Genomic DNA, 115,343 nt, shown 5'->3' with positions numbered 1-115,343 from the left:
CCGTTTTCACTCGTCTCTACTGGGTTTGGAGCACGGAAATGTCGGCCACTTTCAGGAATAGCTGGCGCAGTTTCGACAAGACCGCCAGGCGGTTGTTACGCACCGCGGCATCGTCTGCCATCACCATGACACCATCAAAGTAGGCATCAACGCTGTCGCGCAGGCTGGCCAGGTGCTGCAGTGCGCCCTGGTAGTCTACGACCGCCAGCATGGGGGTGATATGCGCCTCGGCTGACTGTATTGCCTGCCAGAGGGTGCTTTCGGCGTCGGATTCAAACAGGGCGACATCAACGTCGTCACGGATTTCCCCTTCGGCCTTGGCCAGCAGGTTTGATACCCGTTTGTTGGCGGCCGCCAGCGCTTCGGCTTCTACCAGATGACTGAAGCTGGCCACGGCTTTCACCCGGCGGTCGATGTCCAGCGGCCGGCTCGGGTTAAGCGCCCGTACGGCCTGAAACACATCGTGGCGGAAACCGGCGTCGGCGTACCAGGCGCTGAAGCGGTCCAGTGCGTAGTCAACAACCTGGGGTACCAGGGTGTCCCGTTGTGGCAGGTCCGCATGCTGATCGGCTGCGAAGGTAACCAGCTCGACCAGATCCAGATCCAGATCCCGCTCGACCAGAATGCGCAGCACACCGAGCGCTGCACGGCGAAGTGCGAAGGGATCTTTGGTACCGGTTGGCGGCTGGCCGATGCCGAATAGACCAGAGAGGTTATCGAGCCGGTCGGCCAGAGCTACCGCCATGCCAGCGCGGCTCAGCGGCAGTTCGTCACCGGCACCGGCTGGGCGGTATTGTTCGATAATGGCCTGGGCTACTGCCTTGGGTTCACCATCGTGCAGGGCGTAGTAGTAACCGGCAATGCCTTGCATGTCGTCGAATTCAAAGACCATATCGGTGACCAGGTCGGCCTTGGCCAGCCAGGCGGCGCGCTCGGCCTGATCGACGTCGTCGCCCAGTCGCCGGGCGATCTCGCCGGCAATGGCGCGCAAGCGGGTGGCTTTGTCGTACATCGAACCCAATTGCTGCTGAAAGGTCACCGACCTGAGTTTCTCGACCCGGTCGACCAGGGGCGTCTTGCGATCGGTATCCCAAAAGAAAGCGGCGTCGGCCAGGCGCGGGCGAATGACCTTCTCGTTACCGGCGATGACCTGGGCCGGGTCTTTGCTTTCCAGGTTGGCGATAAAGACAAAGCGTGGGGCCAATTCACCCTTGCTGTCGTGCGTTGGGAAGTATTTCTGGTGCTCCTGCATCGACGACACCAGCGCTTCGGCTGGTACCGACAGGAAGCGAGACTCGAAGCTGCCGAGCAAGGCAACCGGCCATTCGTTCAGCGCTGTCACTTCGTCGAGCAGATCGGGGTCGATGACCACCTCAACGCCTTCGGCTTTCGCCACGGCCTTTGACTGGCTTTCAATGTAGTCGCGGCGCACATTGAACGACGCCAGCACCTTGCCCTGTGTGCGCAGTGTTTCGGCATAGGCGGCCGGTGCGGAAATCTCGATATCGACCGGTGCGTGGAAACGATGACCACGGCTCAGCCGGCCAGATTCAATGCCATACACGGTGGCCGGTACAACATCGTTGCCCAGCAGCATCACCAGCCATTGTACCGGGCGCACAAACTCGTCACGGCTTGTGCCCCAGCGCATGCGCTTGGGAATCGGCAGGGCATCGAGGGTTTGCTGTACCAGCTCCGGCAGCAAATCTGCCGTGGCCTTCCCAGGCTCGACGCCCCGGTAGACCAGCCATTCGCCTTTGTCGGTCTCCATAAGTTCCAGCGCATCGACACTGACGCCGTTGCCACGGGCAAAGCCCTCGGCGGCTTTGGTCGGTTTACCATCGGCATCGAAGGCGGCTTTGACGGCGGGGCCACGGCGTTCGAACGCCTCGTCCGGTTGCGCCAGCCCCAGGTCACGAATCAAAATGGCCAGGCGCCTCGGTGCGCCAAAGCGTTCGGTGTCGCCGAAGCTCACGCCCGCGTCTTTCAGGCGCTGAGTCAGGCCATCGGCGAAGGCGTCTTGCAAGGGTTTCAGTGCCTTGGGCGGCAGTTCTTCGGTGCCCAGTTCAATCAGAAAATCAGCCTGTGTCATGTGGTCTTAGTCCTTGTTCCCGGCACTGAGAATTTCTTCGCGCAGCGCTTGTGGCGCCATCGGAAAGCCCATTGCTTTGCGGGCTTCATAGTAGGCTTTGGCGACATCCCGGGAGAGGGTGCGAATGCGCAGAATATAACGCTGGCGCTCGGTAACCGAGATGGCGTGGCGCGCGTCCAGCAGGTTAAAGGTGTGGCCGGCCTTGAGAATTTGCTCGTAGGCGGGCAGCGGCAAGTTCAGGTCGATCAGCTTGCGGGCTTCGCCTTCGTGGTATTCAAACTGGTGAAACAGGTTGTCGACATCGGCATGCTCGAAGTTGTATTTCGACTGCTCGATTTCGTTCTGCAGATAGACATCGCCATAAGTGACCTTGCTGCCATCGGGTCCGATGGTCCAGACCAGGTCGTAGACGTTGTCGACGTCCTGAATGTACATGGCCAGGCGTTCCAGGCCGTAGGTGATTTCGCCGGAAACCGGGAAGCACTCAATGCCGCCGACCTGCTGGAAATAGGTGAACTGGGTCACTTCCATGCCGTTCAGCCAGACTTCCCAGCCCAGACCCCAGGCACCCAGTGTCGGGTTTTCCCAGTTGTCTTCTACAAAGCGGATGTCGTGCACCAGCGGGTCGACGCCAATGGCTTCCAGAGAGCCCAGGTACAGCTCCTGAATGTTGCTCGGGTTTGGCTTCAGAATGACCTGGTACTGGTAATAATGTTGCAGGCGGTTTGGGTTCTCGCCGTAGCGCCCGTCGGTCGGGCGACGTGAGGGCTGCACGTAGGCCACGTTCCAGGTTTCTGGCCCGATGGCGCGCAAAAACGTCGCCGGATGGCTGGTCCCGGCGCCCACTTCCATATCCAGCGGCTGCAGAATCACACACCCCTGGTCGGCCCAGTATTGCTGCAGCGTCAGAATCAGGCCCTGAAACGTCTTCAGGTTGCGGGCCGTGGTTGAATTCTCGGGTGGTGCTGTCGATGGCGTAGTCTGTTCAGTCACAGCGAAACATCCTGATGTCGGAAGGTCAAAAATCAAACGCCGCATTATACATAGGCGGTGCGGCGGGGTCACTGTGGCTGGGAGACACTGGCCCGCGACGGTTACCGGGTAAACCCTTGTGGGGTCGGCGTAAATCCGTCCATGGAGCCTAGTCCGCAGCATCCATGCTGCGGACTACCCCACAAGGGTTCACCCGGCATCCGCCGCTAGTGTCACCGGCACACTTAAGCTTTAGTGCTAACTGCGCCAGAAATGCGGCGAGAACAGTACCAGCAAGGTGAAGATTTCGAGTCGGCCGAGCAGCATGGCGATGCACAGCACCCATTTGGCCACGTCGGGAATGTTGGCGTAGTGACTGGCTACGTCGCCGAGGCCGGGGCCGAGGTTGTTTAACGCCGCTGCCACGGCTGACCAGCTGGTGACGAAGTCCATGCCGGTGGCGAGCAGGGCAAACAGAATCAGCCCGTAGATCATGATGTACATGCTGAAAAAGCCCCAGACCGCTTCGATGACGCGGTCGCCAACTGGGCGTTTGCCCACCTTGATCGGAAACACGCCTGCCGGGTGGATCAGCCGTTTAATCTCGCGCAGCCCCTGCTTCAGCAACAGCATGGTTCGAATGGCCTTTATACCGCCGGCTGTGGACCCGGCACAGCCGCCGATAAACGAGGCCAGTATCAGGAAAAACGGCAGATACAGCGGCCAGGAGGCGAAATCGGCTGTGCCGTAGCCGGTGGTGGTGAGTAGTGAAACGGATTCAAAAATTCCGTAGCGCAAGGCCTCGCCTGGGGCGTAGACACGGGTGAACATCAACGTCACGGTGGTCATGACCACGAACACCAGCATAATGACAATAAAGAAGCGGTACTCGGGGTCGAGCAGGTATTGCTTGATGCTGCGATTGCGCCAGGCGACAAAGTGCAGGCCAAAATTGGCCACCGACAGGATCATGAAGACCACAGCGACCATTTCGATGGCGACACTGTCGAAATAGCCAATACTGGCATCGTGGGTCGAAAAGCCGCCAATGGCGACCGTGGAAAAGCTGTGCGCGATGGCATCAAAGGGGCTCATCCCGGCGATCCAGTAGCCCAGCGCACAGGCGATGGTCAGGGCCGCATAGATGTACCAGAGGGCCTTGGCCGTTTCGGTAATGCGCGGTGTCAGCTTGGTGTCCTTGACCGGCCCCGGGGTTTCGGTACGGTACAACTGCATGCCGCCGATGCCCAGCATGGGCAGTACCGCCACGGCCAATACGATGATCCCCATGCCGCCCATCCACTGCAGCTGCTGGCGGTAAAACAGCAGGCTTTTGGGCAACGAATCGAGGCCGACGACGACGGTGGCCCCAGTGGTGGTTAGCGCGGAGAAGCTTTCAAAGAAGGAGTCGGTGTAGGTCACCGTGGCCGCCGGGGCCAGATGAATTGGGATGGAACCGGCCAGGCCAAGCACCACCCAGAACAACACGGTGATGACAAAACCATCGCGCGTGCGTAATTCGCCCTGGTAGTGCCGGACCGGCATCCAGCTGACAAAACCAGCCACAAGCGTCAGCAGGAAACCCAGAATAAAGGCGTTGTGAATACCGTCCTGGTAATAAAAGGACACCAGCACGGACGGCAGCATCGACAGACTGAAGACCATCAGCAGCAAGCCAAGAACCTTGATGGTCATTCGATAGTGCATTGGGCAGTATCACTCCTGCGGAATGTTGAAAAACGCCAGCAATGTAACAGGGTTGCAGGGGCGTTTCATGTAACAGCGGGCAGGAAGCCCGCGTCCCTTGCGGCGGCACAGGGATGTGCCTCCGTAAGGGGTGCAATGAAGCGGGCCTGTGACCCGGGCTCGTGCCACTGCGGTGTCCGGTTTTAATTCAACCACGGGTCAGAAGAACGTCAGTCCCACCTGGAACAACCGCTCGACGTCGCTGATTCTTCGCTTGTCGATCAGGAACAGGATGACGTGGTCGTCAGATTCAATGACCAGATCATCGCGGGCGATCAGCACTTCCTCATTACGTACAATGGCACCGATGGTACAGCCTTCGGGCAGGTCGATGTCTTCGATGGCCCGGCCCACCACTCTGGAAGACCGCTTGTCGCCGTGGGCGATGGCCTCAATGGCTTCAGCCGCACCGCGACGCAGGGAGTGCACGTTGACGATGTCGCCGCGGCGCACGTGGGTCAGCAGACTGCCAATGGTGGTTTGCGACGGTGAAATGGCAACGTCGATTTCACCGCCCTGCACCAGATCGACGTAGGCGGAGTTGTTGATCAGCGTCATGACTTTACGCGAACCGAGGCGTTTGGCCAGCATGGAGGCCATGATGTTGGCTTCGTCGTCGTTGGTCAGCGCCAGGAAGATATCGGTGTCTTCAACGTTTTCGTCGAGCAGTAAATCCTGGTCGGAGGCGTCGCCGCGCAGCACAACGGCATGATTGAGATGTTCGCTGAGCCACTGGCAACGGGCTTCGTTGCGTTCCAGCAATTTAACCGAATAGCGGCTTTCAAGGCCCAACGCCAGCCGATAACCAATGTTGCCACCACCGGCAATGATGATGCGCTTGTAGGAGCGCTCTTTGCTGCGCAGTTCACTCATCACCGCCCGAATGTCGGTGCGCCCGGCGATGAAGAACACTTCATCATCGGCTTCAATCACGGTGGACCCTTCCGGGATGATGGGCCGGTCTTTGCGGAAAATGGCGGCAACCCGGGTGTGCACCGACGGCATGTGCTGTTTCAGGAACCGCAGTTCCTGGCCGACCAATGGACCGCCATGGTAAGCCCGTACCGCCACCAGTTGCAGTTTGCCACCGGCAAAGTCGAGCACCTGCAAGGCGCCGGGTGTTTCTATTAACCGTTGAATGTAATTGGTGACCAGTTGCTCGGGGCTGATCAGCACATCCACCGGCACGGCTTCCGGCGCGAAGAGTTTTTCGCTGTACTGGGTGTATTGCGGGCTGCGAATACGGGCAATTTTGGTCGGCGTGCGAAACAGGGTATAAGCCACCTGGCAGGCCGCCATGTTGACTTCGTCGCTGCTCGTCACGGCAATCAGCAAGTCGGCGTCTTCGGCACCGGCCTGGGCCAGAATATTGGGCAACGACGCCATGCCGGTGACGGTACGAATGTCGAGCCGGTCCTGCAGGTTGCGCAAACGCTCGGCGTCGGTGTCGACCACGGTGATGTCGTTATCTTCGCTGGCCAGGTTTTCCGCCAGCGTGGCGCCAACCTGGCCGGCCCCCAACATGATAATTTTCACGCCTGTTTCCTTTTAAGGCTTATTCAGCCACTTTTTCAAGCAACGCAAAATAAAATCCGTCATGGCTGCCTGGTTGAGGCAGCCACTGTACCCCGACCTCGACCTCGGCGTCACCCGCCAGTTGCAGCTCGAGGGCTCTGGCATCGGCCTGGCGCTTCAGAAAGGCAGTGATGCGCTCCGAGTTTTCCCGTTGTAGCAGTGAACAGGTTGCGTACAGCAGCCGTCCGCCCGGTTTGAGGGTTTGCCACAGGCGCTGCAACAGTTGGTCCTGCACCTGGGTGAGAAACTCCACATCCTTGGGTTTGCGCAGCAGTTTAATGTCCGGGTGGCGGCGAATGACGCCGGTGCCCGAGCAGGGTGCGTCGAGCAAAATGCGATCGAAGGCCGTGCCGTCCCACCAGCTTTTCAGATCGGCGGCGTCGGCGGCTTTAAGGTCAGCTTGCAGGCCGATGCGGTCCAGGTTTTCCTGCACGCGCTCCAGGCGTCCGGCATCGATGTCGAGTGCGGTAACCTGAACATCGGCGCGTTCCAGCAGGTGGCCGGTTTTACCCCCGGGGGCGGCGCAGGCGTCAAGAACGCGCTCGCCGTGTTGCGGGTCGAGCAGGAAGGCGCATTGCTGGGCTGCTTCGTCCTGTACGCTGACCCGGCCCTGTTCGAAACCGGGCAGCTGCAAAACACCGACCGGTTGCGCCAGGGTGACGGCTGAGGCCGTGATCGCCGAGGGCTCCACTGACAGGCCAGCGGTGTCGGCGTCGGCCAGCCAGGCATCACGGCTGCCCTGGCGCTGATTCACGCGCAGCGTCATTGGACCCTGGTCGTTGCCGTTGGCCATGATGTCCAGCCACTGTTCCGGGTAATCCTTACGCAACTGGCGAGTCAGCCAGCCAGGCATGGCGTGCTGGTTTTGCAGGTTGGCAAGCAGTTCCTCGCGCTCGCGCTGAAAGCGCCGCAGTGCGGCGTTCAACAGGGCTTTGGCCCAGGGCTTTTTCAGCGGCTTGGTGGCATCGACAGTTTCGTTGATGGCGGCGTGTTCGGGTATATCCAGATACAGCAGTTGATACAAGCCAACCAGCAACAGCATCTGTATCACCCGCTCCTTATGCTGGATTGGTTTATCGAGCAGGGTGCGTGACAGTTCGTCGAGGCTGAGGTAGTGCCGAATCGTTCCATACACCAGTTTCTGGTAGAGGCCGCGATCGGTCTCTTCCAGGGTGTCACGGTAGCGCGGCAGCAAATCGCTCAGCGATCGACCCTGATCGGCGACCTGCAATACGGTCTGAGCCGCCAGTACACGGACATTCTGGCTCATTGGGCGGCCTCGGTTGGTTGGGTGCTGGTAAAGACCGGGTCGGCTTCGAAGGCCGGGCGGCGCGCGTTCAATACATCGGCAGTGGCCATGGCTTTCTTGCCGGGCAGTTGCAGTCGTTCGATGACCAGGGTGCCTGTGCCGCAGGCAACCACCAGGTCGGTCGGAGTTAATTGCTGAATGTTGCCCGGAGGGTGGGTAGCGGCCTGGTCACCGGGACGGGCCTGGTGAATGCGCAGTGTCTGGCCTTGCCAGTACGTATAAGCACCCGGCCAGGGCGTCAGCCCGCGAATCTGGCGGTCGATGTGGGCGGCGCTTTCAGCCCAGTTGATCTCGCCTTCGGCCTTGCTGAGTTTTTCGGCGTAGGTGGCGTCGGCATCGTTTTGCGGTTCGGCTTTGGCGGTGCCGGCTTCCAGGCTAGCCAGGGCATCAATCAGCGCGGGCTTGCCACACTCGATCAGCGCGTCGTGCAGTCGCTCGCTGGTCATGTCGGGCGTGATCGGGCACCGGGCTTTGAGCAGCATGTCGCCGGTATCGAGCCCAGCGTTCATCTGCATGATGGTCACCCCGGTCTCTGCATCACCCGCCAGCAATGCACGGTGAATCGGGGCGGCACCGCGCCAGCGCGGTAGCAGTGAGGCATGAACATTGATGCAACCCAGGCACGGTGCATCGAGCACAGCCTGCGGCAGAATCAGCCCGTAGGCGACGACGATCATCAGATCGGCATTTAACGCCGCCAGCTCCGCCTGGGCGTCGCTGTTGCGCAGCGTGGCGGGCTGGTACACCGGAATGCCGGCCGCTTCGGCCACGGTTTTAACGGGCGATGCGGTAAGCTTGCGCCCCCGCCCGGCTGGTTGGTCCGGTCGGGTGTAAACGGCAATAACGTCATGGTCAGAGCCGAGTACGGCGCGCAGGTGCTCAGCCGCGAACTCGGGGGTTCCGGCGAAGATAACCTTCAGCGACATGAATCAGGACGCCATCTGTTTGTGCTGTTTTTCCAGCTTTTTGCGAATCCGCGTGCGCTTCAGGTTGGACAGGTAGTCGACAAAGAGTTTGCCATCGAGATGGTCGATCTCATGCTGAATGCAAATGGCCAGTAGATCGTCAGCAACCAGCTCAAAGGGCTCGCCGTCGACATTCAGTGCCTTCACGTGAATCTTGTCGGAGCGGGTCACTTTCTCGTAATAGCCCGGCACCGACAGGCAGCCTTCCTGGTAGTCGATATCGCTGCCGAGTTTTTCGTATTCGGGGTTGATGAAAACGTGTGGTTCATTCTGTTCTTCAGAGATATCCACCACAATCACGCGCTCATGCACGTTCACCTGACTGGCAGCCAGGCCGATACCCGGTGCATCGTACATAGTCTCCAGCATGTCGCTGGCCAGGGTGCGAATGCGGTCATCGACCGTCTTTACCGGTTTGGCGACAGTCCGCAAGCGCGGATCGGGGTATTCGAGTATGTCCAGTAATGCCATGGTTCCAGTGCCTTGTCTTAATTCGGAGAGTGATGAGCGCATTTTACACAATATGGGCGCAAACCGGTGCTTGCAACGCACGGCAAGGCGCTAAAAACGGTAAAAAAACCCGGACATACAGCGTTAGGCCATGGCTTCGACCCGGGGTCCGGTCCGGGTTTAGTGTGACATTGCTCTCAAAACCAGCGATAAAGCGCCTAAAATAGCTCACAGTGGGCTTTAATATGTCTCGCTAAGCGATTGACTGCTAAACTAAAAGTGGTCACTCTTAGAGCAGGTGTAAGCGCTTAATACAGACCCGGCCTCAAGTTACTTGACCGGTGACGGGTTTACGTTACCCCCGGCGGGTTACCAGCCGCGCTGAATTGAACGGCAAAATCTGCCTGCTTGCGGGTCGGCTTTCCGGGCGACTGCTTATATACTGATAACTGTAGAGATCGTTTGGTTACCAAGTAGTATTGATCGCACCATTGACCTTATTGTGGCGCACCATAGACCGTACCGTAGATTGTTATAGGGAAACTGGCCATGAGGAACACCATCGCAGCTTTTGTCATTCTGTGCTTCGGCGCGCTTCCTGCGTGGTCGGAAAACGTTGCGCTCAATGCCGATGTGCCCGAACGCTATACCGTTCAAAAAGGCGATACGCTCTGGGACATCGCTGAAATGTACCTGGCCGATCCGTGGAAATGGCAGGACATCTGGCAACTCAACACGCAAATTGAAAACCCGCACCTGATCTACCCGGGCGATGTGATCGGGCTGATTCTGGTCGATGGCGAACAGCGGCTGACGACGCTCACCCGGGGTGAAGATGCCAGCACCGTGCGCGTTTCGCCGGAAGACGTTGAAGGTGGCCTGGTCAAATTACGGCCCACCGCCCGGGTCACCCCCATTCTGGGTGCCATCCCTTCCATTCCCCGTGAATACGTGGCGGGTTTCCTGACCGGCAACCGCATTCTTTCGGAAAATCAGCTGACAGAAGCCCCTTACATCGTCAGCGGACAGGAAGGCCGCCTGATCGTGGGTGCTGGCGATACCGTATACGCACGGGGTGATTTCGACGAATCCCTGCGCACCTACCAGATATACCGCGAAGGCGAGCCACTGACAGACCCGGGAACGGGCGAAGACCTGGGGTTCGAAGCGATCGAACTGGGCCAGGCACGCCTGTCGGATTACAGCCGCGATATCGGCACTCTGGGCCTGCAGCGCACCAACCAGCAAATTGGCCTGCGTGACCGGTTGTTGCCTTCCGATGAGACGCTGTTGAACTCCGTATTTTATCCGAGCGAGCCGCCCGATGGCGTGGAAGGTGAGATTCTTCGGGTTGCGCGCGGTGTGCGCAGCATTGGCCAGTTCGATGTTGTCACCATCAACAAGGGCGCACGCGAAGGTCTGGAAGCAGGCAACATCTTCCGGGTTCATTTGCGGGGCGACCGGGTACGCGACCCGATTACCAACGATCGCCTGCAACTGCCGGAAACAGACGCCGGATTGATGATGGTCTTTCGAGTGTTCGAGAAAGCCTCTTACGGCCTGATTCTGGAAGCCGATCTGCCCATGAGCGTGGGTGATCAGGTGCGTTCACCGGGTTTCTGACCGGTCGCACCCATCCGGGGCTGCTCATGGTAGAGCGGTTCCGGCTTTAAGCACGAAACCGTCATGTCCGGCAGGGAAACAGCCGGAGCCACATCAGGGAAAAGGACCCGTTTGCATGGATGAACGCCTGCACTGGCTGTGCTGGGTATTGACGCCCGGCTTCGGCCTGAAACGCTGCCACCAGCTTTTGGACGTGGTGGACGACCCCCGCGATTTGTTCCGGCATGCCCGGCGCTGGCCGCTACCCCCCGCTATCAAGCAAACCCTAAGCGACATTCACAATCTGGGCGAACAGCACCCGGTGTACCGGCGTGCGCTGGAGCAGATGCGCTGGCAGGAGCAGGAAAACTGCCATCTGGTCAGTTTGCAATGTGACGCTTATCCGCTGTTATTGACCCACATTCCGGACCCGCCGCTGATGCTGTGGGTGCGCGGTAATCCGGATCTGCTGGCGCAGAGCCAGGTGGGCGTGGTCGGAAGCCGCAATGCCAGCCTTTCTGCGCGCAAACACGCCCTGACCCTGGGGCGCGGGATCAGTGAAGCCGGATTCGTGGTCACCAGTGGCGGGGCAGCAGGCATCGACGCCTGTGCGCATGAGGGCGCACTGGAAGGCAGCGGCAAGACGCTGGCGGTGCTCGGCTGCGGGGTAGACATTGTTTACCCCAAGCAGAATGCGGGGCTGTTCTCTCAGGTTATACGTCACGGTGCCCTGGTGTCGGAATACCCGCTGGGCACTCAGCCCAAACCGGGCCATTTTCCGCGACGAAACCGCATCATCAGCGGGTTGAGCGACGCCATTGTGGTGGTCGAAGCGGCCGAGCGCAGCGGCTCACTGATCACCGCAGATCATGCACTGGAACAGGGCCGCGAGGTGTTTGCACTGCCCGGCGACATCAGCAATCCCAACACGGCCGGTTGCCACCGGCTGATTCAGGATGGCGCTCAGTTGCTGACCAGCATTGATGATTTGCTGGGCGACGGCATGCTGGAATCACTGCGCATTCGCTCACCCGAAGCACCCTGCCCGCCGCTGGATCCGAACCTGCCCGAACTGCAAACCACCCTGTTGGGATTGCTGTCGTCGGAGCCCCAGCCGCTGGATGTACTCAGTGACCATCTGGAGTGCCCGTCCCAGATCCTACTGGAACCCTTGCTTGAACTGGAGCTGGCCGGGTGGATTCAACAGCAACCCGGGGGTTATTGCCGGCTTTAACTGACGCGGGACATTAAGTGACGTCTTTCAATGTCCCACGTCTTCCTATGTTTCACGTCTTTAAGTACCCTTCCCCGCTCCCTGGTCTGAATCCGGATCCCGTTATCGTGACTGCAGAAACTCTGTTGCCAAAAGCCCTCGATTTTACTGCCCGCCAACTGGGCAAGCGCCTGCTGGCCGGTGGCGTGGTGGCTTACCCCACCGAGGGCGTCTGGGGGTTGGGCTGCGACCCCTGGAACCCTGAAGCCGTCGGGCGGATTTTGTCCATCAAAGAGCGCCCGGTCGACAAGGGGCTGATCATTATTGCAGCCGACTACGAGCAGCTTGCTCCCTTTCTCGCCCCGTTGAGTTCCGATCTGGTTTACCGCATGACCGAGCGTTGGCCCGGCCCGTTCACCTGGGTAGTCGAACACAATGGCAGTCTGCCCGCCTGGGTAACCGGCAGTCGCCCGACCATTGCCGTGCGGGTGCCGGGTCACCCGATGGCACGGGCCTTGTGCCGCCATGCGGGCATGCCCCTGGTGTCGACCAGTGCCAATCGCAGTGGCAAACCCGCGCTGACCGACCGCCTGCAGGTAGCCCTGAAGCTGGGTGCCGAACTCGACGGCATTGCACCGGGCAAAACGTTTCCCGGTGCCCAGCCGAGTCAGATTCGTGATTTGCTGACCGGTGAGCTGTTTCGCGCCTGAGCCTACCTGCTGCACCTGTTACTCTGGAGACTGCATGACACAGACCGAATTCGACATTGAACCCATCAAAACCTATCTGCTGGACTTGCAGGATCGCATCTGTGCGGCACTCGAGCGTGAAGACGGATCGGCTCGTTTTGTGGAAGAAAGTTGGGAGCGCAATGAAGGCGGCGGTGGCCGGTCACGCGTATTACAGGGCGGGCCGGTGATTGAAAAAGGCGGTGTCGGGTTCAGCCATGTGATGGGCGATACCATGCCAGCCAGCGCCACCGCGCACCGGCCCGAACTGGCCGGGTGTCGCTGGCAGGCGTTGGGCGTGTCGCTGGTGATTCACCCGCGCAACCCCTTTGCGCCAACGTCGCACGCCAACGTACGTTTTTTTGTGGCCGAGAAAGACGGCATGAAGCCGGTCTGGTGGTTCGGTGGGGGTTATGATCTGACGCCTTTCTATGGGTTCGATGAAGACTGCAAGCACTGGCATCAAACGGCTAAAACGGCCTGTGAGCCCTTCGGTGAGTCGGTGTATCCGCGTTTCAAAACCTGGTGCGATGATTACTTTTACCTGAAGCACCGCAATGAACCCCGCGGCATCGGCGGTTTGTTTTATGACGACCTGAATGAGTGGGATTTCGACACCTGTTTTGGGTTTATGCAGGCGGTCGGCAACAGTTATCTCGAAGCGTATTTGCCCATTCTGCAACGGCGCAAGGCTACGCCCTACACCCCGGCGCATCGTGACTGGCAGGAAGTTCGCCGCGGTCGCTACGTGGAATTCAATCTGGTGTTCGACCGGGGCACCCTGTTCGGGCTGCAGTCTGGCGGACGTACCGAGTCGATTCTGATGTCGCTGCCGCCTCACGTGCAATGGGTGTACGGTCATACGCCCGAGCCCGACAGTGATGAGGAACGGTTACTCACGCACTATTTAAAGCCGCAACACTGGGCTGACTGATCCCGACCATGAAATGGTTCGTATAGTTCGGGATGGACACTCTCTATTTCGACGGGTCTTGCCCGTTGTGCGCTAAAGAAGTTCGCCTGTTGCGTCGCCTGGCCGATCGCGGGTTGGCGTTGCGCGACATTCACCACTTGCCCGAGGCACATCAACCTGATCGGGCTACCTTGCTGCGTACGCTGCATTTGCAAACAGAGCGTGGTCATTGGGTCACCGGTTTGAACGCGACTGTAGGTGCCTGGCAGCATACCCGCTTTGGCTGGTTGTTCAGGCCGTTGTTGTGGCCCGGTGTGGTGTCCGTTGCCAGCAGGCTGTATCGGCGCTGGGCAGACCGCCGATTCGACCGGCGCTACTGCAGCAATGGCACCTGCCAGTTGCCTCCCACCCAGGCGGACTGAACCGGCTGTCAATGCTGACTAGCTGGTAGCCAGGAGTTGGTCCAGCCCCTGACTGGTGACCATGGGGTCATCGCCGTTAACCAGAATGTCTGATTTCGCAATCACGTAGCTTTTACCGGTAATGGTGTTTTCTATTACCGGGAAGCGACCCTGCTGCTGTATTCCCTTGTACTCACCCACAAACCGGGTATTCCGCAACGAAACCGTTTCCAGTTTGTCGCCGGGCTTGATCAGGCCTTCATAATGCATCAGCGCCAGTCTGGCTGAGGTGCCGGTGCCGGTGGTGCTGCGGCAAATGACGCCGGGGTGTACGTACGTCGCTGAGCGCGACCGGTAATAGCCCTCTCTGACCGTTTCCACCGGTCCCATAAAATGCAGAAAAGGAAGCGGCCCGACATCGCCCAGGCTGTAGTGTGAATAGGGTGGCTCGGCCTGAATGGCTGTAACAATAGCGTGGGCGCAGTCGCTGAGGGCGCGCTCTTCATCCGGCGTCAGGTCAAAGCCGAGCTCGGTTGCATCGACCAGGGCATAGAAGCCACCGCTGTAGGCAACGCTGTAGGTAACGTCGCCAATGCCCGGGACTGTCAGTACCGCCTGGTAGGTATCGATGTAACTGGGCAGGCCTTCACAGGTGACCGACTCCACGACGTTGTTGCGTACCCGGGCCGTAATGTTGACCAGCCCGGCCGGAGATTCCAGCATGAAGTGCTGCTCACCTTCCTGCTTTTCCACCAACCCCAGTTCCAATACCGCCGTGGCGGTGCACAGGGTGTTGGACCCGGAATAAATCGGATAGCCCATGACTTCCATGATGATGTACCCCGCGACGGCCCTCGGGTCGGTCGCTGGCACCAGCAGGTCAATCGACATCTCCGGAATGCCGTAAGGCTCTTCGAGCAGCAGGGTGCGCAGGCCATCGGCGTGGTCGCGCAGATACTCCATTTGCGCACGCACCGTAGCGCCAGGCAGAGGGGCGATACCGCCAGTAACAATGCGGCTTACATCGCCGCCCGCATGGGTATCGAGCAATTGCAGCGTCAGGGTCGAAGGCGCCTGTGGGTTGCTCATCCGGCATTCTCCAGTGCATGGGGTGCACCATGTTCGGCCCATTGTGAGTCCGGTACGATCACGATCTTGCCCAGGTAATTGCTGGCCCGGTTCATAAAATAGGTTTCCGCACGATGCAGGTCGGAGAGTTTAAACGTGGCATGCAATACCGGTTTCAGTTCTCCGCTGCGAATCCATTCCATCAATTGGTCCGCTTCCTCGCGGGTGCCATGAGATACGCCAAACAGTTGTACCTGGTACAGGTACATTTTCGTCCACAGCAGTTCACTGACATTACCCCCGCTGGCGCCGGCAATGCTGAGCCGGGGGTTGTCGTTGCGTTTGTGCATATCGACGATCATGGTGTCGATGAACCGATTGGTCGACTCGCCTCCAACCAGGTCCATGACCGCATCCATCGGGTAGCCGCCGGTCGCCGCCAGAACGCGCTCGGTAAAGCCTTGCATGTTACTGCGATCGAATACGGCTTCAGCACCCAGCGTCAGCAGTGCCTCGGTTTTGTCGGCCTGGCTCAACGCATAGGGAATGGCGCCTATGGTGCGGCACAACTGAATCAGCGCCGTGCCCACACCGCCACTGGCACCGGTCACCAGAATTCGCTCTCCGACTTTCACCCTAGCGGAGGTCAGCATGTGCAGCGCGGTTTGGTAAGAGCACATCCCCAGTGTTGCCAGCTGGGCGTCGTCGAGGTCGGCATTGCTGACGTGATGAAACTGATCGGCGGGCACCGCAATGTAGTCGGCATAGCCGCCGTCGGCACCATGGCCGTAATAATCCGGGATCAGGTTCAGGGTGCGCCGTGCATCGGGGTAAATATTAAAGTCGAGCAGGCCACGTTCACCCAGCCGTTCCGGGCTGACGCCATCGCCCACTGCGGCCACGCGGCCAACCACATCAGCGCCCTGAATGCGCGGGAACGTCAGGGTCGCTTTGCCGCCCATCTGGAAGGAGGTTACTTCGTCGTTGTCCTGAGTAGGGTAAAGGCCCTCGCGTGCCTTGCGGTCGGTGTTGTTTTTGGCTGTAGCGGTGACCCTTACCAGTACCTCGCCCGGGCCGGGCCTGGGCGTTGGTACGTCAGTCCGGTAGTCCAGTTGCTCAATGCCACCATGGCCGGTCAGTACCATGGCCGTCATGCTGGCAGGAATGTCGTCGTTGAATCCCGAATGCACGATCAGCCTCCTGAATGAAGCCCCAAAAACCGATTAAGTGGATATGAACAATGGAATAAAAGCACCGGCACCCTGAGGTGCCGAATGCACGCACTGCGCTCAGACAATCAGGGTCGGGCAATGCGCCAGACTGGCAACCCGGTGCGAGACACTGCCTAACAACAGCCCGTCTTTAGCATCATGGGTGCCGTGGGCCCCCATGACAATCAGATCAATGCCTTTGCTTTTGGCAAACTCCACAATCATCTTAGACGGCCGGCCACCTTTCACAAACCCTCTTAGGTTCTTTGCGCCTTTTTCAGTAGCAATCTGCTTGGCGTGTTCAACAATTTCCTTGGCGTAGCCGGCCAGAGTGTCATCGGGTATTTGCAGATCTTCAGGTCGGCCGACCGATAGCGAGGCCGCGAACAGGCTGTGGTGTTTGTAGACGCAGATCAGAAAAATCTCTGCGTCAGGTGTCATTTGCTGAAACTCAATGGCCTGCTCCATAGCACGCAATGCCGCCTTGGATCCATCAACAGCCACCAGCATTTTCTTAAACATCAGTTGGTCTCCCTGTCAGTTATGCACTCAACGGAAAGCAAGATCCCGTAGGAACAAGGCAATTTGCGGAAATATGATCAGCAGTGCCGCCGAGAAAATCAGAATAAAAATGAACGGTGGCGTACCGCGAATGACTTCCCAGTAAGGCCGTTTGAAAATAGCGATAGCGGTGAAAATGTCGCAACCAAAAGGCGGCGTGGCAGAGCCGATAGCCACCTGCAGGGTAATCAGAATACCCACGAGCACCGGGTCCAGTCCGGTTGCGGCGATGGCCGGTGCAAAGATGGGCGTCAGTACCAGAATAACCACAATCGGGTCGACGAACATGCAGGCGATAAAGAAGGCGATGCAGATGGAAATAAGAACGCCCGCAGGGCCCATTTCGTTAACACCGACCGCTTCGAGAATGGATTGTGGAATCTGAGCGAACGATATAATCCACGAAAAGCCGTTGCCCACGGCAACCAGAATAAACACAACGGCGGTGATTAAGCCGGTTGATTTGGCAATGCGGTACATGTCTGGCAATTTCAGTTCGCGGAATACAATGAACTCGAGGAACACCGCATAGAGTACACAGACTGCGGCCGCCTCTGTCGGGCTGAAAATACCACCGTAGATACCACCGACGATAATCACCGGAAACATGAGTGGCCACAGCGCACCCAGCACTGCTTTACCACGTTCGTTCCAGCTGGCTTTGGGTTCAGTGGGTACGTTGTTCCGGTAGGCGTATATCAGAGCGTAAAGCGAGAAAAAAGCCAGAATCATCAGGCCCGGGCCGACGCCGGCGATGAACAGTTCGGCAATGGAAGTCTCGGAAATGACCCCGTAGATGATCATGCCGATGCTGGGCGGGATCAGGAATGCGATGTCGCTTGCGTTGATGATCAACGCTAGGGTGAACGGGTCGGAGTACCCGGCTTTCAGCATCTTTGGTCGCAGGGGAGAGCCCACGGCAACCACCGTTGCCTGAGTCGAACCGGAAACCGCACCAAACAGTGTGCAGGAAGTTGCCGTGCTTATCGCCAGGCCACCTTTTACGTGGCCGATGAACGACATCACCATATCGATCAGTCGATTGGCGGATTGACCGCGGGTCATGATGTCAGCCGCCAGAATGAACATGGGCACAGCGATAAGCGACGCGGGGCGAATGCCGCCCATCATTTGTTGAATGAAGGTGGTGTTTTGCCCGAAACCATCGAACATCATGTAGAAGCCAACCAGTGCAGCGGTGGTCAGCGGAATCATCATAGGAAAGCCAAGCAGCAGCAAACCTATCATTATGAACATCAGGGTCGTAGCCATGATTGCCTCATTTTTAGTGTTCTTTTAGTCAACGAAAACGTGTGGTTGGATCACACTTCTTTTTCATTGTCGGCATAACCATCCACCACGCCGGTAGACAGATAGACATCGGTCGATGTCACGTTCTTTATCGCCGTTAGCAGATACTGAGTTCCGGTAACAGCAAAACCGACAGGCACCCACACATAGATCATCCAGATTTCAAAACCCAGTGCCGGCAAAATACGGCCGCGATCGTACAGGTTCATGATGTAGTCGACCGAGTAATAACACAGGAAAAACATGATCGCAGAGGTGAACAGGGCAATCAGAATCATCAGCATGCGCCGCGGCGTTGTCGGCAGCACGTCATAAATAGCCGACATGCGAATATGCCGCCCGTGACGCGCGGCGTAGCCGATGCCAGCGAAGGTAATCATAATAATGAGAATCCGGTTGATCTCACCGGAAAAAAACAGGCCCTCTCCCAAGACGAAGCGGAAGATGACGTTGATGCAGGTATTCACAGCCATCAGGATGACGCCGAGGGCCAGAATAACTGCCTCGACTTTACTGATGGCAACATCGATGACACCCAAAAAACCGGGCAAACCGGATTCAAAAGCTCCGGTGTCATCCATTTCGTTAGACGGGTCAGACATTGAAATGGCTCCTGTGCGTAACAAACGCTGAGCAAAGGCTCATCTGAACAGATCCGTGTTGTCAGGGCCAAAGACAGCCGACTGCGTTAACGCAGCGGCTGAGTCTGGTATCCAAGCGGAGTAGCACCAGAAATGCCATCCGGGTATGGATCTGGATAAGTCAGCCAGCCCGGGGCAGCACTGTAAACGGGTTGCCGGGAGCTGGCCTTGAACAAACGGGCATGAGAGCACCCGATGTTCTGCTGACAAGGCGAGGGCGTTGCCAGCGCTTGCGGTTTTTTAGTTAGTCACTTCTTCGAGGTCTTCCTTGAACTGGTTAAGCAGGGCTTCACCGCTTTCACCGGTCATCTCGATAAAGGTTTCTTCCACTTCAGGTGCCCGTGCCTTGAACATCTCGATCTGTTCATCGGTCAGGCGGGTCACCGTGACCTCATCGCTGGCCGCTTCAATCGCTGCAAGCGCTTCATCGGCCAGGCCGTCGATGTGTACCAGAATTTCTTCAAAGGCATAGTCAGCTGCTTCCTGAATTAACTGCTGATCTTCAGAAGACAGGCCGTTGTAGAAATCCTGGTTGGCCATGGCTGCCGTGGTAAACCAGCCGTGGCCGGTAAAGGTCAGGTTGGGCGAGACTTCGTACAAACCGCCGGATTCAATCCAGAAAATCGGGTTCTCCTGACCCTGAATCATGTTGGTCTGCAGCGCACCATACACTTCACCCCAGGGCAGCGGGGTTGCAGTAGCGCCAAAGGCTTCGTAGGTAGAGGCCAGCAGCGGGTTGGTCATGATGCGGATTTTCTTGCCATCAAAGTCAGCCGGTTCGGTGATCGGTTCGTCGGCCGTAACCACCATTTCCCCTTCCGGATACATTTGCAGCAGCTCCAGGCCTTGCTCTGCGTAGAGCTCGGGGAAGTCTTCATTAATGGCTTCACTTTCGCGGAAGAACTGGACCACGGTGTCCATGTCGGTAGGCATCAGATACGGGATAAAGAAGATCTGTGCTTCCGGAATCAGCGAACCGGTGAAGCCGGGCGACTGGTTCACAAATTGCAGAATGCCGTTCTGGGTTTGCTCCATGATGTCATCGGATTCACCGAGCTCACCGAAGCGGTAGACCTGAAGGGTGTGGTCGGAATTGTCTTCAATGTATTCCTTGAAGGCATAGGCATACACGTCTTGAACGTCGCCTTCGTATTCTTCGTGTGCATAGCGCCAGTTAGCCGCCTGGGCCAGGGTGGCGGCGCCCATCGTCGCGGCAGCCAGGGCAGAAATGCCCAAAATTTTGGTAACAGATGCAGATGTTTTCATGTGGTTAACCTCCATTCACCCCGGCGCTGGTCGAACACCCCGGGTGGGTTTCTGTTGGTTAGGGTTGAGGGTCTGAAACAGGCCGACATCCATCGACTTAGCACCCCCAAAATCCTTTAGAGCTATATCAGAATGGCAAAACAATTCGGCTCTGGCAAGGAAATGGGCATTAAAATATTTCAGCTGACCGGTATGATGGAGGCTTGCAACAATCGAGCGAGCCCGTTCTCACGGCATCCCGAGCCCCAAACCGGCCAGACCCGCTACAGCTCTGGAAGTGTCTGATTGGTTAAGCGGAAAGCCTTGTAAAAGCTGATTCCCCTAAAATTATCGCCCCCAAAGAAGGCCCTTGGTTACCGGTGGAGTGGAGGTTTTGATGCGCACTAAAAAGGTGCTCGTTTCAATAAGTTAGCAGATATTGAAAGTCGCACCCAAGTTTGGAACAGTGAGCGATTGCGAAAATAGGCGGGAGCATTAAAGTTTCGTGTTCGAAAGTATTTTTGGGGTTTTTTGGAGGAGTGTAAGGCTCGATTGAGGGTTTGCTGCCGAAACGACGTTAGCGTTCGAACAACTCACACCAGCCGTTACCCCGAGGCAGGTGAGAGAGTGAAATGAGCAGTTCATCCAGCAGGTCGGGTGAGCTGGCATAACCGGCGATCAGGTCATTGATCAGGCACAAACGCTGTTCCAGTTTCAGCCGGATTTTCAAATAGGGACCGTCATCCAGGATGCGCAGCGGGTAAACACCGGTCGACAGATAAAACCGCGCGTAGTAGCTGAAATTAATGGACACCTCACCCGAGAGAATGCGCCGCACGGTACGCGGGGTGACATTGAGGTACCGCGCCAGGTCGCGCCGGGTCAGCTGGTTTTCGTGAAGAAAAAACAGCAGGCCCTCGGCCACCATCCGGTAATAGTCTTTGTCGTAGAAAAACGGCCGCACACCGGCAAGTTCGCTGGGCTGAATGCATACCGAGTCATCGGCATCGCGGCCGATATGCCGCGGGCAATGATCGATCATGCTTTGCAAGGTTGCCAGGCAATCGTCCGGTGAAACCCGTTGCAGCAGCGATGCCAGGCGAACCTGGCGTATATTGCGATAGTCGCCAATGGGCAAGTGGCTGAAATAATTCGACTGGGCCAACAAGTGCAGCGGCGACATGCCCATCACAAAACACCACCAGTTGATGATGTGCATGCGGTACTGGCGTTTGCCTTTCTCCATTTCCATATAGGTTTTCTTGGAAACCGACAGCAGCCGCATCATCGCAGGCGTGCTCAGCTCGTTCATGTGACGGACCTGTGCAATGAAGGCACCGGCACTCTCATTGAACAGAAACTCAATGTCGTCGAAATCGACCCCCGAGCTGGGCCCGGTCGCACACGGATCTGCAGTCATAATGTTTAGTCTGGTATTGGCCCGGTTTGCCGTCAATCGGACGGCATCGGGGTGTACTGGAAGTACCGGCTACGCCTTTGGGTATCAAACCCTGGCCAGGTAGTCAGCTAAGAACACTGACGCTACCGCTATGTGACCCCTTTCACAATAAACAATCCTGCTGAATAGCGGCACAATAGAGCATGGCGCGAAGAACGCCGCCATGGTGCGGTTCCCAAGGCGGACACAAACGACACCTCTGTGGATAACTTGGGTTGGTTTTGTTCACTCAATGGCATAAATAGTGGGTTTTGCATGGCGATACGGGCTTCAGTTCGGGTGACGCAGGCGCTAGTCTGACGCCCGTCATGTTGAACAGGGTAGTCCCGTGTCAGAAATATCGGTTGGCCAGTTGGCGCGACGTGCCGGGGTGTCGGTTGCCACCCTGCATTTTTACGAGCAGAAAGGGCTGATATACAGCCACCGCAATGCCGGTAACCAGCGTCGTTATAACCGGCGCATGTTGCGCCGGGTCGCTGTGATTAAAACGGCGCAGCGGCTTGGGTTCAGCCTTAAAGAGATTGCCGAGATGTTCCGTGAACTGGGCGAGCAACAGGACATCACCAAAGACAACTGGCAGCAGTTGTCGGTACGCTGGCACCAGGCACTGACCGAGCGCATTGAAGCGATGCAACGCCTGCGTGATGAACTGAACACCTGCATCGGCTGCGGCTGTTTATCGATGGACAACTGCCGCCTGCGCAACCCGGACGATGCCCTCAGCGAGCAAGGCTCCGGGCCGGTTCTCTGGGAGGGAAAAGAAAGCTGAGAGTTTGGAGCTGCGAGCTGTTAGCTTAAAACTCTCAGCTCGCAGCTCACAACTATTCCAAATTCCTTTCTTCGGGTAGGTCGCTCAGGTACTGCACAAATTCGACTTCAAACCCGTCCGGGTCGAGGAAGTAGACGTTGCGCCGGTGAGGGTTGTCGTCACCCGGGTTGGTGACTTCAAAGCCTGCTTGACGCAGACGTTTGATTACTGCATCGAGGTTGTGGGTGACGTAAGCAAAGTGGGCCAGGCCCACCTGGTGGCCGGTCAGATCCCGGTTCTCGCCTTCCCCCATTTCGTTCAGCGCGATGTAGTGGTAGTCGTCTCCAAAATGCACCCAGATACGGGGCTTGCCGTACCAGGTTCCCTCTCCCCGGGTGCGAATGCGCCAGTGCGGAAAGGCAGCCCGGTAAAAAGCCAGTGACCGGTCGAGTGATGTGATGACGAGATTGATGTGTTCCAGATGCATGGTTGTGGCTCCTCTGTTGTTAGCCACACCGATGCTAATACCTCAACTTAACTTGAGGTAAAGTGCTTTTTTTGAGATTGTTTACAATACTGTTGGCGTTGCCGGGGGGCAACGGGCTGGGCTGCCGCCAATTACGGCATCAGTGTGTCCAGCAGTACGCCACTGAGCGCAAACCCCAGCACCAGCAAAACCAGCGGCACACGCTGGCTGCGCAACAACAGCACCCCGATCACCACCGGTGCCAGTTGCCAAGGCGACTGAACACCCTGCAGAAACACCGGCTGGTACAAGGCCGCCATCAGCAAGCCGACGACGGCCGCGTTGATGCCGGAAACGGCACCGCTGATGCGGGGCCGGGCCAGCAGTGCCTGCCAGTAGTCGCGCACCGCCAGCAACAGCAGAAAGCCTGGCAGAAAGATGGCCAGGGTGGCCAGCGCCGCGCCAAGCAGCGGCGTTTCAGGCTGAAGCAACGCACCCAGATAAGCCGCCAGAGAAAACAGCGGCCCAGGCAATGCCTGGGCGACGGCGTAGCCCAGCAAAAAGGCATCCTGACTGACGGCATCGCCCACCGTGGCCTGCAGCAACGGCAACACCACATGACCACCACCAAATACCAGTGCGCCGGTCTGGTAGAAATCGGCCCAGAGACTGCCCGGCAAGCCCAACACACCAACCACCGCCAGCAGCAGAAACACAGCGAGCGATAGCCAACGCACCCGGCCCCGGGTTCCGTCGGGAACGGTGCCAGCGTCGGGGGTACGGCGGCTGGCTCCCCAGGCGGCGGCCACCAGCAACACCAGCATTTGCCCGCCCACACCGGGCCACACCACCAGCGTCGCAAGCGACAGCAGCGCGACCGCCTGGGTCGCTTTGGCGTCACAGAAGCGGGCGAACATACCGGTGACGGCATCGAGCACGACGACGACGGCCAGCCATTTCAGACCCATAATAACCCCGGGAACCCAGGCGGCCGTGGCGGTCAGGCTGGTCACTGCCACGGCCGTCATGATCAGGAACGACGGCAGGGTAAAGCCGATAAACGCCGCAATAGCGCCAGGCAAGCCCGCCCGGTGCTGGCCAATCGCGAAGCCGACCTGGCTGGAACCGGGGCCGGGCAGAAACTGGCTCAGCGCCAGCAGGTGGGCGTAATGGTCTTCACTGAGCCAGTTCAGCCGAACCACAAAGGTGGTGCGAAAATAGCCCAAATGGGCCGCCGGTCCTCCGAAACTGGTGCACCCCAGCAATAAAAAGCGCCAGAATACGTCCCAGGTGCTTTGCAACGCGGTGCTGATGCGGGTTTCGGTGCTGGGAGTCACGGTGGCGCCCCTGTTCAGTGGCTAGGTTTTGATGAACAGTTTATGGCGCTACCATGACAGTTCCAAGACAGCCCGCCCCAATGCCAATGCATAGTGGCTGCACATTGCGCTGCTAGAATCGGTAGCATCACCTCATGGCGGACACCCATGCGCATCAGTCTTCGATACAAGTTGTTTCTCATTATCCTGCTCGCCAACGCGCTGGTGGCGAGTGCCATTGTGATCACCAACAACCGCGCCTTCGACGCCGGTTTCGAGGCGTATCTTGAGCAGGTGCAAAGCCGCCGGCTGGCGCCTTTGCTGTCGGCGCTGTCGGATATATACGCAGAACAGGGCAGTTGGGCGTGGGTGCAGCGTGAGCCCATGCGTTTCTATCGGCTGGTGAGCAACGCCACACCCGGGCGTTCGCCGCGCGATCAGCGTCGGGAGCCGGTTCTGCTGAGTGATGCCAACAATACACTGCTGATTGGCGATCCCAGGCTGCAGCGGCGCGCCTATTGGTTGCCCATTGAACTCAATGGCGAGACCGTCGGCTCGCTGGGCGTGCCGCAAGCGGTGCGTCTGGGCGCTGAATTCGACCGGTTGTTCGCCAGCCAGCAGCGGCGCCAGTTGCGCTGGATAGCGCTGATCACCCTGCTGGTGTCGGCAGCCCTGGCCATCCCCTTCGCCGCGCGACTGCTGCGCCCCATTGCCGATCTGAAGACGGCCTTTCATCGACTGGCCAGCGGCGACCTGGGCAGCGAAGACATGCAGCAGCGCCTGGCCGTGCGCGGCAACGATGAACTGTCCGACCTGGCGCGGGATTTCAACGCGCTGGCTGAAACCCTGCAACGCAATCAGCAGGCACGCCAGCGCTGGATCGTCGACATCGCCCACGAACTGCGCACACCCATCGCCGTGCTAAAGGCAGAAATTGAAGCCCTGCTCGATGGCATCCGCCAGCCAGACCCCGACACCCTGGCGTCACTGTTTCAGGAAATTCAGCGTCTGGGCGGGCTGGTAAACGACCTGCATGATTTGTCGCTGGGGGATTCTGGCACCCTGGCCTACCAGCCAACCGAGATCGACCTGCTCGAGGTGCTGAACACCGTTCACGGCCACTTCGATCTGGAGCTGGCCCGCAAGCACCTCGACTGGGCACTCAAGGCACCTGCCGCGCCGGTAACGATGACCGGCGACCCGAACCGGCTGATGCAGCTGTTCAGCAACCTGATGCAAAACAGCCTGCGCTATACCGATGGCAGTGCCAACAAACCGGGCCGGGTAGAGGCCGAGGTTCAGCGCAGCGACGCTGGTATCACTGTACGCTGGTCCGATTCATCCCCCGGCGTTCCGGACGATGCGCTGGCGCTGTTGTTCGATCGGTTGTATCGCGTTGAAGCGTCACGCAGCCGCGCCAGCGGTGGTTCGGGCCTCGGCCTGTCTATTGTGCGCAGCATTGCCGAGGCCCACCAGGGCCAGGTGACCGCCATGCATTCCCCGCTGGGAGGTTTGGTGGTTTCGGTCTTCTTTCCTCACCCTTCCGATCAACCAGACTCAGGGAGTCCCGCCCGATGAGCGGTCACATTCTTATTGTTGAAGACGAAACCAAACTGGCAACGGTACTGCGCGACTACCTGATGCGCGACGGCTACAGCGTCAGCCTGCTCGACCGGGGCGATGGCGTTCTGGACTGGCTAAGCCGGGAAACGCCCGACCTGATACTGCTCGACCTTATGCTTCCTGGCACCGACGGGCTCAGCCTGTGCCGGGCCATACGCAGCACGCAACAAACCCCGATTATCATGACCACGGCCCGCGTCGAGGAAATCGACCGGTTGCTGGGCCTGGAACTCGGCGCAGACGACTACATCTGCAAACCGTTCAGCCCGCGTGAAGTCGTGGCCCGGGTAAAGGCTGTGCTGCGCCGCACGCACCAAGTGCCCGATAGCGCGCCGGAGCCACAGTTGCAGTTGGCTGAAAACAGCAACCGCGCCCGCTTTGGCGACCGGGATACCGAACTCACCGCCATCGAAATGCGCCTGCTGCAATTATTAATGAAGCAACCCGGCCGCATTTTTACTCGCGACCAGCTGATGGACGACATCTACCCCGACCGTCGGCTGGTCAGCGACCGTACCATCGACAGCCACATCAAAAACCTGCGCCGCAAACTCTCGACCCTGGCGCCCGATCAGGAATTTGTGCGCTCGGTGTATGGCGCCGGGTACAAATTCGAATAAGCCATTGCAAAGAATCCGTCATCCATGGTGGCTCCACACTTTCTGCGAAGTGGCAGCCGATACTGGTTTTCACCGGGTCAGAGGGCCCACTTAACGGAGAACCAGACCATGAAATCCTTTTTCTCGACCACCCCGCGCCAAGCGCTGATCGCCGTCGGCGTTGTCGTCGCCCTGGCAGGCAGTGCCAGTGCCGTATACGCACACGATGTCATGAGCCAGAACCGCATGACCGACCGGTTCGACTACATCTTTACTCAGTTGAATCTGACCGATGCCCAGCGCGCAGAGGTGGTGGACATTATGACCACCCAGATGGCAGAGCGGCGTGAGCAGCACCGGGAGCAACGCGACAGCGGTGCTGACCGCCCGACGGCAGAAGAGCGCCAGGCGTTCCGCGACGCTGCCCGTACCGCCCTGACCGATGAACTGGGCACGGTATTGCAGGCTGACCAGGTTGAAGGGCTGATCACCTACCTCGAAGCCCACCAGCCCAGGGGTGGAAAAGGTATGCACGGCAGCCACCGGGGCGGCCGCTACACGCCCGCTGAGCAATCCCCCGATGCCCAGTAGCTAAACCGCCCATTCAAGGTTCCTTTGCCCGCCCAGTGCGGGCTTTTTTCATTAACACTGGACAAACCCGGCTGACGAATTAAGGTTACCCCCAAGGCCTCACAAGGGCCGATATGGCTAACGCCACTCATCAGTACCGGTGACCCCGGCACTTACCCAACAAAAAGGATCATCGTCATGAGCCTGTTTGATCATGTCGAGTTCGACCAGCACGAACACGTCAGCTACGTCTGCGACCCCGACTCCGGCCTGCGTGCCATTATCGCCATTCACAACACCCATCTCGGCCCGGCCATGGGTGGCACACGCTATTACCCCTACCAGAACGATGCCGATGCCCTGACCGATGTGCTGCGCCTGTCGCGCGGCATGACCTACAAAAGCGCCCTGGCACGGCTGCCATTGGGCGGTGGCAAGTCCGTCATTATCGGCGACCCGAAAACCCAGAAAACACCGGCGCAAATGCGTGCCTTTGGCCGCTTTCTGGAGCGCCTGGGTGGCCTGTATATCGCTGCGGAAGACTCGGGCACGTCGGTGGCCGATATGAAGATCGTGCGTGAAGTAACCGCCCACGTCTCGGGCTGTGACGACAAACAAACCCTCGAAGGCCACACCAAATCCGGGGACCCTTCACCGGCGACCGCCTACGGCTGTTTTCTGGGTATCCAGGCGGCGGTTAAGCACCGTCTGCAGCGGGACGATCTGAACGGCCTGACCGTGGGCATTCAGGGCCTGGGCAATGTGGGCTATCGTTTGGCGGAGATGCTGGCCGAAGCCGGTGCCCACCTGGTGGTGACGGATATCAACACCGAAGCGGTGCAGCGCGCTGTAAAGGAGCTGGATGCCAAAGCGGTTGGGCTGGACGATATTTATCGTCAGCCGATGGATATTTTCGCACCCTGTGCACTCGGTGCTACGGTGAACCCACACGCGTTGGAACACCTACAAGCGAGCATCATTGCCGGCTCCGCCAACAACCAGCTCGATACCGCCGGTACCGGCCGGTTGGTGCACGCCAGGGGCGTCTGCTACGCACCGGACTATGTGATCAACGCCGGGGGCATCATCGATGTGTGTTATGAGAAGCAGGGCAACTACAACACCGACACCGTGAGCGAACACATCGAAGGTATTTACGACACTCTGATGGCGTTGTTCGAACGCTCTGCCCGCGAGAACATCGCCACCAGCGACCTGGCCGACACCATGGCCCGAGAGCGGTTGCAATCGGTCGAGTAACCGAAACGCCTGTCCGCATCAATACCGTCACAGACCCTGCTGTGCAGTGCTAGACTGCACAGCAATAACCCGAGACGACGACGGTATTGATGCAAGAACCACCGATCCCCGACAACGAACGCCAGCGCCTGCGAGCCCTGGGCAATCTGGATATTCTGGATACACCTGCTGAGGTGGAGTTCGACCGAATCACCCGGCTGGCCCGAAACGCGCTCGGCGTCCAGACAGTGCTGATCAGCCTGGTGGACGCCAACCGCCAATGGTTCAAGTCGCGCCAGGGGCTCGAGGCGACTGAAACCCCTCGCTCGATATCATTCTGCGGTCACGCCATTCTGGGCAAAGCGTTGTTCGAGATCCCGGATGCGCTTCTGGACAATCGCTTTGCAGACAACCCACTGGTAGCCGGTGAACCGAAAATTCGTTTTTACGCGGGCATGCCATTGCGAGCGCGTGACGGATCTGCTCTGGGAACCCTTTGCCTGATTGATTCGTCACCCCGCACACTCACCGACAACGAGCGTACGGTTCTTGCGGACCTGGCTGAGTTGGCCGAGGTTGAGCTGCAACGACGAGAGAATCCGGACCGGGTGTATTTGCGGGCGCTCACCGAGGGGACCCAGGCGGGCCTCTGGGAATGGAACGTTCAAACCGGAGCCACAGTCTTCAATGAGCGCTGGGCCGATATCGTCGGGTATCGGCTAGCGGAATTGGAGCCGGTGTCCATTAATACCTGGCAATCGCTTGCGCATCCTGAAGATCTGGCTTCGTCAGAAGCATTGCTGAATGCACACTTCAATGGCGAAACACCGGTATATGAACTGGTTTGCCGTATGAAGCACAAACTCGGGCACTGGGTCTGGGTGTTGGACCGGGGGAAAGTCGTCAGTTGGATGGATGATGGGCGACCCGAATGGGTAATGGGAACGCATTTGGACATCAGCGATTTAAAAGAAAGCGAGTTCAAACGCTTGCAATCCAACCAGGCCTTGCAAAGTCGGGAGCGATTGCTGCGCACCATCATCGACAACATTCCGATGAACATTTACGTGAAGGATCGCAGTGGTCGAAAGATATTGGCCAATCGAGCTGAGCTGGATCACCTGGGGCTGGCCAGTGAGGCAGACATTTTGGGTAAGCATGACCGTGATCTGTATGCCGGGTATTTGGCCGAACGGGCTGACGAGCAAGAGCGGCCGGTGCTTGAGCAGGGAGAAACGATTTCACTGCTCGAAAGCGAAGGAGCGGATCAGGACGGACGCCCTTTGTGGTACCGGGTGTCCAAAATACCGTTGCGTGATTCAACCGGTGATATTACCGGATTGGTCGGCCTGAGCATCGATGTAACCGACGAAACGCACAGCAAGCAGAGCCTGCGCGGCCAGTTGCAGTTTTTGAAGGTGCTGAATGATCTGGCGACCGATGACAGTATTCACTTGAACGAACGGCTTAACCGGGCACTGGCATTGGGCAGTGAACACCTGGGGCTGGAGCTGGGCATCATCAGCCAGATTGATCACGATGAATACAAGGTACGTTTTTGCCATGCTCCTGAAGGCGTGGCATTAGCCCCCGGTGATGTTTTTGCGTTGGGGGATACCTTTTGCAGTTTGATTCTTGAGCGCAGCGATGAACTGATTATCCAGGCCGTCGCCGGTTCCACGTATCAGCAGCACCCCTGCTATGACCTATTTGGTGTCGAGACCTATGTGGGTATCAGATTGACGGTGAATGGCCAGGTCTATGGTACGTTGAACTTTTCATCTTCAGCACCGCTGGAAAAATCGATTGATGAATCGAATCTGGCGTTTGTACGGTTGCTCGGCCGCTGGATCGAGTCGGTTCTTGGGCGTGATCAGGACCAGCGCTTATTGCAGCAGCGCGAAGCCCGGCTTCGGGTGTTGTTTGAATTGTCCCCGCTGGGTATTGCACTGACAGACCTGTCCAGCGGCCGGTTTATTGCGGTTAACGATGCGCTGGTGGAGCAAAGTGGCTACGACCGCGATACCTTGCTGTCCATGACCAAACGTGAACTCTCGCCTGGTTTGAGCCACCAGATCGATAAAGAGGGCATTCGTGAATCCGCTGAAAAAGACCAGATCGGCCCGGTTGAGGTACAGGTCAAACACCGTGGGGGTCACCAGTACCCGGCTAATGTCATCGGCCTGAAAGTATCGGACGCGGATGGCAGCCGCCTGCTGTGGACGGTGTACGAAGACATCAGTGACCGGCGCCGCATAGAGCGGCTAAAAAGCGAGCTGGTGTCGACCGTCAGCCACGAACTGCGCACACCGCTGACGTCCATTTCCGGGTCATTGAAATTACTGGCAGCCGGGCATTTGGGCGAGGTTCCGGCCGCCGCTAGTAAGATGGTGAGCGTTGCCCTGAAAAACACCGACCGGCTGATCTTGCTGGTAAACGACTTGCTGGATATGGATAAACTCATTACCGGGCGCATGCCGTTCGATATGAAGCCTCATGCCTTGCAGCCATTGCTTGCCACCACGGCCGACAACATAGCGGGCTATGCGCATTTGCATCGCGTTGCAGTGGTGGTCGGCGAGGTGCCACCGGTTAGCGTGAAGGTGGATGCGCACCGCTTCGAACAGATAATGGCCAACCTGCTCTCCAACGCCATTAAGTTTTCTCCTGAAGGCGGGTCCGTGACGATTGATGCGCGAACGACCACCAGCACCGTCACCATCACGGTGCGTGACCATGGCCCGGGTATTCCGGAGGCGTTCAGGTCACAGATTTTTCAGCGTTTTAGCCAGGCCGATAACCGCGACAACCGGCAAAAAGGCGGCACCGGGCTCGGGCTGGCGATCAGCCACAGCATTGTGCAAACCATGGGCGGTGATATCGGCTTCGAATCGCGCCCGGGGCTGACCGAGTTTCGGGTGGTCTTAGTGAGAGTGTAGAGCGGCGATCTGTGTGATGTCGGTCAAAAACTGTTAGATTGGAGCCAGTTTCCTGATCAAGAGGTACCGGCACATGCCGTTGAATCATGTGATGCATGTGGAGGATGATCCGGATATCCGCGCCATAGCCGAGTTGGCGCTGGTGACGGTGGGCGGCCTTGATATTACTCAGTGTGCCACGGGTGCCGAGTGCCTGACGGCGATTGAGCAGCGCACCCCCGATTTGATCCTGCTTGATGTAATGATGCCGGGCCTGGATGGGCCGGAGACCCTGCGCCGGATACGCACGCTACCCGGCATGAGCGAAGTACCCGCCGTGTTCATGACCGCCAGGGCCCAGCCCGGCGAGATCAGCGAGTATGAGGCACTGGGTGCCATCGGCGTTATCCCCAAACCGTTCGACCCGCTTACCCTGGCCGATCAGGTGCGCCAGCTGTGGGATCAGGCGCAGTCGTCGGCGGGCTGATCACCACCTGGTTTCGCCCCCTCTGCTTGGCCTGGTACAACGCCTCATCGGCGGCTTTGAATTGTTCCAGGTGGCTGCTGTGATCCCGGGCGTCGCTAACGCCAGCACTGAAAGTGACGGTGAAACTGCCCTCGGGGGTGGTGAACCTCAAGGCTGACATATCGGTGCGAATGGTATCGGTCAGCGCTTTCGCCCGGTCGGTCGGGGTATCTGGCAATAAAATGACGAATTCTTCACCACCGTAACGCCCAACGGTATCGGTATGGCGAAACCGGGCCAGCAACAACTGCGACAGGGTGCGAATGACCTGGTCACCCATATCGTGCCCGTAACGATCATTCACTGCCTTGAAGTGGTCCAGATCCAATACCACCAGACTGCTTGGTGTTTGCTGGCGCTGCGACCGGGCAAAGGCCTGCTCCGAGGCGCGCTGCACCGCACCGTGGTTGTTCAGACCCGAGAGCGCATCCCGGTTGACCCGGTCCCGCAACTGACGGGCCCGCTCGGCGCGTGCTGTTACCTGCTGCACCAGTTGTGCCTCGTCCATGCCTTTATACAACAGATCATCCGAGCCGATATTGAGCAGGTCGCTACGCTGTGCGGCCTGATCGACATCGGCTGTCAGAAACAGGATCGGCAGGGTTGCGAAGCGCTCGTGCAGGCGCAACACCTGGGCTACCTCGGGGCCAGTGGCTTTGGGCATGTTGATGTCGAGCAACAGCAGGTCCGGGTCGAACTGTTCGATCTGCCAGAACACCCGCGCCGGGTCGCTCTCGGTTTGTACGTTCAATCCTGAAGCTTCCAGCAGGGTTTGGTAGTAGTGCATGACCTGATGCTGGTCATCGAGCATTAATACCCGCCCCTGAAACGCCGGTGCCTGCCCCATGCGAGGCTTCAACAGGCGCAACAACTGGTCGACGGATACCGGCCGCATCAGGCAATGGCGAACACCCGCACGCACCAGCGCCAGCTGGGCCTGAAAATCCAGTTCATCGATCAGCGCGATGACGTCCACGCCCTGTTTGAGCCAATGGTGAATGGGGGCTAGGAAGCGGCGTACCGACCCCTGTGTTTCAGACAAATCCAGCAATACCCAAGGCGGTAATTGCTCTGCATTACTCGACAGTGGAGCGCAGATAACGTCATAACCCTGAACGCACAGGTTATTCAGCAGCGCCTGGTCCGGTGTGGTGTTTTCTTCGGCTACGTAGGCCAGCGACGGTCGTTGAGCGGGGACGCTGGTTGAGTGTATTGCGGCTTTGGCCTCGGTTTCTGGGCCTGAAAACGAGGGTGGTGCACCAGGCCCGGAAGCATTGGTCGCATTGCCTTGGGCGATGGCGGCTTGTAATTCAACCAGCAGATTGGCGTAACTGCGCACAGCGGAGGCCTGATGTCGTTGCCGCGCATCCAGTGCAGCTTCCAACTGCGCCGCGCGTTCACTCAATACCAAGAAACCAAAGGTACCGCTGTTGCCTTTTAACGTATGAAGCTGGCGCAATAACGTTTGCCGGTCTGTATCATCGCCGCGTTGGATCCAGTGTTCCCAGAGTTCAGTGAGGCGCTCAATTTCGTTTGGCAAACGCTGCTGAAACTGGTGGCGCAACGATGCAAGTTTTGCCAATACGTCGTTGGACGCCATTGTTACCTCGCTATCGCAGAATCTGTTGTTAACGTGTGTTCAACGACACTTCCGTTCGGCCGGGGTCGCATGGCTTTGAACCTGTATTGACGGTAGTCTAGCTTACGCCGTGCCAAATAGGCAGTGCGCTGCAGTCATGAACATGTTAACCCTAGAAGACAACTCGCTGATGCGTGAACTGGTGCTCACCACTGTTGGCAGCACTCGCACCGGGGTGATCATCAATCGGTCATAGCCAGACATCGCGTCGGGCGGAACGGCTTCATTGTTAAACCTTTCACATCTGAGGATGTGATGGAGCGGTTAACGCCATTTTTCAAACTCGCTGTTGGTAAAGATGCGTCTGACACTTCGCATGAACCAACCGACAGGGTTGCCCGGCTGGAAAGTCAGTTGCAGCACCTTGGGGGGAAGTGTTCGAAGGCTCTCCAGACCTATTACCCTGCTGCCCAATGCGTAAAAAGTGCTCAACCAGCGATGGCAATCGGAGCTGCCCACCGCCCAATCTCTGGCTATTTGGTGCGACTGCAACGTGCCCTGGGTTGTCACTGGCTCCGCCCAAGCTGCCATAAGTCACTGACTTAGAGCGCCACCCGAAAGGTGCAGCAAAGCGTGGTAAACTGCGTGTTTGCGTCGCCGGTACTTCTGCCGCCGACCCGTTCCGGACTGAACCACAATGACCACCGCACCCCCCGCTCGCCCCGAGATGCGCCTGCCTGAATTCGTCACCCTAATGGCGCTGATGACATCGCTTGTCGCCCTGAGTATGGATGCCATGCTACCGGCCATGCCCGCCATTGCCGCCGACCTGGGCATCAGCGACATCGCCCAAACCCACATGATCATCACCTTTCTGGTGCTGGGCATGGCCTTCGGCCAATTGTTCTATGGCCCGCTATCCGACGTCATTGGTCGGCGGCCCTCGATTTTCAGCGGGCTGGTCTGTTTTACCGTGGGCTCGTTGATGTCGATGCAGGCGCAGACACTGGAGTGGATGCTGTTTGGCCGGCTGGTGCAGGGCTTTGGGGTTTCGGGCCCGCGCATTGTCTCTGTCGCGATCATCCGCGACCGCTACATTGGCCGCGCCATGGCGCAGGTGATGTCGTTCATCATGATGGTGTTCATCATCGTGCCGATGATTGCCCCGGCGATTGGCCAGTTAGTGGTCAAACTCTCCAACTGGCGGATGATTTTCGCGGTGTTCATTGGCCTGGCGCTTGTCATCACCGTCTGGTTCGGCTGGCGTCACCCGGAAACCCTGCCCAAAGCCAAACGCAAGCCTTTTGCCTGGACAGCCTTGCTGCGCGATGCCGGTATTGTGCTGACCACGCGCAGCGCCATGTGGTTCACCGCGGCGGCGGGTTTTATTTTCGGGGGGTTTCTCACCTACCTGAGTTCGGCCCAGGCGATTTATCAGGAACTCTACGACGTGGGTGACCGTTTTCCGCTCTATTTCGCCGCCATGGCGGGCTCCATTGGCGTGGCGTCTTACGTCAACAGCCGGCTGGTGATGCGCTTTGGCACCCGGCTGATCAGTTATCTGGCGTTGTTTGGCTTTATTGGCTGCTTCGCCTTGCTCTGGGTGCTGGCATTGCTGCAGGGCGGGCTACCGCCGATTGGGCAGTTTATGGTGATCGGTGCCAGCGGCTTTTTCTCGGTTGGCCTGTTGTTCGGCAACCTGAATGCGATGGCGATGCAGCCATTGGGCAAGGTGGCGGGCCTGGGCGCGGCACTGATTGGCTCCCTGACTAGCTTTATCTCGGTGCCGCTCTCTTACCTGGTGGGGTTGTTCTTCAACGACACCCTGATCCCGCTGGTCGCGGGGTTCACGATCTTCGGCAGCGCTTCCCTGTTCTGCACCTGGATGGGGCTGAACGGCTTTGTTGAAGAGTAGTGCGATTCAATCGGCTTCGGGCCGCTCGTAAACGACAAAGGAATAGTCGTACGGGTTGGGGCCTTCGGCGTTGAAATCTTCCCGCGCCAATTCCTGGTAAGCGTCCAGATCAATCGGCGGGAAGACGGCGTCGCCTTCAACCTCGGCGTGTACCAGAGTGACATAAAGCCGGTCGGCATGCGGCAGGGCCTGGGCATAGATCTCGGCGCCGCCCATCACAATCACCTCATCGACATCACTGATCACCGATTCAGCCCGGGCGATATCCAGCGCGTCTTCCAGGCTGGTAACGACCTTAACGCCTTCCAGGTTAAGGCTGGAATCCCGGGTGACCACAATGTTGGTGCGGTTGGGCAGGGGCCGGCCAATGCTGTCGTAGGTTTTACGGCCCATGATGACGGGTTTGCCGGTTGTGACCCGTTTGAAGTACTTGAGGTCTTCCGGCAGATACCAGGGCAGCTTGTTGTCCCGGCCTATGACGCCATTGCGGGCCATGGCCCAGATGAGGGCGATGTGCATCGATCTCTCCGTCGGTATTCGTGTTAAAAAACAGCGACTATACTACCGAACAGTGAACAGTCTGTCGCTCCGCTTGCACCGCACTCAAGGAGCCGCTAAAGTTCGCCCCCCGTTTAAAACCTGACCACAGAGGCAGCAATGACCGCCATCCCGTCTGATATCCAGCAAGTCTGGAATGAAGCTGATTGCCTGTTTACAGAAGCACAGGTCGAGCAAGCCATCGATAACATGGCGGTCGGCATTTCGCAGGATCTGGCCCAGAAAAACCCCATCGTTTTCAGCGTGATGAACGGCGGCCTGGTGCTCACCGGCAAACTGGTGACCAAACTCGGCTTCCCACTCGAAATCAGCTACCTCCACGCCACCCGTTACCGCGACGAAACCCGCGGCGCCGACCTGGAGTGGCGTACTTATCCACAGCAATCCCTGAAAGACCGCGCCATCCTCATTGTTGACGACATTTACGACGAAGGCTCCACCCTCGGCGCCATTGTTGACCACGCCCACAAAGAAGGCGCGTCCGAAATCCACATCGCTGTGTTGGTGGATAAACAACACGACCGCAAAGCTCGCCCCGACATCATCCCCGACTACATCGGCCTGCAATGCGAAGACCGCTATGTGTTCGGCTATGGCATGGACTACAAAGGCTACTGGCGCAACGCGCCGGGCATTTATGCGGTGAAAGGGCTATAACAGGCCCCCAAAACCCAGTCCCCTGGGCGACACGAGGCAAAACAAACCCCAAAACCCTACCACCGCTCGCCCAGAGTAAACCGTAGGGTTCCAGGGTTGCCTGACCAGCTGCTAAACCCACCCCTAGCCGGAACCCGTACCGAACCGCCACCGACGTTCGACCGATCTTGCAGGGGCATACCAGCCCCACCGAACCTTTACGCAGGCATTCCTGCCTGCTGCGAAACCCGGTACCGGTCGGCGCCTGACCTCAACGCCAATTGAAAATAACCTACCAATAAATACTTGCCATCATCACTCCGCAGTGACATGGTAATCGGACAACTCAAATCCCTTGGTGTGCCCTGTAACCGGCCGGGCGGTAGCGAGTCTGCACGATTAATAGCCACCGTTTCTGCCAGTAGCCCCCGACACCCCTGACCTTCCCCCTAACGTGATGAACCTGCCCTGATTTGGCTTGAAATCTTATTGGGTAGTGTGCCGCTTCGCACCAGAGTGCGACGCAGATATGGAGGAATATCTGGAATATGTGTCGCTGGAGACACTGATATCGGGAATCATTGTCTAAACAGACGGTTTTTCCGGTTCTGATATGTGCGGATTGAGGAGTTTGATATCGACTAAAGCCGCTCTATCACTGGGTTCTAGCGAAATTGCGTGATTGCGTTTAAGTTACTAATTCCGGAATCATCGTCGGGAACGACGATGAACAAACTGTTATGTGACGGCTCCGTATGAATGATCTACTAGCAAAATTTGGATACTCGAATCGGTGGTTGGAAACCCACGTTTTGACAACTTCGTTTTTTGAATTGCAGTTAAAAGATTACAATGAAACCGGCCACGAGGGATGGGAACATTACCGATATGGTGCCTTTATCAATTGGCTTAAAGCCCATCAAACCTTTACGGATCAGCAAATTGAAGAAGTAGCCGAGCTTATTAACGACGATAACGATAAGCCGATGGCTAAAGGTTTTGCTAAAGAACTTATAAATTCCGGAAAACTTACGGAATTGCAAATTATTAAATTAAAAATATTGGCTTCATTATCTTAAACAATGTTAAAACTAGAAAAAGCACATAACAAAGTAAACCAGTTCGCAGCCTTCGGCTGCCCGACTCGTTTCACTCGCGGCTGTTTACGGCGTTAGGCCAAAACCAAATCCTAGGATTCCGAATGGAAAATCGTGTTCCGCTGCCGACTGACAACATCTACAAGTTCTATGCATTGTTTGGGCTTCTCCTGACCGTTTTCTCAATCGGTGCAATGCTTTATGTGAATAAGTCAACTAATGATTTGGCATTTGAAGTAGCAGTTGAATATGAAACGTTGAAAGCCGATCCAGTGCGCTCCGTGCCAGAAGAGGCGCGATTTTTGGTGTTAGACCGGAAGCTAGAAATTGCAACCATCAACAAGAGAACGTTTATGGTTTGTCTTGCGGTAATTCTCGCAGCTGGACTTGGGATGATGTGGTACGGATTCAAGAAATGGCACACTGAGGTTCAGCCGGTGCAAGATGAAATTGCGCGCCTGACTCTAGAGAAATTGAAGCGAGACGTTGGAGGAGGCATCGATGCCTAACCAGTGCAGGCACGGCGATACCCTTTACATTGCGCCTTCGGCTCCATTTCAAGGGCGCGCATGCTGCAAGCGTTAATTTCTAGGAGAGTTCGTCGCTATGGAAAGTCTCGAAGTAATCAAGCGTGAAATTGATAGCTATCATCAAAATTATCGTCACCCTAATTTGGCTCCTCCAAGGGTCAGTAGTGTCTACGACCTTTTTCCAGTCGAAGAGCGCAAGGGTAGTGAACACTCTTGGCCAAGAACTTGGCCGAATAATGGCCTTCCGGGCGTCTACTTTATTTTCGATGAAAACCTCTCACTACTCTACATTGGCAAGGCGAAGAATCTTGGGAGTCGATTGAGTTCCTATTTTATGTACGCCAGCGATAGGAGCTGTCGAATAAAGGAAACGGAATGGCGCGTAAAACCTCATTTTATCGTTACTGCTAGCATCGGTGAATTCTTCGAGGCTCCAAGCCTAGAAGAGTATTTGATTGAGCAGTTTCAGCCTTCTCACAATTCAGTTGGCGTGAGGTCGAAGCCAAATTAACAAGGCCAAGCACGGCGACGCCTACTACATTGCGGCTTCGCCTCCATTTCGTAGCCGCGCATGTTGGCGGCGTTATTAATAAATCGAGTGACCAATTATGAAATGGAAAATACTATTTGGGCTGTATGTCGTAAACACGATACTCGCTACGTTAGCTATACCTAGTTATCCTGAGATATCAGCCTTTGATTTGGCACACCTATTGTTATATTACAGCATGGCAGTACCATTATTCTTACTTGCGTTCGATAAGCAATACCTTAACGGCGAGGTCTGGCAATATCACTTCATACTTGTTTCGGGTGCAACCCTCTTGTATATCTTTGCGTTCCGCATAGGAGGGATTCCCCGATTTGGGCAGGTAAGTGCCTTAGATGCATCTCTAATTGTGGAGCTTGTTTTTGCGGTTCCTTTCCTTTTGGGTCTCTATTTTCATCAGAAACGCTATGTCAACGAGACAGCATTATCATAATAAACTGTTAGCCATATGAACGAAGATGAACGTTGGAACCAAATAGTGTCGCTTGATGAAGAGCTCTTAAAAGGCGGGGTCATCCTGTCAGAGTGGTGCTCTTTTATTGTCCGGGAGTCGGACCTGGCGTTTGCGCATGGAACGAACCTGGCATCAATACTGACGGCAGTTTCTGGGATCGAAACCTATCTGCGCTCCGAGTATTCCGAGAAAGAGCGCAGCAGCCTCTTTGAGCTAATTGATGGTGCTCCCATAGCAGACGACCTTCGAGCTGATTTGCACAAGCTACGGAAGTACCGAAATAAGTGGGTGCATGTAAATGACCCATGGGATGATCAGAAACTGCTTGATGATCCTGAAGAGTCGGAAATAGAGCTAGAAGAAATGGCTCTGTTCGCCGCTAGAGCGCTGAGAAGAACGATTTATGAGAATCAGTGGGTCTAAAATAGCTAACCAAGCAATTAAATTCGCTCCCTGCGGTCGCCGGACGCTCGTTCCTCGCGCCGTTTATTGCGGGCGTTATGTGCTGTCAGAAACCAGTTGGATTTCTGACAAGGAGAAAATATGAAGTTAGATTTACACACAAACTATAGTGCAGATGAAATACAAAGGCTTTTCACTGAAGTATTCTCTGAATCAGAAGGCGAAGAAGAGGGAAAACTCATTGGCGGGTTAGTAGATAGCCTTATGGCTACTACAAGAGATGAAGATTTAATAGGCTGTGTTGCCACTGATAAAAATGAAGTAATCGGCTGCATCTTCTTCTCAAGGCTGTCATTTAATACTCCAATTGATGCTTTCATTATGGCTCCTGTAGCCATTAGAACAGATAGTCAAAATAAAGGCATTGGCCAAGAATTGATTAATTTTGGTCTGGGTCTTTTAAAAGAGAAAGACGTAACCTTGGCTTTCACGTATGGTGATCCAAACTATTATTCAAAGGTTGGTTTTCAATGCATTACTGAATCAACCATTAAAGCTCCCGTAACATTAAGCCAACCAGAAGGCTGGCTCTGTCAAACATTAGATGGCAATGCTATTCAAGCTATTGATGGACAATCAAAATGCGTAGAAGCATTCAATGACCCAAAGTACTGGTAAAGTATGCACATAACAAGGCAAGGCATTGGACTGTCAAAAGCGTCACTTAAATTGCCTGCGCAATTACGTGCCACTTCTGCCAGCCCATGCTTGCAGCGTTAGCTGTACATGGAGAGTCCAGTGAGGAAAGTATTTTTGGTTGTATTGCTTGTATCGTCGCTATTACCATTGGCGTACATCATTTTTATCACAAGTCAGTTCCATTGGGTTACGTCGCAAGACTGGTTCTATGGCGAAGTCTTTAGGTACGCCAAGACAGGTGGGCTACTATGTCTCATTGCATGCTACGGTTACTTGGTGAAAAAGAACCAGAATTTATCGCAATCTAGCAAGAAAAATTGGTACGTAGCCCTGTTTTTAGTAGGCCCTATTTCAATGCCATTATACTGGTTCAAGAATGCGTGGCCTGCAGCTAACAAAACGCTTAATTCGACGCCAAAAAGCGGCGCAAATTAGCTCCACGTTACATGATCCCTATGATTCGAATCGTCACCATCTTTATGGCTCTATTTTCTTCGTATGCACTGTCGTGTGAAGACATATATGGCGAGTATACGAGCCACAGTGAGACGCATTGGAGCTTCGTACTGAAGATAGACAAAGACGGGGTGCTACTCACCTATACTGATTATTGGTATGGTGAACGAGATCTTAGAACGGATCAGACTGTGGTCTCCCAAGGATATTGCGAGCTGGTTAACGGAACCTATGAACTGACGTTCGCGCAAAACAAAGTGGACGTGCGCTATCATCATGAGTTAAGCCACGCTTCTTTCGGTCAAGTGGGTAGTTCGCCGGGATTAACTGGTGAGTTCATAGAGGGACAAGAGGTAGAGCTTTGGAAAATAAATTAAATGCATGTAACAAAGTGCAGCAATCCGCTCCCTGCGGTCGCCGGACCTCGCTACCGCTCGGCCGTTGTGCACGGCGTTAAGGGGTAAGGGAGAGCTATGCCGATATGCGCAATTTGCGGTGAACGTGAAGGAATTACGAGAGATCATGTTCCTCCAAAAGCTATTTTCCCTAGACCTCGACCAGCTAATCTGGTTACCGTTCCTGCATGCCCTGAATGCAATAATGGGGCATCAGATAATGATGATCTATTCAAAGTTTTTCTTAGCATGCAGGCGGCCGGAAATAATGAAATAGCGACAAGGTTATTTCAGGAAAAGACTGTTCGAACGTTAGAAAGAAACCAGTCTTTACTTACTGCGATTCGCCGAGAATCAACCGAGGCTGAAGTCGTAAATAATCAAGGCCACTTGGAAACACGCACTGGTGTACTATGGAACTCAGCCGCTCATGATGCTGTTATTGAAAGAACAATTAGAGGTTTGTATTTTCATCATTCAGGGTCGCAAGTACCGAATGATGCAAATTTATCAGTGCAGTGGCTACATGGTGTTCCTGAGGAAATGCTTCCAAACATTCATTTGTTAAATGAGGTTGTACTTGGTGATAATCAAGTGACCTACAAATACATAATCTATGAAAATGACCCCAGGCATTCCCTGTGGTTGTTTGATTTTTACGGGGCACATTGGGCTAGTGGACACACATCGCCTATATACCCTTAACAAGTCCAGGCACAATCGCCCACTGCGTGGGCTGGACCTCCGCACTGCGTGCTCCGGCCTGTGCTGGCGGCGTTATCTGCCTCAATTAGAGAGTGGGACTCATGGAAGACTTTGAAAGTTATTCTCAAGAAGATCGAGCACTGGTCGAATCTCACCTCCAGGAAGAACCTAGCTTTCTGATGAAAATCATTCGTGCTCATTTTATTTTCGAGCAAAAATTGAACGAGATGTTGCGCCTGCTTGTACGAAACCCCTCCGTTCTTGAGTCAAGCAAAGCCCCGAGGGTCGATTTCCACACTAAGCTTTTTTTCGTAAGGGCCATAGCGCCCAACCCTCCAAATGATTGGTTTTGGCCAGCTTTATCAAAGGTAAACAGCATCAGAAACAAAGCCGCACATGGGCTAGAGTCAGAGAAGCTGAATACAGCTATTCAAGACTTCGTAGATCACATGAAGAACAACTGTGAAATTCATAAAAAGAACATGGCTGCTATGGGCCGAGTCGACCTCGAAGATGAGTGTGTATACGCAATCACATCGGCCTTTGCTTTCCACACGGTATATCTCCGGAATCTTCAGCAGCATCTTGAGGAAAATAACCAGTAGCTGCAGCCGACCGCTAAAGCGGCGGCTGAGCATGGCGTTATGCATCATGAAAAGGAACACGAATGTACGTAAGTAGAATTATTGGTTATCTGGATGGCTGGGAACATCTACAGCTGAAAAAGCCTAATGTCTATGAAGACATCCTTTTTGCGTTGGAAAACTTCACTCAAGAAAACCTAACTAACGGTGAGATAACTCGTCCTTATAATCGAAATAAGGAAGAAAGGCCTATCACGCCATATTCATTAACACACTGTATGGACTATTTTCTTCGAGAAAAAGGTTGGGATGACTACAGGGTTAAACCTGCTGAGAGAGGTGGGCTATACCTCTATGCAAAAAACTTAAAAGATGCAGTTTCTGTTCGTCTTTTGGCTAGTGACAGGATGCCGTCTTTTGCAAATTGGCTTTTTGTTGAAGGCCCTAAACTTCATGAAGCTCAAATAACTGATCTATCAATATTGTTAGTCCCTGAGGATGAAATTACTTCAATATTTGAAAAAGAACGTCATCATGGACCTATTTTTACGATGAGCCGATGCAGTGCCCAATTAAAAGATCTATCCCCTATCAAAAATTCAGCTCCATTCGTAATTATTGGATTTTCTCCCCAGGCTAGGCTTGATGACCTCAGTGTAGAAGAAATACTTCCTGATGAGAGTGTTATCTATATAGACAAGAATGTTATTGAAAAATCAATTGAATTCCCACCAGAGCATTATCAAGCGGGCATTGGAATACTTTCATACTTCGGTGAAGTACTGAAAGCAAAGCACCCAGAATCTAATGCTAAAATAAGAATTGAACAAGTCGACGGAGTTGTAAGGCTACATATACATTCTCCAAATGGCGATAAAGAGATCATAGAAAAAACACTGGAGGAATATGCTCTAGTTGTAGCAGAAAAAATGCCTGCTCAAAGTTTGTTTGATGACGATCTACAGGTGATGGCTTTAGAAAATAAGTTAGAGATAGCTAAGATGGAGGTGCGCCAAACTCAACGCATGTTAACTTTAACTCAACAAACTAGCTCCGATCGAATTCGTACCCTTGAAGAGGAAGTGAGCTTTATGCGACGCCAGATGGCTAACCAGCTATCGCAGCTAGACTCCAACAATGCACTACTTTCAAAAACAATTACAAGCAATGACCGACTGGTAAAAGCGAGCATTAATCAAAATGAAAAACTGCTTGATGATTTAATTGAAAGGTCGTGGTTTTCTAAAAGTGTCGTTGATGCACTAGAACATATAAAGGCCAAGCTTGACTCAGGTGTTAAAGATGATGATGAAAAAGAAATCAAAGAATCATTGGTTGTAATTAGAGACAATGCTCCTGAAATAATACCTGACTTGGAGGAAATGCTAAAAAATACATTATATGGTGTTTCAGGCAACACAGTTTTTCAATGGCTCCAATCTATATGCTCATTAATAGTGTAGTGCGCCGCAACAATGCATAATAAACTGTTACTGGTATTAAAATGCATGAACCAATAAGTTACTCATGCCCTTTCTGCAATATTTTGAAGGATATGCAAGCACGCGATAAAGAAGTCTTGATTGAGACAGACCACTGTGTGTGCATATTGGGACTTCATGGCAATGAAGGTTCTGGCCCTACTTTGTTGGTGGTATCTAAAGCGCATTATGAGAATCTATACGATATTCCAAATGAAATACTGGTAGATGCTATTGAACTCGTAAAGAGGGTGGCTCTACTGATGAGATCAGCATTTAAAGTAGATGGCACTATATTTTGGCAGCACAATGAGCCTTCAGGAAATCAAGATGTTTAGCACTTCCACATACATGTGAAAGGTAGGCTAGACAATGATTCACTATACAAGCATACGAGTTACAGACTGCCGGAAGTTGAAAGGAAAAACCTCTGTTTAATATTCCGAGAAGCCAGTAACAATCACAGGCACTGCGACTCGTAAACTCGCGCGTGCTGTAAACGTTAAATTCAGGGTCCGTTAGATGCCATCGGCTGAGATTTCAAAATACTTTGGGGCCACAGAATTTAGGGGCACTCGCGAAGATCTGAAACGGGGCGTTTTGCTCGTTGAGGGTCCCCGAACTGCTATCGATTGCGGTTGTGGAGCGGGAAGCGATATCGCTTTCTTGAGAGCCAATGGGTTCACCGTACACGCCTTTGATATTGAGCCTGAAGCTATAGCGAGATGCCAGAACAGGTTTAGTGGAGATGACAATGTATTGCTGTCACAGGATAGCTTTAGTACATTCCATTACCCTAGAGCATCTCTGGTCGTCGCTGACGCTAGCCTGTTTTTCTGCCCCCAAGACGAGTTCTCTGACGTTTGGGAGAAGATTTGCTCGGCATTACTTCAAGGCGGTATATTTGTTGGTTCTTTCCTGGGTCCGGAAGATACCATGGCAGATCCCGGGTATGATCGAAGTGCCTTTTGGCCGAACGTGTTGGTCGCGACCGAGCATATGGTAAGGCAATGGCTAAAGCCTTTTGACGTCATCTCATTCAATGAGCACCGTCAGTCCGGCACGGCGCCCGGAGGAACCCACCAGCGCTGGCACATCTACTCAGTAGTTGCGCAAAAAAAATTTAACAAAGCAATGCACGCGAAGAGCACATGATTGCGACGTTAAATAGTCATAAGGCCATAAGGAAGAGTGGTGCGCAACCTCAAGATCCATAAAATAATTGCATTCATTATTGGGGTTATAGCCGTGTACTCGGGTTATATTATTCTTCCTGGACTGCCAGATGTCTATACCGGTTGGCTGTCGTATTTCGGTCAGAGTCAGTCACCTTATCCAATAATAATTACTTTTCTCTATTCTATGGTTCCTTTCGACTTTCTCTTGGTGGCAACATTAGTTTATCTCGACAAGCGCTATTATTCAATTTTCCCGGTGCTACTAATTTGTTGGCTCTTTTTTGTTAGCTATACGGTCTATCTAGTAGTAATATTGGTGTTCATCTGGTGGTTCAAACAATTCTTACCGTATTTTTCAACAAGGCACTCTGGCAAGGAGGAAGCATAGCTTTGCGTTATGCGTAAACCAACATGAAGCATTTATCTATGGCCAGTGCAGTGACAGTCTTACTCGTATTCACGGTAGTGTTTTTGGTTTCTGTGATTGATTCTGTTGGATCTGATTATTCCGACTTTCGAATATCTCTGGTAATTGCTGGTGTAGCAAGCCTGGTAGCGTGCATCGTTGTTATTGTTTGGGCGATTCCTGTGCATTTTACCCTAAGACAGCTAAAGCATCAGAGTTTAGTTTGGTATTTATTAGCAGCTTTAATTCCGGGTTTTACATTTATCTATGCTTTCAAGCCATTTGGCCAAGATTCAGATATCGATCTATTGCAGCAAGCATTGTTTTGTAGTTTTTCAGGCTGTATAGGTGCCGCGTCATTTTGGTATATAGCGGTATACCGTCAGCGCATAACAAGTCACTCAAGTAAAGACGCGCCAACACGCGTCGCCTAGCCTTACGTTAAACGGTAAACCCGATCAACCGAAGGTGCCCTCAATAATGTCTTCAGTCCAAATCCGGGAAGCTATCGAAACTGACGTGATAGATATCGAACTGTGTGCTCAGCAAGCCTATGTAAAGTATGTACAACGCATGGATAGAGAGCCTGCGCCTATGCGTGCTGATTTTCGAAGTCAGATCGCGAGGGGTTGTGTCGCCGTTGCTACAAGCCAGTCGGGCTTGGTGGGCTACGTGGTGGCCTATCCGGAAGGCATCCGATTTATGCTTGAGAGTATTGCCGTTCTGCCTGGCTGCAGCGGTCGAGGTATCGGGAAGCTGCTGATCGAGCATGTCGAAAATACCGCGAAGCAAGGTGGGTATAAGACTGTGGAGCTATACACGAATGAAGCAATGACGGAAAACATCACAATGTATACAAAACTCGGGTACGTCGAAGTTGGCCGGAAGCGCGACGACGGATTCAATCGCGTGTTTTTCAGGAAGCCTCTATAGGAAGAGAGGCAAAGAGAAGATCCCGCTAAAAAGTCGCTTTTGTAGAACAATTTCTCCAGCGCTTCGCGGCTAAAAAAATACTGTAAACCCCTGCGCTCCGTGGTTCGAGTATGAGCATGGCTCCATTAGACATCGCCAAAGACATTTTTGAAAGCCTGAGAAGTGAGTTTCCTCACCTCTCTATGGAAATTAAAGAAGCGTCGGAGGATGCGGAGATAGAATTGAGCATCCCGGTTCAGGATGGACTGGACCACGAGGTTCTATTAAATCTCCAAAATGTGGACGAGCTACACTTTAACGTTGATGACTTCTGGGGCAAGTGGTCTCCATGCACTGAATCCAAAGTAACTGTGAGCTTCCATAAGGCAGTGCAAGGTTTCTTGTCGGGCAAGTACCGGATTGTCGTTTATTCTAGAAAAGGGAAGTCCTATAAACGCTTATTACAGTCACCTGTAAAGGGTTCATGGCATACCGAGTATACCCATGTTTCGGTTCATTGGCCTTGTTTTAACCCACAGGAAAGGTATGTGCAAAATGGGACCACCACATAACAAAGCAATCAAATTCACTTCCTGCGGTCGACGGACGCTCGTTTCTCGCACTGTTTATTCTGGACGTAAAGGGTTTTGGAGGGTCAGGTGGAAGTAGTAGCCGAAAGTAACTGGCGCTGGATGCTTTTTTCAACTGGCGACAATTACATACTTTCCGTCCTTTGTGGCAGCGTGGGCCTTTACACGCGCGACGTAGAGCTGACTACCAACGAATTATCGGAATACGCTACGAGCGGTGATAAGGCTATTGAGAATCTGGCAGTAGAGATTTCTCGAAATCCGTCGATGTTCGAGTCAAGGCACATTCCGAGCTTTGCCACGAATGAGGAAGCTAGGCGTGCTGCAAAGGAATGGAGAGAAAGTCATGGTCAGCGGCCATAACAAACGCAAGCACGGCGACGTGAACTTAACCCACTTTAGTGGACACCTTTAGATAACACATCTAGAGGTGGTAATGCCAGGGCATGCTGCCACACTTATTAAGTGGCAGTTATCAACTGAATTCAATGCCGATTCGTCAAAACGAGCTACCAACCAGATTGTCAAAGTAAGCCGGCTGTGGATGGCTTGGGCTTCCATCCATTTGTGGTGGCAAGTTGGTTTTAGGAGTAGCGAGATGGTTTACTCCGGGGGCACCGAAAGAAAAAAGTCAGGTTGTTTAAGAATCGGTAAATGATATCGCCCAAACAGATACCAGAAGCAGCCAACCTTAAGAAAGAAACCTTTTAAAGAAGAAGCAACAGTATCCTGGTGAAACCCAAGCGAACGATTTGGTTTCATCACAAAAAGACGAAGCTTCGGCATATAAGCATTGAGTTGGCACATTAACAAGTTTTATAACGCAGTGAAGTTACACTTCGGGATCGTGGGTTACTCACTGCCGGATGTGAGCGAATGGGCGCTAAGGAGCAACGTGCCTGTCGCAAGGAGGCCCCAGTAGACTGGTAGGTCTTGATATTCTCTCCTAATCTAAGAGCGCGCAAGCATCGGATTCAATATTCAAGCTACCCAGGGGGTAAAGTATGAAAGATGTTCGGTTTGTCGTGTTTCACACGCCAGGTCCGCAGTGGCTTGCGGGCAAGACGCTGTTTGACCAGCCTGGTGTTATGGAGCATGTCGGTCACTACCGCAAGCTGTTGGAAGCTGGGAAACTTGCTCTGGGTGGTCCACATCTCGATGCTACTGGTGGCGGAATGATGATTTCTGCCGCTGGTGCTACAGAGGCAGAGATTTCGGCCTTCGCCGCAGAAGATCCAGCCGTCAAATCGGGCGTCTTACTCTTCGAGGTTCGGCCATGGCTTATCGGCATGAGCGCCTAACGAATGCAGGCTCTACCTGTATTTTTGGCAATGGCGACGCCCATCCCTTCGCTCAAGCAGAGTGACTTGCTGTTGCCCCAAAGACAATGAGGACCATCTTTTCTCGATCATCTGTGTGTCGATCCTGACTTTCAGGGGCATGGTTTAGGCGCCGTTGTTTTGGCGTCGGTCATCTCGCTGGCACAGGTGCTGAGGACTCCACTGCACCTCAGTGCCTCGCGCCGCGGTAGGTCAATAGGTTTTATCTTTTGCATGGCTTTGTACAACCTGGGAAGCATTTTTCGATGCCGCAACAACAATGACTATGACATCGCTTTAACACTATCGATTTATGCGCTTGGGCGCTTTAGGCACAAAAAGGACCGCTTGGCACCAGGTATGGAAAACCGTACTTGGTGGCAATGTATAAAACAGGGAGTTGATAGAGCAAAGCATCTTGATAGCGAGGATTTGAAAGATATTTTGGTTAGAATGGCTTGTGAAGGCATTCAACCGTTTGGGGTTTAAGATGTCTCATATGCATACCTGGAGTTTTCTCGCTTAGAGTGTAATAGAAAGCAGTATGAGGCAGCTGTTGCTTACGTAAGAGCTGCGTCAAAGGCTGATTGTACATTGGAGATTCGGAATTCATTCTAGGTTGGTATTCTCTGTTACTTGGAATTGGGATTCTTAAGAGCACCTAAGTGCGGTCAGTAATAGAGATAACAGCGTGTTATTTCGTATGACAAATAATTGTATGGGTTAGCAATATTCTCACATAATCAGTAAGTTAGAATTCAATACAGAATGTCGGAAATAAGCAATATCGATAACTATTAGCGTCAGGCAAATCCCTGAAACTTAAAGCTATACTCAGCATTTCTTAAGAAAAGTCATTATTTGGCTGGTGGTCTGAAGTAGCAACAATAGGCTGAGTACCGTTTGCTTAGGCTACTCGTAAACGAGCCCAACTAAAGGTACATTCATGATCCAAATAGCCGCTATGTCTTATGTTATTATCGTTTCAGGCGTGATCGTCTTTCAGGTTTTTCTGATTGCTGGAGCACCCTGGGGGCGGTTGACCCAAGGTGGGCGTTATGAAGGTACGCTGCCAGTTGCGGGGCGAGTAGGCGCGGCATTGTCTATCCTGCTACTGGTGTTTATGGGTTCGGGAATAGCCTCGGCTGCCGGGGTAATGCCAAACTGGTCGATGTGGGCTGCATATGCTGCACTTGCAGTGCAGGCACTGAGCACGGCCCTTAACTTGGTCACCCCATCCCGGGCGGAGAGACGCTTGTGGGGCCCTATAACTGCCCTGATGCTTGTGCTAGCGGCTTACGTAGTATTTTCCAAATGACGGCATAGGTAGATTCGGGACGCCTAACACGCGCGAATCAGTGCCGGTGATGGAATTTACAGGTACCAGGAACTTGAATAGCGGCCCTCTATTTGTTTCTTTCGCCGTTGTGGTTAAGTTGTTGCTGAGTACTGCAGTAATTGAATGGAGTGTCAATATTGGACGTTCGGCAGATTCAGGCATCGGAAGTTGAAGAAGTACTTGACCTAATTGACACTTTTAACCGGCCTCAAGCACCAAGGCCTGCTATTGAAGAACTGCAAGTTATCTATAAATCAATACTCGAATCTGGTGGCTGCATTGTAGGCGCGTTTTGCAACACCAGTATGGTAGGCACTTGTACGGTAAATCTTTGTCCAAACCTTAGCTGGTCGGGACGCCCATACGCGATTATAGAAAATGTTATTGTTGCAAGGGAGTATCGGAATCTGGGTTTTGGAAAGGCTCTGCTGAAATTCGGAAAAGACTTCGCGCAAAGCGCCGGATGCTATAAGGTAGCGCTCATGACAGGCTCTAATGACCCAGCAACCCATAGATTCTATTCGTCGGCAGGATTCACCGCGAACAAGCAAGGCTACCAAGTAAGGTTTAATGCCTAGCCAGGCTACTCACGATGATTCCCATTTTTTTAAGCTTCGCCACGACCACAAACCCGAGCTTGCAACGCCGTTCTAACTAATAGAGGATTCTCTAGCATGCTCACCGCTGAATTTCTGCTGACGTCTTTGATTGTTGTGCTTATTCCAGGTACTGGAGTCATCTTTACGGTGTCTATAGGCTTAATGCGGGGGCGTCGAGCAAGCCTTTATGCCTCTTTCGGCTGCACACTTGGTATTGTACCGCACCTGTTAGCCACAATTCTGGGCTTGGCTGTCATTATGCATACGAGCGCGATAGCATTTCAGGTGCTCAAATATGCGGGTGTGGCGTATCTACTGTATTTGGCAGTTGCAACCTGGCGCGATCGCAGTGCATTCTCTGTCCAGGAAGTTAAGCGGTCGGGCAATGGTGCTTCGCTTGTGGTCAAGGGTTTCCTGCTGAATATCCTCAACCCAAAGCTAACCATTTTCTTCCTTGCCTTCTTACCCCAGTTCGTTACCGCTGATTCTCAGTCTTCCTTAGGTCAGTTGCTTGGGTTGAGTGCAGTATTTATGGCAATGACCTTTGTTGTTTTCATCATCTACGGGCAACTTGCATACGTGTTCAGAGTCGCCGTCATTGAGTCACCCAAGGTGCAGAATTGGCTGCGCCGGAGTTTTGCTACAGCGTTCGCGGGCTTGGGGCTACAGCTTGCTTTTACTGAACGGTAGCTCCAGTAGGAAGAATCGCCTGGGACCTGGACAGGTAACGTATTAGGTCAGTAATCAGGAGGTTCGTTGGGTGCTTTCTCCTGAAAAAAGCCTTCTTGCCACTTAGCGTCTCGTACTGTTAACGAGCAGCCTTTAGAGTTCTACTTATGGCGTTACGATTCGTCGACCTGACACAAACGAAGCAATGGCTAACTGACCTGCAGCGTGTAGAGGTCTGTGGCGTGATCGCTTCGAGTTTTTCTAACGTAATACCGGCCGACTATATGGCCAAATACTTTGATCACCCACAAGCCTTTCAGCGCAAACTGCGGTTGTACTTTCATGGTGAAAAGCTTGTAGGGTACTGTTTGCTCGTGTTTACCGATGAATTGGGTGCCATTTTAATCCGTGCGTCAGCAGGCTTTATTCCGGAGTATCGAAAAGGCGGTAATACCTTTCAGTTTTCCTTGGCCGAGGGCATTAAATGTTGGCTGCGCCGACCCTGGCGCAAACATTATTATGCTGACACCATGTTGAGCCCGGCTATGTACCGGGCCATTGCAAAAAATATTGCCATTATATGGCCACATCCCAGGCATAAGGCACCCAATGACTTGTTCGAACGCTTTAATCGCAATGGCGACATCAGTAAGACAATCTCAACACGGTGTTTAGTCTCTGTCGGAAGAGCAAGTAGTTATTCTGATAGCGATCTGGCGGCGTTTCGTGCTAGCGATAAACCAGAGATTCGATTTTTTCAGGCCGTAAACCCCGACTTTAACAAGGGGGTCGCTATGTTCGTTATTGCCCCCGTTAACTTGAAGCAACTTGTGTTAACCGGTTTGAAAAAGCTTCGCATAGTCTGAGTGTTAATCTATGTCAGGTGCCATAAGCCAACCACTAAATAAGACAATACAGTAGTCGGCTACCACGCAAAGTATTGACGCTCAAGCGATGCCGCTATTAGGCTGGTGAGCGTGTTATCAGTCGCAAAGGGACCTTTGCACCATTGTAGGAAACCGTGTGGTTGAGGAGCCTGTTATGGTAAATGATGAAGACATGCCGTATCTGCGCCGGTGTGTAGAGCTTGCAACGAAAGCGCTAGAGCTGGGTGATGAGCCCTTCGGCTCTGTTCTGGTATCAGCAGGCGGTAAAGTCCTGTTTGAAGATCACAACCACGTTGCCTCTGGCGACCACACCCGCCACCCTGAGTTCGAGATAGCACGATGGGCTGCAGGGAACATGAGCCCTGAAGCCAGGGCAGAGGCTACCGTCTACACATCGGGCGAGCATTGCCCTATGTGTGCAGCCGCCCATGGTTGGGTCGGACTGGGGCGTATCGTTTATGTAAGCTCGTCCGAGCAACTGACAGCCTGGCTGTCTGAGCTGGGCGTTCCGGCACCGCCTGTAAGAGCTTTGCCAATTCGTGAGGTGGTACCAAACGTTAGGGTTGAAGGCCCGGTGCCAAGTCTTGTCGAGCAGATACACGATCTGCATCGTCGGTTACACAGAGAAAAAGAGTTATAGCATGCTCTCAGCCTTGCTTGCGGTCGGCATTCTCCATTGGGTCGTTCTGGTGATACCTGGTGCGAATGTTCTGGTCGTATCCACCCTAGCTGCTCATAGCGCCCGAACCGCTGCGTTTTTTGCTGGTTTTGGCATTACAGCGGTGGCAACGATATGGTCAGCACTGGCCGTGCTCGGTGTGCGTCTTCTTTTTACGTCGGCCAGTGAGGTTGGTTTACGCTAATATGATGTTCAGCCGAAAACTTAAGAGCCAGATCCTTTCTGGTAAAAAGACTGGCACTGTTCGCAACAAAGCGGACAGTGATTACCATAGCGGCCAGGAACTCGATGCACTCTTAGACGAAGATGGTAGTAAGATCTGTCGAATTCGAATCATCAGTATCGAGCCGGTGCAGTACAGCGAGCTGAAGCGCCAGCATGCCAAGGCGGAGTACCTTCCATTCGTTTTCATGCTTAAATGGATTGTTCGCAGAATCTACCCGGGCGAGAATGAGCTGTTCTTCATTCGTTTCAAGGTGTTAGCAGACTAATGGTTAGAGCGTACGCTGCGTGGGAGTTAAATCTTCGATTATCATGAGAAAACGTTGAGACGGCTGCTTCAGTGGCAATGACGCCACGTTTTCGCTAGATTTAGCTGATGTAAATGGACTTCCCGGTTGCCCAATGTTCGCAAGAAGGATAATAGAGATTCATGGAAAAAACACGGTTTCATCTTGCTGCGGTAGTATTGCTGCTTAGCTCGCCAATTGCTATGGCGTCTGGATCCAGCGGCTTATTGACTCTGGTTGTGGGTATTCCATTAATGATCGTAGTGTCAACAGGTCTGTCGCTAATGTTGTTGATACGCCCAAGAAGATCAATAAAAATGGTCTCTGTCGTCCTATTCATTCCGGTATTTATCTACAGCCTGTATCTAGCGACCGATGCAATTGGTCTTTTTGGTACCTTCGGCTCTGAAAACTCAATGATTGGTGCAGCTTTCTTTGGTCTCTTAGGTCTTTCATGCCTTCTACTCTATATACTCGTTAACAGGTCTAAAAAACCAGAAGCGAACAGGCGACTATAAAGAGGGGCCTACTTAAAGAAGGAGAGCTTTCCCGCGTAATTGAGGTGAATAATCGATATAGAGACCCATTAGACAGTGATATTGTTAGGTCAGGTTAACTATGAAGCTAGCGGAGTGAGGGGCGACCAGTTCTGATAGTGAGTGGTTGTGGAACTCGTGCGAGCCTCTAGTGAGGCCTAGCATAAGTGAGCAATGGGGTTGGGTAAGGGTTTTCAGAGAAATCTGTTTGAAACCGAGCTGCCTGTACCGTGTTCTGCTATCAATACAATGTGCGGCACTGATGTGGCCGCTTCGCTGTTAAAGGTTGAGCTAGACCATTATTAGGTAAAGATGCTTCTGGTGGCGAAAAAGATTCTAGGTCTAGGTATCGGCAAAACCAACATCAGTTAGGATTCTAAACCATGCAACCTCATCAGATTGGAAAGGCCTACGATCAAATCGCTGATTTGTGGGATAGCGACAAGTTTCCTAACGACAATGGAATATCTCAGCACAACCGCGCCATCGCCTTCACGGATAGACGCGGAGCTGCGCTGGATGTTGGCTGTGGCTGGAACGGGCGAATTATTGACCTGCTATTAGAACAAGGTTTTTCACCTGAAGGCATCGATGTTTCAGGTGAAATGATTACTAGAGCCAGGAAAAAGTACCCGGATGTGACGTTCTACCATGCCGATGTGTGTTCCTGGCAGCCAACAAAGCGTTACGATTTCATTACTGCCTGGGATAGCCTTTGGCACGTTCCGCTAGAGGATCACGAAAGTGTACTCAAGAAATTGTTGTCCTCTTTGAACCCGGGCGGCGTCTTCATTTTTTCAACTGGCGGGCTCGATGAGGCCAATGAGCATACCGATGATTATATGGGGCCGGAGGTTTACTATTCGGCTTTAGGTATACCAAAGCTGCTGGACGTAATCTCAGAGTCAGGCTGTATATGCAGACATCTGGAATATGATCAGTATCCGGAGTTGCATCTGTATCTTATTGTGCAGAAGTCGTGAATAGAGCGAAAACCGCTCTGCGCGTGTCAAGATCGTTAACAGTACTCATTCTTTGGGCCCCACATTGAAATCACACGAACCGTTCATGAAGCTAGCTCTGTCAGAATCCAGAAAGGCTCTGCCAGACTGTTTACCAAACCCACCTGTTGGGTGTCTTCTGGTGAAAGACGGAATTGTGGTTGCCAGTGGGTATACCAAGGCTCCGGGCAGACATCATGCGGAAGCAGACGCCCTGGCCAGGTACGCGGGTTCACTAGCGGGAATAACCGCTTATGTGACGTTAGAGCCTTGTTCCTTCCAGGGAAGAACACCTTCCTGTGCCGAAGCATTGATCAGCCGAGGCGTAAGCAGCGTGGTCGTGGCGTTGACAGACCCCGATCCACGGAACAATGGCCAGGGTTTGGAGAAATTGCGTCGAGCTGGGGTCGAGGTAGTTGAAGGGGTCTGTGAACAAGAAGTGGAGGGGTTCCTGAAGCAGTACCTAAATAACGTCTGATTAACGGTCAATGCGAAATTTCTGAGGGAAGATCTGTGAGGGAAATTGAAGGATGGATGGTTCCGATACCTAAAGGCACCATTACGCTACGGGATGATAGGAAGAAGGAATCATGGACCGTTCAAATTGAGCCGTTTTTACTGAGCAAGTACCTTGTCACCCAGCAATTATATGGTTCCGTAATGCAGATGTTTCCCTCTGTTTTCGTGGGGGATAGTCGGCCAGTAGAGACGGTATCCTGGTATGATGCCGTTCAGTTTTGTAACGCACTGTCACAATCTTCGGGCCTGGATAGCTGCTATCGTGTTGACCTGAGTTCTCAAACTATCGAGTTCATTGAAGGTGCTAAGGGCTATCGGCTACCCACCGATGCAGAATGGGAATACGCCTGCCGTGCCGGCATTAGCGCAGCCCAATATGGTCCAATTGACGACATTGCCTGGTATGAGGAAAACTCAAATGCCACAACGCAAGTTGTGGGTTTAAAAGCTGCCAATGAGTTCGGCCTATTCGACATGCTTGGCAATGTATGGGAGTGGTGTTGGGATGTTTATGACCCGGTAGTTTACGGCACTTACCGGGTTTTCCGTGGCGGAGGCTGGTGTGACGCCAGTAGAGGGTGTTTGGCATCGAACCGTCGGCGCAGCCACCCAGCCTATAAAATCGATGACTTAGGCTTTCGGGTTGCAAGGTCGCTTTAAGTAAATTTATATAGATTGGAAATGGGTGCATCGTGAACCAAAGCAAGATACACGAAATACGGGCTGTAACATGGTATCTAAGCCGGTAAGCGTCGAGCCTGTCTGTTTTGCGGGTTAACAGCTCAGAACTGCTTCAGATAGAGGGATGTATGGTTCTGGCGAATGGCTTGCAAAATGCCTCGCATTTCCAGTCTTGATAGCGCCTGGTTAACGCGTGCAATAATGTCTTCCCCATTGGGGTGGTTCCTCGAGACTAAAAGATGCATTGACTGACGCGAGAATACAATGCCCAGTTGTTGTACCTCATCGGCAGATTCGAAGGTGCTGGCAATGGCCGTTTTAGCCGAGAATAGATCGACCGGTACGACATCGACCTCGTCTCTTACCAGCATCTCAAAGCATTCCACCAGAGTATTGGGTTGTATCAGTTCGGTGTTTGGGTCTTCAAAGAGTTCTTCGAGATCGTGGGTAAAGTAGCCTGCTGGCCGGCACAGCCGGTAGCCTGCCAGGTCCATTCTTGTTGTGACCGAGAATATCTTGTTCTTGGCAACGTAGGGCATTACGTAGGTTGAGGCCAGGGAGTCAGAGAGCAAATACTGTTCATCCCGTTCGGCGCTGTAATACCAGGGAAAGGTGGCATCATACAGACCCGCCTCGGTGTCGCTGATTAACTCCCCCCAGCCATCGTGGAAGATGATTTCTGGTTCGAAATCGGCAACACGCATTACCTGGTCGAGAATCTGGATAACCATGCCCTGGTTTTTCCAGTTCTGGTCCGTAAAAGGCGCGAAACCACCTGAGGTTGCTAGTTTAATGGGGTCGGCATGAGCCCAGGACAATAATATACTGCAACCCATTACTAGCCAGTACTTCATTGCTCTGCCCTGCTTTGATTATTAATTGAGCAATTCAAACTAGCAGATTTGTACTTTTGTACGAAACTGATTGCGACATTTTCATGAGTGATACCGTCGTTTGCTGGTCAGATGTCCTGATTCGCCTGAATACCTGCACTTACGTTAAGGCCTTTTATATGGATACCCAATCAATAGCAGACGAAATTACCCAAAGTTTGAAAGCGCTCGGCCGTGGTACCCGTCAGGAACACCGGCCCAGTTCTCAGCATGATTTTGGTGTTTACACGCCAGAGTTACGTGGCGTAGTGCGAGATTACAAACGCCGTCTGGCATCACAGTCGGCAGAGGATGTGTATCAGATCGCGCTTAATCTGTTGGACAAGAACGTTACCGAGTGCAGGCAAGCTGGGTATGAGCTAGTTGCCGGCCATAAGGGTGCAAGGGAATTGCTAACACCGAAGCGAATTGAAGCACTTGGTCAGGACATTGATAATTGGGCGTGCGTTGACGGTTTTTGTTGCACCCTGGTAGGAAGGGCGTGGCGGGAAGGCCGGGTTTCAGACGCGACTGTTATGAGGTGGAGTCAATCGCAGGATGTTTGGTGGCGGCGCGCTGCTGTCGTTGCAACGGTGCCGCTTAATATTAAAGCTCACGGTGGCGTAGGGGATACAGTTAGAACGTTAATGGTATGCCAGTCACTGCTGAACGATGAAGAGATCATGGTTCAGAAAGCAATTAGCTGGGCGCTTCGCAGCCTGGTGACTTGGGATCGGGGGTCGGTTCAAGGTTTTCTGGAAGAACAGTCAGGCTCTGTATCGGCACTGGTCCGACGGGAAGTAGTGCATAAGCTCCGTACGGGTAAGAAGAACTGACGAATGCTTGTGCTGTTGCTGAGCCTTTTATCCGTATTCAACCGTAAAGCAGCCGCAGAAAAGCCTGTTAACCGCCCGTACCTGTCGACCTGAACACCAGCAATCGATTGTTGGCAGGCATGGCTACATCGCTTTCCAGTAACAGGCCTTCAGCCCTGGCCAGCTGGTTCAGGTCGTCCAGGTCGCGAATGCCCATCTGCGGTGCCCGGGCTCGCAAGTGTTGATCGAACTGTCGGTTACTGTCACTGGTAAAGGACCCCTGATAACTGAACGGACCATAGAGACAAAAAGCGCCGTTGAGGGTCAGTCGATTGCCGATTCCCTGGAACATCTGTTCGACCTCTGGCCAGGCCATAATATGGGCTGTATTTGCCGAGAAGGCGCCGTCGAACCCGGTGATTGGCCAGGGGCTGGCACCGACATCCAGGTTCAGTATGGGCAATAGGTTGGGCAGGCCCGCCTGCTCCAGTCGCAGTCGGCTCAGGTGCGCTGCGTCGGGATGGTCGGAGGGTTGCCATTGGAGGTGAGGCAGTGCTCGCGCGAAATGCACGGCATGCTGGCCGGTACCTGTGCCGACCTCAAGTACCCTCGCTGTCGATTCGAAAGCGTCGCGCAGTACTTCCAGAATGGGCGCCTTGTTGTTTTCACAGGCTTGGGAAAAGGGCAGGTCGGTCGTCATGGTGAGCGTTCCTCTTTTTTTTCACAGTACCATCACTTGGCGAGTGAATCATACGCACGAACCTCAAGAGCAAGGCGCATAGCGCCAAAGGAGTCTCAAGTGTCGCTAATTGCTAAAACACCACACCCCCCTTACTACGCCGTGATCTTCACGTCACACAGAACAGACGCCGACCAGGGGTATGGCGCCATGTCGGAACGAATGGTGGCGCTTGCCTCAGAGCAGCCGGGCTTTCTTGGCATTGAAGCCGCACGAGAAGACGTTGGGATTACGGTTTCCTACTGGTCTGATCTTGAATCCATTAAACACTGGAAGGCCAACCTTGAGCATCAGGAGGCTCAGAAGCTTGGTCACACAACATGGTATTCCTCGTTTAAAACCAGAATTGCCAGGGTTGAACGTGACTATGGCATTTAACCGTTCTAAGGTACCGGGCTAGCCAGCGCCTAAATACATTGTGGGTTGCGCGGTAACACACGCCCTGGGCGTGTATTGCCGAGCATCCTTTGTTTCCTGGAGCCAACCCCATGGGCCAGCAAAACGCCGACCTCTCCGTTGAGCAGGCATTGAAACAGTTTGATGCAGCAATGGCGGATTTCGGGCGTGCATGCAGCGCCAACCCCAAGGCTTCAAGCTTTGCGTTGCTGGAGCGCAGTCGGGTATTGATGACACTGCCAGGAGGCTTTGACGCGTTGTATCGGCGGGTGCGCTCGCTGGAGTCCGCCGGCATCTTCGGCACCAGTGACTGGGCTCAACCGGGCATTTTGCAACCGGCACTGGCCAAGTACTCCCTGCGCGAAGCAGGGGCTGTTACCACCGTGGTAGAGGCCATCAGTGAGCTGCGCATGCTGGCCGTTTGCCGGGGGGACTATTTTCATCCCGGTATCTCAGCAGAGCAGGCGCGCAACTTCCTGACCCAGGTAATGGCGCTGAATCTGGATCTGCTGTCTGGCCCGCTCACAGAAGCCGACCGGGAACGCCCACAACAGCTCGGGTTCATTGTTCAGGAGCTCTACCAGTACCTGGTCTCCCACCTGGGCTATGAGAGTCTTCTGGATAGCCTGGTGGCGGAAGTCTGGCGGTTACTGGAGCAGGGGCCGGTGCAAGTTGGCAGCATCTGCGAGATGATCAGTCAGATCGCCCGGTGCCTCTACGACCCAGCAATAAACACGACTGGCAACACCGATGCCACCCGTTTGGTTAATGCCTTGTTTGCGCCCACACCAGGAAACGCTGAAGACCCGGGTTTGGCTATCTATGAACAACGGCTGATGGAGATGGATGAAGACGCACTTGCTACTGAAGCCCAATGCTTTGCCAGCAGCATGCATGACACCGGCCTGGCTTCGGCATACCACGCGGTTATGCTGCGCTTTTTACGCAACCACCAGCGGGATGATCTGATACCGCAAGCGCTGGGGCTGACCATGACCGGCCAAGACGACCTCTATTGCTACACCGATCTGGTCCACGCTCTGATCGACGAAGCCATCTATCCTGAAACGTGCCAGGCCGTGTTCGGCCTGACCATGATGCTGGAGCGGGGCTCGCTGTTTACGCCCTCGGTGGCCCAGGCCCTGTGGCGCCAAATCAAACTCTGCCTGTCAGCGGAGACTGCAGAAACATTGAAAGAAGCCTTTGGCGAAGCACGGCCGCCTCGGGTATTTCTGCTGGCCGGGGTCCTTAACCTGCTGGGGCAGCCGCTGGGTGTCGGCCAGGGCAATAACCCGACCTGTCAGTCGGCCATTGGGCTGTCGGTGTGGGCGTCCAGCGAGGCCGACTATCTGCTGCAGGTGCTTGCCTGGGCCGCCCGGGACAATGAAGTGTTGTGTCGCTTCGAAGGCCATAGCATCTCTTCCCGGAATCTTGAGCCCGGGCTGGTAACGGGGGTTCCGGTTGATGTAGACCCGGTGTCACTGATCCTGATCCCGCACCTCGACCGCATTTATGCCGATATGTGGCGCCGTTGCGAAGACCGGGATGACGATGCCCACCGCTGGATCAACCCGGAATTCTACGGCTGGTGGGTCAGCCACGGCTTTCGGGTGGTGGCGGATATCCACACCGGGGAACTACGCGACTACGAGGGGTTCATCCGGTGTTTCTACGCCAGTTATCACCCGTATTACAACGGCAACATGACGGTGATTCACGCTCAGCCAGCCGGTATCGCAGTCACGGACAGTGCAGGCCGTTTCGTCGGTCGTCATGCCATTAACATTCTGCGCGTTGGGCTCAGCCCGGAAAACGAGATGCGGGTCTATTTCTTTAACCCCAACAACGACAGCGGGCAGGACTGGGGCCAGGGCATTATCTGCTCAATACGGGGAAACGGAGAGCACCGCGGTGAAGCCTCCCTGCCGATTGCCGAGTTTGCTTCCCGCCTCTACGCGTTCCATTACGACACACTGGAGTTGGGTGATGTGTCGGCTGTACCGGATGCTGACGTTGACCGTATTATGGAGCTTGGCAACACCAGCTGGGCGGCTCCGCGTGAGCACTCGCCAGGCTGAGTCTATCGCCAACCTCGACACGACGCGCTGATATCGAGTGGCGCTAGTAATCATCGGAGGATCGGCTTTGTATAAAACAACCTGTCATTGTGGCAACGTAGAAATCTCCGTTCCGGAACTCCCCCACCAGCTTGTTCAATGCAATTGCTCCATCTGTAGGCGGTACGGATCGCTGTGGGGTCACTACACCAGAGCGACTGCCAGCGTTAAATACCGACCGGAATCGGTGGTTGCTTATGTCTGGGGTGATCGGGTTATCGAGTTCTATCACTGTGCGGACTGCGGCTGTGTCACCCACTACGAGGGGGTTGATAAAACGCCTGAAGAACGGCTTTCCATTAACTTCAGACTATTTTCACCCATGGTCTATTCCGATGTACCGGTTCGACTGTTCGATGGGGCAGAGACCTGGCAGTTTATCGATGATTAGCTGGTTGTCGAAGTAAAACGCCTCGTAGAAAAGGTCTGACAAACCCTGTCCAATGGCTTTCTGATAGGACTCCCAATATTCACGCTGGTCTCGTGGCAGGCCCATCAGTTCTCCTGGCTTACCGTGTCGGTAGGGTTGAGTGACACCGGTTGTTGGTCGCCCATCGTGCCCAGGCAGTTTCGATCAATTGGCTACCCCAGAGCCGAGCCATTCCATGGGCACTTGCAACATTATTCACGGAAAGAGTAATGGGTGACGTGGCTTAGTGCACGTACGGGTTAATACGGCCGGGCGAGATTTCGCCCGGCCTTGGGGAGGGAGTGTTACGGTTACCCGGCCGACTTGGCGAGAGCCTGGTCGATATCGGCAATCAAATCGTCAACGTGTTCGATGCCGATCGACAACCGAACCATATCGGCACTGACGCCGGCCGCTTTCAGTTCTTCATCGTTTAACTGACGGTGAGTGGTTGAGGCGGGAATGGCCGCACAACTTTTCGCATCGCCAATGTTCACCAGCCGCAGTATCAGTTGCAATGCATCGTAGAAGCGAGCACCGGCTTCGCGGCCGCCTTCAATGCCGAAGCTGAGAATGCCCGAGGCGGTGCCGTTCATGTATTCCTGAGCCAGAGCATGGTCTTTGTGGTCGGGCAGCCCTGCATAGTTCACCCAGCTGACCCGGGGGTGCTGCTTCAGGTATTCGGCAATTTTCTGAGTGTTTTCGCACACACGTTCAATCCGCAGCGCCAGCGTCTCCAGGCCCTGAAGAATGTTCCAGGCGGCCTGAGCCGACAGAGCGGCACCCATATTACGCAGCGGCACAACCCGGGCCCGGGTTATGAAGGCGGCTTCACCCACATCGCGGGTGTAGCTGACGCCGTGGTAAGACACATCGGGCTCGTTCAGCAGCGCAAAGCGTTTTGGCTGGTCGGCCCAGGGGAATTTGCCGGAATCGACAATCACGCCGCCTACAGTAGTGCCGTGGCCGCCCATGTATTTGGTCGCCGAGTGTACGACGATGTCGGCACCCTGCTCGATCGGCCGCCACAAAAACGGCGTGGCAACGGTGTTATCGACGATCAGTGGCACACCCGCCGCGTGGGCGATGTCAGCCAGGCGTTTGACGTCAACTACGCTGCCTGAAGGGTTGCCGACCGATTCGCAATACACCGCCTTGGTGCGTTCATCGATCAGTTTGGCGATGCCGTCAAAGTCGTCTTTATCGGCGAAGCGGGTTTCAATGCCCTGGCGGGGCAGAGTGTGGGCGAGCAGGTTATAGGTACCGCCATAGAGTTCGCTGATCGAGACGATGTTGTCGCCTGCTTCGGCGATCGTTTGAATCGAGTAGGTTATTGCTGCCATGCCAGAAGCAACCGCCAGCGCGCCGATGCCACCTTCAAGCGCGGCGACCCGTTGCTCAAGTACCGCACAGGTCGGGTTCATGATGCGTGAATAGATATTACCGGTGACTTTCAGGTCGAACAGATCCGCCCCGTGCTGGGCATTGTCGAAAGAGAACGAGGTGGTCTGGTGAATGGGTACAGCCACGGCGTGCTGGTCGTCGGCCTCGTAGCCATGGTGCAAGGCAATGGTTTCGCGTTTCATGAGCAGATCCTTTTTGTAGGTGTTAATGCATGTTACCTCGGAGCCACAGGATAACAAGCCGAGTGGGGCCATGCCTGTAGGTGTTCGTCGCTGTCGACTCGACGGCAAGGCTGGCAGTTTCCCCGTGCAACGACTTGCGGTAGTGTGAACACTCCACCAATAACGAGCCCGAGCAATGAACCTACCCTTGTTAGCTGGACTGGCGTTCGCACTCTTTGGCATCTATCTACTGTTTCATTCAATCGCCAATTACCGGCATGCGAAAGCAAGCCAGGGTTGGCCGAGTGTTGTCGGGCGACTGGTCGAGGTGCAGCTTTGGAAGAAGCGCCTAATTGAAGGGGAAATGAAAGACGCCGAGCATGTGAAGGTGGCATTCAGCTATCAGGTTAACGGGCGCGACTACACCGGAAGGTTACCCACGTTTTATACGCTGGTTTACCCGGAGACCGTCGAGTTTGCCGAGCGTTACCCGGTCGGTAGCGAGGTTCAGGTGTATTACAATCCGGTGAACCCTGCCGATGCCGTGCTGGTGCCCGGGCTTAAGAAAGACAAGCCCTACAGCGAGCTGATTCTGGCTGTCATTTGCTTGGGTGTGGGCATCGCAGTAGCCGTACTCGGCTGGCTGGGTGTTATTGGCTGATGTTACTCGTTAACTTACTCAGTCTTCACACTGTATAGGGAAACCAATAATCATGAGAGCGTTTCGGTGTTAATCCGGTAAACGGAGAAAGCAGGTGACCTACGATGAGTTCAATGATTTTTGCCAGGCGCTGCCGGCTACTACGCACGTTGTTCAATGGGGTGGCGCCCAGGTTTGGAAAGTAGGCGGAAAGGTATTTGCCATTGGCGGCTGGGGTGACAATGATAGCCCGGCCTATACCTTTAAAACCTCGGATCTGGATTACGACGTGCTGCGAGACCAGCCCGGTTTTCGACCCGCGCCTTATCTCGCTTCCCGGGGCATGAAGTGGATTCAGCAAGTAGATGCATCTGCCGGTGCAGATGAAGAACTTAAATATTACCTCACTGAATCACACCGGATTGTCTCGCTTGGCCTAAGCAAGAAAAAACAGAAAGCGTTTGGGCTGAATCAGGATGAGAACCCCCAGTGATTGCTCCCATTTTCCGAGTGACCTTAGCCGATGTGTTTTGAACGACCACGGCCCGGGTGCGAAAACGTTCAGACGGCTACCGCACCGGCCCTCATGCGCTTTAACCAGTAGCGTTCCAGGCAGGCAAACCCCATCACCAGCAGGGCCACATCGGCCAGCAGCAGGTGCCCCCAGAGACTGAGTTGCTGTGCATAAACCAGCATCACGACCGGCGTTGCGATGATCCAGGTCATGTCCAGCGCGAACACCCAGGCGACTCCGGTGGTTGATCCGGAACCGGGCAGCGCGCGTCGCACCAAAAACACGCCGAGTGCAAACAGCACCAACCCCGCGCCCAGCAATTGCAGCAACCAGGGCGCGACGCCACCCATAAATGCGCCGATAGGGTTTGGTATGGCCATTAACAACAGGCCTGCAATAGCAGACATAACGGTATTGGTCAGTAAGGTGGCAGATAAGCTGGGTACTTTCATGGGGTCTTCCTCATCGAACGGGTTGAGCGTTCACTGTCCCGGTTTCGATGTCGCCGCTCAATTACCCCGGAGGTAATGGTCCTGCGCGCTTTTATGGGCGAGGATAGCGTTTTACCGATGGAACAACGGAGCACACCGATGGGATCGGCCGGTCACCTACTTGCTACCTTGCGCCGCGCCAGGCGTTTTTCACAGCTGGAACTCAGCCTGCAGGCCGAGGTGTCCGCGCGGCACATCAGTTTTATCGAAACCGGTCGTACCCAGCCCAGCCGGGAAATGGTGTTGCGACTTGCCGACGTTATGGGCCTGGCACACCGCGACTGTAACCGCCTGATGAACGCCTGTGGCTATGCCCCGGTATACACCGACCTGCCACTTGAAGAGGCCGCGATGGCCCCGGTTCGGCATGCCTTGAAGATGATGCTCGACAAGCAAGACCCCTACCCGGCCGCCGTGCTTCACAACACCTGGGACCTACACCTGGCGAACCAGTCGCTACAGCGATTGCTGAGTGCCCTGCTGCCGGCGCCCAGCCTTCAGGGGCGCGTCAACATGCTGGAGATTATCTTCGACCCGCATGGCCTGAGGCCCTACATGACCAACTGGGAGGCCATTGCCGCTTTGCTGTTGCGCCGACTGGCACTGCAACTGCAAACCCAACCGAAACCGGAGCTGACCAGTCTGATGGAACGGCTGCTCGCCATGGACCCACCCGCCAACTGGCAAACCCCTGAGCCGAACACCTGGGAAGGCCCCATGCTGACCTCGGAACTGCTCATCAACGGCCAGGCGCTGAGTGTGTTCTCAACGCTGAGCAGCTTTGGCACCGCCCTGGATGCCGGTGTGCAGGAACTGATGATAGAAAGTTACTTCCCGGCCGATGACGCAACGCGTCTGTTTTTTGAAACCCTGGCCGCGCAGGCCGATTAACAGCCCGATTAGCTCACATCATTCAGCCAGGCTTTGCAGCTTTGTTCGAAGAACGCTCGCGGGGTCGCCTTCTTTTTGGGGGAATTGGCCGCCCACAAAACGCCCAGCCCTTCCGTTAACGCCATGGCCTGTATCGCCAGCGTGCGAGCGGTGTTGGTTGATATCAGTCGCCGTTGAGCCAGGTCTTGTTCGGCCAGTTGGGTGAGCCGGTCTTCGGTCGTCCGCTGTCGTTCGATAAATGCCTCGCTGTGTTCTGGCAGCAGTGACCAGACAAAGCGCTGATACGCCGGCAGCGGAATGTCCAGCGACGTCAATTCATCGATTAGCTGAGCATATTGCCTGGCACCGTCCAGCACCAGGTCTTCAAAATGTTGGTGGGCGCTTGGGTCCATATCCGGTAGGAATCGACCAAAGAAATGCTCAATGCAGGCGTTCAGCAGGTCAGCTTTGCGCGGGAAGTAGTGGTGAAATGCGCCCTTGGACAAGCCGCTGGCAGCGACCAGATCTTGCATGCGGGTCTGGTCATAGCCGTTTTTCAAGAACAGCCGAAAGGCAATCAGCAACAGCGCATCCCGGTTGGTTTTCATGGCGTTCGGGTTACTCCGGTGGCAGGTGCAGTCGGTAAATGCTCAGTGTATCCAGCATTCGTTCGTCGTGCAGGTGAAAACCGAGGTGCTGGTACAAGGGCACGTTCGCCGGGTTCTCGGTATCCAGCGCCAGCGTTTCACCCAGCTGAAAGCAATAGTCAGCCAGGGCCTGGATCAGCTGTTTACCAAACCCCTGGCCTTGCTGGCCGGGTGCGACCCCGATTTTGACCAGAAAGTAGCGAAAGGTCGCTGGCAGGCCTTGGCGACTGCGCAGGGCGTAACGGTTCATTCGCGCCACACAAGACCAGGGAACCCGGCCAATCAGCGAGGGCAGCGTTGTGAGCACGGCAATGGCTCCTCGCCAGCCCGGGGCTGGTACTTCCAGCAGGGCACAGGCAACCAGCACGCCCTGGCGGGTCACTCCCCAGACCGGCATCCCCGACCGGCAGTGATACCTGACGATAAACCGCACCAGGTGATCGCGGTAGCGGTCCCGGTCAGCCGGCGCGCAGCCTTCAAGAAAGTAGTGGTAAGCCGGGTCAGCGGCAAAGGCGTTACTCAGCAAGGCACTGACAACAGCCTGATCCGGGTTGGCCAGGAGCCCGATGGTTGTCGGTGTCACAGGGTTCGGGCCTCCCGTTCCGGGTAATGATTCACCGCAAAGGCGTACAGCACCTTAATCATGAACAACAGGGCCAGCGACAGTTGCCAGGGTGGCAGTGACAGCCTGGTTATCACCAGAACACCAACACAGACCAGGCCACCCGCCAGAACGGGTTGCCAGGCACGGCCGTAACAGGCGTTAACCAGAGATGCGGTGATCACGGTGTAAGCCCAAACCCACAGCAGTGGCGTCAGGGGTGAACCGAGCAACCAGCCTATCGCCAGCAAGTGAAGGTGAATGGCAATAAACCCCCAGCGCCAGGCCGGGCGTTGTGCGTAGAAAGCGTTGGTACCAGGAGTGAAGTTGGCCACGGCCCCAGCAGCGATATCGAGCATCAACAACCAGGCAAGAACCCACCGCGCCAGCTCAAAGGGCACCCCTTCCGGCCTGGGAACCTGGCTCCAGAAAACCGCTGCCAGGGCAGTAACGAGAGCAATGCACAGCATAGCGCCTGCACTTTGCCTGGCACCCAACACCTCCTTGAAGGCGTCGGGGATGGGGTATTCCCGTTCAAATAGCGTCATGATAAGGATCCTTTTGGCATCAAAACATACCGGCTGTCCGGTTTTTAATATGCAGCCATTGAGGGGGTGCTGTCAACTGATATCCGAATGCGACATGTCGCATAACAGGTCTAGGAAAGCCGTGCCTTCCAGTCGTAATCTAGGCACCAGTCTTGCCGGTTTCCATTACGCTACGAGGTGCTAGGAATGACCAAAGGTCCGAAAGGTGGCAACGCCGCACTGGTCGTTGTCGACATGCAGGTGGGTGTGTTGGTTAACGCCTGGGATACCACACGCATTGCCAACAACGTCGCCCTGGCGGTAAGCCGTGCCCGTGCCGAAGGCGTGCCCGTTATCTGGGTTCAGCATTCGGATGAGGAGTTACAGCAAAACAGCACACTCTGGCAGTTGGTGCCTGAGCTGGAACCTGCAGAAGGCGAAGCTCGCGTTAACAAACACTTCAATTCGTCGTTTGAGCAGACCGAGCTGGAAGCGCTGCTGAACGGGCTGGGTGTTTCGCACCTGGTAATGGCCGGGGCTGCCTCCAACTGGTGCATCCGCGCAACCGCCCACGCTGCGCTGGAACGAGGATACGACCTGACCCTCGTCAGCGATGGACATACCACTGAATCCATCGAATTCGAAGATGGTACGGTGATTGAAGCGGCCACCATCATCAAAGAGCTCAACGTTGCCATGCACTGGCTTGAGTACTCAAAGCGCAGAAACACCACGGTCACGGCTCAGGCACTGGCGTTTAATGTCTGATGGCTTGGCCCGTTGAGGCAAACTGAGTCGCCAGTGCGGTGGAGTGCCGGTGCTGAGCAGAATAGTCGGTAGGCTTATTTGCAGTAGGCTATGCTTGGATTATCTTGGCCCAATTGGCAGGACGATGTAATGGTCTCAGTTCGCAAAATGCTCCTTGGCGTGGTGTCGCTGGCATGCTGTAGCCCCCTGATCGCTCAGGAATCAGTGCGCATTGCGGTTGGTGAATGGCCCCCTTATTTGTCTGAAAACGCCCGGCATTATGGTGTGGCGGCGCACATCGTTGAGGAAGCGTTTCAGGCCAGTGGCATGGACGTGGAAATCGACTTTCTGCCCTGGGCCAGGGTGCTGGTCTACGTCGAGAGTGGCCAATACGACGCGTCGATTCTGTGGGTGAAGACGGCAGAGCGGGAAGCCAGCTTTCTGTTTTCAGACGTCGTTCTTGAAGGCGAGGCGGTATTTTTTTACCACAAAGATAACCCCCTGATCTGGCAAGAGTTCAGGGATCTGGACAACAAACGCTTCGGGGGCTTGCGCAGCGCCAGCTACCCCTGGTTCGATGCCGCCCGGGCCGCGGGTGCGGCTGTGGAGATGGAGCTGGTATCCACGGAGCAACAAAATTTCTCAAAACTCCTGTCGCAACGAATAGACGCCTACGCTATGGATAAACTGGTCGGTCTGCACATTCTGCAGCAGGATTTCGCCGACCGGCAGAACGACATCAGCTACGACCCAACCCCCGTCGAAACCTGGCCCTACCGCTTGATCTTTACCCGAAGCCCCCGAGGCGAAGCGCTGACCGAGGCGTTTAACCAGGGGCTGCAAGCCATTCAGGAACGACAGAAAGTACAGGTTCTTCTGAATAATGTGGCTAATGGTGTGTACCTGCCAAATGAAAACTAAGGGACTCGATAAATATTGAAGTAATGTGTTGTACAAAGTGGGCAACCAGGCAAGTGCCGACTGCCGGGTAGCTCTGATTGAGGTAGCCCGCAGCAGGGACTAAAACGCCGGGAGCGTTTTAGCATGAGCATAGCGAGCCCGAAGGGTGAATCCCTTGGATGGGATTCATATCCTGCGGCCTAGGCCCGAGACGTCGGACCGCCATGGATAGATCCACGCCGACCTCAATCAGAGCTACCCGGTGGTCGGTACGAACTCGAGCCTCCAAGTCACATCCGAACGAAAAGCGTAAATCCTGTCGTCTGTCATACCTCTGCAACAGTTTTGTCATACACTGATCGCATCTGAATCAGAGGTGGGTCATGGCTGAACCGATTACGCACGAGCACTTCATCAACCGCGAACTGTCGTTGCTGGAATTTCACGACCGGGTGCTGTCTCAGGCACTGGACGACACCATACCACCGCTTGAGCGGCTGCGGTTCCTGTGCATCTCCAGCACCAACCTGGACGAATTCTTTGAAATTCGCGTTGGCGGCTTGAAGGAACGCTTTGAAGCCGGCTCGATGGTCACCGGTCCCGAAGGCATATCACCGCGCACCCAACTCGACCAGATCGCCAGCCGCGCTCACGATCTGGTTCAGCGCCAGTACGATACCCTGAACACCACTCTGCTGCCGTTGCTGGCAGAGCACGACATACGGGTGATCAAACGCGAAGACTGGAGCGAGCAGCAAACGCAATGGCTGCAGTATTATTTCGAACATGAAGTCTTGCCGCTGCTGAGCCCAATTGGGCTGGACCCGGCGCATCCGTTTCCGCGCATTCTGAACAAAAGCCTTAACTTCATCGTCAAGCTCGATGGCAAAGATGCCTTTGGCCGCAACAGTGGCCAGGCCATCGTACAGTGCCCACGTGCCCTGCCGGATATGATCAAACTGCCAGCTGAGCAAACCCAATCCGGGTCGAACGATTACGTCTTCATGTCGTCGATCATTCACTATTTCATGGACGAGATTTTCTTCGGCATGACGGTGATTGGTTGCTACCAGTTCCGGGTAACGCGCAATTCAGACCTGTTTGTCGATGAAGAGGAAACCGGTGACCTGCGTCGCGCCATCGAAGGCGAACTGGTGTACCGCCAGTACGGCGATGAAGTGCGCCTCGAAGTCGCCGCTAACTGCCCGGATGAACTGGTGCAGTTCTTGTTCAAGCAATTTGAAATCAGCGAAGTCGATTTGTACCGCGCTGATGGCCCGGTCAACCTGAACCGGCTGGTCACACTGATCGACCAGGTTAACCGGCCGGACCTGCTGTATACCCCCTTCGATGCAAGAGTCCCGCGGGTTCTAAAACGCAAGGACACCATCTTCGACGCCATTCGCAAAGGCGACATCCTGCTGCATCACCCGTTCGATTCGTTCATGCCGGTGGTGGATCTGATTCGCCAGGCCGCGAAAGACCCGCAGGTGCTGACCATCAAGCAAACCCTGTATCGCACCGGGGTGAATTCCATCATCGTTGAAGCGCTGGTGTCGGCCGCCAGAGCAGGCAAGGAAGTAACGGTGATTATTGAACTGCTGGCCCGGTTCGATGAAGAGGCGAACGTGGCGCTGGCCGAGCGGTTGCAGGAATACGGCATTCACGTCGTTTACGGCATCGTGGGTTACAAGACTCACGCAAAAATGCTGCTGATTGCCCGGCGTGAAGGCGAAAAGTTGCGCCATTATGTGCACCTAGGCACCGGCAACTATCACCCCAAAACCGCGCAAATTTATACCGATTACGGTCTGATGACCTGCAACAAGCAGATCGGCGACGATGTCTACCGGGTCTTCCTGCAACTGACCAGCCTGGGCAAGGTGAGCAAGCTGGAGTGTTTGTATCAGTCGCCGTTCACATTGCATAAAAACCTGATGCGCAAAATCGATCGCGAGATCGAATTCGCCAAGGCGGGAAAGCCCGCCCGGGTGCTCGCAAAAATGAATTCGCTGTATGAAGAGCAACTGGTGCGCAAGTTGTACGAGGCCAGCCAGGCCGGTGTGCAAATTGATTTGATTGTTCGCGGTGTCTGCCAGATTCGCCCGGGCATCAAGGGCATCTCGGAAAACATCCGGGTGCGCTCCATTGTCGGCCGGTTCCTGGAGCATACCCGGGCGTTCTGCTTCCACAACGATAACGACTCGGACGTCATTCTCGCCAGCGCCGACTGGATGAGCCGCAACATGTTTCACCGCGTCGAATCCGGCTTCCCATTACTGACCAAAAAACTGCGCGACAAGGTCATCAAGGATCTGGAACTGTACATGACCGACAACCTGCAAGCTTGGGAACTCGATGCCGACGGTCGCTATCATCAGCAAAAACCCAACGGTCACGACCCCTTGTCAGCACAAATGATGCTACTCGAAGAAGCCATCGGCTCAGGCAGCTTGACGCCCTGATTCGGTTGGGTTCCGTGGCATAGTTTATTTGATTGCCAGGAGTCCGTGACAGCCACCGGGTAGGCCTATCCGGGGTCGGCGTAGATCCATCCATGGAGCCTAGGCCGCAGCATCCTTGCTGCGGACTACCCCGGATAGGCCTACCCGGCAGCTGTCACTTAATCCGGATGCCGATTCAGAGTCGTGACTTATAACTCAAGTTTCGGAGTTGGCAAGCAACTGAGTGTCAGGTACTGGGTGACCCTATCTGGGGAAGTCTGAGGCATGGATGCCGAAGTCTAGGCCCCATGGATGGGTTCACGCCGGCCCCAGATAGGGTTACCCGGTGCCTGTCACGGATTATTGGCACCGAGGCAAAACCGAACTCCGAAACTTGGGTTTATAAATAGTCGAGTAGTATCCGCCACTGGTCTTTCTTTTGTTCAAAACTGAGGCTGGCGTGAGCCGGGCTGGTTGAGGGTAATTTGTGTAGGGGCAGGGTCTGGTCTGTGGTGCTCAGTGTTGGCAGGACTTTCTTGCGATAGTTGTCGTACGCTGCTGTGCCGTTGCACAGTACCGCCTGTGTTTGCGGGTGGCGGGTAAACCAGGCGGAAAAATCATTCGGGACGATACTGGTTTTTACGATGTCGGCATCTAGGCTTGATGGTCGTTCGCACTGGTAGAGGGCATCCCATAAACCGATGTGATGGTGGGTCAGTTGAGTCAGCCGTTGCTCGTAGGGCAGTGTTGAATCGAAGCCCAGCCAGTGGCCGAGTATTGGCCAGAATGCGTTGCGTGGGTGGGCATAATATTTGTGGGCCGTTAGCGATGCCTTGCCCGGCATTGAACCAATAATTAATACTCTGGCCTGTGTCGGTTCAACCGGAGCAAAGCTGTTGATGGTGACGCCGGTCATTTCAGATCGCTTCGAGTTTGGCGTACTGCATCATCAACCAGCGTTCGCTGCCGTCATCGAACGAGACTTGTACCCGGGCATGAGCGCCGCCGCCTTCGGCGTTAATTAACGTGCCCTCGCCGAACATGGGGTGCAGCACGCGCTGGCCGAGGCTGAAGCCGGCATCGTCCATAGCCATATCCTGTTGCAGGCCGAAATTAACTGGCCGGCTGACCGTTGATCGCAAGCGCACTTCGGTCAGCAATTCTTGCGGAATTTCGCGTACGAATCGTGACAGAGAATTGAAGGTTTCCGAGCCATAAAGTCGGCGGCTCTCGGCGTAGGTGAGGGTGAGAATCTGGCGGGCGCGGGTGATGCCGACGTAGGCCAGTCGTCGCTCTTCCTGCAGGCCGGAGGCGTCGTCCATCGACATCTTGTGCGGGAACAGCCCTTCTTCCAGGCCGACCAGAAATACATGATCGAATTCCAGGCCTTTGGCGCTGTGCAGTGTCATTAAGTTCACGCTGTCTTCGAACTCATCGGCCTGGCTGTCGCCGGCATCGAGTGAGGCTTCGCCGAGAAATTGCGCGAGCAGAGCAATGGGGGTATCGGCTTCGTCGTTGCCGGCGAAGCTTTGGGCGGCGGAGACCAGTTCTTGCAAGTTTTCGACCCGGGCCCGGCCTTTTTCGCCCTTTTCTTTTTCGTGGTGTTCAATCAACCCCGACGCAGCGGTCACGTCTTTGACCATGTCACCGAGTTCTTCTTTTTCGGTGACGATTTTTTCGAGGTCAGCGATCAGCAGCATGAAGTCTTCGAGCGCATTGGCAGCGCGCTTGGGTAGTACTGAATTTTCCAGCGCCGAGAGGCAGGCTTCCCACAATGAAAACCCCTGGTCGCGCGCCAGGACTCGCAGGGTTTCGATGGTTTTATTGCCAATGCCGCGGGTCGGTACGTTGATGATGCGCTCAATCGCAGCGTCGTCCTGGCGGTTCAATACCAGGCGTAAATAGGCGACGGCGTTTTTGACTTCCAGCCGTTCATAGAAGCGCTGGCCGCCGTAAATGCGGTAGGGAATCTGGCTGTGAATCAGTGCTTCTTCCAGCACCCGACTCTGGGCGTTGGAGCGGTAAAGCATGGCGATGGTGTTGGCGTTGGTGCCGTTTTCCATCAGCCGGTTAATCTCGTCGGCAACGTAACGGGCTTCGTCCTGTTCGTTGAAGGCCGCATACAGGCGAATCGGGTCGCCACGGTCGCCCTCGGTCCAGAGGCTTTTGCCGAGCCGGGCCGGGTTGTTGGCGATGACGGCGTTGGCGGCATCGAGAATGGTGGCGGTAGAGCGGTAGTTTTGTTCCAGCCGTACCATGTGGGTGCCAGGGAAGTCCTGATTGAAGGTCTGAATGGTTTCGACCTTGGCCCCGCGCCAGCCGTAAATGGACTGATCGTCATCGCCGACGATGGTGAGGCTGAGTTTGTCGCCGGCCAGTACCCGCAGCCAGGCGTACTGAATGGTGTTGATGTCCTGAAATTCGTCGACCAGCAGGTGGGTAAACCGCTGCTGGTAGTTGGCCAGCAAGTCCGGGTTGTTGAGCCAGAGTTCGTGCGCGCGCAACAGCAATTCGCCAAAGTCGACCAGGCCGCTGCGCTGGCAGATTTCTTCGTAACGCAGGTAGATGTTTTTCAGCGTTTCCTGAAACCAGTCGCCATGAGTCTGGACGTACTCGGCGCGTATGCCTTCGTCTTTCTGGCCGTTAATGAACCACTGTACCTGCTTGGGTTGCACCCGTTCGTCAGTGATGCCCAGATCGACCATCAGGCGTTTGACCAGCCGCAGCTGATCGTCGCTGTCCATGACCTGAAAGTTATCGGGCAGGTGGGCCAGTTTGTTGTGGTGTTTCAGTAACCGGTGCGCCAGACCATGAAAGGTGCCGATCCACAAGTTGTTCGAGGGCGTTTCCAGCAACTCTTCAACACGGCCGCGCATTTCCCGGGCGGCCTTGTTGGTAAAGGTGACGGCCAGCACGCTGTAGGGCGAGGCCAGGCCGGCGGCGATCAGCCAGCCAATGCGGTGCGTCAGCACCCGGGTCTTGCCGCTGCCGGCACCCGCCAGCACCAGCAGATGCTGGGCATCGCTCTCCACAGCCTGGCGTTGTTCGGGGTTAAGTTGGTCTAGCAGGGCATTCAGGCTCATCGGCAAGGTCACTGTACAAAAAAACAGGGGTAGTGTACCAGAAGGTATTGGCCTTTGTGGATGGGCGCGGGGCGACTAAACCTTTAGTCGAAATCCCGGCTGTTTGGCTTGCTTCGGGCAGCGTACCGCTTTGGCTGGTCTATACTCCAGCCGAAACCCGTCAGGATTGATCATGCAGTCGGCCAGTCACTCATTTCGTCAGGAACGTCAGCGTCAGGTATTGCGCCACAGCAATTTGTTGTGGGTGTCTTCACTGGCCATGGGGTTGGTGTGTGTTGCGGTGCACCCGGCGCGGCCCGATATGCTGTTGGTGGGCGGACTTATTGCGGCACTGGCGCTGGCGGGCCTGGCGTTGTCCCGATTTGGACTGGTCTGGCAGGCGCAGTACCCGGCCTTCCGGGCCATGCCGGCCGTGGTAGCACTGACGGCACTGCAGTCGTTGGTCTGGGGCTACGAGGCACATTACGGCGGGCTTTGCCTGACATTGTCCATTGCCTATGTCGGTATGGCGGCCATCGCGCTATATGCCCAATGGCGTGCCTTTCTGGCCGCCTGGGCACCGGTGATGGTGTTGCCCGTCTTCGTCGGCCCGCCACTGCCGGCCGAAACTCTGATCGACGTGCATCTGCCACTGATGAGCATGGTGCTGCTGGGCGCCTGGCAGGGGCATTTGATGGCACGTCGTGCCACGCGGAGGGCGCTGGTGAACAGACGCCTGAATGCGTTGCTGGCACGCAATCGCGATACCCTGGAAGCCACGGTTGAAGAGCGTACCCGGGCGTTGCACCAGAGTAATGAACGCCTGCAGGAAGAGGTTGCGTTGCGCAAACAGGTTAACCAGTCGCTGATCAAGCATGAGGAGCAAATGAACCTGGCCATGACAGCCAGTGGGATTGGTTTCTGGGACTGGGACATCACCGGCCGCCGTGTTTACCACTCCGACCAGCACCGGTTTTTTGGCCAGAGTACGGAAACCGACGACGATATCGACCTGATTGCCCGGGTTCACCCGGATGACCGCTGCCAGGTCAAGCGCGCCCTGTCGGCCCACCTGACCCGGCGCAGCGATTTTTACCACGCCCGCTATCGCCTGGTGACCGATGAGGGCACCGAACCGGTGTGGCTGGAAGACAGCGGCAAGGTGATTGAGCGCACAGAATCGGGTCAGGCCGTGCGCATGGTCGGCACCCGGCGCGACATCAGTGCCGACATGCGCCAGCGCGAAGAACTCAGCCTGTCGGCTTCGCTGTTCAACAACAGCTCAGATGGGGTGTTTGTACTGGGCCGCGATCAGCGTTTCAAAACGGCGAATCGGATGTTCAGCCAGATCGTGGGCATGCAGAAAAGCCAGTTGCTGGGGCGTGACCTGTTTTCAATTCTGCCCACCCATCAGTCGCAATGCATTGCCAAGGCGTTGCTTAACAACGGGCGCTGGCACGGTGACCTGGTGATCAGAGTGGGCGGCTCGCGCCGTATTCAGGTGTTGCTGACACTCACGGCGGTGCGCGGCAAAGACCGCACCACGAGCCATTATCTGGGCATCTGTCAGGATTTGTCGCAGCGCTACAATGGCCTGATTCCCACCGATAAAGACGCCTACGATGCGCTGACCGGGGTCTACAACCGGCGCTTTTTTCAGGAGTTGCTGGCCGGCTTTCACCAGCACGATCCGCTGCTGCCAGACCATTATGCCATTGCCATTCTGAACCTCGATGATTTTGCCGCGCTGAACCGTCACGTTGGCACCGACACCGGTGACCAGTTGTTGCGCGATGTCGCTGCCAGGCTGACCAACCAGAACGACCCGCTGCGCTGGGTAGCGCGGCTTGGAGGCGACCGGTTCGGCTTGTTCCTGGAATACGAAGGCGACCGGGCAATGCTGGAAGACTGCCTGAAAACCCTGTTGCAGGAAGTGGCGCGGCCGATGCTGGTCGACGATCAGGTGGTGTCGGTGACGGCCAGTATCGGGGTGTGCCGGGTTCAGTCAGATAACATCGACACCCTGCTGACCCTGGCGCAACAGGCGATGATTCAGGCCAGCGCCCATGGCGGCAATACCATCAATTACCACGCGGCTTACCCGCCCGGGTTGCCACAGTTGGGGGATGCCTGGGCCCGTGAATTCAGGCAGGCACTCGACGAACAGCTGCTGCACCTCGATTTCTGGCCGCGTACCCGCCTGGCGACCGGCCGACTGGAGGGAGTGGATGCACGCGTCAGCTGGCACCACCCGGTCTACGGCCGACTGGAGTCGGATGTGTTGTTATCGATGGCTCAAACGGTCGGCCTGGGGCCGGCCTTGCAGCACTGGTATTTGCAACGCAGCTGCACTGAGGCAGTGCGCTGGCAGCGCGAAGGTTGTGAAACAGTGCGTTTGTCGCTGCGACTGGCGAGCAACCAGCTCGACGATGAAGGCTTTGTCGACCAGATCAGCGCGGTGCTCACCAATACCGGGCTGGCCAGCGATGCACTGGAACTGGTGATCACGGAAAGCCAGTTAATGGCCGATGTCACTCATGTGCGCGGCGTGCTCGACCGACTGTCAACGCTGGGAGTAAAGCTGGTGTTGGGTGACTTCGGTGCCGGGCAGTCGTCGCTGAGTCATTTGAAGTACCTGCCCGTCAATGCGCTGAGCCTGGCACCGAGCCTGGTGCGGGAGGCCGTCTCCAAAGGCCAGCAGCCGGTGCTCAAGGCGGTGATCGAGATGGCGCACAGTCTGAACCTGGCGGTCATCGCCAGCCCGGTCGAGCAACCGGCACAATTGCGCTTATTGAAGAAACTGGAATGTGACATCGCCCAGGGCGGGCTGGTTAGCCAGTCGATGAACGCCGACACCTTGCTGGCGCTGGTGAAGCAACGCCATCAGATGCACCTGGCGGCCTCGCCCATTCGAGTGCATTGAGCCCCTCCAGCCCAATGCAGTCTTTTGGGCTTAACATCAAATGCCAATTTGGGCATACAAACTGCATGGGCAAGGCTCGGTAGCGGGTCGTCCCCTGTTCGATGAAGACATTGACTGGCGTCACTGAATTGCCATACGAAGCGGATAATATGACGTCCGGTTCGGCGTTATCAGGCCTTTCCGAAGCGGATGCTGCCCGAAACCACACCCTTGTTTCCATTACGATCAACAATAAGAAAACGGCAGTCGCCCTAAGGAGTTCAACTTATGTCCGTCAATCTGTTCGATCTTGAACTGGCTAATATTGAAGACGATCAGTTGCATAAGCCCACGGAGTCCAGCGAGAACAAGCGTTCCAACAATCATCGCCGGCTGGCCGCACGCCGCGCCATCGAAGACCATATGGAACAGCAACGGCTGCGCAAGGACCTGGACGATCTGGATCTGGAGTTGTTCTGAGCGATCCGGGTTAACACCGGCAACACCGGTCTGAAACAGCTACTGGCAAAAGGCAGACCCTTCACCCGCCTGCTTTTTGCCAGCGGTTATCCTCCCAGGTAGGGCTCCCTGGCACCTCCCAAGATCGGGCTATCCAAAACAGCCCGGTCTGTTGTTACCCAATCCTACACCGCGTGTTACGAACCGTTACCCGGGCGCTCAGATTGCCCCAATTCCGCGCGAATTGCGCTCAGGGTGGGGGGCGCGATTGACACCTCGGTCAGTTGCTGGCGCAACGCCTGGTCGGCCGCGAGGTTGCTGTTCCGCATTTGCTCATCCAACTGGCTGGCCCAGAGCGTCAATACCCGATGCGCGGCGGCCTGCTGGTCCGCCGTTAGCCGGGCCAGGCTGCGCTCGGGCAGCACCAGCATGCCCCAGGTATACACCACAGGCTGGTCGGTTAAGTAGCCAACCCGGCTGTGCCAGTTCAGGGTCAGGGCGGCACTCGGCGGTGCGACCAGCGTATCGAGTGCTCCGGTTTGCAGGGCTGGCAGCACATCGGCAATGCCCAGTACCTGATAATCCACCCGAATCTGCTGGCTGAGCTCGCGAATGGCGTCGGTATTGGGCAGCCAGAGCTTGCTGGCTCTCAGGCCGGCAAGATCCGCCACCGGTTGCTGCGACATGACGTAGGAAAAGCCACCGTCGAGCGGGCCGAAGCCATGCCAGCCACGCTCGGCCAGTCGCTCGCGCATGGTTGCGTCGAAGGTTTCCCGGGCCTGGTGCACTTCACCGAGGTTGTCGAACTGAAACGGCTGGCTGAGATCGCTGATCTCCACATCCAGCGCTTCCAGCGTGCTGCTGCTGACCAGAGCACCCTGCAATTGCCCGATGCGCAATTTGCGCAACACCGTCGCATCATCACCCATCACCCCGCCCGGGTAGACCTTCAACGTCAGGGCGCCGCTGGTTGCGCTTTCAAGCTCGGCAGAAAGCTCGGTCAGGCTGCGCACCGGGGCGGAGCCTGGCGGGTAGAGTGTTGAGATCTTCAAGGTACCGGCGAATACCGGCCCGGCCATGAAACCGAGCACCAGCACTCCCAGAGCCCGGCGTACATGACGCGGCGCGCCAGTAGTGATCGATGTAATGACCGACATACCCTTCCCCCTGCCTTGATGGATAAACTCGCAGCTTAAGGGCGCAATGTTACGAGCGGATGGCATCGCTGCCGGGCAGCCGCCGAAGACCGGGAAAAACCGCCGCAGCCATGGTAGATTGCAGGTGCACACGAGCCGCCCAGGCAGAGGATGGACTATGAACAGCGATGATTTGCACGACGTGGTGGAATTCCTGGCCCGGACCCTGCCGTTTTCGGCACTCTCGCCCGAGGAGCGCTCCGAAGTCGCCCGGCGCCTCAGCATCGACTACGTGCCCCGGCAACAGCAATCGGCGCTGACCCTCACCGGCTACCTGTACCTGATTCGGACCGGTGCCTTCGAACTGCGCACCCAGCACGATGAGCTGATCGACCGGTTAGGCGAACACGAGATTTTCGGCGTCAACACGTTGCTCGAAGGTAATACCGGCGGCATTCGGGTGTTCGCCATTGAAGATGCCCTGGTGTTCAAACTGTCGAGTGACGATTTCACGGCCCTGTGCGAACGTTACCAGCCCATGCGCCAGTTCTTTCAGCAGATCAGTGAGCAGCGACATCGCCAGAACCGGATGCTGCTCGACCGCGATGTTCAGCCCCGATTCGAGCAACCCCTGAACCAGTCGGTACGGCAGTTTGCGCACCTGGGGCCGGTGATTGGCCAGAGCGACATCAGCATCAAAGCCGCCGCCGGCATTATGCGCGAGCACCGGGTCTCATCACTGTTGCTGATGAACGGCGACGCCCTGGCTGGTATCGTCACCGACCGGGATTTGCGCAACCGCGCCGTGGCCGAAGGCATGGACCTGACCCTGCCGGTGTCGAGCATCGCCACCGACGAACCTTCGACCATCGATGCCGATGCCCCCCTGTTCGATGCCCAGAAACTGATGACCCAGCAGCAAATCCATCACCTGCCGGTCATGGAAAAAGGCAAGCCGGTCGGCATGATCTCCGCCACCGACCTGGTGCGTGCCCAGCAAGTATCGCCGCTGTACCTGATCAACGACATTCAGCGACAAACATCACTCGACGCCCTGGCCGAATTGCGCCACCGCATTCCACGGCTGATCCACAACTGGGTGCAGGTAGACACCAGCCCCTACGAAATGGGCCACATACTGGCGGCCATCGGCGATGCCTTTGTGCAGCAATGCCTGCGCCTGGCCAAGCTGGACGTGGGCGAGGCACCGATGCGCTTTGCCTGGCTGGCATTCGGTTCCCAGGCCCGCATGGACCAGACCTTCGCCTCCGATCAGGACAACGCCCTGATCCTGGCGCGTGAACCGACACCGGAAGAAGCCGATTATTTTGAGGCCCTGTCTGACTGGGTGTGCGTCGCGCTCGACCGCTGCGGCTACGTGCTGTGCCCTGGTGATATCATGGCGCGCAACCCAAAATGGCGGCGCAGCGTCGCCGGCTGGCAAGCCGCCTTCGACGACTGGATCGACCAGCCCACCCCCGAGGCCCTGCTCAACAGCAGCATCTTCTTCGACGTACGCGTCATCGATGGCGATGCCAGCCTGCTTGACCCGATACAGGCGCACCTGGCCGAACGCACCCCCAAGGCCGACATCTTCCTTGCCATGCTCACCCAAACTGCTGTGCGCAGCCGCCCGCCGCTCGGGTTTTTCCGCCAGTTCGTACTGAAAAGCAGCGGCGAACAGGAAGATGCACTGGACCTGAAACACCGTGGCGTTGCACTGGTGAACGACCTGGCCCGGGTCTACGCCCTGGCTTCGGGTGTGACTGTGGCCAACACCCAGGAGCGCCTGCTGGCGGTAAAGGCCGCCGGAACGATCGACAGCGAACTGGCCGAAAGCCTGATCGAAGCCTGGTCCCTGATCGCGCATCTGCGCATTGAAGGGCAAAGCAACGCCCTGGCCAATGGCGAAGAGCCCACCAGCTTTGTCGACCCGGATACCCTCAGTTCACTGACCCGGGCGCATCTGAAAGATGCCTTCGCCACCATCAAACGCGCCCAGTCGCTGGCCCTGCAACGCTTTGCGCGAGGTCAGCTTGGTTAACTGGATCAAACACTTTTTCCGTTCGGGCGAAGCCTGGGAATCTCGCCGCTATTGGGTACTGGACCTGGAATTATCCGGCCTGGACCCCGTCGACAGTCACATCCTGAGCGCGGGCTGGGTATGCATTGAGGATGGCGTCATTCAACTGGACCAGGCAGGCTACTGTCTGTTCAAAAAAAGCGCCCTGATGGGCGACGACGTCAGCGACAGCGCTCACGTGCATCACATCACCGACCAGCAACGCGAACAGGGCGTCGACCTGCGGCTCTGGCTGCAACAGCAACTGGCACAACATCATCACGACATTTGGGTGATGCACCATTCGCCACTCGACCTGCGTTTTCTGAAGATGCACAGCCAGCGTCTTGGTGTGCACTGGCCAAAAGCGGAAACGCTCGACACCATGCTCTACGAAAAACGCCGCGTCCCACCAGACCGGCTGGGCACCCACGCAACCCTGAACCTGAATGCCTGCCGCCACCGTTACAGCTTGCCGCATTATCGCTCACACCATGCGTTCAGCGATGCACTGGCAACGGCGGAATTGTTTCTCGCACAGGTGAAATCACGTCGTGATACCAATCTGACTGACCGGAAATTGAAGCGGTTGTTTTAGGGTTAGAGTTTAAAGTCTTCTGCCAGCTGAGCGTCAGGTGCCGGGGTTGTCTATCCGGGGTAGTCCGCAGCATGGACTAAAACGCCAGGAGCGTTTTAGCATGAGCGCAGCGAGCCCGAAGGGTGAATCCCATGGAGGGGATTCATATCATGCGGTCTAGGCCCCACGGATGGGTTCACGCCGACCCCGGATAGACAACCCCGGTGCCGGACGCGGGCGATTAGCAACCTAGTAAAACAGACCGCCGAAATTAATGGTTTGAATTGCCTTGTGACTTACCTTCCAGCAATTGCTCCATTCGCTGCATCTGTGCCTGCATTTGGCTCATTTGCTCGGCCAGATCGTGACGTTCCTGGTGGGCCTGTTCCTGTGAACTGGCATTTTGCTCGGCCGTCATGACATCGAGAATGGCACCGACCATCATGTTTAAAAACACAAAAGCCGTCAGGAAAATAAAGGTCAGGTAGTAAATCCAGCTGAGCGGATGAACAGCCATGGTTTCGTACATGACGTCGGTCCAGTCTTCGAAGGTCGCGATGCGAAACAGCGTCAGCATGGCAATGGAGACATCGCCCCAGAGGTATTCATTGATGTTGGCAAAAAACAGCGAACCGATGGCGCCGTAGATGTAGAAAATAATAAACATCAGCAGCGCGATGTAACCCATGCGTGGAATCGCCTTCAGCAGCGCATTGATCAGCGACCGCAATTCCGGCACCACCGAGACCAGACGCAACACCCGGAACACCCGCAACAACCGGCCAATCAGGACCGCATCGGCATTGTCGAGCGGGATCAGACTGCCGACCACCACCAGTGTATCGAACAAGTTCCAGCCATCGCGCAAGAAGCGCTTTTTATTTTCACAGACCGCAAATCGAAACAGAATCTCGGCCAGAAAAAAATACGTGATGGCGTAGTCCATCACTGACAGCGCGCGGCTAAGCAGTGGTGGTAAATCGTAGGTTTTGGCGCCGATGGTAATGGCCGACAAAATGATGATGCTGATGACCACAATTTGAAACAGGCGGCTCGACTCGACGCGTTTCAATTGTGCCGCCAGTGATTGGGAAGACACACCAGACATAATGCAGGGACTCCATGATTCTCAAGACGGCGATTATACGGGCGCATGACGGCGCATCCTATCGTCTTGATTAATCTCTATGAAAAGATCGCGTCTGCATTGCACCGCACCCCCGCCTTCCCTAAGCTAGGCCACAGGTTAAGGAGACCTCATGAAGCTGGTGTTTACCCACCCCAACCACTTTGCCGTCATCCATATTCGCCATTTACTGGAATCCCGTAGGATCGACTGCCAGGTGCGCAATGAATTCGCGGTCGGTGCCATGGGCGAGCTGGCACCCATTGATGTCTGGCCTGAGCTCTGGGTGACCGACGACGACGAAGCACGCGCCCGTGAGCTAATTGACGAAGCAACGGCTCAGGCTGATGAGGCCGACTGGTTCTGCGGCCAGTGCGGCGAGCGCAATGCCGGCAGTTTCGAGTTGTGTTGGGCTTGCGGGGCCGAGCCACCGCAACGATGATAACCGGCCGGTTTGGCCAAAGTGAGGATGCGCCACCATGACCATTGATGAACTCCTTGAGCGGGCCCGCCAGTGCGGTACGGCCCAGACGATGACGGTGCCCGACAGCTGGGGGCAGGGCCGTACCGTATTCGGCGGCTTATCGGCCGGGCTGGCGTATCAGGTGATGCGGGCATCAGTGCCTGCCGACCGGGTCTTGCGCTCAATGAGCATCAGCTTTGTTGGCCCGGTCGCGACAGACGCGCCCTTCGGGTTTCAGGTCGAGGTGCTGCGCGAGGGCAAGAACGTCACTCAGGTAGAAGCCCGGGTGGTGCAGGACGGGCAAGTGGGTGTTGCCATTCTGGCCAGTTTTGGCCAGGCGCGCACCTCTGTCACCGGCGTCGAGAATACCGAGACACCGCCGTTTACGCTGCCGGAGAAGCCGGTTTTTCTGCCCTTTATTCCCAAGGTAACGCCCCAGTTTTTCCAGCACATTAACGTCAACCTGATCGATGGCAACATCGCCTTTACCGGATCCGATACCTCACACCACGGTGGTTTCATGCGGTTCAGGGAGACACCGGCAGCGCTCACCGATGCGCACCTGATCACCCTGATCGACGCCTGGCCGCCCACCCTGCTGCAGCAACTGAAAACGCCGGCGCCGGCCAGTACCCTGGCCTGGAACCTGGAATTTCTGCACCCCCATGCCGAGGTACCGGCCGACGCCTGGTTCGGGTATCGGGCCATCACCCGCCAGGCCGGTGAAGGCTATGGCCACACAGAGGCCAATGTCTGGAATGCGCATGGCGACCTGATCGCGATTAGCCGACAAACCATTACGGTGTTTGCGTGAACGAAAACCGGATGAGTGTCGTATGCTAAAGCGTCATCTGCCGAATATTCGCTAACCAACCGCCAATGGAGACAGCCGCATCATGAGGGCAGCCGAGTCAGGGTTTCGCAGCATTGCCATGCCACCGTCCAGCCGTGACCCCCGGGTTCTGGCGGTCGGGGAGGCGGCAGAGCGGCTGGCGGATTTCATCGACCGGCACCCCCGGCTGTTCATTCTCACTGGCGCGGGCATCAGCACGGCCTCGGGCATTCCGGATTATCGCGACGATAAAGGCGGCTGGAAGCGCCGGCCCCCGGTGCAACACCAGGAGTTCATGACCCGTCACCCGGTGCGCCAGCGCTACTGGGGGCGCAGCCTGATCGGCTGGCCGGTGATGCAAACCGCGGCACCGAACGCCGCCCATCAGGCGCTGGTGTCACTGGAACAGGCCGGGCGAGTGTCGGCGCTGGTCACCCAGAACGTCGACCGGCTGCACCAGAAAGCCGGCAGCCAGCAGGTGGTCGACCTGCATGGCCGGGCTGACGAAGTAATCTGCATGAGTTGCCATTACCGTTGCCCGCGCGATGAAGTCCACGATCGATCGCGTCTCGCCAACCCCGCCTTCAGCGGCTACAGTGCCGAGACCGCCCCCGATGGCGATGCCGACCTAGAGCTGGATTTCAGCCAGTTCGAGGTCATCGATTGCCCACAGTGCGGCGGCATTTTAAAGCCAGATGTCGTCTTCTTCGGCGACAATGTCCCCAAAACCCGGGTAGAACACGCCATGGCGGCGCTGGAAGCCAGCGATGCCGTGCTGGTCATCGGCTCCTCCCTAATGGTCTTCTCAGGCTATCGCTTCTGCCGCCACGCCCACCAGTCCAACATTCCCATGGCAACCCTCAACCTCGGCGCCACCCGGGCAGACGCCCTGATGGACCTGACCCTGAACGCCCCCATCGGCGATACGCTGGCCAGTTGGGCGCTGTCCAGGTGATTCGCCCGCCGCCGGCCTGGGGGGTTGACTGAGGAAAGTTGAATTCTATTCGGTGGCAGAATTCGTGACCGGCACCGATCACTGACTGAGTTGGTCAAACATTAATTTTCCGGAAGCCAATTAAACTTATCGACACCTTTACGTTGGATTACCGTGCGTTTTATATGCGGCAAACTCTCTCCGGTATTCTGACCGGAATCTGCTTCCCGTTAACAGAAAACATGAGAAAAACGCCTTGTAGCGCGGGATTCAGCTAACTGGAATAGCCCTTGCAGTGGATCGCTCAAGATTCCAGACAGGAAGCAAACGATGGCCATTTCGCCTCTAACCCCAGTGTCGCCTACCGGGGTGAACCAGAACGCCAGCGGGCAGGACACAGCGGTTAGCGCCACCACGTTGCCTACCCAAAATGCTCAGGCAGAATCAGCCACGGCAACGAGTGATGACAGCGCCACGTTCAGCTCCCGGGCAGAGCGCCTGGCGGCATTGAACGAAGAGTTCACCATCACCGGCCCAAGCTTCGAAGTCAGCGCAGCATTTATCAGTCGTTTGCAAGAACTCGAGTTTATCGACAGCAGTGAAGCAGAGCGTTTACTGGGCCAGTCGCAGGCCGCGAACAGCGCGGATAAACCGGCCATTAAAGATGCCGGGCCACAGGCGATCATCGATCTGCAGCAGGACCTCGAGGCCCTGGCCAGTTCAGTGCCCGAAGACGGTAACCTGGCACTGTTACTCAACGAGACCTCTGCAGCCCTGACCGAACTAAAAGCGTCTTCCCCGCTATCCAATGCCCCCCAATACAAGGCCCTGCAGCAGCGCCTTGAGCAGGCGCTGGCCAATGACACAGACGCAGCCGCCCTAAGCGATGCCGACCGCTATCGTATGACCCAGGCCATGGACGTCATGCTCATCGCCAGCCGACTGGCACCCGGCTCCGAAACCAATGCTGGCATTCGCAGTTACCTGGCAAATACCTGAGATTGGTAACGAAGGTTTCTTTGATTCTGGTGGTTGAATAAAACTGGTAGCAGAAAAGGTAACCAGCAATGGTTACTGAAGTAGTTGAGTGAGTTTCGAACTTAGGTAGTCGATGAAGCCTGATCAGACCAGCGTGGGTGCCGGGTGCGCCTCCAGCGGGGCGTCGGTCCCCATGGATGGGGGCCGTCGAGCTTACACGGATGTACTTGCAGCGACCCGCTGGAGGCGTACCCGGTGCCTGCGCGGCCGACTGCCTCCCAATCTGACTTAACGGAGGCCGAAGTTACCCCAGACGACTCCACTGCCATCCAGCCTAATACAACAGTGTTTGCCCTTGGGTGCATCCAATAGGCTACCGGCTTTCCATATTCGACAGCACTTGCATGGATTGATCGATCAGCAGATAGGGCAAACCGACGCGGGTTATCCAGTCGGGGTCGGTTTCGGCGGTGAGCATGGTCAGGCTGGAGAATGACCCTGCTATCAGGCATTGGTCGGCGATGACCGTGGCGGAGGCGAAGGGGGAGTGAACCGGGAAGCCGGTGAAGGGGTTTAGCAGATGGCAGTAGCGAACGCCGTCAATGAGCATAAAGCGTTCATAGTCGCCGCTGGTGGCGATGGCGCCGTGAGTCATGGGGAGTTTTAGCAGCGCGGTGTCTGCTTGTCTGGGGTGGCGGATGCCTACGCGCCAGGGTTGCCCGTCCGGTTGAGGGCCGATGACGACAATGTCGCCGCCGAGATTGACCAGGCCATGTTCGACACCGCTGTCGCGCAAACGTTGCGCGACCTGATCGGCCGCATATTCTTTAACAAACCCACCGAAGTCGAGCTCCATGCCCGGCGTGGGCAGGGAGATCCCGGCCTGGCTCCACGTTACCCGGCGCCAGCCAATGCTGGGCAGCAATGCCTCAATGGATTTTGGCTCTGGCAGGCGCGCCGAGCGAAAGTCCCACGCCCGGCGAAGTACGCCAGACGTGATGTCGAACAGGCCTTTGCTCTGGGTGTGTAGGGAATCGGCGTAATGGAGCAGGCCCAGCGTTTCCTGATCGATCGGCACCGTCTCACCGGTACCGGCCGCAGCGTTGATGCGTGTTGTTATGCTATCGGGCCGGTAGCGGGAGTATTTCTGCTCGAGTTGCGTCAGCCGGTCGCGGGCAAGTTGCAGCAATTCCGGCCCCGCATCCTGCGAGGTATGGATGATCAGCTCACAGGGGCTGCCCATGGCCCTGAACTTAACGGAATGAAGGTGTGTGCCGTTCAAGGTGAATCGGTTCCCGGTAGCCTGTTTCGGTTAAAAGGTGGCACCCATTCCAAACGAATACAATGAATAGCTGACCAGACCCGGGTGCTCACCCTGGGTTCCATAATATTCGTAACTGCCTTTTACCTGAAAACTAGACCAGTTCCATACCGCCTTTAGTTTGCCTGAGAAGGCCGTGAACTCCGATAACCGGTAATCACTCGAATAGTAACCGTCGCTGCGCGTCGTTTCGTAGTAAGGCGAGTAAAACGCCGCCTCGGTTTGATGGTAAACGCGCATCGAGGGGACCAGTTGCCAGTTGTAGGGCAGGTTCTGGTGCCAGGCCAGGTTCAGACTGGCCGCCGTGGTTGTCCAGTTATCCTGATACGCCGCAAGGTCGGTGTGCAGTGCCGCGTTGTAGGCCGGCAGGTATTCGCGCCACATCAGTGAGAGGCTGGTCAGGCTTTTCCGGTCCGGTCGGGCATCCGGTGCAACGCTGCCGTCAATCCAGACCTGCTTGTAAGGGTCTGAAAGGTAGCCAACCTGATTGGAGGTCCCCAGGCTGAGGCCCACCAGTCTGTTCTTGGTCATGATGTGGGAGACACCCACGAATCCGCCCAATCGGTTCTGCGCCTCGGAGCGGACACGGCCAGGGAAACGGTCGTCCTGTGTTGGGTGAATGTTGTCCTGACCCGCGTTCAGACCAAAGTTGATTGAGGTCAGGTCATTGTTGAATCGCCAGGCGCCCGAATAGCCAAACCCGACCGAGTCATAATCGTTTTCTTTGGAGTAACTGAGTGACAGGGTCGACTCTGACCGATCGTGGTAGGTATACAGATCCAGATCGATCTGATTGCGTGCTTCATCGATGGTCGCGTTGCTCATCACCTGGGCGGGCTCGCCTTCATCACCCGGCACAACGTACCAGGGCGAGGCGCCGGTCATGCTTTCGTGCAGGCCGGTGATGGTGAGTTGTGAGTCTTCGGTCAGTGGTACCACACCCATCAACAGATGGGTGTTGATTGTGTAACGGGATTCACTGCCGGTGGCCAGTTTGTCTTGTGGAATATCGCCTTCCTGGTAGACGTTGGTCAGATAGTCCAGCGAGTATTCCTGGGTCAGCGGGTTGGCATTGGCCTGGCCGGCAAGACTGTTCAGCAAGGCTGCCGCGGCGCACAATGAGCCCAGTGCCGTCGTATTTTGATTCATTGTTTATTACTGCTCTCGACTCACTTCAGTTACACCCACAACCACCACCGGAGCCAGCGCCGACCATACGTGCACCCTCCTTGCTGTAATGGATATGATCCCGAAAATTCTGATCCAGTTTGTCTGGCACAAAGGCCATTTCCTCGCGTGCCATGGTACCCCGTTCCCAGGGTTCTACCGTGGCACAACCCTGTAATACACAGACGATGCACAATAGCCAGAAGGTGTGTTTCATCATTGCTTCCTGTCAGGTCAAGATGCCGGATACCGGGTCGTTGCTGTAAGCACCGATGGTGCCGTACACGCCCATGTAGTCGGCCACCACATCCAGCAGGTGGTGGTGGGTTTTACCGCCCGCATCAACCAGGGTGCCCCGGTTGATCGCGCTGCCACCGCCAGCCAGCATAAAGGGTGCGTGCTCGTCAGTGTGGCTGCCGCCATCGCCCATATCGGTCACCTGCACCACCAGCGTTGAATCGATCATGCGCCCGCCGGCCGGGTCATCTTCGTCTTTAAGGCGTTGAATCAGGTGCGCCATGCGTTCTGAAAAGTATGCCCTGAAGCGTTTGTAGTGATCGACATTGCCGTGAATGGCGCCGTGGTATTCACCGCTCAGGTCGCTCACGCTAAAGTCGGCCTGGTGGGTGCCCAGTTGCAGCGTAACCACGCGAGTCAGGTCGCACTTCATCGCGAGGATGGCGTTGTCCACTTGCAGGTTGAACACATTGGTGAAGTTCTTGTCGTTCAATTCCGTAGAGGCACCACTGGGGTTGAAGATGGGGTTGCTGCACCCCAACGGTGCGTCGGAATTGGAGGCCGACTCCACATCGGATTTCAGTTTGGCGATGGCGTCCCGGTGCTGCTCCAGCTTTTGACGTTCGTAGTAGTCGAGCTTGCCGATCAGGTCTCGCAGTGCCTGATCGTTTGCCGCCTGGCGCACCAGCGCCCGCTGAGTACCGATATCGCTGGTATCAATCGACCCGCTGAACAGTTTTTCAAAGGCGGAAGCGGGGTTGTCGACCAGGTCGGTGGCGGCAGACCAGCCGCGCGACGAAACCGGGTCTTTACCGCCGGTAAAGACACCGAGGCGCAACGATGAAACGGGTGATAACGCACCGACCGAATCGCCCAGGGCGAGATCGATGGTGCCACTGACGCCATCGGCGAAGGCACCCAGTACCCGTTGCGTTACGCCATGGCCGCCGCCGCCATGAACAAACATATTGTTCAGAAACACGCACTCGTCTTTGACCGATTCCAGCGGAGCCGAGCATTCCTTAAGCGTCAGCGCCGCATCCGGTGTATAGGTTTGTGAGCCGTTACCGGGTGTGCCGTCCGGAATATAAACAAACATTACCCGGCGAGGGGCCATGCCCTCAGCCATGGCCTGACGCGACAGCATCATGCCTGTGCCCAGTCCGGTTGCGCGTAACAGGGGGATGGACAGGCCAGCCTTGCCGACGGTTTTCAGAAACTCCCGTCGCTTTAACATCGCGAATTGTTGTGCAGGTTTCATAACAGCTCCCGTCGAGAGATGGATCCAGCCGGCCCGAAGGTAACGCCCGGTTTGATGTGATGTCCGAGTGATTCAGTCATAGTCACCTCTAACGCTCCACGTCTTTGCGATAGCGGACAGTGCTCATCGTAGCCAGCGCCTTAAGCAGTTCGGTCGTACTGTTCTGGTTGGCACTCATGACGTCCTCGAGCGCATTGACCTGGCAGGTGTAATCCTGTTTTTCGCGAGCCGAGAGCCCGATGTCCAAGTCGCGATCAAAGTAGGTAGACCCGGTTCCCATGGCTTGTCGGAAGAGGTTATCGACGAAGCAGGCACGGGTCACATCCAGCGGAGCTATCTGGTTCGCCAGGTCGCGGGCGCCGTCAAAGCTGATGATTTGACCATCGTTGACGCTACCCACACCAATCAACTGACCGGAGGCGTCTACGTCGAGTCCGTTGTGTTCCATGATTTGCGGCAGTCCAACGGCGTCGTAATCTTCCATGCCGAAGCCGAGCGGGTTGATCATCTCCTTATGACAGGACTGGCACAGCGAAGCCGATGTCTGGTGCTCGTATTTTTTACGAGCTGTAGCCAGGCCGTTGTTGGCTTCAAGGTAGGCTTCCCACGCTTCTATCGATGCCTGGCGCTCTTCATCCACATTGACTTCAGAGCCATCCGGGTTCAGCGAAACCCCAGTGGGCGGCGCCGGAACGTACTGGCACAACATGCGCCGGCGCAAATAGGTGGCGCGCAGAATCGGGGCGGTTTCGTTTTCGTGCGCATGCACCGCCATAAACGCACCCGAGGTTACCAGGCCCGCCCGGCTGGATACGCCGGTTACTTTCTGCAGCTCGTCACCCGCTACCGCGCTGATGCCATAGAACTCAGCCAGAGCCTGGTTGGCGAAGGTGTAGTTGCCATTGAACAGGGTGGTAAACGCTTCGGCTTCATCGAGCACCACATGGTTGAAGACTTCCCGCACCTCTTGCGCCATGGCAGCCTGAACGGCTGGAGTCCAGCCCGGGTAAAGGTCGGTATCCTTGTTCAGGTCCATCACTTTATCGGTGCGCAGCCACTGGGCAGCGAAGTCGCCAAAGTGGTTTCGGGCGTTCTGGGTATTCAGCAGCCGTTCAACCTGGGCTTCGATCTGTTCGTCGGTACTCAGTTCGCCACGATCTGCTGCGGCCAGCAAGGTGTCGTCCGGGGTGGTGCCGGTAAAGGTGAACGCCAGATAAGAGGCAAGCTGGTGGTCGGTCAGCACATAGGCGTCATCGTCCAGTGGCTCATCGGTTTGTGGCAACGACTGATCGGCCGGGCTTGCCTCGGAAACAGTAACCGCACTGACGATGAGCTCCTGACCGGCAATGTAGGAATCCGGTGCGTCCGTCTGCATGTTGAACATCTGCAGATAGTTCTGGCCGGTGTAGTTTTCCGCGACGAACTGGTAAGTCTTTTCATAATCGTGATCAATCGTCAGTACCACGACATTGGCATTGGCCAACTGGATGCGCATGACGGGCCACAGACCGGTGGTTGGGTTCTGTACACCTTTGACCGTGATCTCCAGCAAGTCTTTGCCGGTCATCTGAACGTTGTCACCAAAGTTCCCATGAAGCGCCAGGGTTTTCGGCTCTGCTTCACTGACCAGGGTGTGAATGGTTCCGGAAGGGACACCACAGGAGCCGCCGCTTGGATTGCCGTTGTTCAACTCAGCAACGGAAATGCCAGTCTCGTCGCGGTACAGGAATTGCGGCGAGGTAAACAGGGTTTTCAACGCCAGGTCGAAACCGTCGTCAAGGGAACCACCGGTTAGCTCGACGGCAAACATTTGTCGGTACAGCCCGCGCTCCTGGTCTGTGATGGGGCGGCGGAACACGCGCGGAACATAGTCATTCAAAAAGGCTGAGACACAGGCGTCAGCATTGCCGTGCGCATCGCAATCGATGATCGATTCGAAATCGCGCTCTTTAAGCTCATCGACCACTTTGTTAACGACAAACTCATAGGATTTTAAGGTGCCGTTGTCGATATTGGCGATGACATTGTTGGAATAACCGTCAATCAGCAAGTCGGCTGGCAGGGCATCGGCGACGCTGTCGCCCAGATGGCGGCGAATGTTGATGCCGGTCAAATGCTCAATGGAATTGCTGAATTCACGGTCGGTCAGCACGCGCAGGGAGCGCGGACCGTACTGAACAGCAGAGCAGCTACCCGCGTCGGTGTCATCATCGTCTACCGGGTCTTCATCGGCCCAGCTGCGAATGTACGAAGCAATGTTGGCGGCACATTGCCCTTCGCACAGGCCGGGGTTGAAACCCGGCATTTTCTCGGCAATGTAGTCGGTCAGTGACAGCCCTTCGTAGAGCGATTTTGTCGGGTCGATGATGGCGCTATCACTGCCACTGCCGCGTCCATCCAGACCGTGACAACCGGCGCAATATTTATTGGGGTCTTCGTATTCGGTTTTGCCCTGAGCAATTTCTTCTGCGCTGCCACTGGCCACACTCGCGTTCGTTATAAAGGCGAGGTTTGATTGCAGAGTATGCCCCGAGCTGAAACCGGCACCCGCCATTGTGTTATTGGCATCACTGGTCGGACCGCAGGTGATTCTAGGTTCTGTGTTGGACGGGTCGTCATTCGATGAATCATCGTCAGACGGATCGTCGTTGGAGGAATCGTCGTCGGACGGGTCGTCATTCGATGAATCATCGTCAGAGGGATCGGCGTTGGAAGAATCGTCATCGGACGGGTCGTCATTCGATGAATCAGCGTCAGAGGGATCGTCGTTGGAAGAATCGTCATCGGAGGGGTCGTCATTCGATGAATCATCGTCAGACGGATCGTCGTTGGAAGAATCGTCATCAGAGGGGTCGTCATTCGATGAGTCATCGTCAGATGAATCGTCGTCATCGCTTGTCCAGCTGCCGCTTACGGGAAACCCGGCCTTTATATAGTCGGCAACCTTTTCGCTGCAGGCTCTGTCACACTTCGAAGCATTGCCCAGCGGCATGGTGGTTTCAATGGACTGTACCAGCGTTGCGAGCGGTGTGCTGGTGTTCAGCGGTGCTCCGCCAGCCCCACCCTTACCTGTCTCGCCATGGCAACTTGCGCATTGCTCGGCATAGAGCGCCAGGCCTGGATGATCTCCGCCCTCGAGGTCGGCATCGGTCTCAGTGTCGGTGTCTGTTGGTGGGTTGACGCTGTCCTGGTTTGCAGGCGCGTTGGTATCGGAATTGAATTCGGGACTTTCGAGTCCGCAGGCTTGCAAGCCAATTATAAATCCCAAAGACAACAGGATTTTGGTTAAGTACGAAGGCCTTAACATAATAATTACTTCCTTTTATCGTGTTTCCTTCCCGGATTATTCAGGAATCAGCTGAAAGTAAGCTTGAGCCGGGTCTCGTCTACGGCTGAGCCCGGATTTCTTTTGATCAAATTGACCCAATTTGGTGCATTGAGAGTGTGGTTATTCAATACACAATTATTCAATCAGTAACTGCAGCCAAACCAGAACCGTTGTGCGGGTTTGGATTATCGTTGCACTCGAAAAACGCCAGCGTTAAGCAGCCCGGCTCGGGTGATCACTCAGTTTATTTTGAGAATTGAAATTGAGTCTATGGAGGTTCAATGTACAAAACAACATCACGGGAACTGGAAACTCAGTTCTGCAACAGACTTCACGCTAACACTGGTAGTGAGTCACACTGCGGCTTTCATTCAAGCTTGTTTGGCCGTTAATGGCGGATTCAGCTCCTGATTGCAAACCACCGCTCTGCTTAAGTTACGGGTCCGGGTTTGATTAACGGCTGCAAGGTTGACTCTGAATACACAACCCAGCATCGCTGACCGGTTAATAATCCATGACTAACCAGTCCGATTGGTAACCGACACGATACGCTGGCGCTGCAGTTGTTTATTCCAGCTGCGGCAAGGCCTACACTCTGGACAAATCCGCTTTGTACAGGTTATCGAATGTCGACGTTTTCCGGTTCCGATCGTTATATTGCCACGGGTGAATTACAGCGAGCGGTAAATGCCGCCATCACCTTGCAGCGGCCTTTACTGGTTAAAGGGGAGCCGGGCACTGGTAAGACTTTGCTGGCTGAAGAGATTGCCGCCGCGCTCGGGATGCCTCTGGTTCAGTGGCATATAAAATCGACCACAAGGGCGCAGCAAGGGTTGTATGAATACGATGCGGTGTCGCGCTTGCGCGACAGTCAGCTCGGCGATGACCGGGTGCATGATATCCGCCATTACATTCGCCCCGGCAAACTTTGGGAGGCTTTTACCGCTGACCAGCGCGTGGTGTTGCTGATCGACGAGATCGATAAGGCCGACATCGAGTTTCCCAATGACTTGCTGGTTGAGCTTGATCGCATGGCGTTTCACGTCTACGAAACGGGCGAAACCGTTGAGGCAGTGCAGCGGCCGGTGGTGATCATAACCTCCAACAATGAAAAAGAACTGCCCGATGCGTTCCTGCGCCGGTGCTTTTTTCATTATATTCAGTTCCCGGATGCGGAGACCTTGCAGGCCATTGTTGATGTGCACTTCCCGGATCTTGAATCCCGGCTGGTGCGCGATGCGTTGCAGGTTTTCTTTCAGGTTCGGGAAGTGCCTGGTCTCAAGAAGCGACCGTCAACGTCTGAGCTGATTGACTGGTTAAAGCTGCTGGTCAGCGACCGGCTGGCCGCCGATGCACTGAAAGACGGTGATATTCGTCAGGCATTGCCACCGCTCTACGGTGCCTTGCTGAAAAACGAACAGGACGTGCACTTGCTCGAGCGGCTGGCCTTTATGAGCCGGCGCGAGCGCTGAGCTGTCATGCTGATTCGCTTTTTTAACACGGTCCGCCAGCACGGGGTCAGTGCGACGCCCAAGGAACTGCTGACACTGTTGGAGGCTCTCGATGCAGGGCTGGGGTCGGCCGATGCGGAGGCCTTCTATGAATTGGCGCGCTTGTGTCTGGTCAAGGATGAAACCCAGTTCGATCGTTTCGACCGGGCGTTCGCCGACTTCTACGACGGCCTTGAGGCGCTGCCGAACCCGCTGGAAGTGGACGTCCCCGAAGACTGGCTGCGCCAGCAGCTGATGCGCGATCTGAGTGACGAGGAAAAAGCCGCACTGGAGGCCATGGGCAGCCTAGATGAATTGCTGGCCACGCTGGAAGAGCGGCTCAAAGAGCAGGAAGGCCGGCACGAAGGTGGCAACCGCTGGATCGGCACCGGCGGTACCAGCCCGTTTGGGCATGGTGGGTACAACCCTCAGGGCGTTCGCATTGGCGGCCCTGGCAAACACCGCCGTGCGGCCAAGGTGTGGCAACAGCGCCAGTATCGCAACCTGGACGATCAAGTTGACATTGGCACCCGCAACATCCAGATGGCGCTGCGTAAACTGCGTCAATTTGCCCGCACCGGCGCGCGCGAGGAGCTGGCCCTCGACGACACCATTCGTTACACCGCCCGTAACGCGGGTATGCTCGACATTCGCACCCGGCCCGAACGGCATAATGCGGTTAAGGTGCTGTTGTTTCTGGATGTGGGCGGCTCGATGGACGATCACGTCCGGGTCTGTGAAACGCTGTTTTCAGCCTGTCGCAGTGAGTTCAAACACCTGGAGCACTTCTACTTTCACAACTTTATCTACGATCACGTCTGGCACGACAATCGCCTCGGGCGGCAGTCGGTCACGCCGCTGAGCGAGGTGTTGCACAAGTACGAACCGGACTACAAAGTTATTGTCGTCGGTGATGCTGCCATGGCGCCTTACGAAATTGCCGCAGCCTACGGCAGCATCGACTTTATGAACGAAGAGCCCGGGGCCGTGTCGTTTGAACGGCTGAGGCGACATTTCAAACGCAGCATCTGGCTTAACCCGATCGGCCGTGAGTACTGGCCGTATACCCAAAGCATCGAGATGGTGCGCCAACTGATAGACGATCGTATGTACCCGCTGACGGTAGAGGGGTTGAGCCAGGGTATCGGAGCACTCAGCGGTAAAACCTGACGGTTTCTTATCTGGCTGGCAGGGGTATACTGAATGTAAAGATCTACGGCAACACACCGAGGTTACGGATGATGAAAAAGGTGTCGCTGTATGCCCTGTTTGGGGTGGCGATGGCGCTCTGCCAGGTGCCTCTGGCCAATAGCGACACCATTCGGCTGGTCGCAGACCCCTGGTGCCCCTATAACTGCGAGCCGGAAACCGAGCGAGTGGGTTTTATGGTCGAGATAGCCAGGCGGGTTTTCCAGGCTGCCGGCTATCAGGTTGAATACCATCAGAGACCTTGGGTCCGGGCTTTGCAGGAAACGCGTGATGGTGAATTTCATGGCGTTATCGGCGCAACCCGGCTGGAAGCCCCTGACTTTATCTTTCCCGATCTGGCGCAGGGGCAAATGGCGAACGCTTTCTGGACCCTCGCCGAATCCCCCTGGCAATACCAGGGTGCCCGCTCGCTTGAAGGGCAGCACCTGGCGGTGATCGCCGGTTACAGTTATGGCGACATTATCGAGAACATGCTGCAGGATCAGCAGCATCGCCCCTACATCACTGAGCTGCATGGCGTGTCTCCGTTAAAGAATGGGCTCATGATGCTGGAGCGGGGCCGTATTCAGGTGTTACTTGAAGATGAACACGTGATGCGTTACCAACTGCACCGGTCCGGACAGTCCGATAAATTCAAACGGGCGGGCTATGTGCCGGCAGAGGCTAATGCCGCGCGTGTTTACATCGCCTTCAGCCCCGCCTTTACGGCCTCATCAGGCTACGCCAGCCTGTTGACTGATGGCACAGCACAGCTGCGGGCCAGTGGTGAGCTGGCGCAGATTCTGGGCCACTACGGTGTCAGCGACTGGCGTTAATAGGAGTAATCTTCCCGTATTTTCTGGTAGGCTGAAAGCCGGTTGTCTGATTGGGTAGTCAAGTATGGTTCCGTTTTTTTCTCATCTGGCCTCAGGTGTCAGGGGGGGAGTGGTACTGCTATTAATGCTCGCGACCAGTATTCCCAGTGCGTTTGGCGAAATGGTAGGGGTCGATGATTCGGGTATTGGAACGGCGTCAGAAACAGACAACGAGTCAGAAGCAGAGCCACAGTCGATTGTCCTGACACCCTACGAACAGTGCATGCTGCAGTTAATCGAGAGTGCATCCAACGTCATCAGTGCCTCTGAGCTGCGCAATTATTGCAGTCTTGAAAGTCGCACGGGCAGCGGCGTCAGCGCCGATGAAACACCGCTGCGACGGCGCATCGCGCTTGAACAGTTTTCGCTGAATAACCCCTTTAGTCTGTTGCCGCACCGGCCCAATTACTTATTGCCCATCGCCTATTCCACTGATCCGAATCCCAACACTCAGAGTGAAGACGACCTGCAACCGATTGAGATTGAGTTTCAGCTAAGTCTCAAGGTGGTGATTCTGGAGAGCCTGTACCGGGATTATGGGTCGCTGTCGTTCGCCTACACCACCCGTTCATTCTGGCAGGCCTACAATTTCGACCTGTCGTCTCCGTTTCGCGAAACCAATCATGAACCCGAACTGATTCTTGCAATGGGCAGCCGGCTTGAGCTGGGCGGTCTGCGCAACATCGGTAACGCCATTTCACTGAATCATCAGTCCAATGGCCTGGCTGGAGAGGATTCCCGCAGCTGGAACCGGGTGATCTTTCAGACCCTCTGGGAACGCGATCGCTGGGCGTTTGCGTTTCGGCCATGGCTGCGCATACCGGCGCCTGAAGAGCGTTACCCGGGTGACCCTCTGGGTGATGACAACCCCGATATCCTCGATTACATGGGGCACTTTGACCTGAACATCGTCTATGGCGGCGATACACACCAGTTCGCCCTGATGGTGCGGAACAATTTGCAGGCCGACCCCAACCGTGGCGCGGCGGAGCTGAGCTGGTCGTTTCCAGTAAACGACCGGGTGAGGGGGCGCCTGCAGTATTTTCACGGCTATGGTGAAAACCTGATCGATTACGACCGTTTCAACCAGTCCCTGGGCCTAGGGTTTGAACTGAACGGCTGGCTCTAACGGCTCTTGAGCCCAGCAAAAAACCCTGCCTCAGGCACAGAGCAGCAAAAGGTAAAGCCTGGTAAGACACTCAGCATCACTTGCCACATACTGATATTCATTTACACTTGCTAGTGAGAATCTGAATAGATCAGAACGTGGGGGTGCGGTGAATTCGTTGTTGAAAATCGACAGTCTGGCCTGCCAGTACGGGCTTGTCCCGGTGTTGCAAGGTATCGGGCTGGAAGTGAACGAAGGCGATATTTGCTGCTTGCTGGGCCCCAGTGGCTGCGGTAAAACCACTCTGCTGCAAGCCATTGCCGGCTTTACCCCCCTGGTCGCCGGCCAAATCGAACTCGATGACAACTGCATCGCCCAGCCTGGCGCTGGCGCTGCTCCGGAAGCCCGGGGCATCGGCATGGTGTTTCAGGATTATGCCCTGTTTCCGCATTTGACCGTGCGCGAAAACATTGGCTTCGGGCTCAAGGCATTTGGCCGGCCTGAACGTGAAGCCCGCATCCGCGAAGCACTGGATCTGGTCAAAATGGATGCCCTGGCTGACCGCTACCCCCATGAACTGTCAGGCGGCCAGCAACAGCGCGTCGCGCTCGCCCGCGCCCTGGCACCAAAGCCGCGCTTGCTGTTAATGGACGAACCCTTCTCGAACCTCGATACCGAATTGCGCCGGACCCTGTCGCGCGAAGTTCGTCACATCCTGAAAACCGCCGGTATTACCGCCATCATGGTCACTCACGACCGCGATGAAGCCTTTGTGGTCAGCGACCGCCTGGGCATTATGGACCAGGGCCGTTTGCTGCAATGGGGCACACCAGCCGAGGTCTATCACCAGCCAGCCACACCGCTGGTGGCCAGTTTTGTCGGCGATGGCAACTGGATTGAGGGCCGGGTACTGGACAGCCAAACGCTGGAAACCGAACTGGGCCGGGTTCATCAACCCGGCCATTCCTGGGGTGCGGGCACCAGTCTGGATATTTTCGTACGGCCACATGAAGTCAACGTCACCGACGCCTTCGACGCCGTTCAGGTAGAAACACTCAGTGGCGAGTTTCTGGGCACCCAGACGCTCTACCGTTTCAAATTGCACAGCGGCCGCGAACTCGAAGCCCAGTTCGGCTCCCAGGCCGTGTTTCAGCCCGGCTCAACCCTGGGGCTGGCACTCACTTCCGCCAACCTCGTGGCCTTTCCCACCAGCAACCACTACGACCCCGCTGACTGGCATAGCCCCACTACACCGATGGCCAGCCAAAGTCAGCCAGCCGCCATGTTCGGCGCAGCGGCCCGGTAGCTTACGAAAAGGGTTATGGACGAAGCACCTTATTAAGTGACAGCTGCCGGGTAGCCCTGTCCGGGGAAGTCCGCAACAGGGACTAAAACGCCTGGAGCGTTTTAGCATGAGCGCAGCGAGCCCGGAGGGTGAATCCCATGGATGGGATTCATATCATGCGGTCTAGGCCCCATGGAAGGGTTCACGCCGACCCCGGAGAGGGCTACCCGGCAGTTGGCACGGACTCGAGGCACTAAAGTAATTTCAACCTGGGAATCCGTAGTAACCCGCTAGCCCTGCTCAGCCACCGGCAAAACAGCCGCTGATTTGCGCCCGCCTTTGATCGACCGACTCAGCATGATGACCGGCAACAGACCCACCAGTACAATCATTAGCGCCCCCATGGCGGCGACTTCGATTTGTTCATCTGAGGCGTACTGGTACACATAGGTTGCCAGGGTGTCGAAATTGAAAGGCCGCAGCATCAGGGTGGCTGGCAGTTCCTTCATGGTATCGACGAAGACGACCAGAGCGCCGGTGAGCAGACCCGGGCGGATCAGCGGCAGATGGACTCGGCGCAAGGTCTCCAGACTGTTCATGCCGAGGGAACGGGCGGCCTTGTCCATCGACGGGGTGACCTTGTCGAGACTCGACTCAATCGCCCCGGCAGCGACGGCCAGAAAGCGCACGCTGTAGGCGAAGACCAGTGCGAACACCGTGCCGCTGAGCAATAAACCGCTGGATACATTGAACCGGGAACGCAAGAACGCATCAATGCTGTTGTCGAACGCCGCCAGCGGAATCAGAACGCCTATCGCCAGCACCGTGCCCGGCATCGCGTAACCCAGTTTCGACAGACTGACAAACAGGCGGACACTCCGGTTAGGATGCAGCCGCCGGCCATACGCCAGCAGAGTGCCGATGACGATAGTCGCCAGCGCTGCGGCGGTCGCCAAAAACAGGCTGTTCCATGAAATTACGACGAAATCATCGGTCCAGTAATTGGAAAAATTGCCCAGAGCGTAGCTGGCCAGCTGAAACGCCGGTACCGCAAACCCGAGCACCAGTGGCAGGGCGCAGGCCAGAAAGGCCAGCCAGGCCCTCAGACCGGTGAGGGTGTAGATGGCCGAGTCCTGGTTGGGTTTGCCTTGCCCGAAGTGGCGTTGCCGGGCTCGTCCAATGCGCTCCAGTGTCACCAGCACCACCACAAACACCAGCATCATGCTGGCGATCTGGGCAGCACCACCGAGGTTGCCCATGTTCAGCCAGGTATCGTAAACGCCAAGGCTCAGGGTTCGAATCGCAAAATAGTCGACCGTGCCGAAATCGTTCAGGGTTTCCATCAGCGTCAGCGCCAGGCCGACGGCGATGGCGGGCCGGGCCAGCGGCAACGACACCCGGTAAAAGCTCTGCCAGGGCGTGCAGCCCAGGGTTCGGCTGGCGGCCAGCACGTTGCTGCCCTGCTCCATAAAGGCCGCGCGGGCCATCAGGTAGATATAGGGGTAGAGCACCAGCGACATCAGCACAATGGCCCCGCCCATGCTGCGAATCTCCGGAAACCAATAGTCCCGGCGGGTCTGCCAGCCAAAGAGATCGCGCAGAGTGCCCTGCAGCGGGCCAGCGAATTCAAGCATATCCGTGTAGATAAAGGCGATTACGTAGGCTGGTACAGCAAAGGGCAGCAGCAGTGCCCATTCAAACACCCGACGCCCCGGAAAGCGGCACAGAGTAACCAGCCAGGCGGTGGTGACCCCAATGGCAAAACTCAGTAGGCCGACGCCCGCCAGCAACAGCAGCGTGGTTTCAATGTAGCGAAACAGAACGGTGTTGTAGAGATGACGCCAGATGTTGTCGGTCGGGAACAAGGCCAGGTAAAACACGGACAGGACCGGCAACACCACCAGCCCGGCGATGATGAACACCGTGGCTGGCCAGGCACGCAGATGCCTGAAAAACGGAATGCCCGGTCGGGTGCCCAGTGCTGGCTGGTTGGCCATTAATGCCTCTGTTACAGATAAAAGGAGTGGTCGGGTAGCGGACAAACAAAAACGGCAGCCGAAGCTGCCGTATGCAAGTTTACTGCAAGGCCGGGGTGCTTAGAAGTCGTAACCGACTTCATCGACCAGACGAGAGGCTTCATCGACGTGGTCAACGACGGCCGTCAGGCTGACGTCATCGGCCACAAAGTCGCCCATGTACTGGTTCAGCAGAGCTGAGTAAGGGGTTCCGGGCTTGACCGGGAATTCGAAGTTTTCCTGGGCATACATGTACTGCGCCAGATCCTGGCTCATGAATTCCAGCAGTTGAACCGCTTCGTCACGGTTTGGCGCGTGCTTGGCAACGGCAGCACCGGAGATGAACATGTGTGTGCCCCGGTCTTCCTGGTTCGGGAAGACAATGTTGACCGAATTGGCCCATTCAACCTGTTCCGGCTCTTCAGTGTTGGTGATCATCTTGCCGAAGTAGTAGGTGTTGCCCAGCGACAGGTCACATTCACCTTCCATAATGGCCTTTACCTGGCCACGGTCGTTACCCTGAGGGGTGCGTGCCAGGTTGTTCTTGAGGCCTTCCAGCCAGGTTTTGGTGTATTCCTCACCGTGGTGTTCGATCATCGAAGCGAACAACGACAGGTTGTAGTTGTGCTTGCCACTGCGCGTGCAGATACGGCCTTCCCATTGAGGGTCTGCGAGTTCTTCATAGGTGGTAATCTCACCTGGCTCGACGCGGTCTTTTGAGGCGTAGATCACGCGGCCACGGGTAGTGAGGCCAAACCAGTGGTTGTCGTCGGCGCGGTATTGGGCCGGGATGTTGCTGGTCAGAATGTCACTTTCAACTGCCTGGGTCAGGCCTTTGTCGTAAGCATCGACCAGAATGGTGGTGTTCGGCGTCAGGATAATATCGGCCGGGCTGTTGCGACCTTCCTGTTCGATGCGCTCGTTCAGGCCAGAGCTGGCGTAGATAACATTGGTTTCAATGCCGGTTTGCTGGGTAAAGGCGTTCAGCAGGGGTTCAATCAGAAACGCCTGGCGGTAGGAGTAAATGTTCACTTCCTCAGCCTGGGCGGCGGTAACGGTCAGGCTGGCGGCCAGTGGCAGGGCCGCCAGCGTCAGGTGCTTCACTGTGCGTTTGATAGTTGTTGTCATTCTTGATCTCCATTGCGAAAGGCTTTCAACATGATAAGTATTCTCAGTTGTGAGCCTATCCCTGTCAATAGACACAACCCCCGAAAGTCACTGATAAAGAAACTTAAGGGGTGTTCGGGCAAGTGTGTGATGGCATGATGAAACTCAGGCAGGCTGCTAGACTGGCTGTTGTGCTGCCTCAGCCCGATCAGCAAGCCCACTGCGGGCAGGAGTGACCGATGATCCGACACGCCACCAATACCGATTTCCACGAGCTGGCCGAGCTCTACCAGGATGCCAGCCTGATCGCCCACCCGTTTATTGACCCCGACTACATCGCCCGGGATATGCGGCACCTGCGCGAGCACCGGCTACCGCTGGAGCAGGCGTTTCTGTGGGAGCGGCAGGGAGACATCGCTGGCTACATTGCGCTGGAGGGCAAACGGATTAATGGTTTGTTCATCAAGGTGGAACATCAGCGTAAGGGCATCGGACGGGCGCTGGTCGAGCACGTGAAGCAGCTACACGACGAGTTGCGGGTCAAGGTGTTTCAGGAGAACTATCAGGCGCAGCGCTTCTATTTCGCGATGGGGTTCGAGATTGTTCCCGAAGCGGACGCTCCGGAAGACGGGCCACACGCCCAATATTGCATGCGCTGGCCCGTTTAACGTTCATGGTTGCTCTTAATTTGAGTGGCTGTGGTTCGCGGCAGCTACCGGTGGTGCCTCTGCAGGGTCGGCGTAAACCCTTCCATGGGGCCTAGACCGCATGATATGAATCCCATCCATGGGATTCCCCCTACGGGCTCGCTGCGCCATGCTAAAACGTTCCCGGCGTTTTAGTCCCTGTTGCGGGCTACCCTGCAGAGGCACCACCGGCATCTACCGCTTAAAGAGTGGTTACTCTCAGCACCATTCAATTACTGCTGCTGCACCTGATACACGCTCAATGTGCCGCTGACTTCGTTGGCAACCAGCAACAGGGCAACACCCGACGGGCTCTGGCTGGCGGGTATGAATTGCATGCCTTCCGGAGCCAGGTCGCCCGCTTGGGCGGTCAGGTCACCGTCTTCGGTTGCCGCGGCCGCAGCGTCGTAATTGCGGTGGTTGGTGTAGGCCACAAACGCAACGGCTTCCGGGTCGGTGATGTCGAAGGTCATGAAGCCGCCCATGCGCTCCAGGCCGACAAAGGCCAGGGTGCGGTTGCCGAGTTGACCCAGGGTGAGGGCTTCGGGTTCGGGACCTTTGTTGTCGCTGCGGTCATCGATGGCCAGTTCGTTGTCGGTGGTGTTGAAGTAGTCGGGGAAGCGATCAGCCGTGATGCGCTCGATCAGATCGCCCGAATCGTATACCAGGGCGCCGATGTCGTCGAAAATCGCGAAGGAGCGGGCACCGTAGGCGTAAACGGCTTCATAGGCGCCGTCACCGTTGCTGTCGCCCAGCGTTTTGTTGATTTTCAGGTCAGCGATGTCGTCGAAGCCGGACAGCGAGCTAGCCAGCTGCACGTCGCCGATTTCGGTTTCGTCGGTGTATACCAGGCAGCCGTCGTCTTCATCCCAGTCATACTGACCCAGAGGCAAGGGGCCCTTGCATTGCGCTTCGCTCTCGGCGTTGGAGAAGTATTCGCGCGCATCCCCTTCGTTGGCCGTGACCAGGTAATTGCGGCCGTTAACGCTGTAGCTGGCGATGGTGTCCGGGTGGTAGGTACCGAACAGGCCGGCGTAGGTGGACAAGGCGGCCAATTCATCGTCCTTGTTGGCGTCGAGGCTGTTTTCTGTGATGCCGTGATCCTTGAAGCCCAGTGGGAACAATCCGGTGATGCTGGGGGTGTCGTTCAGGCTGATTCGTGCCAGGGCGTTGTTTTCCTGCAACGAAACGAAGGCAGTGCGGCTGTCGGGGGTGACGGTGATGTATTCCGGTTCCAGGTCCTGCGACAGACGTGTGTAGGCCGGGTCCGGGTTGTTGCCGGTGATGATATCGGGGTGGTAGTTGTCATCAAAGCCATTGAAGTTCAATTGAATTGCCAGGTCATCCGGAATGCCCCGGGTAACCGGGATGACGGAGACACTGCCTTCCGGGTCGATCAGGTAGTCGCCGCTGGGTTCGCCTTCATTGGCGACCAGTACGTAGCGGCCATCGGGTGAAAAGGTCACCATGTCGGGCAGGGCGCCGGCCATTACGCCTTTTACGAAGTCGGTGTCGCCCTGGTCGTTAAGGCGGTAAAACAGAATCGCGCCCTTATCGACCTTGTTTTCGGCCTCGACGGCGATCGCCAGCAAGTTGCCGTGCACGGCCAGGCTGTTGGCCCCGCCGATCATGATCTTGCGCTGACCCATATAGGGGTCGGCCACCCAGACCTGTTCCGGAACGGCATCACTGCGATCGGCCAGGTTGCTCAGGGTGTAGGGGTTAACCGTCGGCTCCGACAGCAGATTGCTGATGCGTACGGCATTCACGCGACCCGTTGCGCCGTTGGTCAGATAGGCATAGCCCGACGCCCGATGGTAGGCGACAATTTCGGCGGCGCTTTCATCGAAAATGCCGCTGGTGTAGCGGCCTACCATCTCGATTTGTACGCTGGGGTCCCCAGCGGGCAGGGCGCGGTCAGCAGACTGGGTCGGGTTCGTGCTGCAGGCGCTGAGCGCCAGGCCGGCGGCCAGGCTGAGCGCAAGAGGTTTTAGGGTCATTTCGGCATCCTGTCGTTGGTCGGTGAGTGTTGTTGTACCCACCCACGCTACGGAGCCTGTGTGACAGCCTGACGACAAAATGGTGACAGCAAAACGACAGGCGGCATGCATACGGATGACAACGGTTCTGGCTTTGGTTAGTCTTGCCCGATCCCGGTCGAAGCCTGTCTGACTTGGATTTCAATACACATAACGATCGAGACACGATTCTTCAGAGGTGAACAGTGACCTGGGCAACCTGGCTGGCGGTGGTAAGTATTTGCATGTTGGGCGCCATGTCGCCTGGTCCTTCACTGGCGGTCGTGCTCAAGCAAACCCTGGCTGGCGGGCGCTCCAACGGCATTGTTGTGGCGCTGACGCATGGCCTGGGCATTGGCCTCTACGCGCTGCTGAGTATTTTTGGCCTGGCAGCCCTCATCACGGCCTCACCGGTCGCCTTCACGGCCTTGCAATGGAGCGGTGCGCTCTACCTGGCCTGGCTGGGGGTTAAGGGGCTACGCGCGCGGGCCAACCCCGATGCCGAATTGCCGGATGTACCCACCACTGCCAGTGCCGCCCGGGATGGTTTTCTGGTGGTGTTCCTGAACCCGAAAGTTGCGGTCTTCTTTATTGCTCTGTTCAGTCAGGTCGTCGGTGCCGATACGTCGGTGCTGGCCAAGCTGGGTTACGCCGCCACCGCCATGGTAATCGACGGTGGCTGGTACCTGGTGGTGGCCTGGCTGTTCTCGACGCCCGCCTGGCTGGACCGGCTGAAGCGTCATTCAGTCTGGTTTGAGCGGGTATTCGGAGTCATTCTGGTGGCGCTGGCCGGCCGGCTGGTCGTGTCGATACTTAAGTAGCCGGAGCGCCGCTTCGGAACCACCGTCCCGGGTCAGATCAGTCTGACCCGGCCGTGTCTCCCACCTTCAAACAGCCACTGTCTCGTCGGCAACGGAAAACTTGCCTTTCTCATCCTTAACCACCCGGCCCGCGGCAATGTTGGGGTCGTGGGTGAAGAACAGGCGTCCGTTGCGCCTGGCCAGGTCGGACAGCAGGCGGCGTTTCTCGTCAATCAGCGCCTCCGGAAAACGGTCGTAGCCCATGGTGATCGGCAGGTGCACCCAGGCTTTGCCGGGAATCAGGTCGGCGGCAAACACCAGGGGGCCGTCATCGGTCTGTATTTCGGTCAGTAACATGCCCGGTGTGTGCCCATCGCTGTAATGAAAACGATAAGCATCGCCCAGGCGTTTCGACCGGGTGCCATTAATGCGCTCAAGCCGGCCTGAGGCTTCCAGCAGGGCGGGTAACTCGGGAATAAACGACGCCTTGTCTCGCGGGTGTGGCTGAATTGCCCGCTGCCACGCCTGTTCACCCACAATAAACCAGGCGTTTTTGAACACCAGCTGCGGCGTCTTCCCTTCCTGCCAGGCACTGAGCAGCCCCCCGGCGTGATCGAAATGCAGATGAGACAGCACGACGATGTCGATGTCATCGGCCCCCAGGCCAAGGTCGGCCAGGGCGTCCAGCAGGCAATGCTGCGCTTCCTGCACCCCATAGCGCTCGCGCAGATCTGGCGGGAAGAACGCGCCGACACCGGTTTCAAACAGGATATTTCGATCAGCTTCCTGCACCAGCAGGCAGCGACAGTTGAGGTCGATCCGGTTCTGATCATCGCTGGGAAGCCAGCGCTCCCACAAAGCCTTGGGGGCGTTGCCAAACATGGCGCCGCCATCCAGTTTCTGGGAGTTTCCGAGCAGGGCATGCAGTTTCATTCTGGTCTCCTGTGGCAGGCATGACCTTACCTTAGGCGTTCAACGGCCCGCTTCACAGGCCAGCGACCACAGAGGCGCCCGTTGGAAATGTCACGACGGCGTTACGAGGCAAGCGACAGCACAGAACCGGCTGCTTATAGGTTAGAAAGCGCAGGTTGAGGGATTGCAAAACAGGCAGGCACAGCAAAATCGCCCGGAAGGGGCGACTCGATCAGTACAATGAATCGATGCAGATAATACACGTGATGCTCACGTAGGTTAGCTAATTAGCTAAGCCGGCCCTATTGTTGTTTTTAGGAGGCCTTAAATAAAAACTGTGCCCTTGTTATTGTTTTTGGGCGGGCACGTATCGTTCTTATCTCACCCTGTTTTTGTTTTTGTTTGTGGGTGTCTTTATCGTTGTGCGTAGATGAGTGCAGTCTGCGTGCCAGTTTTAAAAAGTTCTTTAAAAACAATAACTTAAAAAATGCTGTTCACTATGTGACCAGCCGGCTGTCTGGCTAACATCGCTTTACACCATGCTGACGTGTGTATAGGTAACACTTGGGGAGTGTCAGTAACACTTTTAGAATCCCGTTAGATCACTTTACCCATCCGGGTTACCTAACATTACAGAGTGCTCAGTGAATTTGACGCCATGACCGCAGTAGGGCGGTACAATCTTGGCTTGTGATGGCTCGGTCTGCTGAGTGGACATGAGATCTGCCCGGCAGCCCGCTCGCAAACAGTGGTAACCTATGCTCAGGGTTGATAAAACTCCGTTGCCACAATAAAAAATGCACTACTGCCTGGTAGTAAGGAAAAGTGATGTTTGGATGGTTAAAGAAAGCAATGGCCGGTGGGCCGGCAAGCCCGCGGGAAGTGAAAGGTGAAACGATAGAGTACAAGGGGTACCAGGTGACACCAACGCCGATTCCCGAAGGCGGTCAGTTCCGCGTAAGTGGCATCATCGTTAAGCCGGGCGAACCGGAACAGCGGCATACCTTTATTCGGTCGGATCTGGTCGCCGGTGAAGACGAAGCCTGCAACTTTACGCTGGTGAAGGCGCGGTTGATGATTGATCAGTTGGGTGACCGGATTTTCGACTAGAAATCGACAGCCCCGGTGTGAATGCCGGGGCTGAACACTCAGTTCAACTGTTGCTTGTAGGACTCGAACAGTTCGGTCACGTCTTCGGGTCCGAACTGGTAGTGCTGGTGGCAGAACTGGCAGTCGCTGCGAATCTCCCCCTGCTCGGCCACAACAGCCTGAGCTTCCTCTTCACCCAGCATCAGAATCGCATTGGCGCAGCGTTCGCGAGTGCAGGTGCATTCAAACTCCAGCGGACGGGCCTCGTAGACTCGTACGTCTTCTTCATGAAACAGACGCTGCAGCACCGTGGTGTTGTCGAGCGCCAGCATCTCGTCGGCTGTTAACGTGTCTGCCAGATGAACCACCCGGTTCCAGGCGTCGTCGTCGACTTCCAGGCTGCCTTCGCTGGCCGAATGAGGCATCGCTTGCAGCAGCAGGCCGGTCGCGATCTGCTGGTCGGCGAACAGCCATACCCGGGTGCGAATCTGCTCGGACTGGCGGAAGTAATCTTCCAGCGCATGGCTCAGGCTGTTGTCACCGTCGTTGATCGACACGATACCCTGGTAACGCTTGCCATTTTTCGGCTCAATGGTGATCGCCAACTGCCCGTTACCCAGCAGTGCCTGGTCGGCGCTGAAATCATCGTTGTACTGAGCAATGGCGCGCAGAGCCCGGTTATCCCGACATTCAGCCATCAGCATGCGCACTTGGCCGGCACCCCGAACCTGCAGGCTCAGGGTGCCATCGAATTTCAGGGTGTCGCTCAGCAACGCCACCGCCGCCATGAACTCACCCAGCAACAGGCGTACCGGCTCGGGGTAATTGTGCTTGGCCAGCACTTCCTGGTAGCTGCGCTGTAAGCCGGTAATTTCACCGCGAATGTGAGTATGGTCGAACAAAAAGCGTTGGGTCTGATCGGGGTTGCTCATGCAGGCCTCGTCATGGGCCAGGGCGGTGTAACTATTGCCCTAGGCGTTAAAGGAATCTTTCATTTTACGGATATCGCGCCGGTCTTTCTTGCTCGGCTTGTGATCGGGCGCGGCCTGGCCCGCATTCTGGGCTTTACGCTGCGCCGCCATGGCGAGCCGTTTCTCGACCGACTCTTCCGTCTCGCGATACAGCAACTGCGCTTCCGGCGCGCCACGGCGCTTGTCACTGAGCGCGAGCACTTCAACGGTTTTTTCGTCGAAGCCCAGCCGCATGCGCAGCATGGCACCCACTTCAACATTGCGACTCGGCTTGGCACGGGCGCCGTCGTAATGCACCTTGCCGCCTTCAATGGCGTCTTTCGCCAGGCCGCGTGTTTTGAAGAAGCGCGCCGCCCAGAGCCATTTGTCGAGACGTACGGGAGTATCGGTCATAACCTCTCTCAATAGATCTTTAAGGTCAGTGGTCGCTTTAAAGTAAGCCACATATCGAGTGCGGGGCTGTGGGTTAGCCTGTCCAGGGTAGTCCGCAGCAGGGATGCTGCGGTCTAGGCCCGAGACGTCGGACCGCCATGGACAGGTTTACGCCGACCCTGGACAGGCTAACCCACTGACGCGCACGAACGCCTGGCACCAAACTTAACCGGGCAGCCGTTAATAAGGGTTGGGTCCCCGAGTTACAAGGGGGCCTTTAGGTTCATGGTAGACTGGGCGGTGTTGAATTCAAAACCGTTATTGCGATGAGGACATTCCATGAGAGGTGGTTCATGACCCTCCGGCCCGAGCTGTCGAATCCGCAGATCAGCGCTCTGTTTCAACTGATGCAGCAGGCCGGGGACGACATTCTGGCGGTGTATCACGACCGGTCGCGCTGGCAGACGGACCACAAGGCCGATGACTCCCCGGTGACCGCGGCGGATATTGCCGCATCGCGCCGGCTGGAGGCCGGATTGCCCGACATTCTTGACTGCCCGGTGCTGTCTGAAGAAGCGCTGGTGCCTTATACGGACCGGCAGAGCTGGCAGACTTACTGGCTGGTTGACCCATTGGACGGTACGCGTGAGTTTTTGCACAAAAGCGATGAGTTCGTGATTAATGTCGCCCTAATGCACGAAAATCAGCCAATATTCGGCATGCTCTTTCAACCCGTAACAGGGATTGGCTGGTGGGGAGGGCAGGACGTAGCGGCGCAACAGGGTAAGCCTGGCAGCGCCACTGTGATCCGGGCCGAGGCGGTGACCGGGCCGGTTCAGGTGCTGGGCAGCCGACGGTCCGCCTGGCAGGGCGCCTGGCGCGATCGGCTTGAAACCGCCGGGTTTGATGTCGACACCCGCTCAGTCGGCAGCGCACTCAAATTCATGATGCTGGCCAATGGCAGTGCGCATTGTTACCCCCGGCTGGGGCCGACCAGCGAATGGGATACCGCTGCGCCCCAGGCCATTCTTACCGCGGCCGGAGGCCGACTGGTGCAATGGAACGGCGAGCCGCTGCGTTACGGAAAAACCTCAACGCTCAATCCCGAATTTGTTGCCGTATCCGATCCGGACTTATTGGCTGTCCTCTGTCTCTAGGGGTGCCCCTAGCTGGCTGATTTGATTGGCCAGTCCGGTGACTGCAGCCACCGCCTGTTGCCACGCTTCTGCGTCCGGGTCACCCGCCGGTGCGTTTTCCGGCAGGGCATTCAGGGTGTCGACCGCCGTTGTCAGCCGGTCGCCCAGGGTTTCAGCGGTGACCAGACCGCCGCGGCGCTCCAGCCAGGATGCCAGTGCGCTCACGCCCTCGTCCGGGCTATGGAGGAGCGCTTCAAGCCCCGCCAGGCGCGCCAGCAGGTGGCGTTTGCCCTGGCCCGCGACTACGCTTGGGTGATGCCAGTCCGGCTCTTGCGGCGCGTCATCGGCAAAGGCCAGCTCAAGCAGGTCCTGGCGGATCTGCTGGTCCAGGCTGGTCAGCACTATGCGTTGCTGGGCCGGTTCTGGTAGGCCGGTAAAACCGATTTGCCCGGACCAGCGCTGACGCGCTTGTTCCAGTTGCTGTAATAGATGCTCGGTCGCCAATGTCAGATACTGGTGCCGGCGCGTGATGGTCAGGTCGCCATCTTCACCGGACGTCCGCCAATAGGTATCCAGGTCGGCTTGCCAGAGCAGGGTTTCGACCACAGGGAACCCCAGGGCGGGTGACTCCAGATCCAACAGCTGATGCTGTTCCAGCAGGTTGTTCAGCGTTAAATCCATACCGGTTTCATGCACCAGGCCGCTGTACGGGTAGTCTGGCAGGGCATCGACATAGCCGGGCAGAAAAGGACGTACATTGATCAGCCGGCGGGAACGATCCAGTGCCTCCTGAGCCGCTGGATTAAATGCCACCCGGTGAAACAGCGAGAAGGCTTGCCAGCCTTCGTAGCAGGCGTGCCAGGCAGACTGAGCGTCATTTTGCAGGCCCGCTTCCGGGTTATCCAGAAACGCCTGAACGGCTGAGCCCAGCTGCTGGCAGGCCGACTGCATGGCCTCTCCGGCGGTATCTGCCTGGGCCTGAAACGCCCGGGCGAGGCCAGCGAACTGAACATCGGATTCGGGCCCGGCTTGCTCGGGGAAGGTGGCCGGGTCTTGAGCTTCGGCCTCGGTTGCCGGTTCATTCGACGAGGAACACCCCAGTAACACCAGAGTGAGCAGAGCAAGCAGTGCGTGGGCAGGTGTTACAAGGCGCATGGGTTAGTCCCTCAGGCTGATGATGGGCCAGTTCTGGCGCCGGGCCTCGGCCGCCAGCGTGGCGTCCGGGTCGACGGCGACCGGGTTGTCGACCAGGCGCAGCAACGGCAAGTCGTTCAGTGAATCGCTGTAGAACCAGGCGCCGTCGAGCGATTCGCCGTGTTCCTCAAGCCAGGCTTGCAGGCGCACCACCTTGCCTTCCTGATAGCTCGGAATGCCCGTTGGCAGGCCGGTATAGGCGCCGTTATGCAGTTCAGCCTCGCAGGCGATCAGGTTCGGGATGCCCAGGTGCTCGGCGATCGGCCCGGTCACAAAGCGGTTGGTGGCGGTGATGATCATCAGTGTATCGCCCTGGTCGCGGTGGTGCTGCAACAACGCTTGGGTGCCCGGAGCGATCATCGGTTCGATGACCGTCTCCATAAACAGGCGGTGCAGGCTGGCCAGGTCGTCCAGTGGCTTGTTGGCCAGAAACGACAGCGAAAAGCGCAAGTAGCGGTCTATATCAAGCTCACCGGCCTGGTATTGCTGGTAAAAGGTTTCATTGGCGGCTTTTACCACGGTGGCGTCGACCAGGCCCTGATCGATCAGGAACTGGCCCCAGGCGTGGTCTGAGTCGCCGGCCAGTAAGGTGTTGTCCAGGTCAAAGATAGCGAGGGTCAAGGCGGGGCTCCTTAGTGGCCAAACGACTCGCGTGGCAGGGTAGACTCGAAGGTCGCCAGGCAGAGGCTTTATTGGCCGCCAAGAATACGGGCATGGCCGGTCAGGTACAAGCGACAGGCTGCACGGCAGGCCTGGCAGCCCCGGTTGCTGCCCTGAATGTGACCTGTTTGGTGTTTTCGGGCCGATGTGGAACAATGCAGTCAGAACAGACGGACTCTGCTCCCTACTTTTAACCGGTTGTTTGGGGAGCGGGGCGAGCGTCGTGCACGCCGGCAGGCCAGGCTGCGGCGGTCACCAACATTCATTGATTCGCACGCTGTGCGAATTCGGTCACAGGGGGATGCTGGCGATCATGATCGATTCCGATGGCTATCGCCCCAACGTGGGCATTATTCTCACCAACCCGCGCGGTCAGGTGCTCTGGGCCCGGCGCATTGGCCAGGATGCCTGGCAATTTCCGCAGGGCGGCATTCGTGCACACGAAACTCCGACCGACGCCCTTTACCGTGAACTGCAGGAAGAAGTCGGCCTGCAGCCAGAGAGCGTCGAAATCCTCGCCTGCACCCGGGGTTGGCTGCGTTACCGGTTACCCAAGCGGATGATCCGCTACAACGCCTTGCCGATTTGCATCGGTCAGAAGCAGAAATGGTTTCTGCTGCGCATGACCGGGCAGGATCACAACATCATCCTCAACGACTGCGACGACCCCGAATTCGATGGCTGGGAATGGGTATCGTACTGGTACCCGCTGGCCCGGGTGGTCTCGTTCAAACGGGACGTTTATCGCCAGGCCCTCGCGGAGCTGGCGCCCAGGGTGCACAAGGAGCTGAGACGACGTGGTTGATATGTTGCATTTACTTCGCCAGGTGGTGGAGGAAGTAAACAGTACCCGGGATCTGCAAGCCTCGCTGCGCACGGTGGTTGGCCGCATTCGTGCGGGCATGAACGTTCAGGTCTGCTCCGTCTTCCTGTGGGATGCCCACGTCAACCGCTATGTGCTGATGGCCACCGATGGTCTGAGTGCCGATGCCATAGGTAAGGTGACGCTGACGCAAAACGAGGGTCTTATCGCTCTGGTCGGCAAGCGCGAAGAGCCACTCAACCTCAGCGACGCCACGCGCCACCCCAACTATCACCACGTGCCAGGTCTGGGTGAAGAACCGTTCAAGAGTTTGCTGGCCGTGCCGATTATCCACCACCGTAAGGTGCTGGGTGTGATGACCATTCAACGCACCGAACCAGGTCGGTTTGGGGATTCCGAAGAAGCCTTTATGGTAACGCTGTCGGCCCAGTTGGCCGGGGTGATCGCCCATGCCGAAGCCACCGGGGCGCTGTCGGGTCTGAACCTGATGGGCGGCGAGCAGCTGGATGTTCGCTTTGCCGGTGTGGCTGGGTCACAGGGCGTTGCCATTGGCAAGGCCCATGTGCTGGTGCCGCCCTCTGATCTGAACTCGGTGCGTTACCGGCCTGCGCGCGACATAGCCGCTGAACTGGCGCTGTTTGAAAACGCTCTGACCAAAGTCCGGTCCGAACTCACCGCCACCCGGGAGCGGTTGCGCAGCGAGTTGCGTCCGGAAGAGCTGGCGCTGTTCAACGTTTACGTTGGCATCCTGGAAGACCGGGCCCTGGGCGATGCAGTGGTGGAGCTGATCAAGAAGGGCGAGTGGGCACAGAGTGCCCTGGCCACAGTAATGCGCCGCTACATCGACCACTTTGAAAGCATCGAAGACGATTATTTACGCGAGCGTGCTGCCGACATGCGCGATCTCGGGCGCCGGGTCTTGTCCCATTTGCAAGCCTCGGTCCCTGACGTTGCGATTCCCGACCATGCCATTCTGGTTGGCGAGGAAATATCGCCCACCGTCTTTGGTGACCTGGCCGCCGGGCGCATCGCAGCTATTGTTTGCACCACCGGCTCGGCCAACTCGCACGTTGCCATTCTGGCTCGGGCCCTGGCCATTCCTACCATCATGGGCGTGCAGGAGTTGCCCTGGCAGGGTCTGCAGGGTGAAGAGCTGGTGGTCGATGGCTACCGCGGCCATGTGTATTACCGGCTCTCGGCCGAAAAACGCCAGTATTTCGAATCCATCTGCAAGGAAGAAGCCGAACGTGAGGCAGATCTTGAAAGCCTGACCGACGTCGCCAGTGAAACCAGCGATGGCGTTGCCATCAGCCTGATGGTGAACACCGGTTTGCAAACCGATGTGGTGCGCTCGCAGAACAAGGGTGCCGACGGGGTTGGCCTGTTTCGTACCGAAGTGCCGTTCATGATGCGCGATCGCTTTCCGTCGGAAGACGAGCAAGCCAAGATTTATCGCGCTCAGCTGGAAGCCTTTGCCCCCTTGCCGGTCACGATGCGAATGCTCGATGTGGGCGGTGACAAAAGCCTCGATTATTTTCCCATTGTCGAAGATAACCCTTTTCTGGGCTGGCGCGGCATTCGGGTCATGCTCGACCACCCGGAGCTCTTTATGGTGCAGATTCGCGCCATGCTGCGCGCCAGTCTGAATCTGAACAACCTGAAAGTCATGCTGCCCATGGTCACCAGCGTGAGCGAGGTGGAAGAAGCCCTGGCGATCATTCACCGGGCAGTGCTGGAGCTGAATGAGGAAGGCGTGGCGGTCAACCTGCCGGAAGTGGGGGTAATGGTTGAAGTGCCCTCGGCAGTCTACCTGGTTAAGGAATTTGCCACTCAGATCGATTTTATTTCTGTGGGGTCCAACGACCTGACCCAGTATCTGCTGGCGGTCGATCGCAACAACCCGCGCGTTGCCAACATCTACGACTCACTGCACCCGGCGGTCCTCAAAGCCCTGAAAATGGTGATTGATGCGGCCAATGAAGGGGGCATCCCGGTCAGCCTGTGTGGTGAGCTGGCCGGTGATCCGCTGGGCGCCGTGACGCTGGTGGGGCTGGGTTACCGCCATTTGTCGATGAGCAGCTCTAACCTGTTGCGGGTTAAATCGGTGTTGCGCCAGATCGACAGTGGCTGGGCGCACACCATTGCCTCGGGCCTGCTGCATCTGGACGACCCCAAAGTGGTTCGCTCCACCCTGCGACTGGCGTTGCGCAAGGCTGGAATCCCACTCACTGACCTTGGCATTTTGCCTTCCTGACCGGCAGGGTCGCGCTCAGGTGTTGCCGAGCAACCATTTGCTCAGAGTAAGCTCCAGTGAACGGCGGCGCAGGGGTTTGGTCAGGTAGTCATCCATGCCGGCCGTCAGAGCTTTTTCCTGCTGTTCCATCATGGCGTGGGCGCTGAGCCCAATAATTGGAATGCGCCGCACCCGCTCGTTTGCCGAATGGCGAATGGCATGGGTTGCGGCGTAGCCATCCATTACCGGCATTTCGCAATCCATAAGCACCAGGTCGACGCTGGCCGGCAAGTGGCCCACTTCGTCGATGGTTTCTGCCTGTTCATCGTCCAGTTCGTTCTCTGGCACGTTGTTTTCCAGATAATCCAGGGCCTGTTGGCCGTTGCTGGTGACGGTTACCATCAGCCCGAGCCGTTTGAGCATGCCTTCTGCAACGCGCTGATTGATGTGGTTATCTTCGACCAATAACACATGGGCGGGGGGAAATTCTGGTGACTGCAGCCCGGCGTCTTCACTCGACAGGCCTGCGGCGTTGGGCCGCCGGTCTTCACTCAAGTTAAGCAGGCTGCGCGGCAGCGACAGCGGTTTTTCCATCAGGCGTTTGAACTGGTGACCGGTCAGGGTTTGCCAGTCGGGCGAGGCCATGCGACTGGCAATCAGGGCGAGCAGGGCCTCGGGCTGGGCGTCGGCCAGTTTGGGCCCAAGCGTCAGCCCGGTATCGTGATCGACGGTGGCGTCCACCAGAATGACATTGAACTGTTGCTGGGCGCACAGCGCCAGCGCCTCAACGCCGCTGGAGGCGCAGTTAAGCGTCAGCGCCGTGCCATCAGTGTGGTGACTGAACAGGCGCTGCAGGATCAGGTTGCTGGTCACCAGCAGGGCATTGCCGCTCAGGCCGCTGCGATCGGTG

112 protein-coding genes (1 of these 112 running past the window's edge) are annotated in these 115,343 nt (G+C 56.2%); 68 read left to right on the top strand and 44 right to left on the bottom strand.

All coding sequences use genetic code 11. From position 1 onward, the window contains the following. Positions 1-16: 16 nt before the first annotated feature. The 7 genes from glyS to def form a co-directional block, all read right to left on the bottom strand. The gene (gene glyS, locus EP166_RS20030) at positions 17-2,092 is read right to left on the bottom strand and encodes a glycine--tRNA ligase subunit beta (protein WP_127560440.1); all 2,076 of its coding nucleotides are present in this window, start codon (positions 2,090-2,092) and stop codon (positions 17-19) included. Positions 2,093-2,098: 6 nt separating this feature from the next. Next, positions 2,099-3,085, bottom strand: coding sequence for a glycine--tRNA ligase subunit alpha (gene glyQ, locus EP166_RS20025; protein ID WP_246026361.1), 987 nt, complete (start codon positions 3,083-3,085; stop codon positions 2,099-2,101). Positions 3,086-3,322: 237 nt separating this feature from the next. After that, positions 3,323-4,771: a TrkH family potassium uptake protein gene (locus EP166_RS20020; RefSeq protein WP_127560436.1), complete on the bottom strand. Its 1,449-nt coding sequence runs from the start codon at positions 4,769-4,771 to the stop codon at positions 3,323-3,325. Positions 4,772-4,969: 198 nt separating this feature from the next. Next, positions 4,970-6,346: a Trk system potassium transporter TrkA gene (gene trkA / locus EP166_RS20015; RefSeq protein ID WP_127560434.1), complete on the bottom strand. Its 1,377-nt coding sequence runs from the start codon at positions 6,344-6,346 to the stop codon at positions 4,970-4,972. A gap of 19 nt (positions 6,347-6,365) precedes the next feature. Next, entirely contained in the window at positions 6,366-7,655 is a 1,290-nt protein-coding gene (gene rsmB, locus EP166_RS20010) for a 16S rRNA (cytosine(967)-C(5))-methyltransferase RsmB (RefSeq protein WP_127560432.1), read from the bottom strand. Then, on the bottom strand, positions 7,652-8,620 hold the full coding sequence (gene fmt, locus EP166_RS20005) for a methionyl-tRNA formyltransferase (RefSeq protein WP_127560430.1): 969 nt from the start codon (positions 8,618-8,620) through the stop codon (positions 7,652-7,654). The genes rsmB and fmt overlap by 4 nt, the downstream gene beginning before the upstream one ends. Positions 8,621-8,623: 3 nt before the next feature. Further along, entirely contained in the window at positions 8,624-9,130 is a 507-nt protein-coding gene (gene def / locus EP166_RS20000; RefSeq protein WP_127560428.1) for a peptide deformylase, read from the bottom strand. 528 nt (positions 9,131-9,658) lie between these two features. Between def and EP166_RS19995 the strand changes: the two genes are divergently transcribed. The 5 genes from EP166_RS19995 (at position 9,659) to EP166_RS19975 (ending at position 13,987) form a co-directional block, all read left to right on the top strand. Next, on the top strand, positions 9,659-10,732 hold the full coding sequence (locus EP166_RS19995; protein ID WP_127560426.1) for a LysM peptidoglycan-binding domain-containing protein: 1,074 nt from the start codon (positions 9,659-9,661) through the stop codon (positions 10,730-10,732). 115 nt (positions 10,733-10,847) lie between these two features. Beyond that, positions 10,848-11,945, top strand: a complete 1,098-nt coding sequence (gene dprA, locus EP166_RS19990; protein WP_127560424.1) for a DNA-processing protein DprA — start codon at positions 10,848-10,850, stop codon at positions 11,943-11,945. A 107-nt stretch (positions 11,946-12,052) separates the two neighbouring features. After that, on the top strand, positions 12,053-12,634 hold the full coding sequence (tsaC, locus tag EP166_RS19985) for an L-threonylcarbamoyladenylate synthase type 1 TsaC (protein WP_246026360.1): 582 nt from the start codon (positions 12,053-12,055) through the stop codon (positions 12,632-12,634). Between the two features lie 34 nt (positions 12,635-12,668). Further along, positions 12,669-13,586 (top strand): oxygen-dependent coproporphyrinogen oxidase, encoded by a 918-nt coding sequence (gene hemF, locus EP166_RS19980; RefSeq protein ID WP_127560420.1) that lies wholly within the window; start codon positions 12,669-12,671, stop codon positions 13,584-13,586. A 32-nt stretch (positions 13,587-13,618) separates the two neighbouring features. Next, positions 13,619-13,987, top strand: a complete 369-nt coding sequence (locus tag EP166_RS19975; RefSeq protein WP_127560419.1) for a thiol-disulfide oxidoreductase DCC family protein — start codon at positions 13,619-13,621, stop codon at positions 13,985-13,987. Between the two features lie 18 nt (positions 13,988-14,005). Here EP166_RS19975 and EP166_RS19970 read toward each other — a convergent pair whose 3' ends face one another. From EP166_RS19970 to EP166_RS19940, 7 genes are all read right to left on the bottom strand, one after another. Beyond that, positions 14,006-15,055, bottom strand: coding sequence for a proline racemase family protein (locus EP166_RS19970; RefSeq protein WP_127560417.1), 1,050 nt, complete (start codon positions 15,053-15,055; stop codon positions 14,006-14,008). After that, entirely contained in the window at positions 15,052-16,188 is a 1,137-nt protein-coding gene (locus tag EP166_RS19965; protein WP_127560501.1) for a zinc-binding dehydrogenase, read from the bottom strand. Before EP166_RS19965 ends, EP166_RS19970 begins: the two co-directional genes overlap by 4 nt. A 135-nt stretch (positions 16,189-16,323) precedes the next feature. After that, complete coding sequence (locus EP166_RS19960; protein ID WP_127560415.1) at positions 16,324-16,767, bottom strand: universal stress protein; 444 nt, start codon at positions 16,765-16,767, stop codon at positions 16,324-16,326. 27 nt (positions 16,768-16,794) lie between these two features. Further along, positions 16,795-18,078 carry a TRAP transporter large permease gene (locus EP166_RS19955; RefSeq protein WP_127560413.1) on the bottom strand — a complete coding sequence of 428 codons (1,284 nt, stop codon included), beginning with the start codon at positions 18,076-18,078 and terminating at the stop codon, positions 16,795-16,797. Positions 18,079-18,128: 50 nt separating this feature from the next. Continuing rightward, positions 18,129-18,719: a TRAP transporter small permease gene (locus EP166_RS19950; protein ID WP_127560411.1), complete on the bottom strand. Its 591-nt coding sequence runs from the start codon at positions 18,717-18,719 to the stop codon at positions 18,129-18,131. Between the two features lie 279 nt (positions 18,720-18,998). After that, positions 18,999-19,964, bottom strand: coding sequence for a TRAP transporter substrate-binding protein (locus EP166_RS19945; RefSeq protein WP_425470073.1), 966 nt, complete (start codon positions 19,962-19,964; stop codon positions 18,999-19,001). Between the two features lie 616 nt (positions 19,965-20,580). Next, entirely contained in the window at positions 20,581-21,423 is an 843-nt protein-coding gene (locus EP166_RS19940; protein ID WP_127560407.1) for a helix-turn-helix domain-containing protein, read from the bottom strand. 367 nt (positions 21,424-21,790) lie between these two features. Between EP166_RS19940 and soxR the strand changes: the two genes are divergently transcribed. Then, positions 21,791-22,231: a redox-sensitive transcriptional activator SoxR gene (gene soxR / locus EP166_RS19935; RefSeq protein ID WP_127560405.1), complete on the top strand. Its 441-nt coding sequence runs from the start codon at positions 21,791-21,793 to the stop codon at positions 22,229-22,231. Positions 22,232-22,283: 52 nt separating this feature from the next. Here soxR and EP166_RS19930 read toward each other — a convergent pair whose 3' ends face one another. Together EP166_RS19930 and chrA are read right to left on the bottom strand one after the other, a co-directional pair. Next, the gene (locus EP166_RS19930) at positions 22,284-22,697 is read right to left on the bottom strand and encodes a VOC family protein (RefSeq protein WP_127560403.1); all 414 of its coding nucleotides are present in this window, start codon (positions 22,695-22,697) and stop codon (positions 22,284-22,286) included. A gap of 131 nt (positions 22,698-22,828) precedes the next feature. After that, positions 22,829-24,013, bottom strand: a complete 1,185-nt coding sequence (gene chrA, locus EP166_RS19925; RefSeq protein ID WP_425470072.1) for a chromate efflux transporter — start codon at positions 24,011-24,013, stop codon at positions 22,829-22,831. A 147-nt stretch (positions 24,014-24,160) separates the two neighbouring features. Here chrA and EP166_RS19920 point away from each other — a divergent pair, with 147 nt between their 5' ends. The 6 genes from EP166_RS19920 (at position 24,161) to EP166_RS19895 (ending at position 31,428) form a co-directional block, all read left to right on the top strand. Further along, positions 24,161-25,570 (top strand): ATP-binding protein, encoded by a 1,410-nt coding sequence (locus EP166_RS19920; RefSeq protein ID WP_127560401.1) that lies wholly within the window; start codon positions 24,161-24,163, stop codon positions 25,568-25,570. After that, complete coding sequence (locus tag EP166_RS19915) at positions 25,567-26,235, top strand: response regulator (protein WP_127560399.1); 669 nt, start codon at positions 25,567-25,569, stop codon at positions 26,233-26,235. The genes EP166_RS19920 and EP166_RS19915 overlap by 4 nt, the downstream gene beginning before the upstream one ends. A gap of 108 nt (positions 26,236-26,343) precedes the next feature. Continuing rightward, a complete protein-coding gene (locus EP166_RS19910; protein WP_164744031.1) occupies positions 26,344-26,805 on the top strand; it encodes a Spy/CpxP family protein refolding chaperone in 462 nt (153 codons plus the stop codon). A 177-nt stretch (positions 26,806-26,982) separates the two neighbouring features. Then, the gene (locus tag EP166_RS19905; RefSeq protein WP_127560395.1) at positions 26,983-28,044 is read left to right on the top strand and encodes a Leu/Phe/Val dehydrogenase; all 1,062 of its coding nucleotides are present in this window, start codon (positions 26,983-26,985) and stop codon (positions 28,042-28,044) included. An 89-nt stretch (positions 28,045-28,133) separates the two neighbouring features. Next, entirely contained in the window at positions 28,134-30,962 is a 2,829-nt protein-coding gene (locus tag EP166_RS19900) for a PAS domain S-box protein (RefSeq protein WP_127560393.1), read from the top strand. A 73-nt stretch (positions 30,963-31,035) separates the two neighbouring features. Beyond that, positions 31,036-31,428 (top strand): response regulator, encoded by a 393-nt coding sequence (locus EP166_RS19895; protein ID WP_127560392.1) that lies wholly within the window; start codon positions 31,036-31,038, stop codon positions 31,426-31,428. Here EP166_RS19895 and EP166_RS19890 read toward each other — a convergent pair. Further along, positions 31,370-33,067: a diguanylate cyclase gene (locus EP166_RS19890; RefSeq protein ID WP_127560390.1), complete on the bottom strand. Its 1,698-nt coding sequence runs from the start codon at positions 33,065-33,067 to the stop codon at positions 31,370-31,372. The two genes, EP166_RS19895 and EP166_RS19890, sit on opposite strands and share 59 nt — an antisense overlap. 676 nt (positions 33,068-33,743) lie before the next feature. Between EP166_RS19890 and EP166_RS19885 the strand changes: the two genes are divergently transcribed. After that, positions 33,744-34,961, top strand: a complete 1,218-nt coding sequence (locus EP166_RS19885; protein ID WP_127560388.1) for a multidrug effflux MFS transporter — start codon at positions 33,744-33,746, stop codon at positions 34,959-34,961. Positions 34,962-34,967: 6 nt separating this feature from the next. Here the strand turns inward: EP166_RS19885 and EP166_RS19880 are convergent, their stop codons facing one another. Continuing rightward, complete coding sequence (locus EP166_RS19880) at positions 34,968-35,480, bottom strand: dihydrofolate reductase (RefSeq protein ID WP_127560386.1); 513 nt, start codon at positions 35,478-35,480, stop codon at positions 34,968-34,970. Positions 35,481-35,618: 138 nt separating this feature from the next. On the opposite strand from EP166_RS19880, the gene EP166_RS19875 reads away from it, so the two are divergent. The 26 genes from EP166_RS19875 to EP166_RS19745 all read left to right on the top strand — a co-directional run bounded on the left by EP166_RS19875 (position 35,619) and on the right by EP166_RS19745 (position 55,311). Next, positions 35,619-36,176, top strand: coding sequence for a hypoxanthine-guanine phosphoribosyltransferase (locus tag EP166_RS19875; RefSeq protein ID WP_127560384.1), 558 nt, complete (start codon positions 35,619-35,621; stop codon positions 36,174-36,176). Positions 36,177-36,967: 791 nt separating this feature from the next. Then, positions 36,968-37,234, top strand: a complete 267-nt coding sequence (locus EP166_RS19870) for a hypothetical protein (protein ID WP_127560382.1) — start codon at positions 36,968-36,970, stop codon at positions 37,232-37,234. A 122-nt stretch (positions 37,235-37,356) separates the two neighbouring features. Then, the gene (locus tag EP166_RS19865; RefSeq protein ID WP_127560380.1) at positions 37,357-37,761 is read left to right on the top strand and encodes a hypothetical protein; all 405 of its coding nucleotides are present in this window, start codon (positions 37,357-37,359) and stop codon (positions 37,759-37,761) included. A 97-nt stretch (positions 37,762-37,858) separates the two neighbouring features. Next, positions 37,859-38,293, top strand: coding sequence for a nucleotide excision repair endonuclease (locus EP166_RS19860; protein ID WP_127560378.1), 435 nt, complete (start codon positions 37,859-37,861; stop codon positions 38,291-38,293). 487 nt (positions 38,294-38,780) lie between these two features. Next, a complete protein-coding gene (locus EP166_RS19855; protein ID WP_127560376.1) occupies positions 38,781-39,209 on the top strand; it encodes a hypothetical protein in 429 nt (142 codons plus the stop codon). Between the two features lie 120 nt (positions 39,210-39,329). Then, entirely contained in the window at positions 39,330-39,866 is a 537-nt protein-coding gene (locus EP166_RS19850) for a GNAT family N-acetyltransferase (protein WP_127560374.1), read from the top strand. Between the two features lie 950 nt (positions 39,867-40,816). Further along, positions 40,817-41,443, top strand: coding sequence for an HNH endonuclease (locus EP166_RS19845; protein ID WP_127560372.1), 627 nt, complete (start codon positions 40,817-40,819; stop codon positions 41,441-41,443). 101 nt (positions 41,444-41,544) lie between these two features. Further along, on the top strand, positions 41,545-42,048 hold the full coding sequence (locus EP166_RS19840) for a hypothetical protein (RefSeq protein ID WP_127560370.1): 504 nt from the start codon (positions 41,545-41,547) through the stop codon (positions 42,046-42,048). Between the two features lie 62 nt (positions 42,049-42,110). Beyond that, the gene (locus EP166_RS19835; RefSeq protein ID WP_127560368.1) at positions 42,111-43,490 is read left to right on the top strand and encodes a hypothetical protein; all 1,380 of its coding nucleotides are present in this window, start codon (positions 42,111-42,113) and stop codon (positions 43,488-43,490) included. Between the two features lie 92 nt (positions 43,491-43,582). Next, the gene (locus tag EP166_RS19830; protein ID WP_164744030.1) at positions 43,583-43,846 is read left to right on the top strand and encodes an HIT domain-containing protein; all 264 of its coding nucleotides are present in this window, start codon (positions 43,583-43,585) and stop codon (positions 43,844-43,846) included. A gap of 184 nt (positions 43,847-44,030) precedes the next feature. After that, a complete protein-coding gene (locus tag EP166_RS21825; protein ID WP_127560364.1) occupies positions 44,031-44,663 on the top strand; it encodes a class I SAM-dependent methyltransferase in 633 nt (210 codons plus the stop codon). A gap of 434 nt (positions 44,664-45,097) precedes the next feature. After that, entirely contained in the window at positions 45,098-45,526 is a 429-nt protein-coding gene (locus tag EP166_RS19820; RefSeq protein WP_127560362.1) for a hypothetical protein, read from the top strand. Positions 45,527-45,572: 46 nt separating this feature from the next. After that, a complete protein-coding gene (locus EP166_RS19815) occupies positions 45,573-46,025 on the top strand; it encodes a GNAT family N-acetyltransferase (protein ID WP_127560361.1) in 453 nt (150 codons plus the stop codon). 116 nt (positions 46,026-46,141) lie between these two features. Next, positions 46,142-46,576 (top strand): hypothetical protein, encoded by a 435-nt coding sequence (locus EP166_RS19810; protein WP_127560359.1) that lies wholly within the window; start codon positions 46,142-46,144, stop codon positions 46,574-46,576. 1,022 nt (positions 46,577-47,598) lie between these two features. Continuing rightward, positions 47,599-47,895 carry a YciI family protein gene (locus EP166_RS19805; RefSeq protein WP_127560357.1) on the top strand — a complete coding sequence of 99 codons (297 nt, stop codon included), beginning with the start codon at positions 47,599-47,601 and terminating at the stop codon, positions 47,893-47,895. Positions 47,896-48,147: 252 nt separating this feature from the next. After that, positions 48,148-48,402: a hypothetical protein gene (locus tag EP166_RS19800; RefSeq protein WP_127560355.1), complete on the top strand. Its 255-nt coding sequence runs from the start codon at positions 48,148-48,150 to the stop codon at positions 48,400-48,402. Between the two features lie 978 nt (positions 48,403-49,380). Beyond that, positions 49,381-49,830, top strand: a complete 450-nt coding sequence (locus EP166_RS21820) for a GNAT family N-acetyltransferase (protein ID WP_425470069.1) — start codon at positions 49,381-49,383, stop codon at positions 49,828-49,830. Between the two features lie 96 nt (positions 49,831-49,926). After that, positions 49,927-50,541, top strand: a complete 615-nt coding sequence (locus tag EP166_RS19785) for a LysE family translocator (protein WP_127560349.1) — start codon at positions 49,927-49,929, stop codon at positions 50,539-50,541. 146 nt (positions 50,542-50,687) lie between these two features. Next, positions 50,688-51,386, top strand: a complete 699-nt coding sequence (locus tag EP166_RS19780; protein ID WP_127560347.1) for a hypothetical protein — start codon at positions 50,688-50,690, stop codon at positions 51,384-51,386. A gap of 175 nt (positions 51,387-51,561) precedes the next feature. Beyond that, positions 51,562-52,047, top strand: a complete 486-nt coding sequence (locus EP166_RS19775) for a nucleoside deaminase (protein ID WP_181952736.1) — start codon at positions 51,562-51,564, stop codon at positions 52,045-52,047. A 1-nt stretch (position 52,048) separates the two neighbouring features. After that, complete coding sequence (locus EP166_RS19770) at positions 52,049-52,270, top strand: LysE family transporter (protein WP_127560346.1); 222 nt, start codon at positions 52,049-52,051, stop codon at positions 52,268-52,270. A gap of 1 nt (position 52,271) precedes the next feature. After that, complete coding sequence (locus tag EP166_RS19765) at positions 52,272-52,577, top strand: ASCH domain-containing protein (RefSeq protein ID WP_127560344.1); 306 nt, start codon at positions 52,272-52,274, stop codon at positions 52,575-52,577. Positions 52,578-52,738: 161 nt separating this feature from the next. Then, positions 52,739-53,113, top strand: a complete 375-nt coding sequence (locus EP166_RS19760; protein WP_127560342.1) for a hypothetical protein — start codon at positions 52,739-52,741, stop codon at positions 53,111-53,113. A 401-nt stretch (positions 53,114-53,514) separates the two neighbouring features. Next, positions 53,515-54,114, top strand: a complete 600-nt coding sequence (locus tag EP166_RS19755) for a class I SAM-dependent methyltransferase (RefSeq protein ID WP_127560340.1) — start codon at positions 53,515-53,517, stop codon at positions 54,112-54,114. Positions 54,115-54,166: 52 nt separating this feature from the next. Further along, positions 54,167-54,610 (top strand): bifunctional diaminohydroxyphosphoribosylaminopyrimidine deaminase/5-amino-6-(5-phosphoribosylamino)uracil reductase RibD, encoded by a 444-nt coding sequence (locus tag EP166_RS21815; RefSeq protein ID WP_425470068.1) that lies wholly within the window; start codon positions 54,167-54,169, stop codon positions 54,608-54,610. 35 nt (positions 54,611-54,645) lie between these two features. Next, positions 54,646-55,311, top strand: coding sequence for a formylglycine-generating enzyme family protein (locus tag EP166_RS19745; RefSeq protein WP_246026359.1), 666 nt, complete (start codon positions 54,646-54,648; stop codon positions 55,309-55,311). Between the two features lie 122 nt (positions 55,312-55,433). Here the strand turns inward: EP166_RS19745 and EP166_RS19740 are convergent, their stop codons facing one another. Then, positions 55,434-56,186, bottom strand: a complete 753-nt coding sequence (locus EP166_RS19740) for a substrate-binding periplasmic protein (RefSeq protein ID WP_127560336.1) — start codon at positions 56,184-56,186, stop codon at positions 55,434-55,436. Positions 56,187-56,269: 83 nt separating this feature from the next. On the opposite strand from EP166_RS19740, the gene EP166_RS19735 reads away from it, so the two are divergent. Beyond that, on the top strand, positions 56,270-57,040 hold the full coding sequence (locus EP166_RS19735) for a DNA alkylation repair protein (RefSeq protein ID WP_127560334.1): 771 nt from the start codon (positions 56,270-56,272) through the stop codon (positions 57,038-57,040). 67 nt (positions 57,041-57,107) lie between these two features. On the opposite strand, the gene EP166_RS19730 is transcribed toward EP166_RS19735, so the two are convergent. Next, positions 57,108-57,719, bottom strand: a complete 612-nt coding sequence (locus tag EP166_RS19730; protein WP_127560332.1) for a DUF938 domain-containing protein — start codon at positions 57,717-57,719, stop codon at positions 57,108-57,110. A gap of 99 nt (positions 57,720-57,818) precedes the next feature. Between EP166_RS19730 and EP166_RS19725 the strand changes: the two genes are divergently transcribed. From EP166_RS19725 to EP166_RS21840, 3 genes are all read left to right on the top strand, one after another. Continuing rightward, positions 57,819-58,136 carry an antibiotic biosynthesis monooxygenase family protein gene (locus EP166_RS19725; RefSeq protein WP_127560330.1) on the top strand — a complete coding sequence of 106 codons (318 nt, stop codon included), beginning with the start codon at positions 57,819-57,821 and terminating at the stop codon, positions 58,134-58,136. Positions 58,137-58,246: 110 nt separating this feature from the next. Then, complete coding sequence (locus EP166_RS19720; RefSeq protein WP_127560328.1) at positions 58,247-60,232, top strand: hypothetical protein; 1,986 nt, start codon at positions 58,247-58,249, stop codon at positions 60,230-60,232. 37 nt (positions 60,233-60,269) lie between these two features. Continuing rightward, positions 60,270-60,662, top strand: a complete 393-nt coding sequence (locus EP166_RS21840) for a GFA family protein (protein WP_484336710.1) — start codon at positions 60,270-60,272, stop codon at positions 60,660-60,662. Here the strand turns inward: EP166_RS21840 and EP166_RS19715 are convergent. Together EP166_RS19715 and EP166_RS19710 are read right to left on the bottom strand one after the other, a co-directional pair. Beyond that, positions 60,588-60,767 (bottom strand): hypothetical protein, encoded by a 180-nt coding sequence (locus EP166_RS19715; protein ID WP_127560326.1) that lies wholly within the window; start codon positions 60,765-60,767, stop codon positions 60,588-60,590. The two genes, EP166_RS21840 and EP166_RS19715, sit on opposite strands and share 75 nt — an antisense overlap. A gap of 224 nt (positions 60,768-60,991) precedes the next feature. Next, on the bottom strand, positions 60,992-62,266 hold the full coding sequence (locus EP166_RS19710; protein WP_127560324.1) for an O-acetylhomoserine aminocarboxypropyltransferase/cysteine synthase family protein: 1,275 nt from the start codon (positions 62,264-62,266) through the stop codon (positions 60,992-60,994). Between the two features lie 175 nt (positions 62,267-62,441). Here EP166_RS19710 and EP166_RS19705 point away from each other — a divergent pair, with 175 nt between their 5' ends. Together EP166_RS19705 and EP166_RS19700 are read left to right on the top strand one after the other, a co-directional pair. Next, positions 62,442-62,906, top strand: coding sequence for a DUF3592 domain-containing protein (locus EP166_RS19705; RefSeq protein WP_127560322.1), 465 nt, complete (start codon positions 62,442-62,444; stop codon positions 62,904-62,906). Positions 62,907-63,000: 94 nt separating this feature from the next. Then, positions 63,001-63,378, top strand: a complete 378-nt coding sequence (locus EP166_RS19700) for an MmcQ/YjbR family DNA-binding protein (RefSeq protein ID WP_127560320.1) — start codon at positions 63,001-63,003, stop codon at positions 63,376-63,378. Between the two features lie 68 nt (positions 63,379-63,446). Here the strand turns inward: EP166_RS19700 and EP166_RS19695 are convergent, their stop codons facing one another. Next, positions 63,447-63,851, bottom strand: coding sequence for a hypothetical protein (locus tag EP166_RS19695; RefSeq protein ID WP_127560318.1), 405 nt, complete (start codon positions 63,849-63,851; stop codon positions 63,447-63,449). Positions 63,852-63,968: 117 nt separating this feature from the next. On the opposite strand from EP166_RS19695, the gene EP166_RS19690 reads away from it, so the two are divergent. Beyond that, the gene (locus EP166_RS19690) at positions 63,969-64,781 is read left to right on the top strand and encodes a helix-turn-helix domain-containing protein (protein ID WP_164744028.1); all 813 of its coding nucleotides are present in this window, start codon (positions 63,969-63,971) and stop codon (positions 64,779-64,781) included. An 8-nt stretch (positions 64,782-64,789) separates the two neighbouring features. Here the strand turns inward: EP166_RS19690 and EP166_RS19685 are convergent, their stop codons facing one another. The 3 genes from EP166_RS19685 to EP166_RS19675 are packed head-to-tail and all read right to left on the bottom strand — an operon-like array spanning position 64,790 to position 66,556. Further along, a complete protein-coding gene (locus tag EP166_RS19685) occupies positions 64,790-65,368 on the bottom strand; it encodes a TetR/AcrR family transcriptional regulator (RefSeq protein WP_127560314.1) in 579 nt (192 codons plus the stop codon). A 10-nt stretch (positions 65,369-65,378) separates the two neighbouring features. Further along, positions 65,379-65,990, bottom strand: coding sequence for a GNAT family N-acetyltransferase (locus EP166_RS19680; RefSeq protein ID WP_127560312.1), 612 nt, complete (start codon positions 65,988-65,990; stop codon positions 65,379-65,381). Then, complete coding sequence (locus tag EP166_RS19675; protein ID WP_127560310.1) at positions 65,987-66,556, bottom strand: hypothetical protein; 570 nt, start codon at positions 66,554-66,556, stop codon at positions 65,987-65,989. The genes EP166_RS19680 and EP166_RS19675 overlap by 4 nt, the downstream gene beginning before the upstream one ends. Positions 66,557-66,742: 186 nt before the next feature. Between EP166_RS19675 and EP166_RS19670 the strand changes: the two genes are divergently transcribed. From EP166_RS19670 to ppk1, 3 genes are all read left to right on the top strand, one after another. Continuing rightward, complete coding sequence (locus tag EP166_RS19670) at positions 66,743-67,303, top strand: isochorismatase family protein (protein ID WP_127560308.1); 561 nt, start codon at positions 66,743-66,745, stop codon at positions 67,301-67,303. 129 nt (positions 67,304-67,432) lie between these two features. Beyond that, positions 67,433-68,203, top strand: coding sequence for a substrate-binding periplasmic protein (locus EP166_RS19665; RefSeq protein WP_164744027.1), 771 nt, complete (start codon positions 67,433-67,435; stop codon positions 68,201-68,203). A 362-nt stretch (positions 68,204-68,565) separates the two neighbouring features. Next, positions 68,566-70,647 (top strand): polyphosphate kinase 1, encoded by a 2,082-nt coding sequence (ppk1, locus tag EP166_RS19660; RefSeq protein ID WP_127560305.1) that lies wholly within the window; start codon positions 68,566-68,568, stop codon positions 70,645-70,647. 379 nt (positions 70,648-71,026) lie between these two features. Here ppk1 and EP166_RS19655 read toward each other — a convergent pair whose 3' ends face one another. Together EP166_RS19655 and uvrD are read right to left on the bottom strand one after the other, a co-directional pair. Continuing rightward, positions 71,027-71,542, bottom strand: coding sequence for a DNA-deoxyinosine glycosylase (locus EP166_RS19655; protein WP_127560303.1), 516 nt, complete (start codon positions 71,540-71,542; stop codon positions 71,027-71,029). A 1-nt stretch (position 71,543) separates the two neighbouring features. Beyond that, the gene (uvrD, locus tag EP166_RS19650) at positions 71,544-73,709 is read right to left on the bottom strand and encodes a DNA helicase II (RefSeq protein WP_127560301.1); all 2,166 of its coding nucleotides are present in this window, start codon (positions 73,707-73,709) and stop codon (positions 71,544-71,546) included. Between the two features lie 172 nt (positions 73,710-73,881). On the opposite strand from uvrD, the gene EP166_RS19645 reads away from it, so the two are divergent. Both EP166_RS19645 and EP166_RS19640 read left to right on the top strand, forming a co-directional pair. Then, entirely contained in the window at positions 73,882-76,611 is a 2,730-nt protein-coding gene (locus EP166_RS19645) for a putative bifunctional diguanylate cyclase/phosphodiesterase (RefSeq protein ID WP_127560300.1), read from the top strand. A 267-nt stretch (positions 76,612-76,878) separates the two neighbouring features. Continuing rightward, positions 76,879-77,070 (top strand): PA3496 family putative envelope integrity protein, encoded by a 192-nt coding sequence (locus EP166_RS19640; RefSeq protein WP_127560298.1) that lies wholly within the window; start codon positions 76,879-76,881, stop codon positions 77,068-77,070. Positions 77,071-77,246: 176 nt separating this feature from the next. Here EP166_RS19640 and dctP read toward each other — a convergent pair whose 3' ends face one another. Further along, the gene (gene dctP, locus EP166_RS19635; protein WP_164744026.1) at positions 77,247-78,206 is read right to left on the bottom strand and encodes a TRAP transporter substrate-binding protein DctP; all 960 of its coding nucleotides are present in this window, start codon (positions 78,204-78,206) and stop codon (positions 77,247-77,249) included. 157 nt (positions 78,207-78,363) lie between these two features. Between dctP and EP166_RS19630 the strand changes: the two genes are divergently transcribed. Next, complete coding sequence (locus EP166_RS19630) at positions 78,364-80,229, top strand: DUF294 nucleotidyltransferase-like domain-containing protein (RefSeq protein ID WP_164744025.1); 1,866 nt, start codon at positions 78,364-78,366, stop codon at positions 80,227-80,229. After that, entirely contained in the window at positions 80,222-80,845 is a 624-nt protein-coding gene (locus EP166_RS19625) for a 3'-5' exonuclease (RefSeq protein ID WP_164744024.1), read from the top strand. Before EP166_RS19630 ends, EP166_RS19625 begins: the two co-directional genes overlap by 8 nt. Before the next feature lie 250 nt (positions 80,846-81,095). On the opposite strand, the gene EP166_RS19620 is transcribed toward EP166_RS19625, so the two are convergent. After that, entirely contained in the window at positions 81,096-81,932 is an 837-nt protein-coding gene (locus EP166_RS19620; RefSeq protein WP_127560290.1) for an ion transporter, read from the bottom strand. 151 nt (positions 81,933-82,083) lie between these two features. Between EP166_RS19620 and EP166_RS19615 the strand changes: the two genes are divergently transcribed. The 4 genes from EP166_RS19615 to EP166_RS19600 all read left to right on the top strand — a co-directional run bounded on the left by EP166_RS19615 (position 82,084) and on the right by EP166_RS19600 (position 85,178). Next, a complete protein-coding gene (locus EP166_RS19615; RefSeq protein ID WP_127560288.1) occupies positions 82,084-82,392 on the top strand; it encodes a putative signal transducing protein in 309 nt (102 codons plus the stop codon). Positions 82,393-82,429: 37 nt separating this feature from the next. Continuing rightward, entirely contained in the window at positions 82,430-83,227 is a 798-nt protein-coding gene (locus EP166_RS19610; protein WP_127560286.1) for an acyl-CoA thioesterase, read from the top strand. Between the two features lie 82 nt (positions 83,228-83,309). After that, a complete protein-coding gene (locus EP166_RS19605) occupies positions 83,310-84,200 on the top strand; it encodes an NAD-dependent protein deacetylase (RefSeq protein WP_246026358.1) in 891 nt (296 codons plus the stop codon). A 309-nt stretch (positions 84,201-84,509) separates the two neighbouring features. Next, a complete protein-coding gene (locus EP166_RS19600; protein WP_127560284.1) occupies positions 84,510-85,178 on the top strand; it encodes a hypothetical protein in 669 nt (222 codons plus the stop codon). Between the two features lie 352 nt (positions 85,179-85,530). Here EP166_RS19600 and EP166_RS19595 read toward each other — a convergent pair whose 3' ends face one another. The 5 genes from EP166_RS19595 to EP166_RS19575 form a co-directional block, all read right to left on the bottom strand. Then, complete coding sequence (locus tag EP166_RS19595) at positions 85,531-86,439, bottom strand: FAD:protein FMN transferase (protein WP_220432650.1); 909 nt, start codon at positions 86,437-86,439, stop codon at positions 85,531-85,533. 30 nt (positions 86,440-86,469) lie between these two features. Next, complete coding sequence (locus EP166_RS19590; RefSeq protein ID WP_127560282.1) at positions 86,470-87,627, bottom strand: DUF3570 domain-containing protein; 1,158 nt, start codon at positions 87,625-87,627, stop codon at positions 86,470-86,472. Between the two features lie 25 nt (positions 87,628-87,652). Further along, positions 87,653-87,865, bottom strand: a complete 213-nt coding sequence (locus tag EP166_RS19585) for a DUF4266 domain-containing protein (RefSeq protein ID WP_127560280.1) — start codon at positions 87,863-87,865, stop codon at positions 87,653-87,655. A gap of 9 nt (positions 87,866-87,874) precedes the next feature. Next, complete coding sequence (locus tag EP166_RS19580; protein WP_127560278.1) at positions 87,875-89,143, bottom strand: DUF1552 domain-containing protein; 1,269 nt, start codon at positions 89,141-89,143, stop codon at positions 87,875-87,877. A gap of 88 nt (positions 89,144-89,231) precedes the next feature. Then, positions 89,232-92,393: a DUF1592 domain-containing protein gene (locus tag EP166_RS19575; protein WP_220432649.1), complete on the bottom strand. Its 3,162-nt coding sequence runs from the start codon at positions 92,391-92,393 to the stop codon at positions 89,232-89,234. A gap of 704 nt (positions 92,394-93,097) precedes the next feature. Between EP166_RS19575 and EP166_RS19570 the strand changes: the two genes are divergently transcribed. The 5 genes from EP166_RS19570 (at position 93,098) to EP166_RS19550 (ending at position 98,438) form a co-directional block, all read left to right on the top strand. Then, on the top strand, positions 93,098-93,943 hold the full coding sequence (locus tag EP166_RS19570) for an AAA family ATPase (protein WP_127560274.1): 846 nt from the start codon (positions 93,098-93,100) through the stop codon (positions 93,941-93,943). A gap of 6 nt (positions 93,944-93,949) precedes the next feature. Then, positions 93,950-95,131, top strand: a complete 1,182-nt coding sequence (locus EP166_RS19565; protein WP_127560272.1) for a vWA domain-containing protein — start codon at positions 93,950-93,952, stop codon at positions 95,129-95,131. 68 nt (positions 95,132-95,199) lie between these two features. Further along, complete coding sequence (locus EP166_RS19560; RefSeq protein WP_127560270.1) at positions 95,200-95,985, top strand: substrate-binding periplasmic protein; 786 nt, start codon at positions 95,200-95,202, stop codon at positions 95,983-95,985. Between the two features lie 124 nt (positions 95,986-96,109). Further along, positions 96,110-97,153 (top strand): phospholipase A, encoded by a 1,044-nt coding sequence (locus EP166_RS19555; protein ID WP_164744023.1) that lies wholly within the window; start codon positions 96,110-96,112, stop codon positions 97,151-97,153. Positions 97,154-97,301: 148 nt separating this feature from the next. Continuing rightward, complete coding sequence (locus EP166_RS19550; RefSeq protein ID WP_220432648.1) at positions 97,302-98,438, top strand: ABC transporter ATP-binding protein; 1,137 nt, start codon at positions 97,302-97,304, stop codon at positions 98,436-98,438. Positions 98,439-98,707: 269 nt separating this feature from the next. Here EP166_RS19550 and EP166_RS19545 read toward each other — a convergent pair whose 3' ends face one another. Together EP166_RS19545 and EP166_RS19540 are read right to left on the bottom strand one after the other, a co-directional pair. Continuing rightward, entirely contained in the window at positions 98,708-100,414 is a 1,707-nt protein-coding gene (locus EP166_RS19545) for an ABC transporter permease (protein WP_127560264.1), read from the bottom strand. Positions 100,415-100,513: 99 nt separating this feature from the next. Further along, on the bottom strand, positions 100,514-101,560 hold the full coding sequence (locus EP166_RS19540; protein ID WP_127560262.1) for a Fe(3+) ABC transporter substrate-binding protein: 1,047 nt from the start codon (positions 101,558-101,560) through the stop codon (positions 100,514-100,516). A 218-nt stretch (positions 101,561-101,778) separates the two neighbouring features. Here EP166_RS19540 and EP166_RS19535 point away from each other — a divergent pair, with 218 nt between their 5' ends. Beyond that, on the top strand, positions 101,779-102,207 hold the full coding sequence (locus EP166_RS19535; RefSeq protein ID WP_127560260.1) for a GNAT family N-acetyltransferase: 429 nt from the start codon (positions 101,779-101,781) through the stop codon (positions 102,205-102,207). Between the two features lie 251 nt (positions 102,208-102,458). Here EP166_RS19535 and EP166_RS19530 read toward each other — a convergent pair whose 3' ends face one another. Next, entirely contained in the window at positions 102,459-104,225 is a 1,767-nt protein-coding gene (locus tag EP166_RS19530; protein WP_127560258.1) for a choice-of-anchor I family protein, read from the bottom strand. Positions 104,226-104,449: 224 nt separating this feature from the next. Between EP166_RS19530 and EP166_RS19525 the strand changes: the two genes are divergently transcribed. After that, the gene (locus EP166_RS19525; RefSeq protein ID WP_127560256.1) at positions 104,450-105,064 is read left to right on the top strand and encodes a LysE family translocator; all 615 of its coding nucleotides are present in this window, start codon (positions 104,450-104,452) and stop codon (positions 105,062-105,064) included. Positions 105,065-105,130: 66 nt separating this feature from the next. On the opposite strand, the gene EP166_RS19520 is transcribed toward EP166_RS19525, so the two are convergent. After that, positions 105,131-105,976 carry an MBL fold metallo-hydrolase gene (locus EP166_RS19520; RefSeq protein ID WP_127560254.1) on the bottom strand — a complete coding sequence of 282 codons (846 nt, stop codon included), beginning with the start codon at positions 105,974-105,976 and terminating at the stop codon, positions 105,131-105,133. A gap of 807 nt (positions 105,977-106,783) precedes the next feature. Here EP166_RS19520 and EP166_RS19515 point away from each other — a divergent pair. Further along, positions 106,784-107,065: an HlyU family transcriptional regulator gene (locus tag EP166_RS19515; RefSeq protein WP_127560252.1), complete on the top strand. Its 282-nt coding sequence runs from the start codon at positions 106,784-106,786 to the stop codon at positions 107,063-107,065. A 38-nt stretch (positions 107,066-107,103) separates the two neighbouring features. Here the strand turns inward: EP166_RS19515 and hslO are convergent, their stop codons facing one another. Then, positions 107,104-107,976 (bottom strand): Hsp33 family molecular chaperone HslO, encoded by an 873-nt coding sequence (gene hslO, locus EP166_RS19510; RefSeq protein ID WP_127560250.1) that lies wholly within the window; start codon positions 107,974-107,976, stop codon positions 107,104-107,106. A 39-nt stretch (positions 107,977-108,015) separates the two neighbouring features. Further along, on the bottom strand, positions 108,016-108,408 hold the full coding sequence (gene hslR, locus EP166_RS19505; RefSeq protein WP_127560248.1) for a ribosome-associated heat shock protein Hsp15: 393 nt from the start codon (positions 108,406-108,408) through the stop codon (positions 108,016-108,018). Between the two features lie 332 nt (positions 108,409-108,740). Here hslR and EP166_RS19500 point away from each other — a divergent pair, with 332 nt between their 5' ends. Then, positions 108,741-109,544, top strand: coding sequence for a 3'(2'),5'-bisphosphate nucleotidase CysQ family protein (locus tag EP166_RS19500; protein ID WP_164744022.1), 804 nt, complete (start codon positions 108,741-108,743; stop codon positions 109,542-109,544). Here EP166_RS19500 and EP166_RS19495 read toward each other — a convergent pair. After that, a complete protein-coding gene (locus EP166_RS19495; protein WP_127560244.1) occupies positions 109,521-110,678 on the bottom strand; it encodes an imelysin family protein in 1,158 nt (385 codons plus the stop codon). The two genes, EP166_RS19500 and EP166_RS19495, sit on opposite strands and share 24 nt — an antisense overlap. Before the next feature lie 3 nt (positions 110,679-110,681). Next, positions 110,682-111,338 (bottom strand): histidinol-phosphatase, encoded by a 657-nt coding sequence (locus EP166_RS19490; protein ID WP_127560242.1) that lies wholly within the window; start codon positions 111,336-111,338, stop codon positions 110,682-110,684. Between the two features lie 352 nt (positions 111,339-111,690). Between EP166_RS19490 and EP166_RS19485 the strand changes: the two genes are divergently transcribed. Both EP166_RS19485 and ptsP read left to right on the top strand, forming a co-directional pair. Continuing rightward, a complete protein-coding gene (locus EP166_RS19485; RefSeq protein ID WP_127560240.1) occupies positions 111,691-112,182 on the top strand; it encodes an RNA pyrophosphohydrolase in 492 nt (163 codons plus the stop codon). A 1-nt stretch (position 112,183) separates the two neighbouring features. Further along, on the top strand, positions 112,184-114,454 hold the full coding sequence (ptsP, locus tag EP166_RS19480) for a phosphoenolpyruvate--protein phosphotransferase (RefSeq protein WP_127560238.1): 2,271 nt from the start codon (positions 112,184-112,186) through the stop codon (positions 114,452-114,454). Positions 114,455-114,469: 15 nt separating this feature from the next. Here ptsP and EP166_RS19475 read toward each other — a convergent pair whose 3' ends face one another. Then, positions 114,470-115,343: the end of an ATP-binding protein gene (locus EP166_RS19475; protein ID WP_127560236.1), read on the bottom strand. It continues 1,589 nt past the right edge of the window; the window shows 874 of its 2,463 coding nt (coding positions 1,590-2,463); its start codon lies off the right edge, out of view — the gene reads right to left on this strand; the stop codon is at positions 114,470-114,472.

Source organism: Saccharospirillum alexandrii, assembly GCF_004000275.1.
Taxonomy (GTDB): domain Bacteria; phylum Pseudomonadota; class Gammaproteobacteria; order Pseudomonadales; family Natronospirillaceae; genus Saccharospirillum; species Saccharospirillum alexandrii.
Note: the sequence above shows the minus strand (reverse complement) of the source record. Positions and strands in the feature narration are given on the sequence as shown.

Bases quoted from the DNA above. Each gene is read 5' to 3' on its own strand.
- glyS (WP_127560440.1), bottom strand. From the start codon at position 2,092: ATGACACAGGCTGATTTTCTGATTGAACTGGGCACCGAAGAACTGCCG.
- EP166_RS20020 (WP_127560436.1), bottom strand. From the start codon at position 4,771: ATGCACTATCGAATGACCATCAAGGTTCTTGGCTTGCTGCTGATGGTC.
- rsmB (WP_127560432.1), bottom strand. From the start codon at position 7,655: ATGAGCCAGAATGTCCGTGTACTGGCGGCTCAGACCGTATTGCAGGTC.
- fmt (WP_127560430.1), bottom strand. From the start codon at position 8,620: ATGTCGCTGAAGGTTATCTTCGCCGGAACCCCCGAGTTCGCGGCTGAG.
- def (WP_127560428.1), bottom strand. From the start codon at position 9,130: ATGGCATTACTGGACATACTCGAATACCCCGATCCGCGCTTGCGGACT.
- EP166_RS19995 (WP_127560426.1), top strand. From the start codon at position 9,659: ATGAGGAACACCATCGCAGCTTTTGTCATTCTGTGCTTCGGCGCGCTT.
- dprA (WP_127560424.1), top strand. From the start codon at position 10,848: ATGGATGAACGCCTGCACTGGCTGTGCTGGGTATTGACGCCCGGCTTC.
- hemF (WP_127560420.1), top strand. From the start codon at position 12,669: ATGACACAGACCGAATTCGACATTGAACCCATCAAAACCTATCTGCTG.
- EP166_RS19975 (WP_127560419.1), top strand. From the start codon at position 13,619: ATGGACACTCTCTATTTCGACGGGTCTTGCCCGTTGTGCGCTAAAGAA.
- EP166_RS19970 (WP_127560417.1), bottom strand. From the start codon at position 15,055: ATGAGCAACCCACAGGCGCCTTCGACCCTGACGCTGCAATTGCTCGAT.
- EP166_RS19965 (WP_127560501.1), bottom strand. From the start codon at position 16,188: ATGACGGCCATGGTACTGACCGGCCATGGTGGCATTGAGCAACTGGAC.
- EP166_RS19960 (WP_127560415.1), bottom strand. From the start codon at position 16,767: ATGTTTAAGAAAATGCTGGTGGCTGTTGATGGATCCAAGGCGGCATTG.
- EP166_RS19955 (WP_127560413.1), bottom strand. From the start codon at position 18,078: ATGGCTACGACCCTGATGTTCATAATGATAGGTTTGCTGCTGCTTGGC.
- EP166_RS19950 (WP_127560411.1), bottom strand. From the start codon at position 18,719: ATGTCTGACCCGTCTAACGAAATGGATGACACCGGAGCTTTTGAATCC.
- EP166_RS19945 (WP_425470073.1), bottom strand. From the start codon at position 19,964: ATGGGCGCCGCCACCCTGGCCCAGGCGGCTAACTGGCGCTATGCACAC.
- EP166_RS19940 (WP_127560407.1), bottom strand. From the start codon at position 21,423: ATGACTGCAGATCCGTGTGCGACCGGGCCCAGCTCGGGGGTCGATTTC.
- EP166_RS19930 (WP_127560403.1), bottom strand. From the start codon at position 22,697: ATGCATCTGGAACACATCAATCTCGTCATCACATCACTCGACCGGTCA.
- EP166_RS19920 (WP_127560401.1), top strand. From the start codon at position 24,161: ATGCGCATCAGTCTTCGATACAAGTTGTTTCTCATTATCCTGCTCGCC.
- EP166_RS19915 (WP_127560399.1), top strand. From the start codon at position 25,567: ATGAGCGGTCACATTCTTATTGTTGAAGACGAAACCAAACTGGCAACG.
- EP166_RS19910 (WP_164744031.1), top strand. From the start codon at position 26,344: ATGAAATCCTTTTTCTCGACCACCCCGCGCCAAGCGCTGATCGCCGTC.
- EP166_RS19905 (WP_127560395.1), top strand. From the start codon at position 26,983: ATGAGCCTGTTTGATCATGTCGAGTTCGACCAGCACGAACACGTCAGC.
- EP166_RS19900 (WP_127560393.1), top strand. From the start codon at position 28,134: ATGCAAGAACCACCGATCCCCGACAACGAACGCCAGCGCCTGCGAGCC.
- EP166_RS19895 (WP_127560392.1), top strand. From the start codon at position 31,036: ATGCCGTTGAATCATGTGATGCATGTGGAGGATGATCCGGATATCCGC.
- EP166_RS19890 (WP_127560390.1), bottom strand. From the start codon at position 33,067: ATGGCGTCCAACGACGTATTGGCAAAACTTGCATCGTTGCGCCACCAG.
- EP166_RS19885 (WP_127560388.1), top strand. From the start codon at position 33,744: ATGACCACCGCACCCCCCGCTCGCCCCGAGATGCGCCTGCCTGAATTC.
- EP166_RS19880 (WP_127560386.1), bottom strand. From the start codon at position 35,480: ATGCACATCGCCCTCATCTGGGCCATGGCCCGCAATGGCGTCATAGGC.
- EP166_RS19875 (WP_127560384.1), top strand. From the start codon at position 35,619: ATGACCGCCATCCCGTCTGATATCCAGCAAGTCTGGAATGAAGCTGAT.
- EP166_RS19865 (WP_127560380.1), top strand. From the start codon at position 37,357: ATGGAAAATCGTGTTCCGCTGCCGACTGACAACATCTACAAGTTCTAT.
- EP166_RS19860 (WP_127560378.1), top strand. From the start codon at position 37,859: ATGGAAAGTCTCGAAGTAATCAAGCGTGAAATTGATAGCTATCATCAA.
- EP166_RS19855 (WP_127560376.1), top strand. From the start codon at position 38,781: ATGAACGAAGATGAACGTTGGAACCAAATAGTGTCGCTTGATGAAGAG.
- EP166_RS19850 (WP_127560374.1), top strand. From the start codon at position 39,330: ATGAAGTTAGATTTACACACAAACTATAGTGCAGATGAAATACAAAGG.
- EP166_RS19845 (WP_127560372.1), top strand. From the start codon at position 40,817: ATGCCGATATGCGCAATTTGCGGTGAACGTGAAGGAATTACGAGAGAT.
- EP166_RS19840 (WP_127560370.1), top strand. From the start codon at position 41,545: ATGGAAGACTTTGAAAGTTATTCTCAAGAAGATCGAGCACTGGTCGAA.
- EP166_RS19835 (WP_127560368.1), top strand. From the start codon at position 42,111: ATGTACGTAAGTAGAATTATTGGTTATCTGGATGGCTGGGAACATCTA.
- EP166_RS19830 (WP_164744030.1), top strand. From the start codon at position 43,583: ATGCAAGCACGCGATAAAGAAGTCTTGATTGAGACAGACCACTGTGTG.
- EP166_RS21825 (WP_127560364.1), top strand. From the start codon at position 44,031: ATGCCATCGGCTGAGATTTCAAAATACTTTGGGGCCACAGAATTTAGG.
- EP166_RS19820 (WP_127560362.1), top strand. From the start codon at position 45,098: ATGAAGCATTTATCTATGGCCAGTGCAGTGACAGTCTTACTCGTATTC.
- EP166_RS19815 (WP_127560361.1), top strand. From the start codon at position 45,573: ATGTCTTCAGTCCAAATCCGGGAAGCTATCGAAACTGACGTGATAGAT.
- EP166_RS19810 (WP_127560359.1), top strand. From the start codon at position 46,142: ATGGCTCCATTAGACATCGCCAAAGACATTTTTGAAAGCCTGAGAAGT.
- EP166_RS19805 (WP_127560357.1), top strand. From the start codon at position 47,599: ATGAAAGATGTTCGGTTTGTCGTGTTTCACACGCCAGGTCCGCAGTGG.
- EP166_RS19800 (WP_127560355.1), top strand. From the start codon at position 48,148: ATGGCTTTGTACAACCTGGGAAGCATTTTTCGATGCCGCAACAACAAT.
- EP166_RS19785 (WP_127560349.1), top strand. From the start codon at position 49,927: ATGCTCACCGCTGAATTTCTGCTGACGTCTTTGATTGTTGTGCTTATT.
- EP166_RS19780 (WP_127560347.1), top strand. From the start codon at position 50,688: ATGGCGTTACGATTCGTCGACCTGACACAAACGAAGCAATGGCTAACT.
- EP166_RS19775 (WP_181952736.1), top strand. From the start codon at position 51,562: ATGGTAAATGATGAAGACATGCCGTATCTGCGCCGGTGTGTAGAGCTT.
- EP166_RS19770 (WP_127560346.1), top strand. From the start codon at position 52,049: ATGCTCTCAGCCTTGCTTGCGGTCGGCATTCTCCATTGGGTCGTTCTG.
- EP166_RS19765 (WP_127560344.1), top strand. From the start codon at position 52,272: ATGATGTTCAGCCGAAAACTTAAGAGCCAGATCCTTTCTGGTAAAAAG.
- EP166_RS19760 (WP_127560342.1), top strand. From the start codon at position 52,739: ATGGAAAAAACACGGTTTCATCTTGCTGCGGTAGTATTGCTGCTTAGC.
- EP166_RS19755 (WP_127560340.1), top strand. From the start codon at position 53,515: ATGCAACCTCATCAGATTGGAAAGGCCTACGATCAAATCGCTGATTTG.
- EP166_RS19740 (WP_127560336.1), bottom strand. From the start codon at position 56,186: ATGAAGTACTGGCTAGTAATGGGTTGCAGTATATTATTGTCCTGGGCT.
- EP166_RS19735 (WP_127560334.1), top strand. From the start codon at position 56,270: ATGAGTGATACCGTCGTTTGCTGGTCAGATGTCCTGATTCGCCTGAAT.
- EP166_RS19730 (WP_127560332.1), bottom strand. From the start codon at position 57,719: ATGACGACCGACCTGCCCTTTTCCCAAGCCTGTGAAAACAACAAGGCG.
- EP166_RS19720 (WP_127560328.1), top strand. From the start codon at position 58,247: ATGGGCCAGCAAAACGCCGACCTCTCCGTTGAGCAGGCATTGAAACAG.
- EP166_RS19715 (WP_127560326.1), bottom strand. From the start codon at position 60,767: ATGGGCCTGCCACGAGACCAGCGTGAATATTGGGAGTCCTATCAGAAA.
- EP166_RS19710 (WP_127560324.1), bottom strand. From the start codon at position 62,266: ATGAAACGCGAAACCATTGCCTTGCACCATGGCTACGAGGCCGACGAC.
- EP166_RS19705 (WP_127560322.1), top strand. From the start codon at position 62,442: ATGAACCTACCCTTGTTAGCTGGACTGGCGTTCGCACTCTTTGGCATC.
- EP166_RS19695 (WP_127560318.1), bottom strand. From the start codon at position 63,851: ATGAAAGTACCCAGCTTATCTGCCACCTTACTGACCAATACCGTTATG.
- EP166_RS19690 (WP_164744028.1), top strand. From the start codon at position 63,969: ATGGAACAACGGAGCACACCGATGGGATCGGCCGGTCACCTACTTGCT.
- EP166_RS19685 (WP_127560314.1), bottom strand. From the start codon at position 65,368: ATGAAAACCAACCGGGATGCGCTGTTGCTGATTGCCTTTCGGCTGTTC.
- EP166_RS19675 (WP_127560310.1), bottom strand. From the start codon at position 66,556: ATGACGCTATTTGAACGGGAATACCCCATCCCCGACGCCTTCAAGGAG.
- EP166_RS19670 (WP_127560308.1), top strand. From the start codon at position 66,743: ATGACCAAAGGTCCGAAAGGTGGCAACGCCGCACTGGTCGTTGTCGAC.
- EP166_RS19665 (WP_164744027.1), top strand. From the start codon at position 67,433: ATGGTCTCAGTTCGCAAAATGCTCCTTGGCGTGGTGTCGCTGGCATGC.
- ppk1 (WP_127560305.1), top strand. From the start codon at position 68,566: ATGGCTGAACCGATTACGCACGAGCACTTCATCAACCGCGAACTGTCG.
- EP166_RS19655 (WP_127560303.1), bottom strand. From the start codon at position 71,542: ATGACCGGCGTCACCATCAACAGCTTTGCTCCGGTTGAACCGACACAG.
- uvrD (WP_127560301.1), bottom strand. From the start codon at position 73,709: ATGAGCCTGAATGCCCTGCTAGACCAACTTAACCCCGAACAACGCCAG.
- EP166_RS19645 (WP_127560300.1), top strand. From the start codon at position 73,882: ATGCAGTCGGCCAGTCACTCATTTCGTCAGGAACGTCAGCGTCAGGTA.
- EP166_RS19640 (WP_127560298.1), top strand. From the start codon at position 76,879: ATGTCCGTCAATCTGTTCGATCTTGAACTGGCTAATATTGAAGACGAT.
- dctP (WP_164744026.1), bottom strand. From the start codon at position 78,206: ATGTCGGTCATTACATCGATCACTACTGGCGCGCCGCGTCATGTACGC.
- EP166_RS19630 (WP_164744025.1), top strand. From the start codon at position 78,364: ATGAACAGCGATGATTTGCACGACGTGGTGGAATTCCTGGCCCGGACC.
- EP166_RS19620 (WP_127560290.1), bottom strand. From the start codon at position 81,932: ATGTCTGGTGTGTCTTCCCAATCACTGGCGGCACAATTGAAACGCGTC.
- EP166_RS19615 (WP_127560288.1), top strand. From the start codon at position 82,084: ATGAAGCTGGTGTTTACCCACCCCAACCACTTTGCCGTCATCCATATT.
- EP166_RS19610 (WP_127560286.1), top strand. From the start codon at position 82,430: ATGACCATTGATGAACTCCTTGAGCGGGCCCGCCAGTGCGGTACGGCC.
- EP166_RS19605 (WP_246026358.1), top strand. From the start codon at position 83,310: ATGAGGGCAGCCGAGTCAGGGTTTCGCAGCATTGCCATGCCACCGTCC.
- EP166_RS19600 (WP_127560284.1), top strand. From the start codon at position 84,510: ATGGCCATTTCGCCTCTAACCCCAGTGTCGCCTACCGGGGTGAACCAG.
- EP166_RS19590 (WP_127560282.1), bottom strand. From the start codon at position 87,627: ATGAATCAAAATACGACGGCACTGGGCTCATTGTGCGCCGCGGCAGCC.
- EP166_RS19585 (WP_127560280.1), bottom strand. From the start codon at position 87,865: ATGATGAAACACACCTTCTGGCTATTGTGCATCGTCTGTGTATTACAG.
- EP166_RS19580 (WP_127560278.1), bottom strand. From the start codon at position 89,143: ATGAAACCTGCACAACAATTCGCGATGTTAAAGCGACGGGAGTTTCTG.
- EP166_RS19570 (WP_127560274.1), top strand. From the start codon at position 93,098: ATGTCGACGTTTTCCGGTTCCGATCGTTATATTGCCACGGGTGAATTA.
- EP166_RS19565 (WP_127560272.1), top strand. From the start codon at position 93,950: ATGCTGATTCGCTTTTTTAACACGGTCCGCCAGCACGGGGTCAGTGCG.
- EP166_RS19560 (WP_127560270.1), top strand. From the start codon at position 95,200: ATGATGAAAAAGGTGTCGCTGTATGCCCTGTTTGGGGTGGCGATGGCG.
- EP166_RS19555 (WP_164744023.1), top strand. From the start codon at position 96,110: ATGCTCGCGACCAGTATTCCCAGTGCGTTTGGCGAAATGGTAGGGGTC.
- EP166_RS19545 (WP_127560264.1), bottom strand. From the start codon at position 100,414: ATGGCCAACCAGCCAGCACTGGGCACCCGACCGGGCATTCCGTTTTTC.
- EP166_RS19540 (WP_127560262.1), bottom strand. From the start codon at position 101,560: ATGACAACAACTATCAAACGCACAGTGAAGCACCTGACGCTGGCGGCC.
- EP166_RS19535 (WP_127560260.1), top strand. From the start codon at position 101,779: ATGATCCGACACGCCACCAATACCGATTTCCACGAGCTGGCCGAGCTC.
- EP166_RS19530 (WP_127560258.1), bottom strand. From the start codon at position 104,225: ATGACCCTAAAACCTCTTGCGCTCAGCCTGGCCGCCGGCCTGGCGCTC.
- EP166_RS19520 (WP_127560254.1), bottom strand. From the start codon at position 105,976: ATGAAACTGCATGCCCTGCTCGGAAACTCCCAGAAACTGGATGGCGGC.
- EP166_RS19515 (WP_127560252.1), top strand. From the start codon at position 106,784: ATGTTTGGATGGTTAAAGAAAGCAATGGCCGGTGGGCCGGCAAGCCCG.
- hslO (WP_127560250.1), bottom strand. From the start codon at position 107,976: ATGAGCAACCCCGATCAGACCCAACGCTTTTTGTTCGACCATACTCAC.
- hslR (WP_127560248.1), bottom strand. From the start codon at position 108,408: ATGACCGATACTCCCGTACGTCTCGACAAATGGCTCTGGGCGGCGCGC.
- EP166_RS19500 (WP_164744022.1), top strand. From the start codon at position 108,741: ATGACCCTCCGGCCCGAGCTGTCGAATCCGCAGATCAGCGCTCTGTTT.
- EP166_RS19495 (WP_127560244.1), bottom strand. From the start codon at position 110,678: ATGCGCCTTGTAACACCTGCCCACGCACTGCTTGCTCTGCTCACTCTG.
- EP166_RS19485 (WP_127560240.1), top strand. From the start codon at position 111,691: ATGATCGATTCCGATGGCTATCGCCCCAACGTGGGCATTATTCTCACC.
- ptsP (WP_127560238.1), top strand. From the start codon at position 112,184: ATGTTGCATTTACTTCGCCAGGTGGTGGAGGAAGTAAACAGTACCCGG.